At 30.4% G+C, this 115,343-nt stretch carries 103 protein-coding genes and 1 pseudogene (1 of these 104 running past the window's edge); 82 read left to right on the forward strand and 22 right to left on the reverse strand.

What is annotated here, in order from left to right:
- The coding region (locus tag BR82_RS14935) for a carboxylesterase family protein (RefSeq protein ID WP_034863803.1) at window positions 1-1,182 on the forward strand (1,182 nt) is incomplete at its 5' end.
- 50 nt (window positions 1,183-1,232) lie between these two features.
- Here BR82_RS14935 and BR82_RS0100760 read toward each other — a convergent pair.
- Both BR82_RS0100760 and BR82_RS0100765 read right to left on the reverse strand, forming a co-directional pair.
- Window positions 1,233-1,865 carry a DUF4230 domain-containing protein gene (locus tag BR82_RS0100760; protein ID WP_027088581.1) on the reverse strand — a complete coding sequence of 211 codons (633 nt, stop codon included), beginning with the start codon at window positions 1,863-1,865 and terminating at the stop codon, window positions 1,233-1,235.
- 70 nt (window positions 1,866-1,935) lie between these two features.
- On the reverse strand, window positions 1,936-2,508 hold the full coding sequence (locus BR82_RS0100765; RefSeq protein ID WP_027088582.1) for a phosphate propanoyltransferase: 573 nt from the start codon (window positions 2,506-2,508) through the stop codon (window positions 1,936-1,938).
- Window positions 2,509-2,808: 300 nt separating this feature from the next.
- Between BR82_RS0100765 and gltB the strand changes: the two genes are divergently transcribed.
- Both gltB and BR82_RS0100775 read left to right on the forward strand, forming a co-directional pair.
- Complete coding sequence (gene gltB, locus BR82_RS0100770; protein ID WP_027088583.1) at window positions 2,809-7,320, forward strand: glutamate synthase large subunit; 4,512 nt, start codon at window positions 2,809-2,811, stop codon at window positions 7,318-7,320.
- A 2-nt stretch (window positions 7,321-7,322) separates the two neighbouring features.
- Window positions 7,323-8,804: a glutamate synthase subunit beta gene (locus tag BR82_RS0100775; RefSeq protein ID WP_027088584.1), complete on the forward strand. Its 1,482-nt coding sequence runs from the start codon at window positions 7,323-7,325 to the stop codon at window positions 8,802-8,804.
- 407 nt (window positions 8,805-9,211) lie between these two features.
- On the opposite strand, the gene BR82_RS0100780 is transcribed toward BR82_RS0100775, so the two are convergent.
- Complete coding sequence (locus tag BR82_RS0100780) at window positions 9,212-9,718, reverse strand: ferritin (protein ID WP_027088585.1); 507 nt, start codon at window positions 9,716-9,718, stop codon at window positions 9,212-9,214.
- Window positions 9,719-9,990: 272 nt separating this feature from the next.
- Here BR82_RS0100780 and cdaA point away from each other — a divergent pair, with 272 nt between their 5' ends.
- The 18 genes from cdaA (at window position 9,991) to BR82_RS0100880 (ending at window position 29,492) form a co-directional block, all read left to right on the forward strand.
- On the forward strand, window positions 9,991-10,818 hold the full coding sequence (cdaA, locus tag BR82_RS0100785) for a diadenylate cyclase CdaA (protein WP_027088586.1): 828 nt from the start codon (window positions 9,991-9,993) through the stop codon (window positions 10,816-10,818).
- Entirely contained in the window at window positions 10,802-12,217 is a 1,416-nt protein-coding gene (locus tag BR82_RS0100790) for a CdaR family protein (protein ID WP_027088587.1), read from the forward strand. The genes cdaA and BR82_RS0100790 overlap by 17 nt, the downstream gene beginning before the upstream one ends.
- 12 nt (window positions 12,218-12,229) lie before the next feature.
- On the forward strand, window positions 12,230-13,579 hold the full coding sequence (glmM, locus tag BR82_RS0100795) for a phosphoglucosamine mutase (protein WP_027088588.1): 1,350 nt from the start codon (window positions 12,230-12,232) through the stop codon (window positions 13,577-13,579).
- A 74-nt stretch (window positions 13,580-13,653) separates the two neighbouring features.
- The gene (locus tag BR82_RS0100800; protein ID WP_024721790.1) at window positions 13,654-14,307 is read left to right on the forward strand and encodes a response regulator transcription factor; all 654 of its coding nucleotides are present in this window, start codon (window positions 13,654-13,656) and stop codon (window positions 14,305-14,307) included.
- Entirely contained in the window at window positions 14,307-15,620 is a 1,314-nt protein-coding gene (locus tag BR82_RS0100805; RefSeq protein WP_027088589.1) for a HAMP domain-containing sensor histidine kinase, read from the forward strand. The genes BR82_RS0100800 and BR82_RS0100805 overlap by 1 nt, the downstream gene beginning before the upstream one ends.
- Before the next feature lie 259 nt (window positions 15,621-15,879).
- On the forward strand, window positions 15,880-17,232 hold the full coding sequence (locus BR82_RS0100815; RefSeq protein WP_027088590.1) for an MATE family efflux transporter: 1,353 nt from the start codon (window positions 15,880-15,882) through the stop codon (window positions 17,230-17,232).
- Window positions 17,233-17,388: 156 nt separating this feature from the next.
- On the forward strand, window positions 17,389-18,063 hold the full coding sequence (locus BR82_RS0100820) for a LytR/AlgR family response regulator transcription factor (RefSeq protein WP_027088591.1): 675 nt from the start codon (window positions 17,389-17,391) through the stop codon (window positions 18,061-18,063).
- Between the two features lie 447 nt (window positions 18,064-18,510).
- A complete protein-coding gene (locus tag BR82_RS0100825) occupies window positions 18,511-18,948 on the forward strand; it encodes a hypothetical protein (protein WP_027088592.1) in 438 nt (145 codons plus the stop codon).
- Window positions 18,949-20,062: 1,114 nt separating this feature from the next.
- Window positions 20,063-20,389, forward strand: a complete 327-nt coding sequence (locus BR82_RS0100835; protein ID WP_027088593.1) for a hypothetical protein — start codon at window positions 20,063-20,065, stop codon at window positions 20,387-20,389.
- A gap of 92 nt (window positions 20,390-20,481) precedes the next feature.
- A complete protein-coding gene (locus tag BR82_RS0100840; RefSeq protein WP_027088594.1) occupies window positions 20,482-20,874 on the forward strand; it encodes a hypothetical protein in 393 nt (130 codons plus the stop codon).
- Between the two features lie 284 nt (window positions 20,875-21,158).
- Window positions 21,159-21,551 carry a hypothetical protein gene (locus BR82_RS0100845; RefSeq protein WP_027088595.1) on the forward strand — a complete coding sequence of 131 codons (393 nt, stop codon included), beginning with the start codon at window positions 21,159-21,161 and terminating at the stop codon, window positions 21,549-21,551.
- A gap of 2 nt (window positions 21,552-21,553) precedes the next feature.
- On the forward strand, window positions 21,554-22,387 hold the full coding sequence (locus BR82_RS0100850) for a DUF5685 family protein (RefSeq protein WP_027088596.1): 834 nt from the start codon (window positions 21,554-21,556) through the stop codon (window positions 22,385-22,387).
- A complete protein-coding gene (locus BR82_RS0100855; RefSeq protein WP_027088597.1) occupies window positions 22,387-23,007 on the forward strand; it encodes a J domain-containing protein in 621 nt (206 codons plus the stop codon). Before BR82_RS0100850 ends, BR82_RS0100855 begins: the two co-directional genes overlap by 1 nt.
- A gap of 15 nt (window positions 23,008-23,022) precedes the next feature.
- Window positions 23,023-24,783: a molecular chaperone DnaK gene (gene dnaK, locus BR82_RS0100860; RefSeq protein ID WP_027088598.1), complete on the forward strand. Its 1,761-nt coding sequence runs from the start codon at window positions 23,023-23,025 to the stop codon at window positions 24,781-24,783.
- Window positions 24,784-24,990: 207 nt separating this feature from the next.
- Complete coding sequence (gene nadA / locus BR82_RS0100865; RefSeq protein WP_027088599.1) at window positions 24,991-25,902, forward strand: quinolinate synthase NadA; 912 nt, start codon at window positions 24,991-24,993, stop codon at window positions 25,900-25,902.
- 14 nt (window positions 25,903-25,916) lie between these two features.
- Window positions 25,917-27,218, forward strand: a complete 1,302-nt coding sequence (locus tag BR82_RS0100870; protein ID WP_027088600.1) for an L-aspartate oxidase — start codon at window positions 25,917-25,919, stop codon at window positions 27,216-27,218.
- Entirely contained in the window at window positions 27,196-28,050 is an 855-nt protein-coding gene (gene nadC, locus BR82_RS0100875) for a carboxylating nicotinate-nucleotide diphosphorylase (RefSeq protein WP_027088601.1), read from the forward strand. Before BR82_RS0100870 ends, nadC begins: the two co-directional genes overlap by 23 nt.
- A gap of 59 nt (window positions 28,051-28,109) precedes the next feature.
- Window positions 28,110-29,492 carry an FAD-dependent oxidoreductase gene (locus BR82_RS0100880; RefSeq protein WP_027088602.1) on the forward strand — a complete coding sequence of 461 codons (1,383 nt, stop codon included), beginning with the start codon at window positions 28,110-28,112 and terminating at the stop codon, window positions 29,490-29,492.
- Window positions 29,493-29,512: 20 nt separating this feature from the next.
- On the opposite strand, the gene BR82_RS0100885 is transcribed toward BR82_RS0100880, so the two are convergent.
- The 4 genes from BR82_RS0100885 to BR82_RS0100900 all read right to left on the reverse strand — a co-directional run bounded on the left by BR82_RS0100885 (window position 29,513) and on the right by BR82_RS0100900 (window position 33,682).
- On the reverse strand, window positions 29,513-30,136 hold the full coding sequence (locus tag BR82_RS0100885) for an epoxyqueuosine reductase QueH (protein ID WP_027088603.1): 624 nt from the start codon (window positions 30,134-30,136) through the stop codon (window positions 29,513-29,515).
- A gap of 501 nt (window positions 30,137-30,637) precedes the next feature.
- Window positions 30,638-31,663, reverse strand: a complete 1,026-nt coding sequence (gene queA / locus BR82_RS0100890; RefSeq protein ID WP_027088604.1) for a tRNA preQ1(34) S-adenosylmethionine ribosyltransferase-isomerase QueA — start codon at window positions 31,661-31,663, stop codon at window positions 30,638-30,640.
- Window position 31,664: 1 nt separating this feature from the next.
- Entirely contained in the window at window positions 31,665-32,801 is a 1,137-nt protein-coding gene (gene tgt / locus BR82_RS0100895; protein WP_027088605.1) for a tRNA guanosine(34) transglycosylase Tgt, read from the reverse strand.
- A 92-nt stretch (window positions 32,802-32,893) separates the two neighbouring features.
- Window positions 32,894-33,682 (reverse strand): Cof-type HAD-IIB family hydrolase, encoded by a 789-nt coding sequence (locus tag BR82_RS0100900; protein WP_027088606.1) that lies wholly within the window; start codon window positions 33,680-33,682, stop codon window positions 32,894-32,896.
- Between the two features lie 264 nt (window positions 33,683-33,946).
- Between BR82_RS0100900 and BR82_RS0100905 the strand changes: the two genes are divergently transcribed.
- The gene (locus tag BR82_RS0100905; RefSeq protein ID WP_027088607.1) at window positions 33,947-34,795 is read left to right on the forward strand and encodes a sulfide/dihydroorotate dehydrogenase-like FAD/NAD-binding protein; all 849 of its coding nucleotides are present in this window, start codon (window positions 33,947-33,949) and stop codon (window positions 34,793-34,795) included.
- Window positions 34,795-36,183: an NADPH-dependent glutamate synthase gene (gene gltA / locus BR82_RS0100910; RefSeq protein WP_027088608.1), complete on the forward strand. Its 1,389-nt coding sequence runs from the start codon at window positions 34,795-34,797 to the stop codon at window positions 36,181-36,183. Before BR82_RS0100905 ends, gltA begins: the two co-directional genes overlap by 1 nt.
- Before the next feature lie 72 nt (window positions 36,184-36,255).
- Here the strand turns inward: gltA and BR82_RS0100915 are convergent, their stop codons facing one another.
- From BR82_RS0100915 to BR82_RS0100930, 4 genes are all read right to left on the reverse strand, one after another.
- Window positions 36,256-36,762 carry a PepSY domain-containing protein gene (locus tag BR82_RS0100915; protein WP_027088609.1) on the reverse strand — a complete coding sequence of 169 codons (507 nt, stop codon included), beginning with the start codon at window positions 36,760-36,762 and terminating at the stop codon, window positions 36,256-36,258.
- Window positions 36,759-37,682, reverse strand: a complete 924-nt coding sequence (locus BR82_RS0100920) for a sensor histidine kinase (RefSeq protein ID WP_471529352.1) — start codon at window positions 37,680-37,682, stop codon at window positions 36,759-36,761. Before BR82_RS0100920 ends, BR82_RS0100915 begins: the two co-directional genes overlap by 4 nt.
- Window positions 37,683-37,816: 134 nt before the next feature.
- Window positions 37,817-38,467 carry a response regulator transcription factor gene (locus BR82_RS0100925; RefSeq protein ID WP_027088611.1) on the reverse strand — a complete coding sequence of 217 codons (651 nt, stop codon included), beginning with the start codon at window positions 38,465-38,467 and terminating at the stop codon, window positions 37,817-37,819.
- 3 nt (window positions 38,468-38,470) lie between these two features.
- Window positions 38,471-38,776, reverse strand: coding sequence for a PepSY domain-containing protein (locus BR82_RS0100930; RefSeq protein WP_027088612.1), 306 nt, complete (start codon window positions 38,774-38,776; stop codon window positions 38,471-38,473).
- A gap of 117 nt (window positions 38,777-38,893) precedes the next feature.
- Between BR82_RS0100930 and BR82_RS0100935 the strand changes: the two genes are divergently transcribed.
- The 18 genes from BR82_RS0100935 (at window position 38,894) to BR82_RS0101010 (ending at window position 58,363) form a co-directional block, all read left to right on the forward strand.
- Window positions 38,894-39,478 carry an NAD(P)H-dependent oxidoreductase gene (locus BR82_RS0100935; RefSeq protein WP_027088613.1) on the forward strand — a complete coding sequence of 195 codons (585 nt, stop codon included), beginning with the start codon at window positions 38,894-38,896 and terminating at the stop codon, window positions 39,476-39,478.
- Window positions 39,479-39,901: 423 nt separating this feature from the next.
- Window positions 39,902-40,387, forward strand: coding sequence for a helix-turn-helix transcriptional regulator (locus BR82_RS17550; RefSeq protein WP_240474476.1), 486 nt, complete (start codon window positions 39,902-39,904; stop codon window positions 40,385-40,387).
- A 23-nt stretch (window positions 40,388-40,410) separates the two neighbouring features.
- Entirely contained in the window at window positions 40,411-40,722 is a 312-nt protein-coding gene (locus BR82_RS17555; protein WP_240474477.1) for a hypothetical protein, read from the forward strand.
- Between the two features lie 136 nt (window positions 40,723-40,858).
- Window positions 40,859-41,524 (forward strand): helix-turn-helix transcriptional regulator, encoded by a 666-nt coding sequence (locus BR82_RS0100945; protein WP_027088614.1) that lies wholly within the window; start codon window positions 40,859-40,861, stop codon window positions 41,522-41,524.
- 9 nt (window positions 41,525-41,533) lie between these two features.
- On the forward strand, window positions 41,534-43,174 hold the full coding sequence (locus BR82_RS0100950; RefSeq protein WP_027088615.1) for a putative manganese-dependent inorganic diphosphatase: 1,641 nt from the start codon (window positions 41,534-41,536) through the stop codon (window positions 43,172-43,174).
- Window position 43,175: 1 nt separating this feature from the next.
- On the forward strand, window positions 43,176-43,451 hold the full coding sequence (locus tag BR82_RS0100955; protein ID WP_027088616.1) for an RNA-binding S4 domain-containing protein: 276 nt from the start codon (window positions 43,176-43,178) through the stop codon (window positions 43,449-43,451).
- Between the two features lie 328 nt (window positions 43,452-43,779).
- Complete coding sequence (locus BR82_RS0100960) at window positions 43,780-46,599, forward strand: LamG-like jellyroll fold domain-containing protein (protein WP_027088617.1); 2,820 nt, start codon at window positions 43,780-43,782, stop codon at window positions 46,597-46,599.
- Window positions 46,600-47,043: 444 nt separating this feature from the next.
- Window positions 47,044-48,411 carry an aminopeptidase gene (locus tag BR82_RS0100965; protein ID WP_027088618.1) on the forward strand — a complete coding sequence of 456 codons (1,368 nt, stop codon included), beginning with the start codon at window positions 47,044-47,046 and terminating at the stop codon, window positions 48,409-48,411.
- 213 nt (window positions 48,412-48,624) lie between these two features.
- Window positions 48,625-52,032 carry a choice-of-anchor I family protein gene (locus BR82_RS0100970; RefSeq protein ID WP_027088619.1) on the forward strand — a complete coding sequence of 1,136 codons (3,408 nt, stop codon included), beginning with the start codon at window positions 48,625-48,627 and terminating at the stop codon, window positions 52,030-52,032.
- 501 nt (window positions 52,033-52,533) lie between these two features.
- Window positions 52,534-53,046 carry a GrpB family protein gene (locus BR82_RS0100975; protein WP_034863817.1) on the forward strand — a complete coding sequence of 171 codons (513 nt, stop codon included), beginning with the start codon at window positions 52,534-52,536 and terminating at the stop codon, window positions 53,044-53,046.
- Between the two features lie 48 nt (window positions 53,047-53,094).
- Window positions 53,095-53,391, forward strand: a complete 297-nt coding sequence (gene yabP / locus BR82_RS0100980; RefSeq protein ID WP_027088621.1) for a sporulation protein YabP — start codon at window positions 53,095-53,097, stop codon at window positions 53,389-53,391.
- Window positions 53,391-53,819 carry a spore cortex biosynthesis protein YabQ gene (gene yabQ / locus BR82_RS16555; RefSeq protein ID WP_084300644.1) on the forward strand — a complete coding sequence of 143 codons (429 nt, stop codon included), beginning with the start codon at window positions 53,391-53,393 and terminating at the stop codon, window positions 53,817-53,819. The genes yabP and yabQ overlap by 1 nt, the downstream gene beginning before the upstream one ends.
- Complete coding sequence (locus BR82_RS0100985; RefSeq protein WP_027088622.1) at window positions 53,771-54,055, forward strand: FtsB family cell division protein; 285 nt, start codon at window positions 53,771-53,773, stop codon at window positions 54,053-54,055. The genes yabQ and BR82_RS0100985 overlap by 49 nt, the downstream gene beginning before the upstream one ends.
- 40 nt (window positions 54,056-54,095) lie before the next feature.
- Window positions 54,096-54,872 carry an alpha/beta hydrolase gene (locus BR82_RS0100990; protein ID WP_027088623.1) on the forward strand — a complete coding sequence of 259 codons (777 nt, stop codon included), beginning with the start codon at window positions 54,096-54,098 and terminating at the stop codon, window positions 54,870-54,872.
- Window positions 54,873-54,909: 37 nt separating this feature from the next.
- On the forward strand, window positions 54,910-55,731 hold the full coding sequence (locus BR82_RS0100995) for a Cof-type HAD-IIB family hydrolase (RefSeq protein ID WP_027088624.1): 822 nt from the start codon (window positions 54,910-54,912) through the stop codon (window positions 55,729-55,731).
- The gene (locus tag BR82_RS0101000) at window positions 55,731-56,561 is read left to right on the forward strand and encodes a Cof-type HAD-IIB family hydrolase (protein WP_027088625.1); all 831 of its coding nucleotides are present in this window, start codon (window positions 55,731-55,733) and stop codon (window positions 56,559-56,561) included. The genes BR82_RS0100995 and BR82_RS0101000 overlap by 1 nt, the downstream gene beginning before the upstream one ends.
- Window positions 56,551-57,210 carry a uracil-DNA glycosylase gene (locus BR82_RS0101005; protein ID WP_027088626.1) on the forward strand — a complete coding sequence of 220 codons (660 nt, stop codon included), beginning with the start codon at window positions 56,551-56,553 and terminating at the stop codon, window positions 57,208-57,210. The genes BR82_RS0101000 and BR82_RS0101005 overlap by 11 nt, the downstream gene beginning before the upstream one ends.
- Window positions 57,203-58,363, forward strand: coding sequence for a bifunctional folylpolyglutamate synthase/dihydrofolate synthase (locus tag BR82_RS0101010; RefSeq protein WP_027088627.1), 1,161 nt, complete (start codon window positions 57,203-57,205; stop codon window positions 58,361-58,363). Before BR82_RS0101005 ends, BR82_RS0101010 begins: the two co-directional genes overlap by 8 nt.
- A gap of 83 nt (window positions 58,364-58,446) precedes the next feature.
- On the opposite strand, the gene BR82_RS0101015 is transcribed toward BR82_RS0101010, so the two are convergent.
- From BR82_RS0101015 to BR82_RS0101025, 3 genes are all read right to left on the reverse strand, one after another.
- Entirely contained in the window at window positions 58,447-58,791 is a 345-nt protein-coding gene (locus tag BR82_RS0101015; protein ID WP_027088628.1) for a spore coat protein GerQ, read from the reverse strand.
- Between the two features lie 64 nt (window positions 58,792-58,855).
- A complete protein-coding gene (locus tag BR82_RS14945; protein WP_034863821.1) occupies window positions 58,856-59,191 on the reverse strand; it encodes a spore coat protein GerQ in 336 nt (111 codons plus the stop codon).
- A gap of 12 nt (window positions 59,192-59,203) precedes the next feature.
- On the reverse strand, window positions 59,204-59,623 hold the full coding sequence (locus BR82_RS0101025; protein ID WP_027088629.1) for a cell wall hydrolase: 420 nt from the start codon (window positions 59,621-59,623) through the stop codon (window positions 59,204-59,206).
- Window positions 59,624-59,843: 220 nt separating this feature from the next.
- On the opposite strand from BR82_RS0101025, the gene BR82_RS0101030 reads away from it, so the two are divergent.
- The 27 genes from BR82_RS0101030 (at window position 59,844) to BR82_RS0101150 (ending at window position 90,538) form a co-directional block, all read left to right on the forward strand.
- Complete coding sequence (locus BR82_RS0101030; RefSeq protein WP_027088630.1) at window positions 59,844-60,971, forward strand: glucose-1-phosphate adenylyltransferase; 1,128 nt, start codon at window positions 59,844-59,846, stop codon at window positions 60,969-60,971.
- A 15-nt stretch (window positions 60,972-60,986) separates the two neighbouring features.
- The gene (locus BR82_RS14950; RefSeq protein ID WP_240474478.1) at window positions 60,987-61,874 is read left to right on the forward strand and encodes a sugar phosphate nucleotidyltransferase; all 888 of its coding nucleotides are present in this window, start codon (window positions 60,987-60,989) and stop codon (window positions 61,872-61,874) included.
- A gap of 77 nt (window positions 61,875-61,951) precedes the next feature.
- Complete coding sequence (locus tag BR82_RS14955) at window positions 61,952-62,263, forward strand: GlgC family sugar phosphate nucleotidyltransferase (RefSeq protein ID WP_034863824.1); 312 nt, start codon at window positions 61,952-61,954, stop codon at window positions 62,261-62,263.
- A complete protein-coding gene (gene glgA / locus BR82_RS0101040; RefSeq protein ID WP_027088631.1) occupies window positions 62,263-63,693 on the forward strand; it encodes a glycogen synthase GlgA in 1,431 nt (476 codons plus the stop codon). The genes BR82_RS14955 and glgA overlap by 1 nt, the downstream gene beginning before the upstream one ends.
- A gap of 103 nt (window positions 63,694-63,796) precedes the next feature.
- Window positions 63,797-64,594, forward strand: coding sequence for a Cof-type HAD-IIB family hydrolase (locus BR82_RS0101045; protein ID WP_027088632.1), 798 nt, complete (start codon window positions 63,797-63,799; stop codon window positions 64,592-64,594).
- Window positions 64,595-64,653: 59 nt separating this feature from the next.
- Window positions 64,654-65,175 carry a hypothetical protein gene (locus BR82_RS0101050; protein ID WP_027088633.1) on the forward strand — a complete coding sequence of 174 codons (522 nt, stop codon included), beginning with the start codon at window positions 64,654-64,656 and terminating at the stop codon, window positions 65,173-65,175.
- 230 nt (window positions 65,176-65,405) lie between these two features.
- Window positions 65,406-66,743, forward strand: a complete 1,338-nt coding sequence (cysS, locus tag BR82_RS0101055; RefSeq protein WP_027088634.1) for a cysteine--tRNA ligase — start codon at window positions 65,406-65,408, stop codon at window positions 66,741-66,743.
- The gene (locus tag BR82_RS0101060) at window positions 66,743-67,120 is read left to right on the forward strand and encodes a Mini-ribonuclease 3 (RefSeq protein WP_027088635.1); all 378 of its coding nucleotides are present in this window, start codon (window positions 66,743-66,745) and stop codon (window positions 67,118-67,120) included. The genes cysS and BR82_RS0101060 overlap by 1 nt, the downstream gene beginning before the upstream one ends.
- Window positions 67,121-67,157: 37 nt before the next feature.
- On the forward strand, window positions 67,158-67,883 hold the full coding sequence (gene rlmB / locus BR82_RS0101065; protein WP_027088636.1) for a 23S rRNA (guanosine(2251)-2'-O)-methyltransferase RlmB: 726 nt from the start codon (window positions 67,158-67,160) through the stop codon (window positions 67,881-67,883).
- A gap of 17 nt (window positions 67,884-67,900) precedes the next feature.
- Window positions 67,901-68,518: a sigma-70 family RNA polymerase sigma factor gene (locus BR82_RS0101070; protein WP_027088637.1), complete on the forward strand. Its 618-nt coding sequence runs from the start codon at window positions 67,901-67,903 to the stop codon at window positions 68,516-68,518.
- A 48-nt stretch (window positions 68,519-68,566) separates the two neighbouring features.
- On the forward strand, window positions 68,567-68,716 hold the full coding sequence (rpmG, locus tag BR82_RS16560) for a 50S ribosomal protein L33 (protein WP_009009294.1): 150 nt from the start codon (window positions 68,567-68,569) through the stop codon (window positions 68,714-68,716).
- Window positions 68,717-68,727: 11 nt separating this feature from the next.
- Window positions 68,728-68,916 (forward strand): preprotein translocase subunit SecE, encoded by a 189-nt coding sequence (gene secE / locus BR82_RS0101075; RefSeq protein ID WP_027088638.1) that lies wholly within the window; start codon window positions 68,728-68,730, stop codon window positions 68,914-68,916.
- A gap of 1 nt (window position 68,917) precedes the next feature.
- Entirely contained in the window at window positions 68,918-69,472 is a 555-nt protein-coding gene (gene nusG / locus BR82_RS0101080) for a transcription termination/antitermination protein NusG (RefSeq protein ID WP_027088639.1), read from the forward strand.
- A gap of 265 nt (window positions 69,473-69,737) precedes the next feature.
- Entirely contained in the window at window positions 69,738-71,165 is a 1,428-nt protein-coding gene (locus tag BR82_RS0101085; protein WP_027088640.1) for a C40 family peptidase, read from the forward strand.
- Between the two features lie 352 nt (window positions 71,166-71,517).
- Window positions 71,518-71,991, forward strand: a complete 474-nt coding sequence (locus tag BR82_RS0101090) for a superoxide dismutase family protein (RefSeq protein ID WP_027088641.1) — start codon at window positions 71,518-71,520, stop codon at window positions 71,989-71,991.
- Between the two features lie 62 nt (window positions 71,992-72,053).
- The gene (locus tag BR82_RS0101095; protein WP_027088642.1) at window positions 72,054-72,845 is read left to right on the forward strand and encodes a Cof-type HAD-IIB family hydrolase; all 792 of its coding nucleotides are present in this window, start codon (window positions 72,054-72,056) and stop codon (window positions 72,843-72,845) included.
- A 117-nt stretch (window positions 72,846-72,962) separates the two neighbouring features.
- Window positions 72,963-73,904, forward strand: a complete 942-nt coding sequence (locus BR82_RS0101100) for a calcium/sodium antiporter (protein ID WP_027088643.1) — start codon at window positions 72,963-72,965, stop codon at window positions 73,902-73,904.
- 9 nt (window positions 73,905-73,913) lie between these two features.
- Complete coding sequence (locus tag BR82_RS0101105) at window positions 73,914-74,603, forward strand: glycerophosphodiester phosphodiesterase (protein ID WP_027088644.1); 690 nt, start codon at window positions 73,914-73,916, stop codon at window positions 74,601-74,603.
- Window positions 74,604-74,791: 188 nt separating this feature from the next.
- Window positions 74,792-77,440 (forward strand): bifunctional acetaldehyde-CoA/alcohol dehydrogenase, encoded by a 2,649-nt coding sequence (gene adhE / locus BR82_RS0101110; RefSeq protein WP_027088645.1) that lies wholly within the window; start codon window positions 74,792-74,794, stop codon window positions 77,438-77,440.
- A gap of 743 nt (window positions 77,441-78,183) precedes the next feature.
- Window positions 78,184-79,788 (forward strand): CTP synthase, encoded by a 1,605-nt coding sequence (locus BR82_RS0101115; protein WP_027088646.1) that lies wholly within the window; start codon window positions 78,184-78,186, stop codon window positions 79,786-79,788.
- A 121-nt stretch (window positions 79,789-79,909) separates the two neighbouring features.
- Window positions 79,910-80,602 carry a DUF2238 domain-containing protein gene (locus tag BR82_RS0101120; protein WP_027088647.1) on the forward strand — a complete coding sequence of 231 codons (693 nt, stop codon included), beginning with the start codon at window positions 79,910-79,912 and terminating at the stop codon, window positions 80,600-80,602.
- A gap of 107 nt (window positions 80,603-80,709) precedes the next feature.
- Complete coding sequence (gene ispF, locus BR82_RS0101125) at window positions 80,710-81,192, forward strand: 2-C-methyl-D-erythritol 2,4-cyclodiphosphate synthase (protein ID WP_027088648.1); 483 nt, start codon at window positions 80,710-80,712, stop codon at window positions 81,190-81,192.
- A 1-nt stretch (window position 81,193) separates the two neighbouring features.
- Window positions 81,194-82,633, forward strand: a complete 1,440-nt coding sequence (gene gltX, locus BR82_RS0101130) for a glutamate--tRNA ligase (RefSeq protein ID WP_027088649.1) — start codon at window positions 81,194-81,196, stop codon at window positions 82,631-82,633.
- A gap of 150 nt (window positions 82,634-82,783) precedes the next feature.
- The gene (locus BR82_RS16240; RefSeq protein ID WP_051592709.1) at window positions 82,784-88,258 is read left to right on the forward strand and encodes an alpha-N-acetylglucosaminidase TIM-barrel domain-containing protein; all 5,475 of its coding nucleotides are present in this window, start codon (window positions 82,784-82,786) and stop codon (window positions 88,256-88,258) included.
- A 457-nt stretch (window positions 88,259-88,715) separates the two neighbouring features.
- Window positions 88,716-89,516: an immunoglobulin-like domain-containing protein gene (locus BR82_RS0101140; protein ID WP_027088650.1), complete on the forward strand. Its 801-nt coding sequence runs from the start codon at window positions 88,716-88,718 to the stop codon at window positions 89,514-89,516.
- Window positions 89,517-90,098, forward strand: coding sequence for a rhomboid family intramembrane serine protease (locus BR82_RS0101145; RefSeq protein ID WP_027088651.1), 582 nt, complete (start codon window positions 89,517-89,519; stop codon window positions 90,096-90,098).
- On the forward strand, window positions 90,086-90,538 hold the full coding sequence (locus BR82_RS0101150) for a YaiI/YqxD family protein (protein ID WP_027088652.1): 453 nt from the start codon (window positions 90,086-90,088) through the stop codon (window positions 90,536-90,538). Before BR82_RS0101145 ends, BR82_RS0101150 begins: the two co-directional genes overlap by 13 nt.
- A 9-nt stretch (window positions 90,539-90,547) precedes the next feature.
- Here the strand turns inward: BR82_RS0101150 and asnB are convergent, their stop codons facing one another.
- Window positions 90,548-92,134 (reverse strand): asparagine synthase B, encoded by a 1,587-nt coding sequence (gene asnB / locus BR82_RS0101155; RefSeq protein WP_027088653.1) that lies wholly within the window; start codon window positions 92,132-92,134, stop codon window positions 90,548-90,550.
- A gap of 567 nt (window positions 92,135-92,701) precedes the next feature.
- On the opposite strand from asnB, the gene BR82_RS0101160 reads away from it, so the two are divergent.
- The 3 genes from BR82_RS0101160 (at window position 92,702) to ilvA (ending at window position 95,048) form a co-directional block, all read left to right on the forward strand.
- Window positions 92,702-93,520, forward strand: coding sequence for a Cof-type HAD-IIB family hydrolase (locus tag BR82_RS0101160; RefSeq protein WP_027088654.1), 819 nt, complete (start codon window positions 92,702-92,704; stop codon window positions 93,518-93,520).
- Window positions 93,520-93,699 (forward strand): DUF4250 domain-containing protein, encoded by a 180-nt coding sequence (locus BR82_RS0101165; protein ID WP_034863834.1) that lies wholly within the window; start codon window positions 93,520-93,522, stop codon window positions 93,697-93,699. Before BR82_RS0101160 ends, BR82_RS0101165 begins: the two co-directional genes overlap by 1 nt.
- 146 nt (window positions 93,700-93,845) lie before the next feature.
- Window positions 93,846-95,048, forward strand: a complete 1,203-nt coding sequence (gene ilvA / locus BR82_RS0101170) for a threonine ammonia-lyase (RefSeq protein WP_027088656.1) — start codon at window positions 93,846-93,848, stop codon at window positions 95,046-95,048.
- A 224-nt stretch (window positions 95,049-95,272) separates the two neighbouring features.
- Here ilvA and BR82_RS0101175 read toward each other — a convergent pair whose 3' ends face one another.
- Window positions 95,273-96,160 (reverse strand): glycoside hydrolase family 25 protein, encoded by an 888-nt coding sequence (locus BR82_RS0101175; protein ID WP_027088657.1) that lies wholly within the window; start codon window positions 96,158-96,160, stop codon window positions 95,273-95,275.
- 53 nt (window positions 96,161-96,213) lie between these two features.
- On the reverse strand, window positions 96,214-96,684 hold the full coding sequence (locus BR82_RS0101180) for a DUF1003 domain-containing protein (RefSeq protein WP_027088658.1): 471 nt from the start codon (window positions 96,682-96,684) through the stop codon (window positions 96,214-96,216).
- Between the two features lie 282 nt (window positions 96,685-96,966).
- Here BR82_RS0101180 and carB (BR82_RS0101185) point away from each other — a divergent pair, with 282 nt between their 5' ends.
- The 4 genes from carB (BR82_RS0101185) (at window position 96,967) to carB (BR82_RS0101200) (ending at window position 105,418) form a co-directional block, all read left to right on the forward strand.
- Entirely contained in the window at window positions 96,967-100,185 is a 3,219-nt protein-coding gene (carB, locus tag BR82_RS0101185; protein ID WP_027088659.1) for a carbamoyl-phosphate synthase large subunit, read from the forward strand.
- A gap of 162 nt (window positions 100,186-100,347) precedes the next feature.
- The gene (locus tag BR82_RS14965; RefSeq protein WP_051592710.1) at window positions 100,348-100,860 is read left to right on the forward strand and encodes a DUF6568 family protein; all 513 of its coding nucleotides are present in this window, start codon (window positions 100,348-100,350) and stop codon (window positions 100,858-100,860) included.
- Between the two features lie 288 nt (window positions 100,861-101,148).
- Window positions 101,149-102,219 (forward strand): carbamoyl phosphate synthase small subunit, encoded by a 1,071-nt coding sequence (locus BR82_RS0101195; RefSeq protein WP_027088660.1) that lies wholly within the window; start codon window positions 101,149-101,151, stop codon window positions 102,217-102,219.
- A gap of 1 nt (window position 102,220) precedes the next feature.
- On the forward strand, window positions 102,221-105,418 hold the full coding sequence (carB, locus tag BR82_RS0101200; RefSeq protein WP_027088661.1) for a carbamoyl-phosphate synthase large subunit: 3,198 nt from the start codon (window positions 102,221-102,223) through the stop codon (window positions 105,416-105,418).
- Window positions 105,419-105,676: 258 nt separating this feature from the next.
- Here the strand turns inward: carB (BR82_RS0101200) and BR82_RS14970 are convergent.
- Window positions 105,677-106,158 (reverse strand): annotated as a pseudogene (locus tag BR82_RS14970) (QueT transporter family protein).
- 580 nt (window positions 106,159-106,738) lie between these two features.
- Between BR82_RS14970 and agaV the strand changes: the two are divergent.
- The 5 genes from agaV (at window position 106,739) to BR82_RS0101230 (ending at window position 110,404) form a co-directional block, all read left to right on the forward strand.
- Window positions 106,739-107,215, forward strand: a complete 477-nt coding sequence (agaV, locus tag BR82_RS0101210; protein WP_027088662.1) for a PTS N-acetylgalactosamine transporter subunit IIB — start codon at window positions 106,739-106,741, stop codon at window positions 107,213-107,215.
- Between the two features lie 41 nt (window positions 107,216-107,256).
- Window positions 107,257-108,078 (forward strand): PTS mannose/fructose/sorbose/N-acetylgalactosamine transporter subunit IIC, encoded by an 822-nt coding sequence (locus BR82_RS0101215; protein ID WP_027088663.1) that lies wholly within the window; start codon window positions 107,257-107,259, stop codon window positions 108,076-108,078.
- Window positions 108,068-108,979 carry a PTS system mannose/fructose/sorbose family transporter subunit IID gene (locus tag BR82_RS0101220; RefSeq protein WP_027088664.1) on the forward strand — a complete coding sequence of 304 codons (912 nt, stop codon included), beginning with the start codon at window positions 108,068-108,070 and terminating at the stop codon, window positions 108,977-108,979. The genes BR82_RS0101215 and BR82_RS0101220 overlap by 11 nt, the downstream gene beginning before the upstream one ends.
- Before the next feature lie 88 nt (window positions 108,980-109,067).
- Window positions 109,068-109,724 (forward strand): hypothetical protein, encoded by a 657-nt coding sequence (locus BR82_RS0101225; RefSeq protein WP_027088665.1) that lies wholly within the window; start codon window positions 109,068-109,070, stop codon window positions 109,722-109,724.
- A 26-nt stretch (window positions 109,725-109,750) separates the two neighbouring features.
- A complete protein-coding gene (locus tag BR82_RS0101230) occupies window positions 109,751-110,404 on the forward strand; it encodes an HAD family hydrolase (protein WP_027088666.1) in 654 nt (217 codons plus the stop codon).
- 62 nt (window positions 110,405-110,466) lie between these two features.
- On the opposite strand, the gene yajC is transcribed toward BR82_RS0101230, so the two are convergent.
- Genes yajC through BR82_RS0101245 form a run of 3 tightly spaced genes read right to left on the reverse strand, consistent with a single transcriptional unit; the run spans window position 110,467 to window position 112,386 of the window.
- Complete coding sequence (yajC, locus tag BR82_RS0101235) at window positions 110,467-110,757, reverse strand: preprotein translocase subunit YajC (protein WP_027088667.1); 291 nt, start codon at window positions 110,755-110,757, stop codon at window positions 110,467-110,469.
- Between the two features lie 3 nt (window positions 110,758-110,760).
- Complete coding sequence (gene agaF / locus BR82_RS0101240) at window positions 110,761-111,195, reverse strand: PTS galactosamine/N-acetylgalactosamine transporter subunit IIA (RefSeq protein WP_027088668.1); 435 nt, start codon at window positions 111,193-111,195, stop codon at window positions 110,761-110,763.
- A 3-nt stretch (window positions 111,196-111,198) separates the two neighbouring features.
- Window positions 111,199-112,386, reverse strand: a complete 1,188-nt coding sequence (locus BR82_RS0101245; RefSeq protein ID WP_027088669.1) for an SIS domain-containing protein — start codon at window positions 112,384-112,386, stop codon at window positions 111,199-111,201.
- A 366-nt stretch (window positions 112,387-112,752) separates the two neighbouring features.
- On the opposite strand from BR82_RS0101245, the gene nagA reads away from it, so the two are divergent.
- Both nagA and BR82_RS0101255 read left to right on the forward strand, forming a co-directional pair.
- Entirely contained in the window at window positions 112,753-113,904 is a 1,152-nt protein-coding gene (nagA, locus tag BR82_RS0101250) for an N-acetylglucosamine-6-phosphate deacetylase (protein ID WP_027088670.1), read from the forward strand.
- Window positions 113,891-114,421: a hypothetical protein gene (locus tag BR82_RS0101255; protein ID WP_027088671.1), complete on the forward strand. Its 531-nt coding sequence runs from the start codon at window positions 113,891-113,893 to the stop codon at window positions 114,419-114,421. Before nagA ends, BR82_RS0101255 begins: the two co-directional genes overlap by 14 nt.
- A 196-nt stretch (window positions 114,422-114,617) precedes the next feature.
- On the opposite strand, the gene BR82_RS0101260 is transcribed toward BR82_RS0101255, so the two are convergent.
- Window positions 114,618-115,343 carry the 3' portion of a class II D-tagatose-bisphosphate aldolase, non-catalytic subunit gene (locus BR82_RS0101260; protein WP_027088672.1) on the reverse strand. 597 nt of this gene lie beyond the right edge of the window, so the window shows 726 of its 1,323 coding nt (coding positions 598-1,323); the start codon falls outside the window, past its right edge — the gene reads right to left on this strand; it ends in the stop codon at window positions 114,618-114,620.

The following is a 115,343-nucleotide window of genomic DNA, read 5'->3' on the forward strand; positions in this document are numbered from 1 at the left end:
TCTGATGCTAACGGAAATCAGGTTAATACAGATTCTAATTATGTAACGATTGAAATGTATGTATCACCAAGTGAAGGATCACCTTTCATTTATAATTTGGCTACAGGATTCAATACATGGTGTACACCATACAATTTATATGTTTCATTAAATGATGGAGCGGTATTGATGTCAGGAGATGAAATGATCAATGCATTAAATGTTACAGCAAGTATAGATGTAGCAGGAGAAGGAAAGATCTGTCCACAAGGTGAAGTATTCAACATGAAATCATATACAACATCAAATGGAACAAACTATTCATATGCTGAATATGTACCAGCAGAGGATGATAAAAAGAATGCTTTAGTAATCTGGTTACATGGAGCAGGAGAAGGTGGAAAAGATCCATATATAGATATATTAGGAAATGAAGTAACAGCACTAGCAGGAGAACAGTTCCAAGGATTATTTGAAGGAGCATATATTTTAACACCACAAAGTCCAACAATGTGGATGGATGATGGAACAGGAGCATATCAAAATGGAGATAAAGGATCATGTTATGCAGACAGCTTATTTGAAATGATCGATGCATATGTAAAAGCAAATGATGATATTGATCCAGATCGAGTAATCATCGGAGGATGTTCAAACGGTGGATATATGACGATGGAAATGATATTAAAACATCCAGATTATTTTGCAGCAGCATATCCAATCTGTGAAGCATACCAGGATCAATATATAACAGATGAACAAATCGAAGCAATAAAAGATATGCCAATCTGGTTTACATATGCAAAAAATGATGGAACAGTAAATCCAGGATTATGCAGTGAAGCAACGATCGAAAGATTATTAGCAGCAGGAGCAACAAATGTACATGTATCAGCATTTGAAGATGTACATGATACAACAGGAAGATTTACAGATTTAGAAGGAAATCCATATCAATATGATGGACACTGGTCATGGACATATTTTGACAATAACGAATGTTATGATGAAAATGGAGTAAATGCATGGCAATGGTTAGCTAAACAAACTAAAGCTGTAGATGTAAATCCAGATGTAATTGAACCATCAGTATCTGATTCTAATAATTCAATTACAACAGGCGATGATGTTAACTTTGCCGGTTTAGGTATGTTGATCATGTTGACAGCTGCAGGAGTTTATGTTACAAGAAAAAGAGTTTAATTAAACAAAAAAGCTAGATTAATCTAGCTTTTTTAGTATTATAAGAAAATTTAATTTGTATTTGATTCTAAAAATTTTACTTCTATTTCATATGAATCACTAATTCCAGGAATAGCATTTAAATATTTTTTTATTGTGCTTTGTGTTTTAGTTGCAGCTTCACTTAATAAGCCGTTTTCGATTGCTTCTTCTGCTACGGTTTCTTTTTGTTTTTTTGCAAAAGCAGTATAATCAGATATTGAAATAGGATTAAAAACGTTTTTGGTTTCATCGTAGACTTCAATGCTGTTTTCATCTATTTCATTACTTAAGATTTCAATTTCTGGAATAGAAACTATAATAGTATTGTTTTCAATTGATATTTTTATTTTATCCATTTTAATACCAGCTTTTAATTTACCATTATATGTAATTAAAAAACTTTTTTGAGTTAATGGGATATCCCAGCCATTGAATTTAAGATTATCTGAAAATTTACCAACTTTAGTATAATTGTATGACATTGTAGCTAATTCTTCAATTTCTTGTAACTGCTGAGTCAAACCAGTTGCTGTAATTTTTGGTTCATCACTGCCACTAGCAAATCTTGTTCCAGCATAGAAAATAAGTATTGCTACTAGTAAAATCGCAATTATACCACCGATTGCTTTTTTTGTTTTACCTAATGTATCTAGTATTTTCATATCATCACCTTAGAAACATTATAACATAATTCGACAATAATTTAATAAAATAAAAAAGCCCAAGGCTTTTTTATTTTACGATTGTTCCATATACTTCTCTACCACAACCAGCTGCATTAGATTCATCTGTATCAATATGCATTGCTGTAGCATAATTTTCACTTACACGACAAACCACATCACCAAAAATTAATGAACGACCTTCAGTATCGATTTTAACACTAACGATTTCCTTATCTTCAACACCAAATTCTTTAGCATCAGCAGGTGTCATGTGAATATGTCTTTTAGCTGCGATTACTCCACAAGGAATTTCAACTTCACCAGCAGGACCGATTAATTTACAACCTGCAGTTCCCTCAATATCCCCAGATTCTCTAATTGCCGCTTGAAGTCCTAATGAACGAGCATCTGTTAAAGATAATTCAACTTGAGTAGCACTACGTGTAGGACCTAAAACAGACATTTTTTGTTCTCCTTTAGTACCAACGACAGTTACTTTTTCAACACATGCAAATTGTCCTGGTTGTGAAAGATCTTTTTTGTTTGTTAATTGATATCCTTTTCCAAATAATGTTTCTAAGTCTTCATTTGATAAATGAATGTGTCTTGCAGAAGTTTCAACGATAAATTTTTTAGCCATAATTATTCTCCTTTTTCCTTTATATATATTACTCTTTTTATGACTGTTTTCAAGAATTTTGTAATAAATTGAAAAAAAAATAAAAAATTTAAAAAAAATTATTAAAAAAATTTATTAAAATAGTAAAATTATATTATCACAAGACATAAAATTTATCATTTTTAAGCCCAAAAAGGTTGTTTTCAAAGGTTTTATTTCAAAAAATATCAAAAAATTTAGTAAAAAGCTAAAAAGTAATCATCTCTTTACACAATTGTCTAAATAGTGTATTATGATTCTACATTAAAAGGGGGAACCTATATGAAAGAGAATGAAAATCTAGGATTATATGACAAATCTTTTGAACATGACAATTGCGGGATTGGTGCAGTTGTTAATATTAAAGGGGTTAAAACTCATCTTACCGTTAGTAATGCCTTAAAAATTGTTGAACAATTAGAACATCGTGCTGGTAAAGATGCAGCTGGTGAAACTGGTGATGGAGTGGGAATCTTGACGCAAGTACCATACAGCTACTTTAAAAAATCAATTACGCAATTTACATTACCACAAGAAGGAAAATTTGGAGTAGGAATGTTATTCATGCCAACGGATGAACACCTTCGAAATCGTGTTAAAAAAATGTTAGAGACAATTGTTTCTAAAGAAGGGATGGAATTTATTGGATGGCGTGAAGTTCCAACTGTACCTAAAGTATTAGGAAAAAAGGCACTTGATGCAATGCCTTCGATTTGGCAATGTTTTATAAAAAAGCCCCATGGGGTTGGAAAAGGTATTCAATTTGATAGAATGCTTTATCAAGTACGAAGAATATTTGAACAGAGTAATTTTAATGATACTTATGTATGTTCTTTTTCATCACGAACAATTGTATATAAAGGAATGTTTTTAGTAGGACAATTACGTTCATTTTTTAAGGATCTTCAAGATGAAGAATATAAAAGTGCAATAGCATTAGTACATTCACGTTTTTCTACTAATACTATGCCATCTTGGCAAAGAGCGCATCCAAATCGTTTCATTGTTCATAATGGGGAAATTAACACGATCAAGGGAAATGCCAATAATATGTTATGTCGTGAAGAAATTATGAATACAGATTTATTAGATACTAATAAAGTGTATCCTGTTGTTGATATCAACGGTTCAGATTCCGCAATGTTAGATAATACTTTAGAATTTTTAGTAATGTCAGGTATGGAATTGCCTCGTGCGGTGATGATGTGTATTCCTGAACCATATGATAATGATAAAAGTATGTCACAATCTAAGAAAGATTTCTATGAATATAACTCAACATTAATGGAACCATGGGATGGACCTGCTTCAATTCTATTTAGTGATGGAGAAGTTATGGGGGCAGTACTTGATCGTAATGGACTAAGACCATCACGGTACTATATTACTCGCGATGACTATTTAATTTTGTCTTCAGAAGTAGGAGCATTAGATATTCCTGCTGAGGATATTGTTGTAAAAGATCGTTTACGTCCAGGTAAAATGTTATTAGTGGATACAAAAGCTGGTAAATTAATTGAAGATGATGATTTAAAGGAAAGCTATGCACATAAACAGCCATATGGAGAATGGCTAGAAAGTAATTTGATTAAGTTAAAAGATATGCGGATTCCAAATGCTCGAGTAGAGAGATATCAGGGAGATGAGTTAACTAAATTACAAAAAGTTTATGGCTATAGTTATGAAGATGTCAACACATATATCAAAAAGATGGCGCTTGATGGTAGTGAAGAAGTTGTAGCTATGGGTAACGATTCACCACTTGCAGTATTATCAAAACAGCATCCCCCACTATTTAACTATTTTAAACAGTTATTTGCGCAGGTTACTAATCCACCAATCGATGCGATTCGTGAAGAAATTATTACATCTACAGCATTATGTATTGGGACAGAGGGAAATATTTTGACAGATAATGAGAAAAATTGTCGGTTATTAAAAATTGATCATCCAATCTTAAGTAATACAGATCTATTAAAAATCAAGAATATCAAAAAAGAAGGTTTTAAAGTAGCCGTTTTATCAATTCTATATTATAAAAATACCTCACTTGAAAAAGCTTTGGATAAATTATTTGTCGAGGCTGATAAAGCATATCATGCTGGAGCTAACATTTTAATTTTATCAGATCGTGGTGTTGATGAAAATCATGTTCCAATTCCTTCTTTGTTAGCAGTTGCTGCAATGAATCAACATTTAGTAAATACTAAAAAAAGAATGTCAGTGGCTTTGATCTTGGAATCAGGAGAACCGCGTGAAGTTCATCACTACGCAACTTTGATTGGATATGGAGCTAGTGCAGTTAATGGCTATTTAGCTCAAGATACGATTTTTGAGCTAGTTGATGAAGGTGTGCTAGATAAAGATTACTATGCTGCTGTTGAAGATTATAATGATGGTATTTTGCATGGAATAGTTAAGATTGCTTCTAAAATGGGGATTTCAACAATTCAATCATATCGTGGTTCACAAAATTTTGAAGCAATTGGTCTAGCTAAAGATTTTGTTGATAAATATTTTCCTAAAACAGTAACTAGAATAGAAGGAAAGACAATCAAAGATATCGAAGATGATGTTGATTATCGTCATAGTAAAGTTTATGATCCTTTAGGTTTAGATGTTGATATTACATTAGATAGTCGTGGTGATCATAAAGAACGCAGTGGTAAAGAAGAACACTTGTATAATCCGCAGACTATTCATAAATTACAATTAGCTACTCGTAATGGTGATTATAAATTATTTAAAGAATATTCAGCGATGATCGATGAAGAAGGAAAAGATTTAAATCTTCGTGGTTTATTGCAATTCAAGAAAACTAAAGCTATTTCAATCGATGAAGTAGAAAGTGTCGATAGTATTGTTCAGCGTTTTAAAACAGGAGCAATGTCTTATGGATCAATTTCTAAAGAGGCTCACGAAACAATGGCAATTGCAATGAATCGTTTGAAAGGTAAATCAAACAGTGGTGAAGGTGGCGAAGATCCAGAACGTTTTATTCCTGATAAAAATGGTGATAGTAGATGCTCAGCGATTAAACAAGTCGCTTCAGGACGCTTTGGGGTTACTTCTGAATATTTATGTTCAGCTAAAGAAATACAAATCAAGATGGCTCAAGGAGCTAAACCTGGTGAAGGGGGACAATTACCAGCAGGTAAAGTCTATCCATGGGTTGCTAAAACTCGTCATAGTACGCCAGGAGTAGGGCTTATTTCACCACCACCACATCATGATATTTATTCAATTGAGGATTTAGCACAATTAATTTATGATTTAAAGAATTCTAATAAAGATGCTCGAATTTCTGTTAAATTAGTATCTGAAGCTGGTGTTGGTACGGTAGCTGCTGGGGTTGCAAAAGCGGGAGCAGGGGTTATTTTGATTTCTGGTTATGATGGAGGAACTGGAGCAGCGCCTAGAAACTCAGTGTATAATGCAGGATTGCCTTGGGAACTAGGGTTGGCTGAAGCTCATCAAACTTTAATTATGAATGATTTACGGGGTCGCGTAGTTTTAGAAACAGATGGAAAACTAATGACTGGTCGTGATTTAGCGATTGCAACCTTATTAGGAGCAGAAGAATACGGTTTTGCTACAGCTCCTCTTGTAACAATGGGATGTGTAATGATGCGTGTTTGTAACTTAGATACATGTCCAGTAGGTGTAGCTACCCAAAACCCAATCTTAAGAAAACGGTTTACTGGAAAGCCTGAATATGTTGAAAACTTTATGCGTTTTATTGCTCAAGAGTTGCGAGAATACATGGCTCAGCTTGGTTTTAAAACAATTGATGAAATGGTTGGACGTAGTGATTTATTAGAAGTACGCCAGGGTGTTAATAATATTGATTTATCACGAGTTATTAATAATCCATTTACAAAAGCTAAAGAAACGCATCATAATCCAAAAAATAGTTATGATTTTGAATTAGAAAAAGTTAAAGATACAACAGTTTTATTAAAAGAATTTAAAGTTGCTTTAGAAAATAATCAAAGCAAAGAGATTCATGTTGATATAACTAATATAGATCGAACATTAGGAACACTATTTGGATCAGAGATTACAAAACGATATAAAGATACTTTAGATGATGATACATTTAAAGTAAACTGTTATGGTTCTGGAGGACAAAGTTTTGGTGCCTTTATTCCAAATGGTTTAACATTATCACTTCATGGTGATAGTAATGATTATTTTGGTAAAGGATTATCAGGTGGAAAGTTAGTAGTAGTCCCACCAGAAAATTCAAATTTTAAAGCTGAAGAAAATATAATTGTGGGAAATGTTGCTTTATATGGAGCAACATCTGGTGAAGTATATATTAACGGTGTTGCTGGTGAGCGTTTTGCGGTAAGAAATTCTGGAGCAACTGCTGTTGTTGAAGGTGTTGGCGATCATGGCCTTGAATATATGACAGGGGGTCTTGTAGTTGTGCTTGGCGAAACGGGACGAAATTTCGCAGCCGGAATGTCTGGCGGAATTGCTTATGTCTATGATCCAAACAATCGCTTATATGCTCGTATTAATAAAGAGCTAGTATCATATACTACAGTGACTAGTAAATATGATGAAGAAGAATTAAGAAGAATCGTTCAGAAACATTATGATCACACTAGATCTAATGTTGCTAAGAAGATTTTAGATAATTTTGGTGAACAAGTATCATTATTTAAAAAAGTTGTACCACACGATTATAAACATATGATTGAGTTGATTAAATATTATGAAAAACAAGGCTTGAGTAGTGAACAGGCTAAAGTTGAAGCATTTAACGAAGCTAGAAAGGGGGCATAACCATGGGTAAACCAACTGGATTTTTAGAAATTGACCGTCAAGTAAGCAAAGCGGTTGAACCAAAGAAAAGAATTCAAAATTTTAATGAGTTTCATAAGCATTTAAGTAAAGATGAACAGGCTTGTCAAGGAGCGCGTTGCATGGATTGTGGTGTACCGTTTTGCCAGTCTGGAAAAGAACTAGAAGGTATGGTTTCTGGCTGTCCGTTAAATAACTTGATTCCTGAATGGAATGATCTTGTTTATCATAATAATTATAAACAGGCACTAAGCAGATTATTAAAGACTAATAATTTTCCTGAATTTACTTCAAGAGTATGTCCAGCATTGTGTGAGACAGCTTGTACATGTGGATTAAATGGTGAACCTGTAACTGTTAAAGAAAATGAACATGGGATAATTGAGGATGCGTATGCTAAAGGTTTGATGAAACCTTGTCCACCAACTCATCGTATTGACAAAAAAATTGCAATTATTGGATCAGGACCTGCAGGTCTAGCCGCAGCTGATCAATTAAATAAGCGCGGTTATCAAGTAACAGTTTTTGAACGTGATGATCGAATAGGGGGATTATTAATGTATGGTATCCCTAATATGAAATTAGAAAAAAGTGTTATAGATTGTCGCATCAGTATCATGAAAGCTGAAGGTGTTACTTTTAAAACTAATTGTGCAATTGAAGATAGAAAACAGGTTAAAGAATTATTAGATAATTTTGATCGCGTAATTTTAGCTTGTGGTGCTCGTAAACCGCGAGATATTGATGTTCCAGGGCGTAAAGGTAAAGGAATCTTGATGGCTGTTGATTATTTAACGGCTGTAACTAAGTCTTTATTAAATAGTGATTTAAAAGATAAAAATTTTGCTTCTACAAAAGATAAACATGTACTTGTAATTGGTGGGGGAGATACTGGTAATGATTGTGTTGGTAGTGTGATTCGTCTAGGCTGTAAAAGTGTTACTCAATTAGAAATGATGCCTGAATTACCTGAAATTAGAAGTGAGAATAATCCTTGGCCACAATGGCCAAGAATCAAGAAAACAGATTATGGTCAAGAAGAAAGTATTGCTGTTTTCAATCAGGATCCACGTATTTATCAAACTACTGTTAAAGAGTTTGTTTTAGATAAAGATGGACATGTAAAACAAGCGGTAATTGTATCGTTGGAGCCAAAGGAAAATAAAACAACTAAACGGGTAGAAATGGTACCTGTAGCTGGTAGTGAAAAAGTTATTCCTGCTGATTTAGTTTTAATTTCAGCTGGATTTGTGGGATGCGAAGATCATGTTGCTAAAGCGTTTAATGTTTCTTTGAATTCTCGCGGTAATGTTGTAAGTAATCAAAGTTATCAGACGAATATTAAAAATTTATATGTTGCAGGTGATATGCGTCGTGGTCAATCTTTAGTTGTTTGGGCAATTAGAGAAGGCCGAGAAGTTGCTAGAGCTGTAGATATAGATTTAATGGGATATAGTAATTTGTAATTATAAAAATGTCTGTATTTCTTACAGACATTTTTACTTTTATGTTAAAGATGAGATAAATTTATTGCTGCTTAATGGTAAAATTTTATGGAAATCATTTCTATTTAGAGAAGTAGCAATAAATGGGATATTTGTAGTAGAAATAGCATATAATTTTTTACATTTTAAATGAAAGATCGTGTATGGCTTTGTTATTTTATGGAATATCCTAACGATCACATTTCATTAAGTTTACTTGTAAAAAGCAAGAACTATAATCTAATGAATTTAAACTTTACGATAATGTTAAGTTATTGTTGAATTTATATTTATGAAAAGAAGATAATTTGATAAAGCTTAGTATTTAAAAAGATGTAATTCTAATATAGTTTATCTAACTAAGCTAAGAATTACATCTTTTTATTTTTTTATAGTGTTGGAGCGCTATATACGCGATTAGCTAATTCGCTATCAAGCATGTATAATCCTTTAGGATCATTTCCAAATAAATCAAATTTAGTAATCATATCATTAGCATTAGTTTCTTCTTCACCTTGTTCTTTAACAAACCAGTCAAGGAACTGCATCGTTCTAAAATCTTTGATTGAATAAGCAGCATTATAAAGATTATGAATTAAACTAGTTACATATTCTTCATGTTCTAATCCTTCAACCAAAGGATCTTTTAGAGCATTAAGATTTTTATCAGGTTTGTCAATAGCTTCTAAGATTACTCTTTCATTATTGTTTTGTAAATATTGAACAAATAACATCGCATGATCTCTTTCTTCTTGAGCTTGGATATTATACCAATTTGCAAAACCATCTAATCCTTTATCTTTATAGAAATTTGCGAAATCTAAATAAAGATATGCAGAATAAAATTCTTTATTAACTTGATCATTTAATAATTCAACTATTTTTTTATCTAACATTTTATTACCTCCTACCATAAATAGTATAAACTTAAATTTAATTAATGTTAATAGAAAAATGTAAAAAAATGATCTATTATTGATTAGAAACATTTGTAGTTAATGTAAGATCAGCTGTTTTGATATAAAATATTATCTAATCTGATTAGTGCATTTATAATCGAATAAAATTGTTGTAATTTGTCGACTTAAAGAATCTTAAATATATAATAAAAGATTTTTAATTTATAAATGTTAATGTTATAATAAACCATGAAAGAGGGTGTATTTTGATGCCGATTGTTTCTGCAATTACATTTAATTTAAGTTCGATATTTAATGTGGTTAGAACAATTATTGATTTAATTTTAGTCTGGTACGTTATTTATGTGCTGATTTCCATGATGAGGCAAAATATGCGGACAATGCAGCTGTTTAAAGGTGTATTGCTGATTTTAATTTTGAAAATGTTCACGAGTTTATTAGGTTTAAGTGCAATGGACTATTTAGTTGATACTGTACTTACCTGGGGAGTGATTGCTGTTATTATAGTATTTCAGCCCGAAATTAGAGGACTGTTGGAAAAAATTGGAAGAACAAAATTAGAGATAAAGCATGATAATTTGACAGATGATGAAAAAGAGCGACTAATGGATGAATTGGTGAGTGCTATTACTAAGTTGTCGGAGGATCAAACTGGAGCGCTGATTACGTTTGAAAGAAAGCATTCTTTAATTGATTATATTAATACTGGTACAAAAATAAATGCTGATATAAAAGCGGAATTATTTACGACAATATTTTGGGAAGGCACACCGCTACATGATGGCGCAACGATCATAAAAGATGATCGTGTGGTTTGTGCAGCAGCTTTTTATCCTCCGACAAATCAGGAATTAAGTCCATTATATGGAGCAAGACACCGAGCAGCATTAGGAATTAGTGAAATAACAGATTCTTTAACAGTTGTTGTATCTGAAGAAACGGGAACGATTTCATTTGCAACTGATGGAAAATTACGGAAAATTCCTCGTAAAGAGTTACGTGCTTCTTTGGTTAATGAGCTGGATTGGTTTAATACAAAAGAAAAGGATGGTGAAAAAGATGTCAAAAAAGGATAATCAAAAACCATCAATAAAAAAAGATTCTACAACTGACTTTTTTTTAAATTTTATAACTCGTCAGAAATCAGAAAATAAAAAGGACGATAAACCAGTAGTTAATAAGGTTAATGAAGATTCATTTAATGTAAAAGATAAAGCTTTTGGAATAGTTTACAAAACAGTCAATTCTTTAAATGTTTTTTTAGATCGGATGTTACAATCCAATCTTTCAATGAAAATTTTATCTTTTATTATGGCAATAGTATTACTGTTTACAATAAATGGAAGTATAAATAATATTTTTTCTACCCCTAATGGTGGAGATTACATTAACGATGTAAAAATTGATGTTCAAGGGTTGCAGGATGATTATGATGTTGTAGGTTTACCAACGACTGTAAATGTGGCTTTAGTAGGTCCATCATTAGATATTTACACTGCCAAAATAGCTAAGAATTATAAAATTATTGCTGATTTCTCTGGACTTGGAGAAGGTGATCATACTATCGAGTTAAAAAGTGAGGGCTTTTCTAGCAACTTGCAAGTAATGATCGTTCCGCAAACTGTAAATGTTAAAATTACGCAAAAAATTACAGAAACATTTGAACTGGGTTATAATTTCATTAATGAAGATGAGATGGATAATAAATATTCTGTTTCTGTAGAATCTATGGAACATGAACAAGTTGAAGTTCGTGGTTCGCAAGATACGATCGGTAAAATAAATGCAGTTAGAGCAGCGATTGATTTGAAGGGAGTTAAAGATGATTTTGAAAAAGAAGCAAAAATATATGCGTATGATCGAAGTGGTAAAAAACTTGATGTTGAGATAATTCCTGATACAGTTAAAGTTCAATGTGCGGTTTCTTCATATAGTAAAGAGGTTTCGATTATTCCCCAATATACAGGACAATTTGAAAGTGGATTTGGTTTAGAAAGCCTTACTTTATCTAAAGATAAAGTAAGGATATATGGTAAAGAGGAGTTACTTAATAGTATTGATAGTGTATATGTTACAGTCGATATTTCAGGATTAAGCAGTGATAAGAGTTATACTAAATTAGCAATAACCGGAACCGAAAAAATCAATAAGCTAGCATTTGATACAGTCGATGCAACTTTGCGTGTTTCACCCGCAGTGAAAAAAACAATAACAGATATCCCAATTAATATAATTAATAATGAAAATAATTATAAAGTGACTTTTGCTGATGGACAAGATAAGGTTTCTGTTGAAGTAGAAGCTGTGGAAGAGGAGTTGAATGATGTATCAATTACAGATTTTAATGCAATAATTAACTTGGAAGACTTGAAAAGTGGTACTAATACTGTTAAAGTAGATTTAACTTCGAATAAAGGGTACTTGAGCTATAAATTAGTCTCACCTGAAAAAATAACAATTACTTTAAGAAAATAGGAGGAAAAAGTAATGGGTAAGTATTTTGGAACAGATGGATTTAGAGGGGAAGCAAACGTTGACTTAACTGTTGAACATGCTTATAAAGTAGGGCGCTATCTAGGATGGTACTATTCTCAAAACGGAAAAGCTAAAGTCGCTATTGGTAAGGATACTAGAAGAAGTTCATATATGTTTGAATATGCTTTAGTATCAGGACTTACAGCAAGTGGTGCAGACGTTTATTTATTACATGTAACTACGACACCTTCAGTTTCGTATGTAGTGGCAAGCGAAGATTTTGATTGTGGAATTATGATTTCAGCTTCACACAATCCATATTATGATAACGGAATAAAGATATTAGATGGTAATGGGCATAAAATGGATGCTAAAATTGAAAATCTAATTGAACAGTATATAGATGGATTGATTGATGAATTGCCATATGCAACAAAAGATGAAATAGGATGTGCTTTAGATTACTCAATGGGGCGAAATCGTTATATTGGCTATTTAATGTCTATTCCAACGAGAGCATTTAGAAATTATCGAGTTGGACTGGATTGTGCCAATGGAGCAAGTAGTGCAATTGCAAAAAGCGTTTTTGATGCTTTGGGAGCTAAAACATATGTAATCAATAGCGATCCCGATGGTTTAAATATCAATACTAATTGTGGTTCAACGCATATTGAAGTATTACAGCAATATGTTAAAGAAAATGCTTTAGATATTGGTTTTGCCTATGATGGTGATGCTGATCGTTGTATTTGTGTTGATGAGTTTGGGCGCGTTGTTAATGGTGATTTAATTTTATATGTTTGTGGCAAATATTTAAAAGATCACGGAGAATTAGCTAATGATACGGTCGTTACAACGATCATGTCTAATTTAGGTTTATATAAAGCATTTGATAAAGAAGGAATTAAATATGAAAAAACTGCAGTTGGTGATAAATATGTTAATGAAAATATGGTAAAAAATGGTCATGTATTAGGCGGCGAACAATCTGGACATATTATTTTTTCTAAACATGCAACAACAGGTGATGGAATTTTGACATCATTAAAAGTAATGGAAGCTGTAATTGAAAGTAAACGAACAATTGCACAATTAATCGAACCAGTTACAATTTATCCTCAATTGATGAAAAATGTTCCTGTTCGTGATAAAAAAGAAGCACAAGAAGATCCTGATGTAAAGGCTGTAATTGCAGAAGTGGAAGCAGCTTTAGGGGATAATGGTCGGGTCTTAGTTCGTGAAAGTGGAACAGAGCCAGTAGTTAGAGTCATGGTTGAAGCTGATAGTGATGAAAAGTGTTTGGAAAATGTAAGTAAAATCGTTAATAAGATGAAGGAAAAGGGATTTGTTATAAAAAGATAAAATAACATAATATCACAAAATATTGCCATATAATATGGCAATATTTTATATATATTAAAAGTGAGGTGAAATACATGCAATTTAAAATAAATATAATCGATGATGAAAAAAATTTAAATGATTTAGTAAGAACCTATTTGGAAAAAGAAGGCTATATTGTGTATTCATTTTATACATATGATGAAGCATTAATGCATAAAAATGATGATGTTCACTTATGGCTGATTGATATTATGTTAGATCGATCAAGCGGTTTTGAATTATTTAATGAGATAAAGAGTATTCGTCCGAAGATGCCAATTATTTTTATGTCAGCTCGTGACCAGGAATTTGATCGAATTATTGGATTAGAAAAGGGGTCTGATGATTATATTACGAAGCCTTTTAATATTAAAGAGGTTATTTTAAGAATTAATAATTTGATTAAACGTTCATATGATGATCCTTCAAAAATCAAGATGGATGGTTATGATATTGATTTAGAAAAAAGAAGAGTTTTTTGTCAAAATGAAGAAATTGTTCTAACGACAAAAGAATATGATTTGTTAGTGTATTTTATTACTAATAAAGGATTAGCTATTTCACGTGAACAAGTTCTTAATAAAGTTTGGGATGAGAATTACTTTGGTAGTGATCGTGTTGTTGATGATACTTTGAGAAGACTTAGAAAGAAAATGCCAGAGATTAATGTTCGTACGATATACGGATTTGGCTATCGTTTAGACTAATGTTAAAGAAATTCTCGCTACAAAAGCAATTAATTATTATTTTTTCATTGATAGCTTTAGCTGTTTTAGTAATATTAGTTCCCCTTATCAATAAAAATTTAAATAATTTAATTGATAATCAAATGTTTCAAGCATTAGAAACAGCACAGCGAGGCTATATTGATTATGGATATAGTCCAATTGAAAAATCATCAGATAAACAAATTTATCATATGAAATATGATGTTCAAAATAACGTATTAATTCCATCGACAAATATAACGTATAAAGAAGCTGAAAAGATAAGTTATGTTTTTAGTAATTATTTATATGAAATGATTGATAATGACAAAGAGAAGATTCAAGAAAAAGGTGACTTTTCTGGAACTACTGTTTATTTTCAAATAGCAAAAGAAGATGCGAATACTTATATTGTTTCTTTAGTTTATAGTGATTACTCAGCTAGCTTGATTTCGGCAATTAGACAGCAGATTATAAATATATTATATATTTCATTTGCAATTATTAGTGTAGTTATCTTTCTTTGGGTCAGCAGTTTAATAAAACCTTTAAAAGCAATTAGAAATTATATAGAAGATATAAGAAATGATAAAGAGAGTGAATTAAAAATAGATCGTGGCGATGAAATTGGCATTGTTTCTAAAGGACTTGTGGTAATGAAAGAAGAAATTGATCGTCAAAGCAAAACTAAAGAAGAAATGATTCATAATATTTCTCATGATCTAAAAACACCGATTGCTTTAATTAAGTCATATTCACAAAGTGTTAAAGATGATGTTTATCCATATGGTGATAAGGACTCATCAATGGATGTTATTATTGAGAATGCTGATCGTTTAGAAAGTAAAGTTAAAAGTTTATTGTATTTAAATCGTTTGGATTTTTTAGGTGATAAAAATATTGATAAAGAAGTAGATATGAAAGCTTTGATTGAACATATAACAGTTCAATTACAAGGAATGCATCCGGAAATTGAAATAGAAACAGATCTGGCGTTTGTTTCTTTTAAAGGGGATGAAGAATGTTGGCGTATTTGTGTAGAAAATATTATTGAAAATGCATATCGTTACGTTAATAGTAAAATAAAAATAACTTTAAAGCAAAATTATTTAGAAATATATAATGATGGTGAACCAATTGATAATGAAAATATTGATGCTTTGTTTAAACCATATGAAAAGGGAACTAAAGGACAGTTTGGTTTAGGATTATCAATTGTCTATAAAACATGTACAATGTATGGGTACACTGTAACAGCAGAAAATAAAGATGTTGGTGTTAGTTTTATTATTGAAAGAAATTTAAATGGATAGCTTAGGCTATCCATTTTATGTTATGATAATTATGTATGGAGGAAGTGGATGGAATTATTATTTAAGCAAAGACTTTTTTATGGTTTTACAGTTATGATGCCAATGATTTACATATTGGTATAATTAAAGAAGAAATATTAACGGTTTTATCAAGATTTAAGATGTTTTTTATATTCTATAGATGTAGTTGATTTATTACCTCCATTATTGATTATTTTAGCTATCGATGTGTAAAAATGCTCAGAAAGGAATTATTAAAATGACTACTGATAAAAATAATTTTGCCCATGGCAGTGTTGTTCGTCATATTGTTAATTTAGCAGGGCCAATGATCGTTGCACAGCTTATCAATGTTTTATATAACGTAATTGATCGAGTTTATATAGGACGAATACCAGGTGTTGCAACTCTAGCAATGGGTGGTCTAGGATTATGTTTGCCTTTAATATCTATTATTATTGCTTTTGCAAATTTATTTGGGATGGGTGGAGCACCACTTTGTTCAATTGCAAGAGGGCAAGGTAAAAATCAAGAGGCAGAAGAAATAATGGCAAATTCATTTGTTTTATTAGTTATCTTTGGAATCGTTTTAATGGTCATTGGTTTTGCTTTTAAAGAAAATTTATTATGGTTGTTTGGAGCTAGTGAAAATACAATAAGTTATGCTAACGAATATATGAGTATATATCTATTAGGAACGGTGTTTGTTTTAATTGGTTTAGGTATGAACAGTTTTATTAATAGTCAGGGTTTTGCCAAGATTGGAATGTTGACAGTACTAATAGGAGCTGTAATTAATATTATTTTAGATCCAATTTTTATTTTTTCTTTCAAATTAGGTGTTCAGGGAGCTGCCCTAGCGACTATCATTTCTCAATTTATTTCTGCTTTTTGGACTTTATATTTTTTAACCGGAAATAAAACAATACTAAAGTTAAAAAGAAAAAATATGTTTTTACAGAAAAAATATGTAACAAAAATATTTTCTTTAGGAATGGCAGGGTTTATGATGGCCATCACTAATTCTATTGTAACTATTGTTTGTAATGCAACATTACAAACATACGGTGGAGATTTATATATTGCAATCATGACAATTATTAATTCAATTAGAGAAGTTGCCTCTTTACCAGGACAAGGTATGGCCAATGCTTGTCAACCAGTATTAGGTTATAACTATGGAGCTAAAGAATATACCCGGGTACTACAAGGAATCAAGTTTGTAACTTTAAGTGCCTTATCAATGATGCTGGTACTTTGGTTTGCAATAACAGTTTTTCCTGATTTATTTATTAAAATATTCTCTCATAATCAAGAAATAATTAAGGATGGGATAAGAGCATTAAGACTATATTTCTTTGGCTTTTTTATGATGGCTTTTCAAATGGTAGGACAGGCAGTAGCGGTTGGGTTAGGTAAAGCAAAGCAGGCTATTTTCTTTTCTGTATTTAGAAAGGTTATTATTGTTGTCCCGTTAACAATTATTTTACCAATTTACATGGGTGTAGATGGAATTTTTATCGCAGAAGCAATTAGCAATTTTATTGGTGGTGGTGCTTGTTATATTACAATGTGGCTAACGATCGGTAGAAATTTAAAAAAACAAGTTTAATAATTTTTAAGTATAAACCAGTTTTTGTGATAAAATCTTAATATTATTTATTAAATGATACTGTATTTATTAATAAATTATTTAATATTTTATTATTACTTTATTTATGATAATATATAAAGTAGTAATAACAAGATTGTGGGGAAGAAAAATTATATGGTTAAAATAGGGATAGTAGATGATGAACAAATATTTTGTGAGATGATAAGAGACATTTTATTGCAAAAATTTGATGATATAAATATATATACATATAATTCAGTAAAGCAGTTAGATGAGGATTTTGATTTTATATTAATGGATATCAATATGCCAGATACTGATGGGATTGAATATGCTAAAAAGAATGAAGATAAAAAAATAATATTTGTAACTTGTCATGATAGCAGGTGTAGAGAAGCATTTGGACCAAATATTTATGGATTTATTGATAAAGGTAATTTAGAGACAGAATTAGTTGAAAATATTTCAAAAATGATTGCGAGAATTGAAAAAAATCGTATTACAGTTGAATTTAAAACAGGTAGAGAAAAAATTAAGATAAAAATAAGCAAGATCATATATTGTACATATCTAGGAGATATGTACACTGCTATAACGATCGATAATAAACAAATAGTAATAAAAAATAAATCTTTTAAGGAAGTATTAGAAATTTTAGGTGATGATTTTATAAGAATCAGTCGAAGAACAGCTATCAATAAAAATAAAATCTCTAATATATCTGATAAAGGTATTTATTTAAAAGGAGAAAAAAGATTATTAAATGTAAGTCGGCGACAAAGAAAGATAGTATTAAAAGCTTTTTTTGAGAGTTTTATGAATGATTGATTAAATGATTTTATTATAACGATTACCATTTAATTGTATTTTTGACCGTTAGAACAGGGAAGCAACAATTCCCTGTTTTTTTATGTTATAGTGTAATAAAGAAGGGGAATGATGTAAAAAAATTAGCGATATAAATAGTGAATTTTTAAATTATAAAAATTAAAGATTGTCATTATAAAATGTATAGTTTATAAATATTTAATTAATTAGATAAGTTAGGAGGCGAAATATTTATATCATAATTATTAAATAGCGAAGTATGTATAATTGTAATAGGTAACTATATAATAGAATATTTGTGAGTATACAAAAGATAGATTTTTATTACATATTGATAAATTACGAAGTATATCGTTAATATTATTTTTATTATCCCATAATACGAGGAGAAATGGGTAGAACGATTTAAAATAATATATTTAAAATAGTAGATAGGTGAGTGAATTTATGAAAGTTAAACTTATAAATAAAAAGGTGGCGATAGGATTATTGCTTATATTACTGATTGTTGGTATTAAAATCTATAATAGTATGCCTGCAAATGAAATTGATAAAAGTTTATGTCACTTTCAATATGGTGTTCGTTATGGTCTTGATGCTCCGGATAATAAGCATACTGTGATGGTAGATATATGTAAAGAAGATAAAAGTAGTAATGTATCATATATAAAGGGAGATTTGGCGGTTTCAAAAGATCGTGTTTATCACGTTTTAAAAACTATTTATTGGCAAAAAGTAGCAAGCAGTGAAGTATCAAATGGTTTAGATGGTGACGACTATTGGGAAATGTGTGATGTTGAATGGATAGATAATCAACATATTCAAATCAATGGTAGAGTTGTTGATATTTATAAAGGTTATGATTATCGTGATAAGAAAAACTGATGATAATTAAACAGATAGAACATAATTTCTATCTGTTTTTGATAAAACATAAAGAGATGATAATGTTAATAATTAATAAAAATTGATAATATTTTATTTAATGGTTAAATAGTTTTTATTGTTAGTAATATCGTTATTGAAATTGTATTTTTTGGGATTTGACTTATTATATTTTTAATAGAAAATAATTTTATATTAATATGTCGAAGGATAGCTATTAATAAAAATAAAATTTCTAATGTATTTAGATAAAGGTGTTTATTTAAATGGAGAAAAAGATTATTTAATGTAAGTTGGCGACAAAAAAGATAGTATTAAAGGCTTTTTTGAAAGTTTTGTAAATGATTGGTTATATAACGATTACCGTTTAATTGTATTTTTGACCGTTAGAACAGAGAAGCAACAATTCTTTCTTGTTTTTATGTTATAGTAGAAGTATAGAAGTGATTATATAAAAAATTAATATAAACTATGGAATCAAAGAAGGTTATTATAGTTACTACTGTAGGATCTTTGAAAGCTGAAGATTTAATTAATCAATCAGATAGTTAGGAGGTAAAATATTTATAATATCAAGATTTATTAAATAATAAAGTATATATAGCTATGATAGTGACTGTTATAATAGTAAATCTAAAAATAAATTACTTTATTTTTGGTTTACGATAAATTATAAAAAGAAGTAAAATATATTATCACTAACCTGCTATATGTAGCATTAATAACATTGATATGTTTAAAGACTAAATTTTTTAAATATGATGATGTCATTGTAAATTATGAAAAAATTTAAATAATAATTAATTACTTGTTCAATTAACTAGAGCAGATACCTTACAATATTAAACCAACAGATCATGTTTACCTAAAAACTTGACCTATTCTATTATTATAGTAGTTAGCGGTTATTCTGGATTCCCTAGTTAGGCTGTTGAAGCATGGATAACTGCTGAAAAAATTTTATGAAGTATATGATTCAACGGGATATTTCTTGGATACAACAAAAACAGAAGCAAAAATTAATGGAAAAAGGCAATTGGTGGATACACAAAAAGGAAACTATACTACATTATATCCTGGATAATAATTATCTTAATTAACGGGGAGATTACAAATGAAAATTTATAAGAAGGTTGAATTTTATATATTATTAATTTTAGGTGTCACATTTATAATTTTGATGTTTAAAAAAGCTTTATTGGAAGCAATAGTTCTCATGTTTTTGTTTATTTCGATGGCTATTAAAGATATATGTATTAATGTAAAATTAGATATAGATAATGAAAGAGTTAGAGCAGCTGTTTGGGTTTTATTTAATGATATACTTGGTATATGTTTAACAATTTATAACTTTATTTTTGGGGAGCTTATTATAGGGATAGTGTTAATAATTTTTATTTTGGTAATTACTTATCAAAGTATCATGATTTTAAAAAAATAAAGTAATGATCAAAAAATCTTATAGAATAATATTAATTAAATCAATCATATCTGTTTTATCATAAACAGATTAAGAAAATGGGGTGAAAAGCGATGAAAAGACAACTGATTATTTTATTGGGAGTTTATGTTGTATTTATGATTAGCGGTTATTTTTGGTGTTTATTAAAAACAGATTCTATTAATCTAATAGAAGTTTTTGTCAAAACGGCTTTATGGTCTATTTTAGGATATGGTTTGTGGTTTATACTAGTTATTTTAGATAGAACTAAAGTTTTAGGTAAATTGATTAATAAACTTGATGTTTTTACACCATATATTTTATATGGCTATTTAATTTGTTTTTTGGTTGAAGCATTTATTGGACTTTTAATGGTTGTTTTCTTTAAGCGTTTTGATTATTCGTATACTTATTTTGCGATATTAACTGTCTTACATGCGACAAAGCTTTCTAAAAAGATAATTGATCGTTATCACTATAGCTAATGACATAATGAGGGAAAGATTGTCAAAAATTTATGATTTTAATAGATATGTTTTATAGTTTAAATAATGATTTGTTATTATTAGGGGAATGATCTTGAATTGGTATTTATGGATTAATAAAAAAGAATAAATGATTTAAAACATCTTCTTATTGACAGAAGATGTTTTAATTTGTGATATTTTTAGTTAATGATATAATCTAAAATTGTTGTGATATAATAAGTAAGTTCATGAATAGTTAATAATAAAAAAATATACTATGACATAGAAATTGGGGTGCTTATATGAAAAATAAATTTTATCAATTTATGCAAGGTAGATATGGTAGTGATCAATTAAATAGTTTTTTAATTATTATCAGTATTATTTGTTTTATTATTAATATTTTTATTAGTAATATTGTTATTGAAATTGTATTTTTGGTAATCTGGTTTATTGTACTTTTTAGAATGTTCTCTAAAAATATATATGCAAGAAATCAGGAAAATGAAAAATATTTAAATTTTTTAAGTCCTTTAAATCGTTATTTAAGACTTAAGTTGATGAATCAGCAAGAACCAACACATAAGCACTTTGCTTGTCCTAAGTGTAAACAAATGGTAAGAGTGCCTAAGGGGCATGGAAAGATCGTAATAACATGTCCAAATTGTAAAAATAAATTTGAAAAGAGAAGTTAATTATGTTTGGTTATGTAGTAATAAATAAACCAGAGATGAAATTTAAAGAGTTTGATATCTATCATTCTTATTATTGTGGTTTGTGTAAAACATTAAAAGATAAATATGGGTTAAGAGCGCAGGTTTCTTTAAATTTTGATATGAATTTCTTAGCCATCTTATTAAGTGGTTTATATGAACCTGATACAAAGCTTAAAAATGAACGTTGTATCATCCATCCTTTAAAAAAACATCAGGCACGTTATAATGAATGTGTCGATTATGCGGCTAAAATGACAATCGTTTTAACATATTTTAAATGTGAAGATGATTGGCTGGATGAAAGAAAGATTAGTCGACAAACATATAAAAAACTGATAAAAAAGGCCTATAATAAGGTTAAAGAAGAGTATCCTGATAAAGTGGATGAAATAGAGAAATGTTTGCATAAAATCAATGATTATGAAAAGCAGAATCTAAATAATCTTGATGAAGTATCAAAATACTTTGGGAGAGTCATGGGACTCATTTGTGCTTATAAAGATGATGAATGGTATGATGAGTTGTATGAATTAGGGTTTTATTTAGGAAAGTTTATTTATTTTATTGATGCTTATGAAGATATTGAAGATGATTTGGAAAAAGAAAATTATAATCCTTTAAAACAAATATATCAGACAGCTCAGTTTGACGAGCGCTGTAAAAATATTTTAGAATTAATGATATCAGAGGCTACGATGGCTTTTGAGAGAATGCCAATTATTGAAAATGCTGCTATTATACGTAATATCTTATATAGTGGTGTATGGACTAAATATGAATTGATTAAGAAAAAACGAATGGAAGGTAGGAAATAATGGATCCGTATCAAATATTAGGGATAGATCCCCAAGCAAGCGATGATGAGGTAAAAAAAGCGTATCGAAAATTGAGTAAGAAATATCACCCTGATGCTAATATAAATAATCCTAATCAAGCTGCTTATACAGAAAAATTTAAAGAGGTTCAAAATGCCTACAAAACAATTATGGATGATCGTAAACGGGGCTTTACTAATCGTAATTATGGAGGTAATCAAGGTACTGGACAAAGCGGACAATACAGTTATCAGTATAGTGGTAATGATCAGGCTGCTTTTAATGAAGCTGCAAGTTTTATTAATGCCCATAGATATCAAGAGGCGCTTAATATATTGAATCAAGTAAGAACGCGAAATGCAATGTGGTTTTATTATAGTGCAATTGCTGAAAATGGCGTGGGTAATAATATTACTGCAGTTGATTATGCGCAAACAGCAGTACAGATGGAACCGAATAATATACAGTATTTATTATTATTACAGCAGTTAAAAGGTGGTCAAAGACAGTATCAAACAGGCCGCCAAACATACGATTCACCGTTTGGTGATATGACGTTTTGTTATAATGTGATGTTATGTAGTTGTTTATTAAATTGTTGTGGCTGTAGAATTTGTTAAAAGGAGAGAATAAAGATGAGTAAAGTAATTGGAATCGATTTAGGAACTACAAATAGTTGTATGGCTTATATGGAAAATGGTAAAGCAGTTATCATTCCTAATAGTGAAGGTAATAAAACGACACCCAGTGTAGTTGCATTTACAGCAGATGGTAAACGTTTAGTTGGTGAAAACGCTAAGCGTCAGGCAGTAACTAATCCCAATAATACAGTTTCTTCAATCAAGCGTGAAATGGGAACGAATTATCGTAAAACAATCAATGGTAAAGCTTATAGTCCTCAGGAAATTTCAGCAATGGTATTACAAAAGTTAAAGATCGATGCTGAGGCTTTTCTTCAAGAAAAAGTAACTGAAGCAGTAATTACAGTACCAGCATATTTTAATGATGCGCAACGTCAGGCAACTAAAGATGCTGGAAGAATTGCTGGTCTTGAAGTAAAAAGAATCATTAATGAACCAACTGCAGCTGCTTTAGCATATGGACTTGAAAATAGTTATGGTCAAAAAGTAATGGTTTTTGATTTAGGTGGGGGAACTTTTGATGTTTCGATTATTGAAATTGGAAATGGTGTAATTGAAGTTCTTTCGACCTCAGGTGATAATCATCTTGGTGGGGATGATTTTAATGAGTGTGTTGCTAAATATATTGTTGAAGAGTTTAAAAGAACCGAAGGAATTGATTTAAGTCATGATCAGGTAGCGATGCAAAGAATCAATGAGGCTGGTGAAAAAGCTAAAATTGAGTTATCATCAATGGTTACAACAATTGTAAATTTACCATTTATTACTAATACAAATATGGGGCCTAAAAATTTAGAAGTTGAATTAACACGAGCTAAATTTAATGATTTAACTAAGAATCTAGTTGACCGCCTTGTTTTACCAATGCAAAATGCTTTAAATGATGCAAGATTGACTCCTGCAGATTTAAATAAAATAATTTTAGTAGGAGGATCTTCTAGAATTCCGGCAGTTCAAGATAAAATCAAGGAGATAACGGGTAAAGAAGCTAGTAAATCTTTAAATCCTGATGAATGTGTAGCTTTAGGAGCAAGTATTCAAGGAGGTAAGTTATCAGGTGATGTTAGTACAACTGGTAATTTTGATGTGTTGTTATTAGATGTAACACCATTAACGCTATCGATTGAAACAGTCGGTGGGGTAGCTACACCATTGATTGAACGTAATACAACTATTCCTACTAGTCATTCACAAATCTTTACAACTTCTGCAAATTTTCAAACTCAAGTAGAAATTAATGTTTTACAAGGGGAAAGACCGCTTGCTAAAGATAACAAGAGTTTAGGTAAATTTAAATTAAAGAAAATTAAAAGAGCGATGCGAGGAGTACCGCAAATTGAGGTAACATTTGATATTGATGCTAATGGAATCGTTAATGTATCAGCTAAAGATCTAGCTAGTGGAAATATGCAAAGTATCACCATTGAAAATACTTCTAATATGTCTGATGCTGATATTGAAAGAGCAATTCATGAAGCTAAGCAGTTTGAACAGCAGGATGCGCTTACGAAAGAACGTTTAGTTTTTAAAAACGAGGCAGAAAATCTGGTTCTTTCAATTGAAGCTGCTTTAGCTAAAAATGGTAAACAAATTGATAAAGCAACGAAATCGAATATTAAAAATGAACTTGCTAGTTTTAAAAAGTTAACTAAAAAAGTTGATTTTGAAACTTGTGATCAGGCTAAGTTTGATGAAATTAAAAGTGCTAAGATCAATTTAGAATCAGTAGCTGCATCATTATTATCAATGCAATAAAATATTTGCTATAATGTAGCAAGTGGATAAAAGATTCTAGTTTTGTTACTAGAATCTTTTAATTATGTAAAGAAATAATGTATAATGGAAGAAAGAGTATATCTTGAAATAATATCTGGTGTCTTGTTAACTATTTCACTTGACAATGGGTGTGATTTATGGGATATTTTATCTAATGTACAAGAACTTTGAAATGGGGATAGTTAAATGAATAATATTGTTGATGAAATTAAAAAACTAAAAGAAGAAAGAAATGCTGTTATTTTAGCTCATTATTATGTTGATGGAGCAATTCAGGATATTGCTGATTATTTAGGAGATTCATATTATTTATCTAAAATTGCTGTAGATTGTCCACAAGATGTTATTGTGTTTGCTGGGGTTGAATTTATGGGAGAAAGTGCAAAACTTTTAAGTCCTAACAAGACAGTTTTAATGCCAGACAGTGAAGCTGACTGCCCGATGGCACATATGGTCGACGAGTATTTTATTGCGCGAATGCGAGAAAAGTATGAAGATTTATGTGTTGTATGTTACATAAATTCAACAGCAGAAATCAAGACGATGGCTGATGTTTGTGTAACATCGTCAAATGCCAAAAGAATTGTAGAGGCTTTGCCAAATAAAAATATTTTATTTATACCTGATCAAAATCTAGGTAAGCATATTGCTAAGATCATTCCAGATAAAAATTTTGTTTTTTGCAACGGGTATTGCCCAACTCATTATCGAATCAAGGTTGAAGATATTCAAAAGGCTAAACAGCTGCATCCTGGTGCACCAGTGTTGATTCATCCTGAGTGCCGACCAGAATGTGTGGCGTTAGCTGATTATGCGGGTAGTACATCGGGTATTATTGATTATGCTACTAACGATCAAGAACATGATGAATTTATCGTTGTTACTGAAGTAGGGGTAATTCATGAAATGGAAAAACGTAATCCAGGTAAAAAATTCTATCCAGCAACAGATAAATTGATTTGTCCAAATATGAAGAAAAATACGCTTGAAAAAATCAGAGATTGTTTAAAAAATAATACCAATCAAGTTATTCTTGATGATGAATTCATGGTCAAAGCTAAAAAACCATTGGAAAGAATGCATGAACTAGCAAAATAAGAAGGTGGAGAATAATGGATAATAATTTTGATGTAATCATTGTCGGAACAGGAGCAGCTGGGCTATTTGCTGGGCTATGTTTACCACGAAATTTAAAAATTTTAATGATTACTAAAGATAAAATTGAAAATAGTGATTCTTACTTAGCTCAAGGTGGAATTTGTACTTTAAAAAGTGCTGATGATTTTGATGCCTTTTACCAAGATACTTTAAAAGCGGGACGTAATGAAAATAATCCTGAATCAGTTAGAATAATGATTCAGCAGGCACCACAGATAATGAAAGATCTAATGGATTATGGGGTTGAATTCGATCGCGATAGTGAAGGAAATTTGGCTTATACTCGTGAAGGGGCACATTCTGAATTTAGAATATTGCACCATCAGGATGTTACTGGTAAAGAAATCACATCAAAACTAATTAAACAAATTGAATTATGTAGTAATATTACAGTTATTGAAGATGCAACGATGTTGGATATTATTAATGATAATAATAGAGTAACAGGAATTATTATGGAAAATAATAGTGAAATCGTGCAAATTAATGCTAAGGTCGTTATTCTAGCTACTGGAGGAATGGGTGGTTTGTTTGAACATTCTACTAATTTTAGACATATTACTGGAGACAGCTTTGCAATAGCGTTAAGAAATAATATTGAATTAGAGAATATAAATTATATTCAAATTCATCCAACTACTTTATATACAACTAAACCAGGAAGAAGTTTTTTGATCAGTGAGTCAGTTAGAGGCGAAGGAGCTCATTTGTTGAATCCAAATATGGAACGGTTTGTAGATGAGTTATTACCACGAGATGTCGTTAGTAATGCGATAAAAAAAGAAATGGATAAATATAATAGTCCTTATGTTTATTTATCAGTTATGCATATGGATCATGATCAGATTCAAACTAGATTTCCCCATATTTATAAGCAATGTCTTGAAGAAGGTTATGATATGTATCAAGAACCAGTACCTGTTGTTCCGGCTCAGCATTATTTGATGGGAGGAATCAAAAGTGATACTTTTGGTAGAACTTCTATGGAAAATTTATTTGCTGTTGGTGAAACAGCATGTAATGGTGTACATGGAGCGAATCGTTTAGCCAGCAATTCTTTATTAGAAAGTCTAGTTTTTGCTAAAAGAGCTGCTAGAGTAATTAAGGATGAAATCAATAAAATTAGTTTTGATCCACAATATATTGATATTAGTAAATACAACAAAGATAAATTAATGATTGATAATAAAAGAATAATTATGGAAGAAATTAAAAGAAAAGACGGTGAGTTCTATGATAAATGGTGTAAATCTTAAGGTTAATATCGATGATTATATTTTAAGTGCTCTAAAAGAAGATATCACAAGTGATGATGTTACAACTAATGCTGTTATGCCAAAAGCTAAGTTGGGTCATGTTGATTTAATTTGTAAGCAGGATGGGATAATTTGTGGTTTAGAAGTTTTTGAAAGAACGTTTAAGTTATTAGATAGCAATTGTAAATTCACCACTAAATATCATGATGGTGATAAAATAAAAAAAGGTGATCATATTGGTGAAGTAATTGGTGATATCAGAGTATTATTATCTGGTGAAAGAGTAGCTTTAAATTATTTGCAACGAATGAGTGGGATTGCAACATATACTCATGAATCAGTAGAAATCTTGAAAGGTTTTAAAACTAAATTATTAGATACACGTAAAACTACACCTAATAATCGTATTTTTGAAAAATATGCGGTTAAAATAGGTGGTGGAACAAATCATCGTTATAATTTATCAGATGGAGTGTTAATCAAAGATAATCATATCGGAGCAGCCGGAAGTATTACTAAAGCAATTGAAATGGCACGTGATTATGCACCGTTTGTTCGAAAAATTGAAGTAGAAGTAGAAACTCTAGAACAAGTTGAAGAAGCTTTAAATGCTAAAGCAGATATTATTATGTTGGATAATATGGATAATGAGATGATGAAAAAAGCTGTTATCATGATTGGTGATAAAGCACAAAGTGAATGTTCTGGTAATGTTACTAAAGACAGACTTTTAGAAATTGCTAAAATCGGCGTGGATTTTGTTTCTTCTGGGGCTATTACTTATGGAGCACCGATTCTAGATTTTTCAATGAAAAATTTAAAACCTTATTAGATACTGAAGTTTCAGTATCTTTTTTGTTTTAAAGGACATAATTTTATAAGGTGATAAAAATGGAAAATGAATCATATTGGCAAAAAACAGTAAAACTGCCAAACTATCCTAAAATAGAAGCTGATTGTAATTATGATATTGTTATTATTGGTGGGGGAATGAGTGGCATAACTTTAGCCTACCGTTTGAACGATAGTAATTTTAAAGTAGCATTAATTGAAAGTGATAAACTAGCAAGCAAAACAACAGGGCACACGACAGCAAAAATAAGTTATTTACATGATGTTCTTTATGAAGATATTTGCAGTGCTTATGATAAAAGTAAAGCTAAAGAATACTTAGATTCTAATTATGAAGCTTTACAAGAAATCAAAAATATTATTGAAATAAACCAGATTGATTGTGATTTTAAAGAAAATCTTGCTTATATTGAAGCTAAAGATAGTGAAAATAGCAAAAAAATCATAAATCAAATTAAATTATTTAAATCATGGGGATTTGATGTTGTTGAAAATATTACTAATGATGGATATGTATCGATGGGACTTTATCATCAAGCTATATTTCACCCATTAAAATATCTTAAAGGAATATTAGAAAAATGTGATAAAATAGATATTTATGAAAATTCATTAGTGACAAAAAAAGTAATCAAAGATAATGAATTTTATTTAGAAGTCAACAAAAAGAAAGTTCGAGCAAAAAAAATAGTTTGGATGACACGCTATCCACCTAATTTACAAAAGGGCTATTTTTTGAGAATCTTACAAGAAAAAGAACATGTTATTTATAGAGATGGGAAAAGACAAAAAGATAGTATCTTGAATTTAACTACTAATTTTTCTATTCGCCCAGTAAATGAAAATGCAGTTATTGAAATAAATAAAAATTTTACTAGAGATCAATGGCATTGGTATGGACAAGATAGTGTGCCGTTAAGAAAAATACCCTATATTGGTAAAATTAATAAAAATGAATTTATAGCTTATGGTTATAATAAATGGGGTATGACTTTGAGTCATGTAGCTAGTAAATTGATTTATGAGCTGCTTATAAATAATGATAGTAAATTTGCTGCATTGTATGACCCTCATTATGGTCATTATTTACATTTTTACAAAGATATTATTAAATTGGTTAAAAATAATTATCATGGAATGATAAAGAATCGGATTTTAGTATCTAAGGAAGTAAAATTAAATTGTAATCAAGGGAAAGTAGTACGCTATCATGGACATTTAATTGCAATCTATAAAGATAAGCAAGAAAGAGTTTTTTATTTTTCACCTTATTGTCCGCATTTAAAATGTATAATTGAATTTAATGATAAAGATCAAATATGGCATTGTCCCTGTCATGGATCGATTTTTGATTGTCATGGTCATCTTATCAGTGGTCCTGCGACAAAACAATTAAAAAAATATGAAAAACATGAGTCATAAACTCATGTTTAAATTAATTATTACGTGCTTCTTTTCAACATATCTTGATACGAATAAATACAACCGCAATAACTTTGACGATACAAGTGATATTTATCGGCAAAACGAACAGATTTTAAATAGCCATTATTTTTTTTAAAATCACTGAATAAAAACTTTGTTTTTTCTTGATCAAATGAAGCTCCGATCTCATTGATCCATTGACTGTTTTTATGTGGTGAAACACTTAATACCGTAGACCAATATTCGAATTTATTTTTAGAGGCATAATCAAAAGCTCTAGACATCCTTTCTTGATAACAAAGATAACAACGTTTACCTCCTTCAGGTTCATCTTTGTAAATAGCGATTTTTTCAAGATATTCTTTAGGTAAATAAGGATCTTCAATAACTTTGATATGGTGATTAAAGTCTAAATTGAATTGATCAATAAAAGTCAATAATTCTTGATAACGACGCTGATATTCATCATTAGGATAGATGTTAGAATTAGAATAGTATATGGTAATATCAAAAATATCAGCAATTTCTTTAATAACATTACCACTGCAAGGGCCACAGCATACGTGTAAAAGTAATGTTGGTCTTGTTCCTTTTATTTTTTGTAATTCTTCTTGAAATTTTAAGTCATAATTTATTTTCATATGTTGATTATAGCATATTTGCTATTGAAAATTAATGATTAATAAAATTTTAATATTTATCTCTAAAGTAAAAAATTAGAAAGCTATTAATTATTTTTAAACTAAATACGTAATCATTCATTAGATTTTTTAAATCACTTATTTTTTGTTTAAACTGTTCATAATCATTTTTTTAACTAGTTTTCATCACTTGTTTGATAGCGAGCTTCAATAAAATAAATAGTATCTTTTAAAGTTTTTTAGATAATCCATTTCCTGTTTTTCTGATTCATTTGTGGTTCTGTTTAGAATACAGATCTTTCAATATCTCATCTTTATTAAAATGGCTTAATGATCTTGATCATCATAGAGTAGGGATTTTAATAAGCTATTATTTTTAAAGTTACTGTCCGTACTAATACTTTTGGCATTGTGTGTATTGCTTATTTATTTTAAAACAAAAAAATATAATTAGGAGTAGAAATGTAATATTTCTACTCCTGATATATTTATTGTATAAATTTAGATTATAAACATACTATCACCAAAACTAAAGAAGCGGTATTTTTCATTAATTGCTTCTTGATATGCTTTAAATATAAATTCTTTTGAAGCAAATGCACTAATTAACATTAATAATGTTGACTTTGGTAAATGAAAATTAGTAATTAAACAATCGATAGCTTTATATTGATAGCCAGGATAAATAAAAATATCAGTATTTTCATGAGTCGCTTTAAATTTGCCATACTTTTGCATGTTTGCTTCTAAAGTTCTAGTTGAAGTTGTTCCAACGGCAATGATTCTTTGCCCATTTATCTTAGCTTGATTTAATTTATCAGCAACTTCAGGTTCAATCATATAATATTCGCTATGCATATGATGTTCTAAAACATTATCTACTTTTACAGGTCTAAAAGTTCCTAAACCAACATGTAAAGTTACATCAAGAATTTCAATTCCTTTAGCTTTGATTTTTTCAATAATTTCATTAGTGAAATGTAGTCCCGCAGTTGGTGCTGCTGCACTACCTTCAATTTTAGCGTACACAGTTTGATAACGATTTTGATCTTCTAATTTTTCTTTGATATAGGGAGGAAGCGGCATTGTTCCTAATTGATCTAAGATCTCATAAAAAATTCCTGTATATATCATTTTAAATATTCTAATACCTTCATCTTTTATTTCAAGACATTTTGCTTTTAATAAACCATCACCAAAACTAATAATAGTCCCGATTTTAACGATTCTGGCATTTCCGACTAAACATTGCCAAATATCATCACCTTGGTCCTTTAATAACAAAACCTCAACATGACCATTAGTTTCTTCTTTGATACCAAATAAACGTGCCGGAATAACTTTAGTATTGTTTCTTACTAGAATATCACCTGGTTTTAAATAGTCAATGATATCATAAAAATGCTTATGTTCTATTGTTTGTTTTTCTCGATTCAAGACCATCAATCTTGAAGTATCACGTTTATCTAATGGTGTTTGAGCAATCAGCTCTTCTGGTAATTCAAAATCAAATTCACTTAGTTTCATTTTAAAAGGCCCTCTTATATACATCATGACCGTACTTATTTAGAAATTCTTTTTTAAAATCAAGCAGGCGGTCTTCTTTTATAGCTTCTCTAATATCTTTAGCAAGTTCTAATAAGAAATTAACATTATGAATAGATAATAATGTTTTTCCAAATATTTCATCACATTTATGTAAATGTCGAACATAAGCTTTAGTATAATTTTTACAAGTATAACACGTACAATTGGGATCAAGTGGTGTATAATCATATTTAAATTTTTCATTATTAATATTAATTCGTCCCACGCTTGTCATAACTGCACCATGGCGAGCGACTCTTGTTGGTAAAACACAATCATACATATCAATTCCTCTGATGGCACATTCAATTAAGTCGATAGGATTACCGACTCCCATTAAGTAACGTGGTTTATTTTCGGGTAGCCACTTAATTGCATCATCGACCATTTTATACATAACATCTTTAGGTTCACCGACACTTGTACCGCCAATCGAATATCCAGGAAAATCCATCTTAACTAGCTCTTTAGCACATCGTTCTCTTAAATCAGAAAATTCGCCTCCCTGCACAATTCCAAAAAGAGCCTGTTTATCAGTGTTTTTATGAGCATCTTTGCCACGTTTAGCCCATCTTAAAGTTCTTTCCATGCTATCTTTCATATATTCATAAGTGCATGGATATGGAGCGCATTCGTCAAATGACATAATAATATCAGCACCTAATTTATTTTGAATCTCAATTGCTTTTTCTGGAGAAAGAAAAAGCGATCGACCATCAATAATGCTTTTAAATTTAACGCCCTCTTCTTCAATTTTACGAGTATTTCCTAATGAAAATACTTGAAAGCCACCACTATCCGTAAGCATTGGACCATCATAATTCATAAATTTATGTAATCCGCCAGCTTGTTCAATTACATCTTCACCTGGCCGAAGCCAAAGGTGGTAAGTATTGGCAAGAATCACTTGTGAATGCATTTCTTTCAACATCTCTGGGGAAATTCCTTTTACAGTAGCTAATGTGCCAACTGGCATAAACATTGGTGTTTCAACATCACCATGAGGAGTATGTAATATTCCATAGCGGGCACCTGATTGTTTACAAACATGTTTTAATTCATAACTTATTGCTGCCATAATTGTCCTCCTTAAAGCAAGCATTATTATACCTTAATCTTATTACAAATACAATTTTTGTTTAAAAAATAAACCAGTTTGTCTAAACTGGTTTAAATTAATTTCAAATGTTTTAAAGCATGATAAATACCATCATCTTCAATATCTTTAGTAACATAATAAGCATATTTAAATAATTCTGGATCACCATTTTTCATTACAATAGCATGTTTAACATAGCTAAGCATTGGTTCATCATTAAAACTGTCTCCAAAAACATAAGCATCATCTTTCTCTAAATTAAAATAATCTAATAAAAATTGAATTCCCGTTGCTTTAGAATAACCTTTAGGCACTATTTCACCAAAATCTTTATCTCTAGTAATATAATCAAAATCATCAGCAATATTTTTTCTAAACATATCAATATCACTATTTTCATCAAACCAGATAGTGAGTTTATCAAAAGATAATTTAGGATCGTCAAAAGTTGATAGTGTGAATTCAGGAGTGTTTTGATAGCGCTGTTTTATCTCTTTTACTAATGGATGACGAATACGCTGATCAAAGTATATCGAATTAGTTCCTTCTAATACACCATCAATATTAGTTTTTCGAACTAGCTCTTTTATCTCATGACATCGTTTAGGCGATAGGGTATAAGAAAATAAAACTTTATCGTGGTAACGAATATATGTCCCACAACCACAAACATAACCATCAGGATCTAGATCTTTTATGCAGTTATCAATCAGTGAAAATGTTCTGCCTGTGTTGATAAAAATAAGATGGCCGTTTTCTTTAGCTTTTTTTAAAGCAGTAATTGTACTTTCTGGAATTGAATGTGTTTTTTCAGATAACAAAGTACCATCAATGTCAAAAAACATAATTTTATTATTCATATTTACCTCCAATGACATTATTATATAATAATAAAATATAAATTATTAGTCATTATCGAAAATAAAAACATTTTGTTTTAATAGAATAGTATTTATATTAAATATTATATTTAAATAAAATTTATTTTCATACTATTATGTATTAATAAAAATGATGATATATTTCGTATAGTGATATTGTATACAAAAAAAGTGAATTATCATTGTTTTTTTTTGCTAAGCAGGCTACAATATGTAAGTATAAATAATGTAGGGGGAATAAATATGTACAAGATTTTGAAAAAAGAAGTACTGAATGATGTAGTAGAGCTAATGGAAATTCATGCACCATATGTTGCCAGAAAATGTGAACCTGGACAATTTATCATTTTACGAGTAGGCGAAGATGGTGAAAGAATCCCATTAACAATTGCCGATTTTGATCGCGAAAAAGAAACAATTACAATTATTTATCAAATTGTTGGATATTCAACAAAACAATTAGCAAAATTAAATGAAGGTGACGAGTTAACTGATTTTGTAGGACCATTAGGAGTTCCAACGAAGTTTCATGAGGCTAAACATGTAATTGGTGTGGCTGGTGGTGTTGGGAGTGCCCCATTATATCCACAGCTTCGTGAACTGGCTAATCGTGGTGTAGATGTAGATGTGATTATTGGTGGACGTGAAGCGCAATATGTTTTACTTGCTGATGAATTCAGAAAATTTTGTAAAAATGTCTATATCGCTACTGATGATGGATCTTTAGGAACTAAGGGATTCGTTACTACAGTATTAAGTGATTTAATTGAAAAAGGTGAAAGTTTTGATGAAGTAATTGCTATTGGTCCAGTACCAATGATGAAGGCAGTTGTCAATGTAACTAAACCAAAAAATATTAAAACTTCAGTATCATTGAACCCAATTATGATAGACGGGACAGGAATGTGTGGATGCTGTCGTGTTAGTGTAGATGGTAAAATAAAATTTGCTTGTGTAGATGGACCGGATTTTGATGGTTTACAGGTTGATTTTGATGAATTGATGATGCGCCAAAGAATGTTTAAAGAAGAGGAACATACAATTAATGAAAATGCGAATCGGATGTGTAATTTAATGGGAGGTACAAAATAATGCCAAATATGTCATTGACAAAGGTCGTAATGCCTGAACAAGAACCAAATGTAAGAAATAAAAATTTTGATGAAGTTGCATTAGGGTATACCAAAGAAATGGCAATGGAAGAAGCAACACGCTGTTTAAATTGTAAACATCAGCCATGTAAGAAAGGATGCCCTGTTGGGGTCCCTATTCCCGAATTTATTCAACAAGTTGCAGCTGGTAATTTTGAAGAAGCATATAAAATAATTACTAGTGAGAATGCTTTGCCAGCAATCTGCGGGCGAGTTTGTCCTCAAGAAAATCAATGTGAAGGTAAGTGTGTACGCGGAATCAAAGGGGAAGCAGTAGGAATTGGACGACTTGAAAGATTTGTTGCTGACTATCATATGGCCAACGGTAAAGCACCGGAATTAAAAATTGAAAGTAATGGGAAAAAGGTTGCAGTTATTGGTTCTGGACCCGCAGGAATTACTTGTGCTGGAGAGTTAGCTAAAAAAGGATATGATGTAACTGTATTTGAAGCTTTACATAAAACAGGGGGAGTTTTATCATATGGAATTCCTGAATTTCGTTTGCCAAAATCTTTAGTTCAAAAGGAAGTTGATAATGTTGCTGCTTTAGGTGTTAAATTTGAAACTAATGTAGTTATAGGACGTTCAATTACCATTGATGAACTTCAAGAACAAGGATATCAGGGTATTTTTATTGGAAGTGGAGCTGGATTACCACGATTCCAAAACATTCCTGGTGAAAATTTAAATGGTGTTTATGCTGCTAATGAATTTTTAACCAGAGTTAATTTAATGAAAGGTTATGAATTCCCTGATTATCCAACACCAGTTAAAATTACCGATACAGTATGTGTTATCGGAGCTGGAAATGTTGCGATGGATGCTGCTAGAACAGCTAAGCGTTTAGGAGCTAAGAATGTTTATATTGTATATCGTCGTGGAGCTGAAGAAATTCCAGCCCGTGCAGAAGAAGTACATCACGCTAAAGAGGAAGGAATTATTTTCAAATTATTAACCAACCCTGTTAGAATTGAAGGAGAAGATGGTTGGGTTAAATCAATGGAATGTGTAGAAATGGAACTTGGTGAACCTGATGAAAGTGGCAGAAGAAGACCGATAGTAAAAGAAGGTTCAAATTTTATAATTGAAACAGGTACAGTGATCGTTTCGATCGGTCAAAGTCCTAACCCATTGATTAGACAGACAACACCAGGTTTGGATACCCAAAAATGGGGTGGAATCATTGTTGATGAAGAATCAATGAAAACAAGCAAGGAAGGTGTCTATGCTGGTGGTGATGTTGTTACTGGAGCTGCCACTGTAATTCTTGCTATGGGAGCTGGTAAAACAGCGGCTAAAGCAATGGATGAATACCTCAGCAATAAATAAGGATATTAATATAATGAAAAGTGTTTACGGATATCAGTAAACACTTTTATTTGTTTAAAAATTTATGATCGATTAATCATGATCTTCTTCATATTTAATAATTTCTCCAGTAATAGCATCGATATCGATTTCATATTCAATATTACCGTTTTTAATTTCCACTTCATATTTTTGGATACCATCATCAATATCTAATTCACATTTTATTAAATATCCATTGTTACCAACTCTTTCCATTGCAATTCTTTGAGCATCTTCAGTAGAAATAGTAGTTACTTGAGAATTGTTATTTTGTGTTGTTTCATTAGAATTAGGAACATAGTCATTATCTTTTTCATTTTTGATGATTTTTCCAGTATTGGCATCAACTTCAATTTCATATTTTTGATTATCACTAATAATTTCAAAGTCATAATAATCATTACCATCATCACGTTCTTTTTTTGCTTTGGTAACTTTACCGTCAATAGTTTTCAATGCAATTTCCTGTGCTTCGTCTAAAGAAATAGCTTCTACTGAACTATTTGTACATCCTGTTAAAATCATTGTAATAAATAAGATAGTTATTAATTTTTTCATAAGTCATTCTCCTTTAAATTGATTGTAAATTCTGTATATTCATTGATTTTACTAATAACATTAATTTGATAACCATAATAATCGCATACTCTTTTAGCGATAGCTAAACCTAAACCAAAGCTGTTATTGTTTTGAACTCTTGATTCATCAACTTTATAAAAACGATTAAAAATATGATTTATTTTATCTTTATCGATACCAATCCCATAATCTTTGATTTTAAGCTGATTTTCTAGATACTGGATTTCAATTCTGATTTCATTTGGTTTAGAGTATTTTACAGCATTATCTATTAAAATTATTAACAACTGTTTTAAATGCTCTTCATTGATTTTGATTTCTTGATGGGAATCAATCGTGACTGTAAAAATGATATTAGGGTTTAATTTTTTGAAATCTTCGACTGTATCATAAATAATGGGAATAATATCAATTTTTTTATCACACTTAACTTTTATTTCTCTAGTTAAATGTAACAATTCATTGCATAATGTAACTAAACGATCAACTTCTTTACTAGAAACTTCTAGCGATGATGATAAAACATCTGGATCATCTTTTCCCCAGCGTCTCAACATATCTAGATTTCCTTTAATGATAGCTAAAGGTGTTTTTAGTTCATGAGAAGCATCACTAACAAACTGACTTTGTTGATTCAAAGAATTTTCAAGCTGATCTAAAACATCATTAAATTCTTTTCCTAATTGTCCTAATTCATCGTTAGTATCTATTTTTAAGCGATGTTTTAAACCTTCTTTTTTTATTTGTTGAATGCTATTTGTGAAATTTTTAACAGTTTTTAAATAGCGATCACTGATTGTTATACCACAGATAATACTAGATACTAAGGCGGCTAGAGCTAGGATGATCAACAAGATAATGATGATACTGGCAATTGGGGTCATCACTGCTTCGTCCATAGCATAAATTTTACTGATGATGAGAAGATAATAAGCCATATATATAAGTAAGATCAGGCTGAAAAAACTGATAATGATCATAATGATCAATGAAGTAGAGAGGGTTAATTGAAAGCGAAAAGAGCGATTTTTTTTCATACTAAACGATATCCGATTCCGCGAACTGTTTCGATTTTTATATCTGGCAATTTGTTTCTAAGATAGCGGATATAAACTTCTACGACATTGGTTGAAACACTTTTTTCATAGCCCCATACTTCATCTAAAATCGTATCTTTTGTGACAACATTACCACTGTTTTTGATTAATAATACTAATAAATCAAATTCTGTTGAAGTAAATGTAATTTCTTTTTTCTTAAATAATACTTGATGTTTTATAACATCAACTTCAAGATCATTGTGCTTATATTTAAGAACATTGCTTTGAATTTTTACACGCCTAAGTAATGCATTGATTCTTGCTAATAATTCTTCCATTGCAAAAGGTTTTGCAAGATAATCATCAGCCCCGACTTGAAGACCATTAACTTTATCGATTACTTCATCGCGAGCTGTTAACATAATGATCGGTGTTTGTTTTTCTAAACGGATGCGGCGACATACCTCAATACCATTAATTCTTGGTAACATTAAATCAAGGAGGATCAGTTCATAATCTTGATCAAGAGCTTTAGTTAACCCAGTTTCACCATCAAAGGCTTGATCGCATAAATAATTTGCGTGTGTAAGTTCTAATTTTAAAAGATTTGACATGTTTTTTTCATCTTCGATAATTAAAATCATTTGTTATTCCTCCTTGTACTCATAACTTTTAATGGTTCCATCTTTAGCATCAATAACTACTTCGATTATTTCTTGATTAGAATTTTTGATTTTTAATTCATAATAAGTTTGGAGATTTTCGTATTCAATATTTGATGAGACAATTGTTCCCGGAAACCTATTTAGAGCAATTACATGAGCTTGATTTTTTGAATATTCAATGTTTTGTAACGTCACATGGAGGATATAAATACCAAATATTATAATCATCAGAATTATTATGGAAATAGTTAAAATTATTTGTTTTTTATACTTTAGAAATGTTTGCATCTTTATTTCCTCCTCATGTATATAATACCTTAATTTTTAATTTAATGCCTTAAAGTTTGATAATAAATAAATAAGAATTTTCTCATATTTCTTGTTATAATGGTAGGGGAGGTAATTATGAAAGTATTGATCATATACTGTCATCCAAGTAATAATAGTTTTACTTCAAGGGTGAAAGATGAATTTATTAAAGGATTAGAGATAAGTAATCATGAATATTGTTTATTAGATCTATATGATTTGAATTTTAAAGAAACATTTGGTGAAGAGGAATATTTAAGAGAAGCATTTTATAATGATAAATTAGATATTCCTACTGATGTAAAAAAACAGCAGCAGTTAATTAATGAAAGTGATGCTTTAGTATTTATTTATCCGGTTTTTTGGACTGAAGCACCAAGTAAGTTAGTGGGCTGGTTTCAGCGGGTTTGGACTTATGGTTTTGCTTATGGCAGTAAGGCAAAAATGAAGCAGCTGGATAAAGTATTGATGTTAGTGACGATGGGTGGAGATTTAACTGAAAAACTTCGTCAAAAACAGGTAGAAGCAATGAAAACCGTAATGTTAGGGGATCGTATTAATGATCGAGCCAAAGAAAAAGAAATGATTATTTTTGATCGGATGTCACGAGATTATCCTGATCGCGAAGCTAATTATGAAAAAAATTTAAAACGTGCTTATCAAATAGGAAAAGAGTTTTAAAAATGTATCTGGAACGAATTAAAGATATAGTAAAAATACTAAGGTTAGGATCAAGAAAGTTTAAGTGTAGTGACTAGCAAGCTGTTTATAAATATGGAAGTACTCTTAGAATGCTAAAATATTTTGAATGAACTGGAGTAACAACTAAATAAGAAGCAGTAGTATTGATGCGTATTATTTGAGTCATGCCGGTATTTATAAAATTGTTTTAAAGTATGTATTGGAACAATAGATATTAAACTGAATAAAGCAGGTTTTGTGGCTTTGAAACTAAATCGAGTTGAAGCACTGCATGATAAAATTAACGAAGTTTTTAGTAGAATAATGATTTGGGTTATTGCAATCCAAAGTTGCTGAAAAATTGATAAAGGCAACGGTTTGTTGGTAGTAATAAGATGCTTACTCATTTAAGATATGCATGAGGTGATAAAAATAGGTTTAAGTAATAATTTAAAAAAGGGGTTATCTCAAGAACGGTTAGCCAAGCAGTTAAATGTATCGGGACAGGCAGTATCTAAATGGAAAAATGATAGTGGTTTGCCAGAAATGGAAATGTTGATTTTTTTAAGTAAAATATTTAGCTGTACAATAGATGATTCTACCAGTAAGCAAGAATATGAAAAACATTATAATTTAATGGCTAAAGCGTATGCTTTTGGGACAGTTTTTATTTTACTAGGAATTTATGTATACCTATTTACAGAGATTTATTTCCCGGAAAATACTAAATACGAGTTTGTTTGCCAAATTTTACTATTATTCTTTGTTTTGATAGGGGTAATATGTTTTGTTTATTTTGGAATGATAGACTCACATTTTGAAAAGCAAAAAATTGAATTAAAGGATTTTTTTAGTGAAAATGAACAGAGTGAGTTTAAACAAAAATATTCATTAGCCACAGCTATATAGGAATAATTATTTTTGGAATTATTATGCAAATATTAGTTGAAAATATTTATAATGAAAACTTGGCTAATGTTTTATTCATGATTTTAATAACAGCAGCTATGGGGATATTTGTATACTTTGGTACGCTTAAAAACAAGTATGATCAGGTTAACAATATTAAAATAAATAAGAACCAAAAAATTTCAAAATATTGTGGTATTATAATGATGCTCATAACAGTAATTTATTTAGGCTGGTCATATGTTTGTAGCGCTTGGCAGATTTCCTGGATAGTTTATCCAATTGGGGCAATGATTCGCGACATGATTAGGTTGCTTTTTGAAGAAGAGGGTTAAAAGAGAAATTATTTTAGTATTATTACAATGATAATTTATTTGTCAAAAACTATATTTTTTATTATCATGATAAAAAATGCTACTAATTTATTTATAATTCGTGTATAATTGCAGTGAAGAGGAGTGATTAATAAAAATGTATAAATATTTGGAACCATATGCTGCAATGACAGAATTTTTAGGTAAAGCTTTAGGTGATAATGTAGAAATAGCTCTACATGATCTAACTTCTAAAGAACAAGAAATAGTTGCAATTGCAAATAATCATAATTCTGGAAGAGAAATCGGTGCTAAGTTATCAAATTTATCGTTACATTATTTGGAAGAAAAACAATATTTGAACCATGATTATGTATTGAACTATAAAACAACTGGGCCTGATGGTAAATTAATGCGCTCAGCAACATATTTTATTAAAGAAGATGGTAAAGAAATGCCTGTAGGAATGTTATGTGTTAATGTAAATATTTCTGATTTAGAGTATTTGACATCAACGATCAAAAAGATTTTAGGAATTAAAGATGAAAAAGATCTTGAATTTAGAATGGATAATCCAGTTGAAATCTTATCTTCTCCTTTAGATGAGATGATCGATATGTATATAAAAGAATGTTTGGAGAAGATGGGATTCCCAAGTTATTTTTTAGCTGAACGTTTAAATGTTGATGAAAAAATAAAAGTCGTTAAGTATTTACAAGAAAAAGGAACATTTAAAGTAAAAGGTGCTATTGTGCTGGTTGCAGAAAAATTAGCCGTTTCAGAACCGACAGTATATCGTTATTTAAAAAAGATGGAAAAATAGGAGGTTAAAATGAAAGAATTAGTTTATGTAAGTGGTCATAAAAATCCAGATACAGATTCTATCTGTTCAGCGATTGGATATGCGTATTTATTAAAAGCAATCAATCGTTATAATGCAGTTCCCGTTAGACTTGGTGAAATTAGTCGTGAAACTGAATATGTTTTAAAAAGATTTAACGTAGAAATTCCGGTACTGCTTAAAACAGTTAAACAAAAAGTTGAAGATTTAAATTATGATAAAGTAACTGTTTTTTCTAAAGAATTAACACTAAAAACTGCATGGTCATTGATGAAGCAGCAAAATGTAAAATCAGCACCGATCTTGGATGATCATGGGCAATTATTAGGCTTATTGTCAACTTCTAATATTGTTGAAGGTTATATGGAAAAATGGGATAGTAGTTTATTAAAAGATGCCCATACGCCAATTGAAAATGTTATTGATACTTTAGAAGCATCAGTCCTTTATCTAAATCGTGATCTAAGATTTATCGAAGGTGATTTACATATTGCGGCAATGCGTGGTGAAGAAGCTAAAAAGCGTGTTAAACCAGGTGATATTGTCATTATTGGTGGAGATCGTGATGATGCTGTTAATTCTATGATTGATGCTGAAGTTTCGTTAATCATTTTGACTGGATCTTTGGATGTAGAAACAGAAGTACTAGATAGATTAAAGGAAAAAGGAATTAGTGTTATCTCAACACCATTTAATACATATTTAACATCACAACAAATTATTCAGGCAATCCCAGTTGAATATATTATGCAAAAAGGTGATTTAAAGTTATTTACAACTGATGATACTTTAGATCATGTTAAAGAAGTGATGAGTGAAACGAGATATCGAAGCTATCCAGTATTAGATTTAAATAATCGTTGTGTTGGAAGTATTTCACGTTTTGCTTTATTAAAAGGCTTAAGAAAAAAAGTTGTTTTAGTTGATCACAATGAAAGAGGACAGTCAATTCCAGGTATTGAAGAAGCTGATATTCTTGAAATTGTTGATCATCATAGGGTAGCGGATATCCAAACGATTGGTCCTTTATTGTTTAGGGGTGAACCTTTAGGGTCAACAGCTACGATCGTAACAAAGATTTTTGAAGAAAATGACATTGAAATTCCACAATCAATTGCTGGGATATTATTGGGGGCTGTGGTTTCTGATACTTTGTTATTTAAATCACCTACGTGTACTCCTGTTGATACAAAAATAGCACGTAAATTAGCTAAAATCGCTGGCGTTGAAATTGAAGAGTTTGCAATGGAAATGTTTAAGGCAGGTACTTCATTAGTTGGTAAAACAGTAGAAGAGATTTTTAATCAAGATTTTAAGAAGTTTCCATTTGAAGAAGGAACTGTTGGAGTGGCCCAGGTTAATTCAATGGATATTGAAGGATTCTTGCCATATAAAGAAGATATGTTGAATTATATGAATAAATTTGCGGAAGATAATAACTTGGATTTCACGTTATTATTATTGACAGATATTATCAATGCGAATAGTGAAATTTTTGTTGCCGGACCTAAACCTCAATTAGTGGAACAGGCATTTGATGTTACTCTAACTGATTATCAAGCGACATTAAAAGGAGTTATTTCTCGTAAAAAACAGGTAGTTCCTGCGATTACTGCGGTGATGAGTAAATAAGATGAGATTAGATAAATTTTTGAAAGTTTCAAGAATTATTAAAAGGAGAACATTATCTAAAGAAATAAGTGAAAGTTCAAGAGTCAAGGTTAACGGAAAGGTTGCTAAACCTAGTACAAGACTTAAAGTTGGTGATGAAATTGAAATTGAATTTGGCCGTAGTTTATTAACTATTAAAGTTAGAGAGTTACGAGAACATGTATTAAAAGAGGATAGTGCGATGCTTTATGAAATAATTAAAGAGGAAAGAATAGATCGAAATAATCAAGGGCTGTAACGATTGATCAGGGTCAAAGGGACTCTAAATCACTCAATTTCTGTTTATAGTTGAAAAGTACCATTCAATACCTTAGGGTCAAGAATGGTACTTTTAATATGCCAAAATAACTATTTTATTAATTATTATCTATTTTTTTATTTAAAGAGTTCTTGGTAATACAATGCATAGTATGATTTATTGATTTTTTTATTAAACATGAAATATTTGTGTGATAAAATGTTAATACCAGTTATATTAATAAAAAAGGAGGTGGATAAAATATATTAATAGTGGTAAGTTAAGGAAAAATGATCAATGCATAAAAATGATAAGGAGGACGAAAAAAATGAAAGGATCGAAAATATGGAAATTGTTGATATTTGTTTTAACATTCTGTATGACATTTGCTGCAGCTCCACTACCAGTAAGAGCAATGGATAATGAAGTAGATAGCTTAGTTGCAGAATGGAACTTTGATAATGATGATAATACCATTGTTGATGTAGATAACAAATATCAAGCACAAATTACAGGCGTAGTTGAAAAAATTGATAGTTTTGATGGGCAGGGGAAAGCCTTGCATTTTATGGGAAATGGTTTTATAAAAACTAATGCACCAGATGTTTCTGGAGATTGGACGATCAGTTTATGGGTCAAAAGACAAAATAATACAGCTTATTCAACATCTATCTTATTTGGTGGGAATAATACAAAAAATACAATTAGATTAGAACAATACAACAACTCAAAACAAGTTGGTATATCTATTCCCGGTGTAGCAGATTATAAATTTGGTTACACGGCTCCAGAAAATGAATGGCATCAATTGACATTTACTGGAAATAGCACGGCTGGTGTTTCGTTATATGTAGATGGGGAATATCAATCTAATATCTCAGCGTATATTGATTGTCCAATTGCTTATCTTGGCTCAGATTATTCACGTGATGCAAGTTACGCAGGAAACTTAAGAGCCGATGTTGATAATTTAAAATTATTCAATAAAGCTTTAGATGCTGATACTATCAAAGACATATATTATGATTATGTAGAAACAGTAAGTAAAGATACTTTAAAAGCTGAGATTGATGCATCAGAGGGATTCAGTCAAAATCAATATACTGAAAGGTCTTGGAATAGATTCGTTACAGCTTTAAAAAATGCAAAAATAGTTTATGAAAATGATCAAGCAACAAAGAGTAAGATTAATTCTGCATACAATGAATTAATTGATGCTAGAGAGGGATTGATTGAATCATTAGCAGAAAACCAATTACATATTGCTTCGTTTAATATTGCTGCTAATAGACATCCAAATATTGAAGCGATTTCACAATTGATGGAAAAAAAGAATATTACAATTGCTGGTATTCAAGAAGTTGATGTTAATACTTCAAGAAATAACTATGACATGGTACAAAGTTTTATAGATCAAGGATACTACTCTGATTCTCATTTCCAAAAAGCAATGGATTTTGGTGGTGGGCAATATGGAAATGCCATTCTTTCAACATATTCATTATCTAACAAGGGTGGAGGATTCTTACCTTGGGAATCTGGTATGGAACAAAGAGCTTATACAAGAGCTGAATTTGAAAAAGATGGAAAAACAGTTGCTTTCTATACGTGCCATTTAAACTATGAAAATGCTAAGATCAGAAAAGCACAAATCGATAAATTATTTGAAACGCTTGAAAATGATCCATGTGAATACAAGATTATTACCGGAGATTTCAATACAGCAGAATCTAATTCAGAATTCTATCCATTTTTAAAGAATTATAACCTAGCTAATGGTAAAGATGACGTATGGATCAATACAGTTTCAGCGGAAAGTGCGGGTGTAACGAGACGAGAAATCGATAATGTTATTACAACAAGAAATATTAAAATTAATCATGTAGAAGCAATTGATGAATCATTATCTGATCACTATATGCTTTATGTAGAGTGTGAAATGTTAGATGAATTGGTTGTGAATACACAATTATTAGGATATACAATCAACGATGCTAAAGCAGTATTAGCAGCAGGAAACTATACTGATGCTTCAAAGAATGTTTTAACAGCATTTGTAAATGAAGCAGAAATAAAAGAATTTGCTACTCAAGAAGAAGTAAATGAATATATTGATAATATTAAAACAGCTATCGATAACTTAAAGGTCAAGGCAGATTATACTTCAGTTAATGAAGCAATCGAAGCAGCTAACGCCTTAACAAAAGAAGATTATGTTGATTTCTCAGCATTAGAAGCAGCAATTGCGGCAATCGTTTTTGATTTAGATGAATCAAAACAAGCAGAAGTAGATGCAATGGCAAAAGCTATTGTAGATGCAATGGCAGCATTAATAAAAAAACCAGTTGAAACTGATGTTGACAAATTAGCATTGCAAATTGCTGTAGATTTAGCAAATGACGTAACTGATGAAGATTTAAGTAAAGTTGTCGGAGCGGTGGTTAAAGAATTTAAGATAGCATTAGAAGAAGCTGAAGCTGTATTGGTAGATAGCACTGCAACCCAAGCAGAAGTTGATGAGGCATTTAATCGTTTGACAGAAGCTATGTGGATGTTAGAATTCAAACGTGCAGATGTGGAGCAATTAGTTAGATTCATTAACGATGAAAAAATTGAAGAATTATTGACAAGAGAAAATGAATATATCGCTAGTACATGGGCCTCATTCGCTGAAGCATATGAGGCAGCTAAAACACTTATTAATGATGAAAATGAAATGGATCAAGATAAAGTGAACGTTACTTTTGAAAAGTTAGTTAAAGCATTTATAAACTTAAGATTGATTCCAAATAAAGATAAGTTATCAGAATTAATTGCTAAAGCAGAAGGGTTAGATGCTAAGACATACACATTATCTTCATATGCATATGTTATTAGCACATTAAAATCAGCGAGAGCTGTTTTAGTAGATGACAACGCAACAGAAGAAGAAATTACAGCAGCATATATTGCATTAAATGATGCAATCAAGGGATTGGAAGTTGTAAATAATGCTGAAGAACAAGCAGTTTCAGGTAACGAAAAAACTGTTGTTAAAGCAAATAATAAAACAGTTAAAACAGCTGATAATAGTGCAATAGGATTATTTGGTGGTATGATGATTGCTTCGTTGGCGTGTGTATATTTATTTAAAAAGAGAGAATATTAAGAGATTTAATAAAATTATTTAGTTATTTACTTTGATCAGAAGTTAGAAATAGATATGTTTCTACTTCTGATCATAATTACATGTACTGTTAAAAGTAAAGGGAATCAGAGAATAACACATGATAAGAAATTAAAATTATAGAATAAAAAATGAATCAATTATAAGAACCCAAGCTTGTTACTGAAAAAAGACAATCTATAGTTAGATACCCTTAATGTGCTAAAAAGGGTCTTTTTTATATAATGATTTTTTGAAAACTTGATTTACCAAAGGTTTATTTATAAAGCTAAAATTGTAACGCTTCTAAATAATTTAAAAATCATCAACCCTTTATTAAATGAAAATCTGATTAGATTGGAATAGTATAACTGTTTTTATGTTTATTATGATTGAGAATTTATTGAAATTGGTATACTATATATACAAAGTCGAAAGGAGATTTATATGTACGCAAAAAATGCATGGGAAAAATATAATGAAACACAAATTAAAGAAATAATGGATTTTAATGAAGGATACAAGAACTTTATTACAAAAGGAAAAACAGAAAGATTATGTGTTAAAGAAGCTGTTAAAAAAGCACTGGCGGCAGGATATAAAGATTTAAATGATGTTGATGTTTTAAAACCTGGAGATAAAGTATATGTTACTAATATGAATAAAAATATTGCTTTATTTGTGATTGGTAAACAATCAATTGAAAATGGTCTTAGAATCTTAGGAGCGCATATTGACTCACCAAGATTAGATTTAAAACAAAATCCGTTATATGAAAGTGAAGGCTATGCTTTACTAGATACTCATTATTATGGGGGAGTAAAGAAATATCAATGGGTGACGATTCCTTTATCAATGATCGGGGTTGTGGTGAAAAAAGATGGGACTGTCATAAATGTAAATATCGGTGAAGATGAAAATGACCCAGTTGTAGGAATTAGTGATTTATTGATCCATTTGTCAGCTGATCAGTTAAAAAAAGATGCTGCTAAAGTAATTGAAGGAGAAGATTTGGATGTCACTTTTGCCAGCATGCCATTAAAAGATACTGAAAAAGATGCTGTAAAGGCTAATGTTTTAAATATCTTAAAAGAAAAATATGATTTTGAAGAAGAAGACTTCCTAAGTGCCGAAATTGAAATCGTGCCTAGTGGAAAAGCTCGTGATTATGGAATCGATCGTAGTATGGTCGCTGGATATGGACATGATGATCGTGTCTGTGCTTATACATCGTTAATGGCAATATTAGATATGGATCTTCCTGAATATACTAGCTGTGCTATTTTGGTGGATAAAGAAGAAATTGGTAGTGTTGGAGCAACAGGTGCACACTCATTATTTTTTGAAAATATAATTAGTGAATTGTTATCTAAGCAAGGTGTTGATAGTTTTGTAAAAACAAGAAAAGCATTAGCTAATTCAAAAATGTTATCTAGTGATGTTAGTGCGGGTGTAGATCCTTTGTATTTGAGTGTTAACGATAAGAAAAATGCAGCTTATTTAGGAAAAGGAATAGTTTTTAATAAATATACTGGATCTCGTGGAAAAAGTGGTTCTAACGATGCTAATCCAGAATATATGGCGCAGATTAGAAATATTCTTGATGAAGATAATGTTTATTATCAAACTGCAGAACTTGGTAAGGTTGACCAAGGTGGTGGCGGTACGATTGCTTATATTTTAGGCAACTATAATATGAATGTAATTGATGCAGGAGTAGCAGTATTGAATATGCATGCGCCAATGGAAATTGTTAGTAAAGTAGATGTTTACGAAGCTTATTTAGCTTATCGTACTTTTTTACAAAAAATATAATTAAAAGACCGTTAATAAGATATTTATTAACGGTCTAATTTTTTATTGAATTTAAAAGCTTAAAATAATGAATGGTGGAATAAAAAATTTTAATAATGATGTTATTTACAAAATTTTATAATAATCTTTACAAAACTTAAATAGTTGATTAAGTGTAACTATGATAAATTTATTTAGTACACAAAGTACAAATATATAACTAGGGGAAAATATATGGAAAAAGAAAATAATCGAATTATTAAAGGAATATTGTGCTTAACAGCTTTATCAACACTGCTGCTTAGTCAAAATTTGACTAAAGGATTTGCACAAGGGACTTATAGTGAAATTATAGGTGTAACTCATGCTGAATCTTTTAGCGTTGATAGTTTGACACTGCAGCCTGGTGAAACGACAGCATCGATTAATTTAAACTGGTATGCACCAGCAGGAACGACGGTAGCCAAAATTCAATTTGGTGATAAAACATACGATGTAGCAGCCCAAAAATTGACATCACCAACCGAAGTAAAAAGTGATAAATATACTGATATTGGAAAATTGGTATGTAAAACAACGATCAGTAATTTAAAACCAAATACTAAGTATACTTATTATATTTCAAATGATGGGGGAACGACTTGGTCAAAGGAATATAATTATACAACTCCATCAAGCGATGAATTTACTTTTGGTTTTACAAGTGATCCACAAATAAAAGAAAATAAAGAAACTAATTCTAATGGTTGGAATCCAAGCGATGGAACAAATCAAACTGGCTGGACAACTATGATGAAAACTTTAGAAAAACAAGGTGTTGATTTAGTAGTGTCAGCAGGAGATCAAGTTGAAGATCAAAGCTGGGGAAAATCAAGTGAGTATGAGGCTTTTTTTGCACCAGAAGAAATGACATCAATTCCATACGCTCCAGCTGTTGGAAATCATGATAGGCATTATATGTTTGCAGATCATTTTAATTTACCAAATCAAATGGAATCATTAACTGAAGTCAAAACAACGTTTAGAGGACAAAATAGTGGAACTAGTCAAAGTCACGGAAATTATATTCAAGCTACTGAAAATGAAATTAAAAATAATGCAGCTTCTAATGGAGTGACGCCAAATAGTGATGGTCAATATGATTTTAGTGAACGCCGTGATATGGAAACTCAAGGAAATTATTATTATTTATATAATAACGTTTTATTTGTTACTTTAAACACAAGTGCTTATCCTGGCGGTAATGATGAAGAAAATGCAGATAATCCTAATGTTTCAAGTGCCTCTAGAGATAATTCAGAGGCAGAAGCAATCGTCAATAATTTCGCTCAAACATTAAAGAGTGCAACAAGTGAATATAAAGATCAATATCAATGGCTTATTGTCACTCATCACAAATCAACTCAAACAGTTGCTAAACATGCGGCAGATAGTGATATTGAAAATTATGTTGATGCCGGATTTGAAAAGCTTATGGATGAGTATGATGTAGATTTTGTTTTAGGGGGACATGATCATGTTTATTCACGCAGCTATGTTTTAAAAGATGGGCAAAGAAATAGTGAAAGATTAGATACCCTTAATGATCCTCAAGGAACGATTTATCTTACAGGAAACTGCTGTTCAGATATGCAATACTATACACCGTTTGAAACATTAGATAAAAATAATAACGCTGATTATCCAATCTTAGCTAATGGTAAAAGGGGTTCTGCGGCTTATCTAGAAGGAGATTCAATGCCAATTGGAAATCAAGAATGGAATCAAGAGTATAGTCCTAGTTATGCAGTATTTAATGTTGAAAATAATCAAATATCGGTAAAAGTCTATAATCTTGATGGTGATAGTACTGATCCTGATAGTAAAGAAATTGATGCGTTTACTGTTACTAAAAATAGTGACGGTGGTGAAAAAACAACCGGTTATGAAAATAATTCGGCTTTATTAGCACTAGAACAGGCAGCTCGTTATGATTCAGGATCAACTAACAGTGATGGGGGAGTAACTGAAATAGTTGATTATAATACAGTAACAGGATGGGCTTATGCTGTTAATGGTCAAACTGGAAATTTAACAGCAATTGCTCTTAAAGATATTGAAAATAAAGATAAAATAGACTTATTAGATGGTAATGATATTGATATTAGTTCGTTAGTGCAAAGTACTGATTTTACATATGGTGATATGACATCAGTAGCAGTTAGTCACGATGGAACATCATTGGTTGTTGTAATTCAAGGTAAAGAGACTAACGCTAATGGTAGAGCAGCTTTATTTGATTGTAATCAAGATGGAACAATAACTTTAAAACAGTTGTTCGAAGTAGGTGTTCAGCCTGATATGGTTGTCTTTACTAATGATGATGGACAAATTTTAACAGCTAATGAAGGAGAACCTCGAGATGGGTATAGTGGAGCGGTTGATCCTAAAGGCAGTGTAAGTGTTATTAATACTAAGACAAATGAAGTAAAAACGATAGATTTTACAGCCTTTGATAGTCAACGAGATGCTTTGGTAGAAAAAGGAATTGTTTTGAAAAAAGGTGCTTTGCCATCAACAGATTTAGAACCAGAATATATTGCAGTTAGTGATTCTAAAGCATATATTACATTACAAGAAGCTAATGCAATTGCTAAATTAGATTTAAATAGTCTAGAAATAGAAGATATTTATTCAGCAGGATTTGAGGATTATAGTAAAATTGCAATTGATATTGATAAAAAAGATGAAAAATATAATGCGCAAACATATGATTCTTTAAAAGGAATTCGGATGCCTGATGCTATTTCTGTTTACACGGTTGATGGAATCGATTATTTAATAACTGCTAATGAAGGAGATAGTCGTGACTGGAATGGTTATTCAAATGAGATAGAAGTAAATTTTGGTAAAGGAAAAACTTCACCGACTGGTAAAATAACGGCTGATAATAGTGGCTTAACTGGCAAGGTCGTGTTCTTCGATTCTAGTGATTATGATGGTCTTAATAATGAAAATGATTATTTATTTGGAGGAAGATCATCAACGATCTTTAAAGTTGGTGATCAATCATTACAAGAAGTTTATACAACAGGAAATGATTTTGAAGTTAAGACTGCTGCATATCTACCAAATAATTTCAATTGTTCTAATGATACTGTTGCGATAGATGATCGTTCTGGTAAAAAAGGTCCAGAAGCAGAAGCTGTAACAATTGGTCAAATCGAAGATAAAATATTTGCTTTTATTGGATTAGAGAGAATTGGCGGGGTAATGGTTTATGACATTACTGATCCTGAAAAAACAGAATTTGTGAATTATATTAATTCTCGTGATTTTAGCACCGATATTGGTGGTGATGATTCACCTGAGGGGATTCACTTTATCTCTAGTAGTGATAGTATTACAGGAAAAGCACAATTGATCGTCGCTTATGAAGTATCGGGAACAGTAGGAGTTTATGATTTAACTTTACAAAAAAATGATAGTGAGATCATAGAAAGTTTACCTGATTCAACTATTGAAGAGCTGGATAATAATCAAAAACAAGCGGTAGATACGGGAGATTCAAGTAATTTTAGCGTTATGGGAATTTCTTTGGCTGGTACGATTATTATAATGATAATTTTGGACAGGAAAGAGTTAATGGGAAATAGAGATTAATATTTTAAATTATCAGTAACATAAAAAGAATTGATGTAGCTCAATTCTTTTTATATTTTATAAAATATTGTTAGTATGCAAATTTTGGTAAGAAAATAAATAAGATTTTTTGTTGTTAAATATAGTGTTTTGATAAGTAAATAAAATAATAAAAAATAAAAATGTTTACTAAAATTATTATTTGGGTTATAATGGATAGCCAAGAGATAAAGTATGAAAAAATATTGATGAAAAGATGATTAGTTAGCTTATTTAAATAGTTTGATAAATCTAATGATATAAGAGATATAAATAAAATATTTCATATTTTATTTCTGGAAATTAGAAAATATTAATGATTTGTAATAGTAATAAAAAGATTTAGATGATTTTTATTTATTGGAAAATAAAGTAGTTAGTAATATAAAAAAGATTATTTTTAATGTTAGTTAGAATAAAAGTGAGATACTTTTAAATTTTGTTATTTATGCTATAATCGATACTAAGGCGGTGATTAAATTGATGATTGAAATTGTTGATTATAATGAGAGTTGGCCGTTAAAATATGCTGCAGAAGCTAATGATATTCGTAATATTATCTCAAGTAATTTAGTTTCTATTTATCATATTGGCGCTACTGCAATAAAAGGACTAAAAGCTAGAGCGGTTATCGATGTTTTAATTGTCGTTAAAAAGATAGAAGTAATAGAGGAACTAAAAAAGCAGTTTGAAGAGTTGAACTATGTTTGTTGTAAAGACGAATTAAATAGATATTGTTTTAAAAAGAATGATGGTAGTTTTTGTTTATATGTATTTTCAGTGGAAGATGTTAATGAGATTGAAAAATATTTAGCTATTTCTTTTTATTTAAAAGAACATTTAGCAATAGCGTCTGAATATACTGATTTAAAAATGAAGATTGCTAATAAATGTCGTAATGATAAAAAATATATTAAAGAAAAGAATAAGTTTATTACTAAAATAGAAAAAGATGCTTGCAACTGGTATCAAAGTAAAAATATTCATATTGTATAGTGGTTCTTATTTAAAGATTTTTTCATATTATTAACTGGAGGTAATAATATGGAAAATAATAATATACGTTTTGAACATACTCCTTATCATAATGTTTATTTGAAAGATCGAAAGAATATTGAATTAACGGGTGTTAAAAATATTGAAAGTTTTGATTCATTAGAATTTTTGATTGAAACATCATTAGGTTTTTTGAATATAACGGGTAGCGAGCTTTCTCTAACAAGACTTGATCAGGAAAAAAGTGAAGTTAGTATTAAAGGAAATATCGATTCGATATCTTATGTAGCGAATAAAAAGGGACCTAAATCTAAAGAAAGTGTTTTTAATAAATTGCTTAAATAATGGATTTAATTAGACAGATTCAGGGGATTAGTTATTCACTTGTTTATGGATTTGTGTTTACTTTTGTTTACAGTCTTATCAATCGTTTGTTTTATAAATACCACCAATGCATTATTAGACTTTTTTTACAGATTATTATTGGTGTTATTTTTGGGTATATCTATTATCTTGGTTTGCTAAAGATCAATAATGGTGTAATTAGGATATATTTCTTTGTTAGTATGCTGATTGGATATATATTATATCTTAATTATTATAATTATTATATGTTCATCTTGATTGAATTGATTGTAAAAATGATAAAATATATTTTAAGACCGATAATATTTCTTTTTAGAAAAGTTAATGGTATAATAAAGCGGGTAAAGAAGGTGATGAGATGGCCAAAAGAAAAGTTTTCAAAACAATCAAAGGATTCTTGTACATGATTATTGGCTGCGGATTATTGTTGACGTTGTTTAATAGTATGGTAACGGTCTATCAGCACCAAGATGAAATAGCTATATTAAAAAAAGAAAAAGCGGCTGTTACCAAGGAAAAAAAGGCATTAGAAAATGAAATAGATTTATTGAATGATGAGGATTATGTGACTCGTTATGCTCGTGAAAATTATGTTTTTACACGTGATGGAGAACAGGTTTCGATTATTCCCGGAGTTAAATAATAAGCACATAGTGCTTATTTTTGTTATGGAGGTAATAAAGATGTTTGTTGAAAAAAATTTTTATATGAAATCATTAAGACGGATGCGAAAAGTTACAATCTATGTCCCTGATGATTATCAAACTAGTAACAAGCGTTATCCAGTCTTATACATAAATGATGGTCAAAATGCTTTTTTTGATGATAAGGCATATATGGGAATTAGCTGGGGATTTTATGATTATGTAAAAGCAGTTGATTTAGATATTATTATGGTGGCGATACCATGCAATTTTCATTTAAATAAACGTGAAGATGAATATGGGCCATGGCCGATTGGTAAAGACATTTTAGAAATGGAATACGGTGATGATAGTTTGAAAATTGGTGGTGAGGGTAAAAAATATTTGCAGTTTATTATTAAACAGCTTAAGCCGTATATTGATAGCCATTTTCCAACCCTTGAAGATGATTGTGCAATGGTAGGTAGTTCAATGGGAGGAATCATTACTAGTTACGCAGGGATAAAATATAGTCATATTTTTAAAAAGACAGCTTCACTTTCAACCGCATACTGGTTTTATGTTGATCAATTTTGTGAATTGATTGATAAAAGTGATTTAAGTCAAGTTGAATGTTTTTATTTTGATTTAGGTGGAAATGAAGGGAATGGTGATAAAATGGTAAGCCAGATTTATTATGCAAGTAATGAGATCGTTTATCAAAAGATGATTAGAAAATGTGATAAAGTTGAAGTCCGATTTTTTGAAGGTGCTAGTCACAATGAGGAAGAATGGCGTAAAAGAGTACCAATATTTATGGAATTGTTTTATGGATAAAAAGGTGATCATTTGATATTATAAAGCGAGGTTAAGTATGTATAGGCTGATGTTGTCAGATTTGGATGAAACTTTACTAGTAAATCATCATGTTCCGGATTTTAATATTGAAGCAATAAAAAAAGCTCGTGCTAAAGGTTTGAAGTTTGTACCGGCAACGGGAAGAGCATATAATATGATTTTAGATATTTTAAAAGAAATTGGAACTTATGATCAAGCTGATGAATATTCAATTTGTTTTAATGGTGGATTAATAATTGAAAATAAAAATAATCGTATTTTAAATTTTAAAGGTCTTTCTTTTGAAAATGCAAAGTTGTTGTTTGAAAAAGCAAGAAATTATGATGTTTGTATTTTGGTTTTTACCTTAGATATGTGCTACATATATAATGCTAATGATGATGAAGTAAAGCGAAAAACTGATCAAAAAGCACCGTTTGTGGTAGTAGATGATTATAATTTTGAGATATTTAAAGATAAACAAATAGCTAAAATTTTATATCAGAAAAAAGATATGGGATATTTAAAAATGATTGCTCATGAATTAAATAAATTTACTAAGGATCAAATAGCTGTTAGTTATTCATCAAATCGTTATCTAGAGTTTAATGCTTTAGGGGTAAATAAGGGTTATGGTTTAAAGTGGTTAGCTGATTATCTAGGCATAGATTTAAAAGAAACGATCGCTATTGGTGATAATTATAATGATGTTGAAATGATAAAAACAGCGGCTTTGGGGATATGTGTTGCATGTGGTGATAGTGAAATCAAAGAATCAGCACAATATGTTACAAAAAGTGATTATTATCAAGGAGCAGTTAAAGAAGTTATTGAAAAATTTGTATTGGAGGAAAAGTAATGGGCTATAAATTGATTGTTTCTGACTTAGATGAAACGTTATTAAATGATGATCATCATGTTGGTCAAAGAAACCAAAATGTCATTTTAAAAGCACGAAAAGAACATGGAATTAAATTTGTGCCGGCAACAGGTCGGGGCTTTATGCAAATTCAAACGGAATTAAAGGAGTTGGGATTAAATGATTTAGAAAATGAATATGTTATTTCTTTTAATGGCGGAGCGCTAACTGAAAATAAAGATAATCGACTTATTGAATTTAAAGGGTTATCATTTGCAAAGGTGAAAGAAATATTTGAAGCAGGATTAAATTATAATGTTTGCCAGCATATTTATACTCCTGATACTGTATATGTTTTTAATTTGAGTGATTCGGAGAAAAAACGTTTAGCTAAACTTAAATTCGAAATTATTTATTGTCAAGAAAATAATATTGATTTTTTAAAGAATACGCCAATTGCCAAGATCCTTTATCAAAATGATGATGTGCCATATTTGATGAGTTTAGAAAAACCATTGGAACCGATTATCGCGGATTGCGTAGAAGTGAGCTATTCATCAAATCGTTATATGGAATTTAATGCTTTAGGAGTAAATAAAGGGCAAGGGTTGATTGATTTAGCGAATAAATTAGGTATTGATATTAAAGATACGATTGCAGTTGGTGATAATTATAATGATATTTCAATGTTGAAAGTGGCAGGATTAGCAGTAGCCGCTAATAATGCTGTTGATGATGTTAAAGAGATATGCGATTATGTCACTAAAGCTGACTGTAATGAAGGGGTTGTAGCAGAATTGATTGAGAGGTTTATTTACAATGAGATTTAAAGATATTGTAGCTGTTGAATTTGAACAAGAGTATTATAAAAAATTACATCGTTTTGTTGAAAATGAATATTTACATAAAACAATATTTCCGCCTCGTCAAAATATTTTCAGAGCTTTAAATCTTTGTGATTATGAAGATGTTAAAGTGGTTATTTTAGGACAAGATCCATATCATGAATTACATCAGGCAAATGGGCTGGCATTTAGTGTTTATCCAGGCGTTAGAATTCCCCCGAGTTTAATTAATATATACAAGGAGTTAAGTGATGATGTCCATACTACCATGCCTAATAATGGAGACTTGACCAAATGGGCTAAACAGGGGGTGTTATTACTTAATAATGTATTGACAGTTGAGCAGGGAAAAGCAAATAGTCATGCTGGTATTGGCTGGGAGACTTTTACTTTGAATATCGTAAAGGCATTAAATAAAAGAGAAAAACCAATGGTATTTATTTTATGGGGAAGTAATGCTCGTAGTAAGAAACAATATATCGATACAACTAAACATTTAGTTTTGGAAAGTGCACATCCTTCACCACTTTCTGCTCATCGAGGTTTTTTTGGCTCTAAACCTTTCAGTAAAACTAATGAATTTTTAATTAGAAATAATATGACTCCAATTGATTGGCAGATTGATAATGTTTGATAATATTAAAGAAGCTGTTGATTATATCGAATCAAAAAGAGTTAAGCGTTCATTTGAACAGTTTCAAGAAATTGTTAATAAATATCATTTTAATCTTCATCAAAAAAATATGATTCATGTTGCAGGTACTAATGGTAAAGGATCAACAACAAATTTTATTAAAGAAATATTGATGAAACATGGATATACTGTAGGAACGTTTACTTCGCCATATATGCTTGTTCATAATGATCGTATTTGTATCAATGGTGAGATGATCAGTGATTCTAAATTACTTGAAATCATCAATGGATTAATTAATATTATTGAAGTTGAAAAATTATCAATGTTTGAAATAGATGTGTTGATAATGTTGCGTTATTTTAATGAATGTGATTTAGATTATCGAATCATTGAAACCGGTATTGGTGGTTTAAATGATAAAACAAATGTTATTGATAGTATCTGTAGTGTTATCACCAATATTGGTTATGACCACCAATTTATGTTAGGTGATACTTTAGAGGAGATTGCTTTACAAAAAGCGGGAATTATTAAAACTTGTAAACCGTGTTATATAGTAAAACAAAGAAATCAGATAAATGATATTTTTAGTGATATTTGTAAAGTAAATAATAGTAAATTGCATATCGTTGAAATTGATAATGTTACTGAATATCCATATGTATTTAATTGTCTGGATCATATTTATAAATTAGAAAACTGTGGCAGTTATCAAATTAATAATGCGACTCTTGCAATTACCGTATGTAATGATTTAATTGAATTAGATAATGATTTAGTTCAACTGGCTTTAGATGATTTTAGCTGGCCGGGAAGATTTGAACGTTTTGGTAATATTTATTTAGATGGTGCTCATAATATTGATGGGATTTTAGCTTTGATTCAAACGTTAAAAGATCAGAAGTTGGAAGATGTAGTGATTGTGTTTTGTGCTTTAGGTGATAAAGATGTTGATGAAATGCTGGAACTGTTGAAGGATTATCCACTAATTCAGGCTAGTTTTGAAGATGAACGTTTAAAATCGGATGCTTTAGATTTTAAAGATGCTTTAGCTAAGGCTGAAAAAAAATATAAAAATATTGTTGTAACGGGATCGTTACATTTTATTAGTGCAGTACGAAAATATTTAAAAAACAAGAAAATAACATGAAAATAAGAGATCTCAAGACACTATTTAGCTGCTTGAAATCTCTTTTTATCTTTATTTTATGGTAAAGAAATAACTTATGATTTTTATTGATAAGAGAATTGATAATCTATTTTTTCGTCAAATTCTGACCATAGTAAGTAGACATAAGGTAATAAGAAGCGTTTTTCGCTATTTGGGTCTTTGATGATAAAATAGTCACGTCCTGCATCTTCGATTATACCTACATAACTTTTATCACGCCATTTAGTGCTACCACTAAAAGTAAAATAAAAAGTACCTAATTTACCGGTATTTAATTTAATAATATTTCCTAAATATACTTGTCCGATGGCACCAGGGTTAACGGGTGGTGTTCCAGGGTTTGGGGTAGGAGGGGTTTCATTTTCTTGTCTTACTAAATAAGGGTTTAAATCATCAAAATAATCCATAATATCTATCCTTTCAATGAAAAAGTTATTGTTGATTTAATTATTAGTTAAAATAATAATTTAACTATCGATAGGGATAGTGAAGATTCAGTTCTTCATCAAATTCACTCCATAATAAATAAAGTGAATTTAGGACAAAATGATCATCACTATTTGGTGCTTTGATTATAAAGTAATTACGTCCAACATCTACAATTGTGCCAACATAAACTTTATCCGGCCATTTAATGCTATCGCTAAAAGTAAAATAAAAAGTACCTAATTTACCAGTATTTAATTTTAAAATATTGGCTAAATATGCTTGTCTAATAGTACCGGGATTAGTGACCGGTGTTTCGTTTGACGGGGGTTGTTCATCCTGTCTTACTAAATAAGGGTTTAAGTCATCAAAATAATTCATTGTATCTCTCCTTTATAAATCACAATTTAAATCTTCGTTAGGGTCGTAAAAACAGTGATTTTGAAAACGACCTGAAAGATAACCATAAAACTTTTCGGGACATTCTACATTAGTACCAGGATTTTTAAACCATAAAGAATAAGTTGCAGGATAATTACGATAACCTTGAATTGTTCTTAGTGCTAGTTCTTTTTCCTTAGTATTAACAGGTCCGTTAAATAAAGGTGTATCAACTCCTGCGAAAGCATTTTTTTGATATACAGCTTCTGTAATAGTAACTACATTTCTAAAGACATCACATACCGCAGCAACACGATTGACGACAACGTTGCCTACTAAAAGCATTCCTTCTTCACCTTCACCTACAGCTTCGGATTTAATTAAGCGAGCTAGTAATTCGATTTCACTGTCATTGTAAGCTATTCGTGCCATTTTTTCACCTCTCTATATCTATATTATCTAATAAAAATTTTATGATATTTTTTATGAAATTTGATTTATTATATTATTTTATAAAAAAATATTTTAGAGTATAATATATGACAAGATATATAATTATATTTTGTGATAATTAAACTCGAATTTATTTCTAAATTGTGATAGAATTAAATTATGGTTAAAGCGCTTACATTCAGACAAGGAGGTATTTGAAATGGGAAGAGAGATTGTCGCAATGATTTTAGCTGGAGGAAGAGGAACACGTTTAGAAGCATTAACAGCTAAAGTTGCTAAACCAGCAGTTCATTTTGGAGGAAAGTATCGTATTATAGATTTCCCTTTAAGTAACTGTGCTAATTCGGGGATTGATATTGTTGGTGTGTTAACACAATATGAATCTGTTTTATTAGGTACTTATGTTGGTGCCGGAACAAAATGGGGGCTTGATGGTAAACAGTCGTTAGCTGCTATTTTACCAGCTCGTGAAAGAGGGGAAGTAGGAGCTACCTGGTATGCTGGAACGGCTGATGCTATTTATCAAAATATTAGTTTTCTTGATCAGTATGATCCTGAATATGTTTTGATTTTATCAGGTGATCATATTTATAAGATGGATTATGATAAAATGCTTACTGCTCATAAACAGCGAAAAGCTGACGCAACTATTGCTGTATTAAATGTATCATTAAAAGAAGCAAGTCGTTTTGGTATTATGAATACTAATGAAGATGGAAGTATATATGAGTTTGAAGAAAAACCAGAAAACCCAAAATCAACATTAGCTTCTATGGGAATTTATATTTTTACTTATAAACAATTAAGAAAATATTTAATTGCTGATGCTAAAAAAGCAGATAGTAAACATGATTTTGGTATGAATATTATTCCAGATATGTTAAAGGATAACAAAAAGTTATTTGCATATGAATTTGAAGGATATTGGAAAGATGTTGGAACTGTAGAAAGTTTATGGCAAGCTAACATGGATCTATTAAAAGATAAAGAATTGGATCTTTATAATATTAAAAAAGAATGGAAGATCTATACAGAAGATACATTAGGTAAACCACAAATTATCGGTGATAAAGCTGAAGTTAAAAATTCTTTAATTACTCAAGGATGTTTGGTAAATGGTAAAGTTGATGGATCAGTTTTATTTAATAATGTTAATGTTGGTGAAGGTGCTAAAGTAATAGATTCTGTATTGATGCCAGGTGTATTGGTAGAAGAGGGTGCCGAAGTATACAAAGCTATTGTTGATGAAGGCGTTGTAATTAGAGCCAAGAGTAAAATTAATGAAGAAGCAAAGAAAGTCGCTTTAATAAGTGATAATAATAAGTAGGGGAGGAAGATAGAAATGGCAAAAGCAATAGGATTGGTTAATCTACATTCAGATGTGGATTTTGTAGGACTTACAGAAAGAAGACCAGTAGCATCTGTTAGTTTTTTAGGTCGTTATGCGTTGATTGACTTTGTTTTATCAAATATGTCTAATTCGACTATTGATGCAGTAGGAGTATTGATTCAAAAGAAACCACGTTCATTGTTTAAACATCTAGCAGGTGGGAATTCTTGGAATTTTAACTCAAAAGCTGGAGGTGTTTCTTTCTTATATAATGAAAGATATGCGAATAACCCTAATTATAATCACGATATTAATAACTTGATAGAAAATATTGCATTTTTGGAAGCTAATAGTGCTGATTACGTAGTAATTGCTCCAGCTCATATTATTACAACTATGGATTATAGTGACGTAATTGATAATCATGAAAAAGCTGGTGCTGAAATTACAATGGTTTATAAAAAAGTACATGATGCTAATGAAGCGTATATTGGATGTGACTGTTTAACAGTTAAAGATAAAATCGTTACTAAAGTTGAACGTAATAAAGGAAGTCGTAAGGATCGTAGTATTTCTTTAGAAACTTATGTAATTAATACTAAAGTGTTATTGAAGATTATGAAACAGGCCCAAAGAATTAGTTCGTTCTTTAGTTTACGAGATGTGTTGGCTTATTTATGTGATGAAAAACAAATTAATGCTTATGAATATAAAGGTTATGCTCGCTGCATGGATTCATTAGAACATTATTATCAATATTCATTAGAATTCTTAGATCTAGATATTTCATCAGCTGTATTTAAGAGTAACTGGCCAATTTATACAATAGGTGTGAAACTAATGCGTGCTTTGCATGGAGAATATCATATATTCGCACATGCGATGCAAAGGACGCATTAGTTTGATTGTACGAAATCGCAAGATTTTCGTGCAAGAAAACGTTAGTTTCACACCTATTGTACGAAAGAGTACCGTAGGTGCGATTTCGTACAATTACAAATGATACACCACCAGCTAAATATTTAACAGGTTCAGACGTTAGAAAAAGTATTGTTGCTAATGGTGCAATGATCAATGGAACTGTAGAAAATAGTATTATTGGACGTGATGTTGTAATTGGTAGTGGTGCAGTTGTTAAAAATTGTATTTTAATGTCTGGTGCGATTGTTAGTCCAGGTGCTGTTCTTGAAAATGTAATCATGGATAAAACTTCTAAAGTACAACGACAATTAAATTTAAAAGGTGATAGTTATACGCCGTTGTATATTAAAGAAGGAGATGTGGTTTAATGCGAGTTTTATTTGCAACTTCAGAAGCTACTCCATTTATTAAATCTGGAGGTCTTGCTGACGTATTAGGTTCTTTACCTAAAGAAATGGTAAAAAAGGGCGTTGAAAGTATCGTTGTTTTACCAAAGTATCAAGATATGAAATTAGCGGATGAAATTGAGTTTGTTACTAATTTTGATATTTGGGTAGGATGGCGCAAAGTTTACTGCGGTGTATTTACTTATGTGTTAGATGGAGTACGTTTTTACTTCATTGATAATGAACAATATTATCGTCGTCCAGGTTTATATGGGTATGATGATGACTATGAAAGATTTGCTTATTTTGATTTTGCGGTACTTGAATTAATTTCTCATTTGGATATTAAGCCAGATATTTTACATTTGCATGATTGGCAGACAGCAATGATTGCGATGTTATATAAAGAAAGATATTGTTATTATGAACATTATGATAATATTAAAATTGTTTTTACAATTCATAATATCGCATTCCAAGGGAAAGCAGATCCTAGATTGTTAAGTGAGTTATTCGGATTGGATAATTATTTATATTATAATGGTAATTGTCGAAATGACGGATGTTTAAATATGATGAAGGCTGCTATTTTCTATAGTGATATCGTTACAACTGTATCACCAACTTATGCTCGAGAAATCTTGACTCCTGAGTATGGTGAAGGGTTACAAAATATTTTAGAGATGCGTAAGTATGATTTGTATGGGATATTAAATGGTGTTGATTATGATGTGATCAATCCAGAAACGGATCCTCAAATTGTCAAGAATTATAATGTTGATACAGTATTTAAAGATAAAGTTGTTAATAAGTTAGCACTTCAAAAAGAGGTTGGATTACCTGAGAATAAAGATGTAGCATTAATTGGAATCGTGACTAGATTGACTAAACAAAAAGGATTAGATCTAATTATAAATCAATTTAGCGAGATGTGTAGTCGTGATGTTCAAATTGTTATCTTGGGTGCAGGTGATCGAGTATATGAAGATGCTTTAAAAGGTATAGCTTATCATCATCCAGACAAAGTTTCTTTACAATTAAAATATGATTTTGGACTATCTTGTCGTATTTATGCTGGTTGTGATATGTTCTTGATGCCATCATTATTTGAACCTTGTGGTTTATCACAAATGATGTCGCTTAGATATGGTACGATTCCAATCGTACGAGAAACAGGTGGTTTGAAGGATAGTGTTGAACCATATGATGAGTATGCTAATACTGGTACGGGATTCAGTTTTGCAAATTATAATGCCCATGAAATGATGAGAACAATTGATTATGCTTTAAAAGTATACGATAACGATCCTGATGCATGGCATCAAATTATGATTAGAGCGATGAATGCTAAACTTGATTGGGATGCTAGCGCTGATCAGTATTTGAAAGTATTTAATTCGTTAATGGAATAAAGACAGAGCAATCTGTCTTTATTGCTTCCATAGGGTTATAGTATGAGTATTGTTTTTTATTTAGATATAAATAAATTTATAAGCTGAAAGGAAATATGTAGCTATGGTAAAAATAATTTTTTTTGATGTTGATGGCACCCTTATTTCTAAAGAACGATCTTATATTAGTGAAAAGGTGTTAGTGGCATTAAAACAGTTAAAAGAGCAGGGAATAAAATTATTTATAGCAACAGGCCGTCATTATTTAGAATTAGAACTGTTAGGAATTAATAATCAGTTTACTTTTGATGGTTATTTAACGTTGAATGGGGGATATTGTTTTGATCATAAAGGAGTTATTTATAGTAATCCGATTAATAAAGAGGATGTTAAAAGAGTTGTTGAATATACGACTAAGCATAATTTAGCCTGCAGTTTTGTTGAAAGTGACAGTTTATATGTTAACTTAGTTAATGAGCTTGTTGAAAATGCCCAAATTTTTTTGAATACTCCGATTCCACCAGTCAAAGATATATCTAGAGCAATAGAAAATGATGTTTATCAAATTGATCCTTTTGTAAATGCTGAAGAAATAAAAAAAATCATGGCTTTAACTAGACATTGCAAATATACTCAGTGGTATGAAAGCGGCTATGATGTCATACCTAAAGTGGGAGGAAAGCAAGATGGAATAAAAGCAATCATTGATTATTATGGAATTGAAATAAGTGAGGTTATGGCTTTTGGTGATGGACATAATGATGTAGAAATGTTGTCATTTGTAGGAATTGGTGTATGTATGGCCAATGGTCATGGTGATTCTAAAAAAGTTAGTGATTTTGTGACAGGTAGTGTCTATGATGATGGAATCGTGACAGCATTAGAACATTATAAATTAATTGAGATAAAAAATGACTATTAAATATGGTTGTAATAATAGTTAGAGTTGTGTAAAATTAGAATAGTAGAGGAGTGGTTGTAATGAAAAAACTAGTTCTAATAATTATTACAACTTTATGTTTAATTCTTATTGTTGCATGTGGTGCATTTGATCGAGAAGTGAATTTAGAGAAAAATGGAAAAAAATATAGTACAGAACAAGGTGTTAGCTTTTATTATCCTAATGATTTTGAAATTAATTTAGATTCTAAAGATACTAGTACAGTGGAATTTTCTAAGGAAAACAATATGTTGTATTTTACGGTGTTAAACGATGAATCTGATAATGTGCTGGAAGATAAAGATGAATTATATACTGGAGAACTTGAGCAAGGTGGAGCTTCTTCTATAGAAGTATCACGGCCAGTACTTGATAGCGGATTAAGTGTATATCAATATATTTATACATATACTGATACTGGAATTAAAGCTATGGAAATTGTTTATTTTGGTGATGATAATACTTATATTTATGGTTATTGTGCCGCAAAAGATGATTATGATGCTAATGAAAAAGATATGCAAGTTTATTTACAAAGTTTTTCAAAGTCAACAGGGAAATAAGTTGTATTTTAGATGTTATTTTGTTAAGATATGTTTAAATTGTAGATAAAAGGAATAAAATTATTAGAAGTTTATAAATATAGTTTAGTGACGAAAAAAGATTTATTTTTGTTGGAGTTTTAGAAAAAAATGTGAAATAGCGTTAATAAAAATTTTAAAGCATCTATTATTGGGTGAAGTAACACATCCTGCCCTAATAGTATCATGCTTTTTTATTTAGGGAGGTAATTATGAAATTATTTAACACTCTTACAAACCAAAAGGAAGAATTTAAACCAATTCGTGAAGGTGAAGTTAGTATTTATGTATGTGGTCCAACTGTGTATAATTATGTTCATATCGGTAATACACGGCCAATGATTGTTTTTGATGTTTTAAGAAGAACATTTGAATATTTGGGGTATAAAGTCATATTTGTATCAAATTTTACTGATGTGGATGATAAGATCATCAAGGCAGCCAAAGAAGAGGGAATTAGTGAAAAAGAACTTACAGATAAGTATATTAAAGCTTATGAAGATGTTCGCCGTGATTTGAATTTATTGTTTCCAACGTATGCTCCTCGCGTTACAAATACAATGGATGCGATAATTAACTTTATTGATGATTTGGTGGAGAAAGGGTATGCTTATGAAGTAGATGGGGATGTTTATTTTAGAGTTTCTAAAATTAAAGAATATGGACAATTATCTGGAATCCGAATTGAAGATTTGGTTGCAGGAGCTAGCGAAAGAGTTGATGAAAATGATAAAAAAGAAGAATCAACTGATTTTGCTTTATGGAAGAAAACAGATGAAGGAATTCAATTTGATAGTCCTTGGTCTAAAGGACGTCCAGGGTGGCATACAGAATGTGTTGTTATGATCAATGATATATTTGAAGACGGTAAGATCGATATTCATGGTGGGGGTCAGGATTTAAAGTTCCCACATCATGAAAATGAAATTGCACAATCTATGGCATGTCATCATCATCCTATCGCTCATACGTGGATGCACAATCAGATGATCAATATTGATAATCAAAAAATGTCTAAATCATTAGGGAATGTTATTTGGGCTAAAGATTTGATAAATGAATTAGGATGTAATGTGTATAAATGGTTTATGCTTTCTAGCCATTATCGCAATCCGTTAAATTTGACAGATGAAGTATTAAATAGTGTCAAAAAAGAGGTCGCTAAAGTTAGTAATGTAGTAAAAGCAACATCATTGTATCTACAAGTTAACGGTATTGATGGCAAAGAGTATTGTAAGGAAACTATAGATACTATGGTTAAAGCGCTAGAAGATGATTTGAATACTTCATTGGCATTAACACAGATTTTGAATCAGGTAAAAAATTTAAATCAATTAATGCGAGTTAAAGAAAAAGATAATAAATTGATTTTAAAAAGTTATAATACTCTGTTAAAAATGACAGATGTTATGGGGTTTGTTTATGAACCACGTCAATTAAGTTTGGATGAATTAGAATTATATCAAAATTGGGTAGCGGCTAAAGAAGTCAAGAATTTTGAAGAGGCGGATAAATTGCGCAATGAATTAATTAGTAAGGGGATAATTTAATGCGACCAGATTTGGTTAATGCTGCGGTGCTGGCTTATTTAGGCGATGCAGTTTTTGAAGTGATGGTTAGAGATTATTTGGTTAAAGAAAGCGGACTGGCAAAAACTAATGATTTTCAAAAAGAGGCGATTAAATACGTATCTGCCAGTTCACATGCCATGTTTATGCATGATATGTTAGGGGAAGATTTTTTTGACGAAAGAGAGATTGGAATATATAAACGCGGTCGAAATACTAAAGGCAGTAAAAATGAAAGTCTTGAGCACTTGCATTCGACAGGCTTTGAGGCGATAATTGGAACTTTATATTTAGAAAAGAATTATGATCGTTTGGAATTGATATTTAAACGGTATAAAGAGTATATAAAAGCTAAATAAATTTGAGATAAATTTGAGACGAAAATAGGTGAAAAATATGAAACAATATATATATGGTAAAAACACAATATTAGAAGCTTTAAAAGGAAAAAAGAGTGTATATGCTGTGTATATCCAAAACAATGCAAAAGATAGCAGAATTATCGAATTGTGTAAAAAAAAGAAGGTTCATGTAAAGATAGTTGATAAGTCTGAGTTTATCAAGAAATTAGGCAACGTAAGCCATCAAGGAGTCATGGCGGAAATAGAAGAATATCGTTATTATAGTATCGATGAGATGTTAAATGATATTCCTAAAGAAAAAAAGCCGTTATTATTGATGCTCGATGGGCTGGAAGATCCTCACAACTTAGGTGCTATATTAAGAACATGTGATGCAGTTGGGGTTGATGGTGTCATCGTTGGTAAGAATCGAAGTGTGGGGTTGAATGGAACGGTTGCAAAGGTATCAACAGGAGCAATCGATCATGTTAAAGTGGCTCAAGTAACTAATTTAGCTAGAACGTTGGAAGATTTAAAAAAACGTTCTTTTTGGATAGTTGGTTGTGATCTTGATCAATCGCAGGATTATCGCCAAATAGATTACAATATGCCACTTGTGATCGTAATAGGATCTGAGGGTTTTGGAATATCCCGTTTAGTGAAAAAAAGCTGTGATTTCAATGTCGTTTTACCGATGGTAGGACATGTTACTTCATTGAATGCATCTGTTGCAGCGGCAGTGATTTTGTATCAGGTATACAATTCTCGTAATCCTTTATAAGCAGAAGGGAGGTAGCCATGAATGGTTACGATATTGAAGAATTGTATTATTTATATCGACAGGGCAATCCTGTTGCTGGAAAACTATTGATTGAATATTGTTATTGGCAAGTAGAGTTAATGTTGCCAACATATTATTTTTATAGCGAAAATTACCGTAATGAGCGTGATGATTATATTCAAGATGTTGTTATTCGCTGTATTAAAAATCTAGATAGTTATCGTCCAGATAAAGGAATGTTAGTTAAAAGTTATTTATCTATGATTATTCAGCGAGCAATTAGTTCGGTTATGATTAGAGAAAAAAGAAAATCGGTCAAAGAAAAAAATGTTTGTTTTTCATTGAACAGTTATTGTAGTGAAGATGGTAAAGCAAGTTATTTTGATATTGTTAAAGATAATAATAATTTAGAGTATCAACCTGATATCCAAACTGTTCAGTGTGAACAAAGGGAAACGATTGAAAAATATATTTTAGAAAATTGTTCATGTTTAGAACAATCGGTAATCAAAGGTCACGAGCTTGGTTTAAAAGATGTTGAAATAGCTAAAGCATTACAATTAGATGTTAAAAAGGTTTATAATGCAAATTATCGGATTCAAAAAAAGATGTCAAGATTAAAATTGTTTGACTAGTTGATATATTTGTGATAAATTATAATAGCGTAGAAATGAGCTGATTATATGAAACAAAAAGTGATTTTGGTTTGTAGTGAATGTTTATCAAGAAATTACACAATTACCAAAAATAAGCGTGTAAATGTTGAAAGGTTAGAATTAAATAAATATTGTAAAAAATGTGGAAAGCATACTTTGCATAAGGAAACGAAGTAGGAGGTATAGGCGTGAAATTTAGAGATTGGTTTAGTTTAAAAGGAATTAGAAGTGAGATAAAGAAGGTTAGCTGGTTAAGTAAAAAGCAATTAGCACAAAATTCTGCAATTGTATTATTGTTTTGTTTTGTATTAGGATTGTATTTTTTTGCTGGAGATGCAATCATTGCCTTTATTTTAAAAACGTTGGGGATGAATTAAAATGACAGGAATGAATGATGAAGGTAGACAATGGTATGTAGTTAATACATATTCTGGTCATGAAAATAAAGTTAAAGAGAACTTGGAAAAACGTGTTGAATCAATGGGATTGCAAGATGTTTTATTTCAAATTGTCATTCCTGAACATGTGGAAACTGAAATTAAAGATGGGAAAAAAATAAACAAAACTAAAAATATGTTTCCTGGATATGTTTTGGTTGAAATGATTATGACAGATGAAGCCTGGTATGTTGTTCGTAATACTTCTGGAGTTACTGGATTTATTGGTTCTTCTGGTGGAGGTGCAAAACCTTTTCCTCTTCAAAAAAGTGAATTAGATCCAATTCTAAAGAAAATGGGATTGAGTACGAGTGTTGAAATAGATTACCAAGTGGGGGATGAAGTAAATGTGGTCGGTGGACCTTTTGCTGGTAAAAGTGGTAGAGTTGAATCTATTGATACTGAAAAAGAAACGGCTAAAGTGCTAATTGATTTTTTAGGTAATTTAACACCAATGGAAATAGAATTGGTGCAATTGGAAAAAGTTGATTTATAGAGTAGATGTCATGTTTGCAGCATGGCATTTTTTATTAAAAGATATTAATAATAGTGAATGTAAAATTATATTATGTTTATAGTCCAAAAAATAGGTAAAAATAGTTTTATAATCAAAAAATTTGCCTTAATATAATAATATTTTTGTTTTATATATTAAACATCTTCTTTAATAATTTAAATTTAGCTGAATTAATCAAGATAATTTGCACTTTTCTATAAAAAGTGCTATAATAGAAATGTCGTTTTAGATAGGAAGTGAATTAATGGAGAAAATAAAGAGTGAAAAATTAAATAACTTTATTAATGAAAATATTATCAAACGTAAGGCTATGTTTATTCCGATTTTAGGAGTATCTGTATTTATGTTAGTAGGTTATGCAGCAGTCGATAATGAAGCACCAGAGATTGTTTCAAATCGAATTGAGGTTGCATATGGAGAAAAATTAGATTTAAACGCAATTGATATTAAAGATAATCATGATCAGCGAGATGAGTTGGTTGTTGCAGTAGAAGAAGGAAAAGTAGATGTTAAACAGTTGGGTACTTATGAAATAACTGTTAGTGCTAGTGACTGTTCATCAAATGTAGCTACTAAAACGATTGATGTTGATGTAGTTGATGGTGAAGCTCCACAATTTAAAGTTGTTGGAACAGATAAAGGATATGTTGTTCAAGTGCCAATCAATGGAAGTAATGATGTAACAAGTTATATCAATGCAATTGATAATGTTGATGGAGACGTTTCGCCATTTATTGAAACGGATAAGGAATTAGATGCTTCTAAACCAGGAATTCAAGATATTACTTTAACTGTTACTGATTCTTCTGGTAACGTTAATGAAAAGATGTTTGAATTTGCAGTGTCTGATTTAACACCGCCAAGTGTTACTTTATCACAAGGAAATGATATAGTTATTGATTATGCAAGCGAGTTTGTTTTAGAAAATTATTTGGTTGCCAGCGATGATATGGGTGGTGTAACTAATACTATTACTGGTAGCGTTGATACAAGAAAAGAGAACGAAGTTCAGACTATTAAAGTTAGTACTAAAGATGAAGCTAAAAATGAGGTTGTTTCAATTCTTAATTTCACAGTAAAGGATATTAGTGGGCCACAGATTACTTTGACAACTGACAGTACTGAAGTTGTTAAGGGAGATCCGTTTGATCCAAGAGCTTATTTAGTATCAGCTATTGATAACAAAGATGGCGATGTTACTGCAAATGTTGTAATTAGCAGTATTGATACAAGTTCTACAGGTGATAAAGAAGTAACTTATACGGTGTCTGATGCCCTTGGAAATAATTCGGCTGCAATATTAAAAGTAAAAGTTTATACACCAGGAACAAAAATTTTAGAAACGGCTTATACTAAACTAGGTAGCCCTTATGTGTGGGGTGCTACAGGTCCTAATTCGTTTGACTGTTCTGGATTTACTTCTTGGGTATATCGCCAACATGGCATATCATTATCAAGAACTGCTCAGTCTCAATCTCAAGGTGGAACAGCGGTTGAACGTAGTGATTTGCAACCTGGTGATTTGGTTTTCTTTGGTTCTAGTTCAGGTCGGATTACACATGTAGGAATATATGTTGGTGATGGTAAAATGGTACATTCGCCACAAACGGGAGATGTGGTAAAAATTTCACCATTACAAAAAAATTATGTGTGTGCTAGAAGATATTTATAAGATATAGTAAAATAGAGATATTAGAATCTTGAATGATTTTGATATCTTTTTTTATTAGGTCGGATATTATTACTAGATATTAAAAGTTTAAAAAAGTAATATATAAAGGGCAAGAGAACAGAATCAAAAATTACTAGGACCAATGTTTTTGTGTGGTTGAAAAGATCATAGCTATGTGATTGCAATTGATGTTATTTGTTTTAAGAATGTAAAATATATAAATATTTGTAATATTGTTGTCCTGATTTTTTTCTATATATGTAATGTTAGTGTATAAGATATAGAAAATATTTATCAAGTAATCATTTTTTTGATTTTTTTTCATATAGGTGTATAAAGTGAGGAAAAAGTGATGAAAACATTTGATATTATAAGTATGTTATATGAGGATAGTCCTAAAGCTTATGCAGTTATAAAAGGGGAAGGAATAAGGGGGACTTTGTTAGTTTATGAATATGATAAGGGGAGTGTTTTGGTGATTGATGTTCAAGGGTTACCGGATACAGAGTGTGGACAGGGGGTTCATGGTTTTCATATTCATGAGGGGACATCATGTGCAAAAAATGCTGCCTTAGAATATTATGAGGCTGGAGGCCATTTCAGTATAAATGATTGTAAACATCCTTATCATAGTGGCGATTTACCGCCTTTATTTTCAAAAAGTGGTCAAGCATGGATGAGTGTATATATTCAAAAATTTACACCAGGTCAAATTGTCGGACGGACAGTGATCATTCACGAAAAAGCTGATGATTTTACCACGCAGCCTTCAGGAAATTCAGGGAAAATGATAGCCTGTGGTCAAATAATTGAATTATATCAATAATTTTGTTTCATCTAAGCAAAAATGTATTTAACTTGTGTTACAATGTATTGCGGAGGTATTTTATGAATAAGTTATTGTTTTTTGATATTGATGGGACTTTGATAGAATGCAATTTAGGGATTTATTCTATTCCAGATAAATTAAGACAAGATCTGGACCAACTAAAAGTGAATGGTCATGATGTTTTTTTGGCGACAGGACGCTGTAAGTGTTTTATTACAGATGGTGTTATGGATTATCCTTTTAATGGGTATGTGACATGTAATGGCGGGTATGTCGAATATCTTGGGAAACCAATTTATAAAGCAGTTGTTCCTAGCGTAGCTATTAAAGCGACAATGGAACTTTGTGAAAAGTATGATTTTAATTATTATTTTGAAAGTACAGATTTTATTTATGTTCGTGATTGTAAGAATATAAAGCATATAGAGTTTAGTCAAAAATGGCAAATGAAACCAGAAACTGTAATTGACCAGTTTGATCCTGATAAAATAGAGACATATATAGGAATGATCGTGGTTAATAAAATAGAAGACATTCCGATTATGGTTGAAGCATTAAGCCCTTATTTTGATGTTCAAAGACATCAAAGTGATTGCTCTTTCGATTTAACATTAAGAGGCGTTTCAAAGGCCCTTGGAATTAGTGAATTAGTCAAAAATATAAATAAAGATATCAAGGATACAATTGCTTTTGGCGATGGACGAAATGATATTGAGATGTTAGAAACGGCTGGTTTGGGGATTGCTATGGGGAATGCTGTTATAGAGGCTAAAGCTGTAGCTGATTATGTAACTGACCGAATTGAAAACGATGGAATTGAAAAAGCGTTAAAAAAATTTGAATTAATATAGCGGCCAAGTGCTGCTTTTCTTATTTATTTATAGTTTTTTTTAGCGATTGGTGCTATGATATGACTAAAATTATAGAATTGATATAAACTGTTATTGGAAGGAGATAAAATAAATAATATGTTGATGCAAGTAACTTGTTTGGTTATCGGATTTGTTTTGTTGATAAAAGGAGCTGATATATTTGTTGAAGGGGCTTCTAAATTAGCAGCGAAATTAAACATTCCATCAATTGTAATTGGTTTGACAATTGTAGCTTTTGGAACGAGTGCACCTGAAGCAGCAATTTCAATTACTTCGGCGCTGAGCGGTAATGTTGATTTGGCGGTAGGAAATATAATTGGTAGTAATATTATGAATGTATTGCTGATTTTGGGAATTTCTGGCTGCATAGCACGCTTGAAAGTGAAGAAAAATACATATCATTATGAAATTCCTTTTGTAATGGTGATTACTTTAATTTTGCTGATACTTGGGAAATTTGGTGAGTCAATTGATCACTTTGATGGTGTGGTTTTATGGATCTTGTTTTTGATGTTTTTATATTATTTATATCGATTGGTTAAAAAAGGTGAAGAAGTACCGATAGATGAGGTTGAAGAAGTTGGCGCTAAAGATACACTGCTACGATTATTTATAATGATTATTATTGGAATAGCGGCGATTGTAGTAGGAAGTAATATAACGATCGATGCAGCTGTTTATATAGCTGAAGTGATTGGAATCAGTCAACGATTGATTGGTCTTACAATAATTGCATTTGGGACATCGTTACCAGAATTAGTTACTTCAATGACTGCCGCCTGGAAAGGGAAAAGTGATTTAGCGATTGGTAATATTGTTGGTAGTAATATTTTTAATATTTTATTTGTTTTAGGGACAACAGCATTGATTTCGCCTAACGCGATAGCTTTTGAAAGTGGGTTTATTAGTGATGGAATTATTGCTATTGGAGCGTTATTTTTGTTGTATGCATTTATTGATAATGATCTTTTTTTGAAGAAAAGTGGAGCAATCGTAATGCTGATGGGTTATATTGCTTATTTTATAAGTGTTTTATAGGAGAAAATGATGATTAAATTAGGACATAGAGGATATAGTGAAAAATATCCTGAAAATACAATGTTGGCATTTAAAAAGGCAATCGAGGGTAATTTTGATGGTATCGAGACTGATGTTCATTTGACAAAAGATAATCGATTAGTATTGATTCATGATGAGAAAATAAATCGAACTTCTAATGGAAAAGGGTATGTTAAAGATTATACTTATCAGCAGTTATGTCAGTTTAATTTTAATTATCGATTTAAAGATATTGATGCAAAAATTCCGCTATTAGAAGAATTGCTGAATTATTGTATGGATAAAAATGTTATTTTAAATATTGAAATAAAAACTGATAAAATTCAATATCTAAATATTGAAAAGATGACATATGAGATGATTAAAGAAAAGGGGCTGTTGAATAAGGTTATGTTTTCGTCATTTCATTTAGATAGTCTATTAAAGTTGCGGGAATTGGATGATACATTATATCTTGGTTATTTATATGAAGATGATTATGAAATAAACAAGAAAAAAGTTTTTAAATATAAATTTAATGCTGCGCATCCTAAATATGTATTCTTAAATGAAAAGGAAATTGAGGATTATCATCGTCATGGTATTGATGTTAATACATGGACAGTTAATAATGAAGATATTAAGAATTTTCTTTTAGAAGCAGGAGTTAAAACCATAATTACAAACCGTGATATCTAAGGCTGTTTTAGTCTTAGTTTTTTTGCGTATAATAATTTAATGACAAATTAGATGATAGCGTTTTCAAGTTTAATAAGCTGTTTTTGTTGTGAAAAAATGCACAATATTGCTTGTCTTTTTTGCTAAATTGGGGTACACTATCAATGGAAACAAATTAAATATTTCACAATGAATTGGAGGAAGAAATAATGGCAGAAAAAAAAGCTGTTAACAAAGTAGTTGAACCAACAAATGAAGAAATAGATGCTAAAGTTGATCAACTAGTTGCAAAAGCTCAAGTAGCTTTATCAAAATTTGAAAACTTTACTCAAGAACAAGTAGATTATATCGTGGCTAAATGTTCTGTAGCAGGATTAGATGCTCATGGTACATTAGCTGAAGCGGCAGTTAATGAAACTGGACGTGGTGTATTTGAAGATAAAGCAGTTAAAAACTTATTTGCTTGTGAATATGTAACAAGTAATTTGCGTCACTTAAAAACAGTTGGGATCATTAATGAAGATCCACTTTTAGGAATTACTGAAATAGCTGAACCAGTAGGTGTTGTTTGCGGTATCGTTCCAACAACTAATCCAACTTCAACAGTAATTTTTAAATCATTGATTTGTTTAAAAACAAGAAATCCAATCATCTTCTCATTCCATCCAAGCGCTCATGCATGTTCTGTAATGGCTGCTGTAGTTATTAGAGATGCTGCTGTTGCTGCTGGAGCACCAGAAGATTGTATTCAATGGTTAGATGTTAAATCTATGTATGCAACTACTGCATTAATGAAACATCCAGGTGTTGCAACTATCTTAGCAACTGGTGGTAATGCAATGGTAGCTGCTGCTTATTCTTGTGGTAAACCTGCATTAGGTGTAGGGGCTGGTAACGTTCCTGCATATGTAGAAAAAACATGTGTATTACCAAGAGCAGTAAATGATATTGTATTATCAAAATCATTTGACAATGGTATGATTTGTGCTTCTGAACAAGCTGCAATCGTAGATACAGAAATCTATGATGCATTTATGAAAGAAATTAAAAGATTTAAAGTATACTTTGTAAATAAAGATGAAAAAGCTAAACTAGAACAATTTATGTTTGGTGCAGTTGCTTATGGTGATAATGTAAATGCAGCTAAATTAAATCCTAATGTTGTAGGTAAACCTGCTGTTTGGATTGCTGAACAAGCTGGTTTCAAAGTACCTGAAGATACACAAATTATTTGTGCTGAATGTGGAGAGGTAGGACCAAATGAACCATTAACAAGAGAAAAATTATCTCCAGTATTGGCAGTTTTAAGAGCTAAAAATACTGAAGACGGTATTTTAAAATCAACTCAAATGGTTGAATTCAACGGATTAGGTCACTCTGCTGCAATTCATACAGAAGATCATGAATTATCTAAGAGATTTGGACATGCTTGTAAAGCAATTCGTATTATCGAAAATGCCCCATCTACATTCGGTGGTATTGGTTCTGTTTACAATGCATTCATTCCATCATTAACTTTAGGTTGTGGTTCTTACGGACATAACTCTGTATCTAATAACGTAAGTGCTGTTAACTTAATCAATATTAAAAGAATAGGGAGACGTAATAACAATATGCAATGGGTTAAACTTCCTCCAAAAATTTATTTCGAAAAAAATTCAATTAAATATCTAAGAGATATGAAAGTTATGGAAAAAGCCATGATCGTTACAGATAGAGGAATGTACAATCTTGGTTATGTAGAAAAAATTGAAGATGTAATTAGAAGAAGACGTAATAAAGTAGATTTAGAATTATTCTTTGATGTAGAACCAGATCCAAGTCTTGATACAGTTCAATCTGGACTTGAATTAATGAATAAATTCCAACCTGATACTATTATCGCATTAGGTGGTGGATCTTCAATGGATGCTGCAAAAGTTATGTGGTTATTATATGAAAATCCAGAAGTTTGCTTCGATGATATTAAACAAAAATTCATGGATATTAGAAAACGTGCTTTCAAATTCCCAGAATTAGGAAAGAAAGCTAGATTGATCTGTATTCCAACAACTTCAGGAACAGGTTCAGAAGTTACACCATTCTCAGTTATTACTGATAAATCTTGCAATAAGAAATATCCATTAACTGACTATGCTTTAACACCAACTGTAGCAATCGTTGATCCTGAATTCGTAATGAGTTTACCAGCTTCTATTGCAGCTGATACAGGTATTGACGTATTAACACATGCAGTTGAAGCATATGTATCTATCTTAGCATCTGACTTTACTGATGGATGGGCAAAACAAGCTGTTAAATTAGTATTTGATTATTTAGAAGAATCAGTTACTAAAGGAACTCCAATAGCTAGAGAAAAAATGCATAATGCTGCAACAATTGCAGGTATGGCATTTGCTAATGCGTTCTTAGGTATGAACCACTCATTGGCTCATAAAATTGGTGGGGAATTCCACATACCACATGGACGTACAAATGGTATCTTATTACCACATGTTATTAAATATAATGGAACTATTCCAACTAAATTAAATATCTGGCCAAAAATTGAAAATTATAAAGCAGATGTTAAATATATGGAGTTAGCTCAATTAATTGGATTAGATCCAAAAACTCCTGCAGAAGGTGTTCAAATGTTTGCTGATGCATGTGAAGAATTATGTCATAAAGTTGGTTTGGCATCTAATATTGAATCTCAAGGAATCGATAAGAAAGATTGGGATGAAGCAATTCATAGAATAGCTATGAATGCTTATGAAGATCAATGTACTCCTGCAAACCCAAGAATGCCAATGGTACATGATATGGAAGCAATCTTAAGAACTATTTGGGATTACAAAAATAAATTTGATAAATAATAATAGATAATCTTAGACAACCTTTTATAGGTTGTCTTTTTGGTGGTAAATAGAAATAGTAATTTATAGAAATATTATTAAATATTTATTGTAATAAAATATTTTACAAACTTAATTACAGTATTAACGTTAAAAAAATGACTTTTTTAAAACAAATTAATGATATTTAGTGAAAATATTATTTCCACCAAATATTTATTTATAATATGTTGACATTTAAATAAAAATGGGTTATATTCTTATATGTATTATGGTTATGTAAAAGAAAGACAATAATACTTGCATAGGTGACCCCTCTCCCATATAATCACCTATGCAAAAAGAGGAACAAGAAATTGTTCCTTTTTTTATACAATTTATAAGAAAGTTCATAAAGTGTTCATAATTATTCTTTATTATTACAGATGTCGTCAAGACAAGATAATATATAAAGTATAGGCCACCCCCTTCTTCCCCAAGAATGGCCTATACATTTAAGAGAGTGTACCCCAGCACTCTCTTTTATTTAAATAATCTATGCTAAAAAATTCTTGCCTAGATAATAAAAGTTTGCTAGAATGTAAAAGGGCTATAATATGTCTTCCATGGAAGACATTTTTATTTATATACATGGAGAATTAGAGTAATTTCTAATAATAAGGTGACTAGTAACCCTATTATAATTTAGTAAAATCCAATATTGAAATAAACTTGTAAAGATGACTAGGCATCTTTACAAAATATATTATACAAGGAGATTAAAAATGGCAAAATATATTTTTGTAACAGGTGGAGTTGTTTCCGGATTGGGAAAAGGATTAACTGCTGCATCATTAGGTAGAATATTAAAACAACGCGGATTAAAGGTCTTTATGCAAAAATTAGATCCATATATTAATGTTGATCCAGGAACTATGTCTCCTTATCAGCATGGGGAAGTTTTTGTAACTGCTGATGGAGCAGAAACTGATTTGGATTTAGGACATTATGAAAGATTTATTGATGAAGCATTAAATAGAAATTCATCTGTTACAACAGGAAGAATTTATAGTGATGTGATTTCTAAAGAACGTCGTGGTGATTATTTAGGAGCAACTGTACAAGTTGTTCCCCATATTACTAATGAAATAAAGGCTAAAATTTATGCTGTAGCTTCTAGTTCTAAAGCCGATATTATAATAACTGAAATTGGGGGAACGACTGGTGATATTGAGAGTTTACCTTTTTTAGAGGCGATTCGTCAAGTTCGCCTAGATTTAGGATATGAGAATACTTTATATATTCATACAACGTTATTACCATATATTGGAGCTAGTCATGAGGTGAAAACAAAACCGACTCAACATAGTGTTAAAGAGTTACGTGGACTAGGGATTCAACCAGATTTTATTGTTTGTCGTAGTGAAAAGCATATTGAAAAAGAATTAAAAGATAAAATTTCTCTTTTTTGTAATGTTCCAACTCAAAATGTAATTTCTAATTATGATGTAGAAGTTTTATATGAGTTGCCAATGATGCTATTGGAACAGCATATGGATGATTTGGTTCTTGATCATTTAAGAATAGAGGCTCCAAAAGCTGATATGAATGAATGGCAAAATCTAATTAATCGAGTCAGGGGATTAAATCATGAAGTAACGATTGCGTTAGTTGGTAAATATACTCAACTTCCAGATGCTTACTTGTCAGTTAATGAAGCCTTAAGACATGCGGGATATTATGAAAATAGTGTTGTAAATATTGATTTTGTAGATTCTGAAGAAATTACTAAAGATAATGTTGCTGATAAATTAAAAAATGCTGATGGTATAATTGTACCTGGGGGATTTGGCAATCGTGGAATCGAAGGTATGATCGATGCAATCGAATATGCGAGAACAAATAAATTGCCATTTTTTGGAATTTGTTTGGGTATGCAGCTGGCAACAATTGAATATGCTCGAAATGTATGTGGTTTAGAAAATGCAAATTCTTTAGAATTTGATGAATTAACTAAAAATCCAATTATTACTTTAATGTCAGATCAGTTGTTAACAGATATGGGAGGAACTCAAAGATTGGGTGATTATAATTGTGAATTATTAGATGGAACTAATGCTAGGAAATTGTATGATTCACCAATGATAAAAGAGCGTCATCGTCATCGTTATGAGTTTAATAATGATTATAAGGATATATTAGTTGAAAATGGGTTGATTATTGCTGGGATTAATCCTGAGCGTAATTTAGTAGAAATTATTGAAATTGAAGATCATCCATATTTTGTTGCTTGTCAATTTCATCCTGAGTTTACAAGTCGTCCAAATAGATCACATCCATTATTTCAAGGTTTAATTACAGCTGCACATAATCGTAAATATAAAGAATAGGCTTAGGCCTATTTTTTTGGTTGAAAAAGATTTTAGAAAATTTTAATTATTTATTAAAGTTATATTGGTAGGATTTTATAGAAGATTTTGTTATAATACAATAAATTATGGAGGATATTGTATGTTGGAAACTAAATCAACTAAAAAATTTCGAATAATAAAAGGAACTATTTGTATTTTGACTTTAACTATGCTGATTGGGGCTATAGTATGTTTGTTCATTGTCGATGATAATAAAAAAATTAGACGCTTGGTTTTTTCTATTATCCAGTTATTATTAATGATGGGAATCATTGTTTTACCTGAACGTCTTAAAAATAAAATCGGATTGAAAATACCGATTATGTTAGAAACTTCTTTGACAATTTTTGCATTTTGTGGTTTTGTTTTAGGAGATGTATTTGATTTTTATAAAAAATTTCCAATTTGGGATTCGATATTGCATACTTTTTCTGGAGTGATTTTAGCATATCTTGGCTTTGTATTAATAGATTATTTTGTTAAAAGAGATAGTATTAATTTGTATATGGGACATATGTATATTTGTGTTTGTGTGGTTTTGTTTTCTTTGGCTTTAGGGGCTTTATGGGAAATTGGAGAGTATTTAGTTGATGACATTTTTGGGACAAATAATCAACAATATATGAAATCTACAAGAGGAACATTATATGGTGAAAAAGATGAACCGTTACAAGGTCATGAAGCTTTAAATGATACGATGAAGGATCTAATGCTGGATCTTGCTGGAGCAACTGCAGTAGGGACGGTTGAATATATTAGAGAGGATCATCGTAAACGTAAGAAAAGAACCTAAATAATATAGTTTATAATGAAGATCTAATTTTAGATCTTTTTTCTTTTTAAAATAACCTAGAATATAAGCGGTTATTGTGCTAGAATATGGTGCGAAGGGGTGAAAATATGTATCGAATTGGACAATCAATTGATATTCACCAGCTAGTATCTGGAAGAAAGCTTATTTTAGGTGGTGTGGAAATTGAACATGAGCTAGGGTTGCTAGGACATAGTGATGCTGATGTTTTATGTCATGCAGTTATTGAAAGCATTATTGGAGCTTTAGGCTTGGGAGATATTGGAAAGCATTTTAGTGATACTGATGATCAATATAAAGATATTAGTTCATTGGTTTTATTAGAAAAAACATATACAATGATGGATGAAAAAGGCTATGAGATTAGTAATATTGATGCAATTATTTTGATTGAAAGACCTAAGATGGCACCTTACATTCAGAAGATGAAAGAAAATATTAGTAGTATTTTAAAATGTGATTCTGCTAATGTTAATATTAAAGCAACACGTGGTGAGAAATTAGGTTTTGTTGGTCAAGAACAAGGAGTTGTTTCTCAGTGCGTCGTGATGTTAAAAAAGAAAGGAATTTAAGATGGAAAAAGTAAGAGTAAGATATGCACCTAGTCCTACTGGTCATTTACATATAGGTGGAGCCAGAACGGCATTGTTTAATTATTTATTTGCAAAACATTATGGTGGAGATTTTGTCTTTCGTTTAGAAGATACTGATATTGAAAGAAATATTGAAGGTGGGGAAGCAAGCCAGTTAGATAATTTAGCTTGGCTTGGGATAATTCCTGATGAATCACCATTAAATCCTAAAAAAGAATATGCACCATATCGCCAAATGGAGCGGTTAGATATTTACCGTAAATATACTCAAGAGTTATTAGATCGTGGTTTGGCCTATAAATGTTTTTGTACTCCAGAAGAATTAGATGAGGAGCATGAACGCCAGGTAGCAGCAGGAATTGCTCCAATGTATAATCGTAAATGTCGAGATTTAACAGCGGAGGAAGTAGCCAAAAAAGAAGCTGCAGGGATTCCTTATACAATTAGACTTAAAGTACCAGCTGGTAAAACCTATGAATTTGATGATATGATTCGTGGGCATGTTTCGTTTGAATCTGATGATATTGGAGACTGGGTGTTAGTAAAAGCTAACGGAATACCAACTTATAATTATGCTGTTGTTATTGATGATCATACAATGGATATTACCCATGTATTTAGAGGGGAAGAGCATTTAAGTAATACTCCTAAACAGATGATGATTTATGAAATGTTTGGCTGGACACCACCTACTTATGGTCATATGACATTAATTGTAAATGAACAAAGAAAGAAATTATCAAAACGTGATGAAAGTATTATGCAATTTGTTTCTCAGTATAAAGATGAAGGATATTTACCAGATGCAATGTTTAATTTTATGGCGTTATTAGGATGGTCTCCTGAAGGAGAACAGGAAATTTTTAGTCAAGAAGAATTGATCAAAGAATTTAGTGAAAAAAGATTATCTAAGTCACCTTCAATGTTTGATAAAGATAAGTTAACATGGGTAAATAATCGCTATATTAAAGAAAGATCGTTAGATGATGTTGTAGCTTTATGTAGACCATTTTTAGAAGAAGCTTATGATTTGTCTGATAAAAGTGATGAATGGATCAATATGTTAGTTGCTACATATCATGATCAATTATCTTATGGCAAAGAAATTGTTGCTTTAGTTGATTTATTTTTTAATGATGAATTGAATTTAGATGATGAAGCTAAAGAATTTATGAAAGATGATAGTATTCCTAACACATTAAGTGTTTTTAAAGCTAAATTAGAAACATTGGATGAATTTACTAAAGAAAATATTCAAGCATGTATTAAAGCAACACAAAAAGAAGCCAAGGTTCGTGGTAAAATGTTATATATGCCTTTAAGAATTGCAACAACGGGAATAATGCATGGTCCAGATTTAGCTAGTTCAATTTGCTTGTTAGGTAAAGAAAAAGTGTTGATGAGATTAGAACAGTTTTAACTGTTCTTTTTTTGTATTATTTTACTAGTGATTGCAAAAAATTACTATTTTTTTTAGGTTATAATATTGGTAGAGGATAACATAGGAAGGAGGTTAAAGATTAGATGTTTTATCCGTATTATTAAATTTTAAAGAAAAGGGGAAAGGAGTATGGATATAAAGAAATTTTTAAAATGTTTAATGTTGGCATCACTTGTTGTATCATTAGTGATTCCAACTACGGGAGTATTTGCAAATGAAACATACGGCAATTCTGCTTGGATAGATGTTTCAAGTAAAACATCAAAAGAAAATATTGCCTTGAAAAAACCTGTAACATCTTCGACAATAGAAAATAATCAATATGCATCGTATGCAGTTGATGGCAATGAAAATACATATTGGGCTTCAGTTAATCCTAGTGAGTTGGAAGTGGATTTACAGGGTTACTATAAGATTTCAGAAATAAATTTAATGGCTTATTTTGATGTGCCGGCAAATGCGAATCGTTATTATGATTATGAAATATATGCAAGTATTGATCATGAAAAGTATGATTTAGTTGCAGAAGAAACTGATACAGCGTGGAATACACCACAAGGAGATACATATGTTTTCGATGATACTTTTACAGCTCGTTATATTAAAGTAAAGATATTAAAGACCCATGCTGAGAATCAGCCAAATAATAATACGGGACATATCAAAGAATTACGGGTTTATGGAGAATTAGATCCAGCTTATGAAAAAATAAAAACAAATGTTGCTTTAAATAAGACTGTTGTAGCATCAGGACAAGAAGGCAGCAGTAATCCAGAAAAGGCAGTAGATAATAATACTAGTTCATTTTGGGCGGTAGCTGGAGAAGGCTGGTTAGAAGTAGATTTAGAAGGATATTTTGATGTTGATGAAATTAATGTGCTTCCATACTATTCAGATGGACGTTATTATAATTATGAAGTATATGTTAGTGTAAATGGTCTCGATTATATTAAAGTTGGAGAAAAGAAGGATAATATTTCACAAACAAGTGATGGAGATACATATACGTTTGAAACAAAAACAATTCGTTTTATTAAAGTAAAAATGTTATCAAATTCAGCTAATCCATCAATGCATATAAATGAATTAAGAGTATATGGGATAGAAAACGTAGATTTTACTCCTGATATAGAAGATGTCGATACTACTAGTATTGCATATCTAAAACCGGTTCGTTCTTATAGTAATAATGCTAGTTATCCGGTTTCAAATATAAATGATGGATTATTATCGACAACATGGCAGGCATTGTATTATCCAGCTTATATCGATATTGATTTAGAGAAAAACTATAATATTGATAGAATTCAAGTGATTCCAAATTTTAAAGATTTACAAGCGTATTATCAGTATTCTATTTTTACAAGTATGGATGGTGTGACTTTTGATAAAGTTGGTGAAAAAGTTGATGATGCTCTCGTAACAAAAGATGGAAATATGTTTGAAATCAATGGTAAAGAAGCTCGAATCGTACGTGTTTATCTTGAATATTGTTCAGCTGGAAATACCGGAAGTTTTGCTGAAGTTAGGGTATATGGTGATGAAAGTGAAACGCCAATAGTTGAACGTTCAGATATTAAGATAAGTGATTTTGAAGATACTGAGTATGCAAAACCAATTACTAAAAGTGAAACTCTTAAAGAAGTAGAAGGAGTGCTAAGCCGTACTATTGGTGAAAAGTATTTAGACTGGTTTGAGTTTGTATTAGAAGAAAATAGTGAAAGTGATAATGATTATTATGAGATTAGTAATCATAATGGTAAAATTCAAATCAAAGGAAATGAGGGTGTTTCTCTAACTACGGGATTGAATTATTACTTAAAATATTACTGTAATGTTTCCATTACACAACAAGCGAGGCAAGTTAAAATGCCAAATAAAGTAGTTCCGGTAACAGAAACGATCCGTAAGGAAACGCTATATGAAGTACGATACGCATATAATTATTGTACTCATTCTTATACAATGGCATTTTGGGGTGAAACAGAATGGCGAAATGAAATGGATTGGTTAGCCTTAAATGGTGTAAATGCTATCCTTGATATTACTGGACAAGAAGAAGTCTGGAGAAGATTTATGAGTAACTTAGGTTATTCAATTGATGAAATCAAAGACTGGTTAGTTGGACCAGGATATTATGGATGGCAGTACATGGCTAATATGGAAAATGTCAATGGACCAATTCCAGATAACTGGTTTGCACAACGTACTGAACTTGCAAGAATGAATCAAAGAAAAATGCGTGCATTAGGAATGACACCTATTTTACAAGGTTATAGTGGTATGGTTCCTAATAGTATTACTGAAAAAGATGCAAGTGTTGAAATAATACCTCAAGGTCTTTGGAATGGAATGCAGCGACCAGCAATGTTAAAAACGAATACAGAAACATACCAAGAATATGCAAAAATGTTTTATCAAGCACAAGAAGAAGTATATGGAAAGGTTACTAATTATTATGCAACTGATCCATTTCATGAAGGTGGACAAACTGGTGGAATAGGTCGGAATATTGTTGGAAGAAAAGTATTAGATGAAATGAAAGCATATGATAATGACGCAGTTTGGGTTATTCAATCATGGAGTTTTCAATCGGATTTATTAAGTGAAATTACAACGGAAGAAAAAGAAAATAACATTTTATTATTAGATTTAAATGCTAGTAAATCAGCAAGATATACATCTACAAATGAATTTTCAGGAAGTAGTTGGGTATATTGTATGCTTGAAAACTATGGTGGTCGCTCTGGTGTGCATGGAAATCTTGAAAAATTAACAACAATACCAAGTCAAGTAAAAGATAAAACAAGTCATATGGTTGGAATGGGAATTGCACCAGAAGGAACTAACAATAATCCAGTTAGATTTGATTTATTCTTCGAAATGATGTGGGAAGAAAATGATGTGGATTTAGATGAATGGATCAAGCATTATGTGGAACGTAGATATGGTAGTAGTAGTGAAAATGTTCAAAAGGCATGGGAAATATTATTAGAAACAGTTTATCGTCCTGCAACTCATGCTGATCCACCAGAATCAATAATTAATGTAAGACCACAATTTAATGCAAAACAGTCAGCGCCAAATGGTAGTATGAGCAAAAATTATGATTTGAAAAAATTTGAAAAAGCATTGAATTATTTAATGAAAGATTATGAACAATTAAAAGATAGTGAAGGATATTTATATGATGTAACTGACTTTTTAAGACAGGCAGTAGCTAATAGTGCAGAAAAGAAATATAGTGAATTTACGAAAGCATTTAATGATGGGAATATTGAATTATTTAAAGAAAAATCTCAAGAGTTCTTAGATATGGTAGAACTTCAAGATCAGGTTTTAAATAGTAATAAAAATTTTATGGTTGGAACATGGTTAAATGCAGCCCAAAATGCTTCAAAAGGACAAGATGATTTTACTAAAATGATTTTCCAATTAAACAGCAAAGCAATTATCTCAACTTGGGCACCATATTATTGTTGGGGAGTATATGACTATGCAAACCGCGAATATGGCGGTTTAACAAAAGATTATTATTTGCAGCGCTGGGAAGTTTGGATTCAACGTTTAACAGATAAAATTGAAGGTAAGGATATTAGTAATTATCAAGAGATTTCAGTAGAAGAATCTCATCAAATGGCTTGGCAGTGGGCTAGAAGTGATAAAGAATACAGTATTGAAGCAACAGGTGATACAAAAGCGCTATATGAAGAATTTATAAATAATTACTCTTTAAATGATAATTCTGTAGATGAACTGCAAGTAGATCAGATAAGTATTTCGATTTCATGCGATAAGCCTAATTATAACAATTATCCAATTAGTAATGCTATTGATGGAAATGAGAGTACTTTTTGGTCAACACAAACCAATATAAATGCTCCATATACCGTATTCTTTAAATTTGATCAAGCTGAAACTATTAATTCATTTATTATTTTACCACGAAATTATAATAGCAATGCAACGGGAAATGGAGATATTTTAGGAATTGAATTATGGGTAAGTGATGATGGTAATGAATATCGTATGATTGCCCAGGAAGAATATGAACAAAATGGCAATGAACGTATTTGCAATTTTGAAACAGTTACAACAAAATATGTAAAATTAGTGATTACTAAAACATTAATTTGGAATAATATTGCTACAAATGCTTCGGCAACAGCGGCAGAATTTAATTTCTATAAACCATATGCTCAACTAAGAAGTGGTATATATACAATTCAAAATAATATAATTGAAGATGTTTATGAAGATACAACGGTAAAACAATTTTTAGCAGGATTTGATATCTCTCAAAATGGAAAGATAATTGTAATTAGAGATGGAAATGAATTAACAGAAAGTGATGTAATTAGACAAGGTGATATCGTTGAATACTATTATAAAGATGAAAAAGTAGAAGAATATCAAATTGGAGAATTTGTCAAGTTGGCAGATTATACGCAATTAAATGAATTAATTGCAAAATGTGAAAAACTTAATCAAAGTGATTTCACTTTAGAAAGTTGGAATCAATTTAGTGAAATTCTTACACTTGCAATTGGAGTTCAAGTAAATCCAGAAGCTAGTCAGGAAGAAATAGATTTAGCAGTAGAAAACTTAAAAACTGCTTATGATAATTTAATCTTAATAGCAGTTGAAAGTGATAAAACAGCATTACAAATAGCTGTCGATACTGCAAATACTTTAAAAACTAAAGGTGCATTAGATAATGTCGTACCAGCAGTCGTTAATGAATTTGAAGCAGCATTAGCTGAAGCTGAAGGAATTTTAGCTGATTCTAGCGCTGATCAAACAACGATCGATGCATCATTCTATCGTCTAGCTAACGCAATTCAGATGTTAGACTTTGTAAAAGGTGATAAGAGTGCTTTAGAAGCCTTACTAGAAGAAGCAAATGGTCATGAAGAAGAAAACTATACAACTGATTCATGGACAGCATTGCAAGAAGCAATCGAAGCAGCAACTGAAGTCATGAATGATGAAAATGCATTAGAAAGTGATGTAACAGAAGCGTTAAATAACTTAACAAAAGCAATTGGAAACTTAGTCTTAAGAGCAGATAAAACAAAATTACAAGAAGCATATGACATGGTAAATGGCTTAGATAAGAGCCTATATACAGAAGCAAGTGTAGCTGGATTAGATGAACCAATGGCAAATGCAAAAGCAGTATTAGATGATCCAGATGCAACTCAAGAAGCAGTAGATAATGCATATGCAGAGTTAATAAGAGCATACTTAGATATGAGATTGATTCCAAATAAGGATCTATTACAAGGATTGATTGATCGTGCTCAATCATTAAATGCCACAAATTATAGTGCTAAGACATGGTCAGTAATGATGGAAGCGTTAAATGAAGCAAAAGCAACATTAGCTGATCAAGAAGCAACACAGGAAGAAGTAGATACTGCAAAAGAAGTATTAGTTAAAGCAATGGCTGGATTAGAAGCAAGTGATTCGGTAAAAGCCGGCGATACAATAGCAAGTGTAGCTACTGGAGATAATGGTTTAATTGAAATCTTTGCTAGTTTATCAATTTTAAGTTTTATGGGATTAAGTTTGTTGAGAAAAAAGAAGTCTAATATATGTTGATTTGTTTTACATATAGAAGATTAACAGCACAAGGAATTGTGCTGTTTTTTGTGAGGTATCTAACTTTAATCGTTGAGGTAAATATTTACCAATAAACAATTTGGATAATGATAGAGTAAAATAGAAGCATATATCAAAATTAATAAATAATAAGATTAATGGGCTGACTATAAAAAAGTTATAGTTATATATTTTTTGGAATATTATAATTGTTGATTTAGATAATTAATTATGAGATATAAGATAAGACATTATGTTATTTTTATAGATAAATGGAGATATTATTTAATAGGGAATATTTCTATAGTTAAGATATTAAAAAATATTAATTATTTTTAAATGTAATTGATTTTTATGATAAAAAGGCATAATATAGTTCGTGAATATATTCATTTGCATAATTAGAGCAATTTTCATATAAAGATGATATAATGATTCTTAGGGAGTAGGTGAGGGTATGAAAAATAAAATAATTATAATTATATTAGCGTTTTTTTCTTTAGTTAATATAATATTAGTTGTTTGTGCTTTTAATATCACCCCTTTGACAATTAGAAGAGATACGTTTATATATGAATATGGTAGTGAAATCCAAACCTCTCCACAATATTATATAAATGCAAATGAGGCTATTTTATCACAAGTTGTATTGAATTTTTCAGATTTAAAAAATGAAATAGGACTTTATAAAGTTTCGGCAACTTATTTAGGGGTAGAATATCCTTTTTATATAAAAATAGTAGATACTACAAAACCTGTAGTTACATTAAAAGCATCAACTTTTAATGTAGCTTTAAATACAAAAATTAATGCGATTGATTTAATTGAGGAAGTGGAAGATAATTCAACATACACTGCATATTTTAAAGGTGAAGGAGAAGAAAAAGAAACATATAAAATATTTACTGAAAAGGGATCATATGTTGAAAGGATCATTGTTGAAGATCAAGCAGGTAATCAATCAGCTTCGTTAAGGGTTAAAATTGTAGCTGGACAAAATGGAAATAATCCAACTTTAACGGGAATCGATAATATTGAAATTTTAAAAGGAAGTAGTTTTAATGCTTTAGAGGGAGTAGAAGCTACGGATGGCAGCGGGAATGATATTACTGAAAAAATAAAAATATTAAAAAATAATGTTAATGTTAATGAAGTGGGAGAATATGAGGTTATATATTCAGTGACTAATGATAAGGGGCATACACTTCAAAGAACTAGAAGAGTAACAGTTGTTCAATCGGAAAAGGCAGGGCGTTAAATGATAACTAATTTAATTATTTTAATTTGTATTATTATATTTATAATTATTAATTTTATTGATAAAAGTGATGATAAATCATCTTTAGCGATTAAATATGGAGCGTTTTACATGCCCAGAATTGATGTGAAAAAGGAGTATTGGCGCTTTATCACAGCTAATTTTGTTCATATTGATATCGTGCATATATTTATGAATGTATATAGTATATATTATTTAGGAGGAAGATTTTTTGAACCGCTTTTGGGGTCTGGTCAATATATTTATTTAGTATTGATCAGTTGTATTGCAACAAGTGGAGCTTGTTATTATCAAGGGAAAAAGTTTATTAGTTCATATAATACAATTACATTAGGAGCCAGTGGTATTTTTTATGGCTTTTTAGGTGCGATAATATCATTAGGAATATTTGCTGGTGGGAATTTTTATATGCTATTAAAATCATACTTGTATATTATTGTTATTAATATTGCTTTTACATTTTTAAATGGTCGTGTATCAAAAGCAGGGCATATCGGAGGTTTAATAGGCGGCTTTTTAGCGATGACAATTTTGATTGGTTGTAAAACATGGCTATTTTAGTTGATGGTGATGCTTGTCCCGATCTTTTAGAAATAAAAAAATTAGCTAAACGCTATTTGGTAGAAATGATTGTTTTTGTTGATTATGCTCATTGTCTTCAAGATGATTATTTTAAAGTTTGTTTTTGTGAAGTCGGTAAAGATAGTGTTGATCAAGCAATCATAAATACTTGTAAAAAAGGTGATTTAGTAATTAGTCAGGATTATGGATTGGCAAGTTATGCTTTGTTAAAAGGGACTCAAGTACTTCATCCTTCAAGAAAAGTTATTAATAATGAAAATATTGATCAATTATTGATGGGACGCTATGTTTCGGCTAAACAAAGACGGATGAACAAGCGGGTAAAAGGTCCTGCTAAAAGGACAGAAAAGATTCATGATATTTTTTTAAGACAGTTAGAAAATATATTGATCAATAATAAAAATGCTAGTTCAAAATAAACTAGCATTTTATTTACCACTATCGCCATAGTTTTTAAGAACTCGAGCACTAGGATCATCGACATCACAATTTTCCCATTCTTTATTTGGCATCCAAAAATCTTTTATCCATTTAGCTTGTCCGGGATAAAACGATTCAAAGATATCACGATACAATAATGATTCTTTAGTAAACGGAGTAGCAATAGGATATTTTTCTTTTGCGATAATAAGGGCATCATCGTTGTATAAGCCTTCAGCATATTCTTTTAAATAATCAACCATTGAATGTCCAACTGCGTCTGAAAAAGCAGCTTTTTCTCTAAATAAGATATCATTAGGTAAATAATTCATATCTTCAAATGCATGTCTTAGTAAATATTTTCCTTTATTATAAGTATTCATTTTTTTAACTGGATCAATGCTCATAGCATAATCAACAAAATCAATATCAGCAAAAGGAACTCGTCCTTCTAAGGCATGAGCAGAAATACAACGATCAGCTCTTAAAACATCATACATATATAATTCTTTAATTCTTTTTTTGGCTTCATCTTGAAAAGCTTGAGGACTTGGTGCAAAGTCGGTATATTTATAACCAAATAATTCATCACTTACTTCACCTGTCATAATTACTTTGATATCAGTATTTTCGTGAATATATTTGCATAGTAAATACATCGCCATACTAGCTCTAATAGTTGTAATATCATATGTTTCTAAATGGAAGATAACTTCTCTTAAATTATTTAGTAGATCTTGTTTGGTTATGATTATTTCAGTATGTTCAGTACCTAAATAATCAGCAACTTGTTTTGCGTATTTTAAATCGATAGGGTCACTTTCCATACCAATAGCAAAAGTTCTAATTGGTTTATCGTTTAATTTAGAGGCTATTGCACATACTAAAGACGAATCTAGGCCACCGCTCAATAAATAACCAATCGGTGCATCAGACATGAATCTTTTTTTAACTGCATTTTCCAATTTTGTTTTTAATTTTATAGCAATTGTAGCTAAATCATCATTATTGATGATTTTAGGATCACTTAAATCGTTATAACAGATAAATTTTCCATCTTTATAATAATGTCCTGGTGGAAAAGGCATAATATCTTTGCACAGTGAAAATAAACTTTTAGCTTCTGAAGCAAAACAAATTTTTCCATCAACTTTGCTGTAACCATAAAACATCGGTCTGATTCCCATTGGATCACGTGCTGCCATGATTTCTTTTTTCTCATTGTCATAGATTACTAGTGCAAACTCAGCATCCAAAAATTTACACATGATTTCTAAACCGTATTTTTTATATAAAGGAATTAAGATTTCACAATCACTACCAGATTTAAAAGTATATTCTTTTTCTAACATTATTTTTAAATCTGGATAATTATAAATTTCCCCATTACAAACAAGGATACAGTCTTTATAAGCAAAAGGCTGATTTCCCTTCGAAGATAAATCCATAATTGATAATCGATTAAATCCCCATGTTATTCCCTCTTTTATACTAACATGCTGATGATCGGGTCCGCGATAAGCCGCTTGATCTAAGGCGTCATTAAATACCTCCAATTTAAATTCTTCATTTCCGACTACTAAAAAACCACACATAATAAATTTCCCCCTTAAAATTATATAATTGCGAGAATAGAAAAACTCGCTTAATGTCGCGAGTACCCAGATAACTAAATAGTCTTAATAGTTACATGGTACGGAAAATACTTCATAGAGTACTCGATACCCGCCAATAGTAACGTTACTGGTAACGTTCTAGCCTACTTGCATATGCTTTCGGTAGACAGCTCATAGGTGTTCTTCATAATAAACTTCCCTGTTAGGCTTACACCATTTCCTAACTCGCTGTAGGTTCTGTGAATTACTACTCTCCTAATCAATGCTTTTATTTACTATTACTAATTGATGTTAGTATATAATATTTCTTAATCAAATGCAATAAAAAAAAATTAATATGATAATATTTTTTATGCAACGACGAAAAATATTAGAATATAATGCCAATAATTTAATAAAAAATATTTTTAACAAGAATTTGTTGAGAATTCAGGGCTTTAAATAGTAATAATTAGGTTATAATAATAGTATCAAATATATTATTAAATATATTTGACAAAATATCTATCTTTTAATAAACTTTGAGTATATTGAGAGGTAGAAAAAATGACATATAAATTAATTGCATTGGATTTGGATGGCACATTAAAAAGTAGTGATAAAAAGATTTTACCTAAAACAAAAGCTATATTACAAAAATTAGCGAAACAAGGTATAGTGATAGTTTTAGCTTCAGGACGTCCTACAGCAGGGTTATATGCTGAAGCAAAAGAATTGGATTTGGATAAAACAGGAGGTTATCTTTTATCATTTAATGGGGCTAAAGTAGTAGATTATCGTACTAAAGAAATTGTTTATCAAAAGGTATATGATGCCAAAACTGCTCATGCAGTATATGATCGTGCTAAGAAATATAATTTAGCAGTAATGACTTATACTGATGAATTGATCTTGACGGAAGATGATAATGATGAATATGTTATTATTGAAAGTGAAATTAATCATATGCCAATAAAACATATTGACAGTTTTAAAGAGACTGTAAATTTTTCAGTAAATAAAGTTTTATTGACAGGGGAGCCTGATTATGCAAAAAGAATTATTGATGAGTTTAAGGAACCATATGGCGAGTCTTTAAGCATTTATCGTTCAGCACCATTTTTTATTGAAGTAATGGCGCAGGGAATTGATAAAGCAGCTTCTTTACAATTGTTAATTGAACAGCTTGGTATTAAACAAGAAGAGGTAATTAGTTTTGGCGATGGATATAATGATTTGAGTTTGATTGAATTTGCGGGTATGGGCGTTGCTATGGCTAATGCAGTTGATGAAGTAAAACAACGAGCAAATTATATTACTTTATCTAATGATGAAGAGGGGATATATGAATGTTTAAAAATGTTAAGTGGAAAGGGTGAAATATAATGTTGCCAAATGATATTAATATGCTGGTAAGTTTTTTGAATACAAAATTAAGAGATGATGATATGTCTTTAGAACATTTATTAGAAGTTAATGATGCTAATCATGATGAAGTTATGGTGCGTTTAGAAGCAAATGGTTTTTATTTTGATGAAGAAAGTAATCAAATAAAAGCAAAGTAGAGCAAATCTTTAAGGTTTGCTTTTTTAGAGTTTGATTTAGTAATAGCTAAAAATATATTTTATATTAATTAGAAATGGAATCAAACATTATTTTATTTTTTGATAAGAAATGCTATAATGTAGTTTAATTAAGGGGGATATAAGAAATGTTAAAATTAGAAGATTTTAAAGCTGCCAAAAAAAGAGTAGATGAAGTAATCGAAGAAACCCATTTAATTCATAGTGAAGCTTTTTCAGCGGAATGTGGCAATGACGTATATATTAAACCAGAAAATCTCCAAAAAACTGGTGCATTCAAAATAAGAGGCGCTTATAATAAAATTGTTAAACTTGATGATGATGCTAAGAAAAAAGGATTGATTGCTTCTTCAGCTGGAAATCATGCACAAGGGGTAGCGTATGCTGCTAAGATGTTAGGTGTTAAAGCAACTATTTGTATGCCTGCTCATACGCCATTAATAAAAGTGGATGCGACAAAAGCCCATGGAGCGGAAGTTGTTTTACATGGAGAAGTTTATGATGAAGCATATGCAAAAGCAGTAGAATTACAAAAAAGTAAGGGATATACATTTGTACATCCTTTTGATGATGAAGATGTTATTGAGGGTCAAGGAACTATAGCATTAGAGATTTTAGAAGAGTTACCAAATACTGATGTAATTTTAGTACCAATTGGCGGTGGTGGATTAATTGCTGGAATTGCTTGTGCAGCTAAACAAATTAATCCTAATGTCAAGATTTATGGTGTAGAGCCTGAAGGTGCGGCTAGTGCTTTGGCTGCAATTCATGAAGATCAGGTTGTTACTTTAGCAGAGGCGAATACAATAGCTGATGGAACTGCGGTAAAAACAATTGGTAATAAAACTTTTGAATATATAAAAAAATATGTTGATGGAATAATTACGGTGAATGATTATGAGTTGATGGATAGTTTTCTTTTATTAGTTGAAAAACATAAACTGGTAGCAGAGGGTTCTGGTATTTTATCTTTAGCAGGATTGAAAAAATTATATGAAAAGAATAAAAAAGTTGTTTCATTGATTAGTGGTGGAAATATAGATGTAATGACAATTTCTTCAATGATCAATAAAGGATTAATATCTAGAGGTCGAATTTTTACTTTTTCTGTTCAACTCCAAGATAAACCGGGACAATTAGAATTAGTATCTAGAGTATTAAATCAATGTAATGCAAATGTAATTGCTGTTGATCATAATCAGTTTAAAAATTTTGCACGTTTTTCTGAAGTAGAATTAAGAGTCACTGTGGAAACTAATGGTAATGCACATATTGAAACGATTATTAATGAATTTGATAAATTAGGATATAAGATTATAAAGATTAATTAATCCAAAGAGTGAATGCTATGCATTTTACTCTTTTTATTATATTTATATAAGCAAAAACTCATCTAGGATATATATAGACGAGTTTTACTAATTATTATTTAAATATGATATTTTTGGGTAGTAGGGATTGCAGATGATAAGTTTTTACAAAGAAAGTCGAAAAGCAGCAAAATTAATTTTTATCTTAACTTTAAAGAAATGTTATTATTTTTTGTATAAATAGATTATTGCCAATATTTAGTAGTTGTAATGTTTAAATCTACATTACCAATTATACCTTTGATAGAACCTGTTTCACTATATTGGAGGATTTGATATTCATCTTCGATAATAGGGTCGTTATTGTAACGGGCTTTCCATTTTATATAGCTATTTAATTTTTTATCGGTAAGTTTTGTTGTCCACCAGTTATGGTTTGCATAGATTCCTTTTTTATTTTGATTAGGGATATTTTCTAAAAATGTAGTTGCAACAGTAGTTAAAGTGTCGCTAGATAGATCTCCTTGAAATTCTTCATCTTCCAGATCTATGAAAACACCTAAAGCAGGTGTTTTATTATTTAATAATGAAGTTACAAAGTCAGCTTCTTTTTTTGCCTGAATAGTATCACGAGCAAGCGAATAATAATAGACACCATAAGGAATAGATAATTCTTCACATTGTTTAACATTTTGCTTAAAATAAGGATCTTCTTTGGTTTTTGTGCCATCAGTTAAAGAAGTATAACCACAGCGAATGATTACATAATCAATTTCTTGACTAGCTAGCTGAAGATCAACTTCTTCGTTCCATTTTGAAATATCGATGCCAATATATTTGCCTTCTGTGGATAATTTATCATTATGATTAAATATTGCTATTCCAGAAATTAATAAACAACAAGATAATAATACAAAAACAGTTTTAATTAGAGACCGCTTTTTTTTATATTTGTTAAATAAAATCGGAAAACAAAAGAACATAATGATTAAAAGTATTATAATACTGTGCATCAAATAATCAGGTAAATAACGTTTATAATAAAGTGAACATGAAAAAACGATAATACTTATTAATATAAAGAAAAGAATATTTTTTTTATTAAAAATCTTTTTTGACTTCTTTTTTTTCATTATATCACCTCAGCAATTTGATTTTATCATAATTGCTAATATATAGCGATAACTTATTTTTGATTTATTTTTTCTAATTCTTCGATAATTAAATCTAATTTATTGTGAAGGTCTTGGATAATGATTTCGGTTTTTAAATTAACTTTGTAATCATTTTCATTTCTTTGACGATCTTTTTGTTCCTGACGATTTTGTGCCATCATGATAATTGGTGCTTGAATAGCTGCTACACAAGAAAGAATCAGGTTTAAAAGGATGAAAGGATAGGGATCGATATTGTTAGGTGTAAATAAATTAAACAACATCCATGTTATTAAAAGAATTATAAAAATAATAATAAAACTCCAGCTGCCACCTAGATGAGCGATTTTATCTGCAAGTTTTTGGCCGAAAGTTTCCTTTTCTTGTTTATTGTTTGCAATTGGCTTTTCGAGAACTAGATGAATTATCTCTTCATCTTGCATATCATCTTGGACATTTTCGAGAATTTCTTTGATTATTTTATTATGAGTTAAGTTTTTCATTGAATCACCTATAATTAGTATTTACCATAAGTTTTATTTTAGACATATTTAAAGTATAAATGAATTTTTTTGTAGCAATAAATATTTATTAATTTGTTGAATTTAACAATGTTGTTTTGTACAATAATATAGATAAAAGAACGAAGGGAAGATAATGATGTTAAAAGAGTATTTTGGTAAGTTAAATTTTAATCATTTTCAATTCTTTTGTAGTTCTATTTTTTGTGATTAACATATCAATATTGATATGTTTTTTTTAAGAAATTTAAAAGGAGGACAATTATGCCAAAGAGAGAAGATATTAATAAAGTATTAGTAATTGGTTCAGGACCAATTATTATTGGTCAAGCTTGTGAATTTGATTATTCTGGAACTCAAGCCTGTAAAGCATTGAAAAATTTAGGATATGAAATTGTTTTGGTGAATTCTAACCCTGCAACAATTATGACGGATCCAGAAACTGCTGATGTTACTTATATTGAACCATTAAATTTAGCGAGATTGACACAAATTATTGAAAAAGAAAGACCTGATGCTCTTTTACCTAATTTAGGCGGACAATCGGCATTAAATTTATGTTCAGAATTAAATCAAGCAGGAATTTTAGAAAAGTATAATGTTCAGGTTTTAGGGGTTCAAGTTGATGCAATTGAACGCGGTGAAGATCGACTTGAATTTAAAAAAGCAATGAATGCTTTAAATATTGAAATGGCTCGAAGCGAAATCGCTAATACGGTTGAAGAAGCTTTAGATATTGCTGATAAATTAGGATATCCAGTAGTTGTACGTCCAGCTTATACGATGGGAGGAGCCGGAGGTGGACTTGTTTATAATGTTGAAGAATTAAAGACAGTCGTATCTCGTGGATTACAAGCAAGTTTAGTTAACCAATGTTTGATTGAAGAATCAATTTTAGGTTGGGAAGAATTAGAAGTTGAGGTTGTTCGCGATGCCAACAACAATATGATCACAGTTTGTTTTATTGAAAATATTGATCCATTAGGAGTGCATACTGGTGATTCCTTCTGTAGTGCACCGATGTTGACAATAAGTCAGGAAGTACAAGATCGTTTAAAAGATCAGGCTTTTAGAATTGTTGAATCAATTGGCGTTATTGGTGGAACAAATGTACAGTTTGCTCATGATCCAGAAACTGATCGCATTGTTGTAATTGAAATAAATCCAAGAACTTCACGTTCATCTGCTTTGGCGTCAAAGGCTACAGGATTTCCAATTGCTTTAGTCTCAGCGATGTTAGCGGCTGGATTGACTTTGGAAGATATTCCATGTGGTAAGTATGGAACTTTGGATAAGTATGTACCAGATGGTGAATATGTAGTTATTAAGTTTGCTCGCTGGGCATTTGAAAAATTCAAAGGTGCTGAAGATAAACTTGGCACACAAATGAAAGCTGTTGGCGAGGTTATGAGCATTGGAAAAACTTATAAAGAAGCATTCCAAAAAGCAATTCGTTCCCTTGAAATAGGTCGCTATGGTTTAGGGTATGCAAAGAATTTTAACGAATTATCAAAAGAGGAATTATTAAAGAAATTAACAATTCCTACAAGCGAAAGACAATTTATTATGTATGAAGCGTTAAGAAAAGGAGCAACAGTTGAAGAGCTGTTTGAATTGACGCAAATAAAACATTATTTCATTGAACAAATGAAAGAGCTAGTCGAAGAAGAAGAAAATATTATGACTTATCGAGGTAAAGAATTACCAGTCGATGTTTTGAAACGAGCAAAACAAAATGGCTTTTCTGATAAATATTTAAGTCAGATATTAGATGTTGAAGAAGATGTGATTAGAAAACAAAGATTAGCTAATGGTATTGATCAAGCGTGGGAACCAGTTCATGTAAGTGGAACACCTGATAGTGCATACTATTATTCTACATATAATGCTCCAGATAAAAGTAATATCCATACTGATAAGAAAAAAATCATGATCTTAGGTGGTGGACCAAACAGAATTGGACAAGGAATTGAATTTGATTACTGTTGTGTTCATGCTGCTTTGGCATTAAAGAAGTTAGGTTTTGAAACAATTATTGTAAATTGTAATCCAGAAACTGTTTCAACTGATTACGATACATCAGATAAATTATATTTTGAACCGTTGACATTAGAAGATGTATTAAGTATTTATGAAAAAGAAAAACCTGTTGGTGTAATTGCGCAGTTTGGTGGTCAAACACCATTAAACCTAGCTGCACAGTTAAAGAAAAATGGTGTTAATATTTTAGGTACGACACCTGAAACGATCGATATGGCTGAAGATCGTGACTTATTTAATGAAATGATGGAAAAATTAGAAATACCAATGCCTGAATCAGGAATGGCGGTAAATGTTGATGAAGCATTAGAAATAGCTCAAAGAATAGGCTATCCATTAATGGTAAGACCTTCTTATGTATTGGGTGGTCGTGGAATGGAAGTTGTTTATGATGATGAATCATTAAAACAATATATGGCAGCAGCTGTTGGGGTAACGCCAGATCGTCCAATTTTGATTGATCGGTTCTTAAATAATGCAATGGAATGTGAAGCAGATGCAATTAGTGATGGTGAGAATGTTTTTGTTCCAGCGGTTATGGAACATATTGAATTGGCTGGAATTCATTCAGGCGATTCAGCATGTATTTTACCATCAAAACATATTCCGATCCGTCATCTAGAGACAATTAAAGAGTATACTAAGAAGATTGCTAGAGAAATGAATGTGCGTGGTTTAATGAATATGCAATATGCAATCGCTGATAATAAAGTTTATGTATTAGAGGCCAATCCTCGTGCTTCTCGAACAGTACCTTTAGTATCAAAAGTATGTAATATTAATATGGTTAAACTAGCTACTGATATCATTACTAGCGATTTAACGGGACGTCCTTCACCAGTAGTATCATTGACAGAAAAGAAAATTCCACATATTGGTGTAAAACAAGCTGTTTTCCCATTTAATATGTTCCCAGAAGTTGATCCGATTTTAGGACCAGAAATGCGTTCAACTGGTGAGGTCTTAGGGCTTGCTAGTTCGTATGGAGCAGCTTTATATAAGGCTGAAGAAGCAACAAAATCTATTTTACCAACAGAAGGAAAAGTTTTGATCAGTGTTAGTGATTTAGATAAACCTGAAGTTGTTGAATTAGCACAGGGATATTATGATGCTGGTTTTACAATTGTTGCAACAGGTAAGACGTATGAATTGATTACAGAAAATGGGATTCCGGCGGAAAAAATCAAAAAAATTTATGAAGGACGACCAAATATTGCAGATGCTTTAACAAATGGTGAATTGGCAATGGTTATCAATACTCCTGATGGAAAACAAAGTGTTCATGATGATAGTTATATCAGAAAGTCAGCAATTAAGATGAAGATTCCATATATGACTAATATGGCAGCTGCCAAAGCTTCATTGGAAGGAATTATGGAAATGAAGATTCATGGTAGCCATGAGGTAAAATCATTGCAAGAATATCATGCGGCAATTAAATAATATTTTATAAAATGTAGTCATTAATTTGACTGCATTTTTATTATTTTGATAATCTGGATAAATTTATTATTAAAAACTGTATTTATCAAATGGTATAATTTTGTGTATAATATTATTGTTGATTAAGCTAATAGAAGCTGATGATGTTATATGGGGGTAAATATGAAAATTATAAAAATTGTAATCATTTGTTCAATGCTATTAGGTCTAACTGCATGTAATAAAAGTGATGATTCAAATATAACATCTTCAAAAGAAGATGTTACTGAAAATGAAGAAGAAATTATAGAATATGAAAGAGATACAACAGCTGGAGAGATTAAATACATAACACTAGAAGAGATGGAAGCGATGATTGAGAAAAAAGAATCTTTTCCGGTTATTCTTTCAACTACTTATTGTTTGTATTGTCGAGATTTTCATTCAGTATTTGATGAATATATAAAAACACATCATGTTGTTATGTATGAAGTTATTCTTGATAATGAAAATCGTAGTGAACAAGAAAATTTAACAATTATAAAAAAATATTTTCCTGAATTTTCAACTACACCAGGTGTATTTTATGTTGAAAATGGAAAAGAAAAAAATTATCTTAATTTATCGTCAACGGGTATGGATGAAGAGGTAATTGATAATTGGGTTCAAACATATAAATTAGATAAGAAAAATTAAACGGTTAAGAGCCGTTTTTTATAATTATTTAAGAAAATAATCTTATTTTAATATTTTTAAAATATTGTTATGATAAATTATATACGCGATAATAAAAAAATGTAAAAACATCTTGAATATTCCTTTCTTTTCTACTATACTATACAAGAAAAGAAAGGAATGAGGCTGATGATAGTATTTGAGGAAAGTAAAAAAGTGAATCAAAAAGCCTTATTTTCATATTTTTATTGTTGTTAGACATATCATTTTTGTTGATATGTTTTTTTATAGTAATAAAGGAGGATAACTATGAAGGCATACTTAATATTAGAAGACGGTAATGTGTTTGAAGGCAAAAGTATTGGAGCAATAAAAGAAGTTGTAAGTGAATTTGTTTTTAATACTTCAATGACTGGATATTTAGAAGTATTGACAGATCCTTCTTATGCTGGGCAATCTGTCGTGATGACATATCCTTTAATTGGTAATTATGGTGTTTGTTTAGATGATCAAGAATCATATAAACCACATGTCGAAGGGTTTGTTGTTAATGAGCTTGCAAGGTTAGGGAGTAATTTTAGAAAAAATATTGAACTTGAGGATTATTTAAAACAACATAATATACCAGGAATTCAGGGAATTGATACGCGTAATTTAACGAAGATCATCCGTAGTAAAGGTTGTATGAATGGAATGATTACAACTAATAAATATGATGATTTGACAGAAGTAATGAAAAAAATTCATGATTTCAAAGTAACTGGTGTAGTTGAAAAGACAACTTGTAAAGAAAGTTATATCCTTGGTGATGGAATAAAGAAAGTTGCTCTGTTGGATTATGGAGCAAAAGCAAATATAGCTAAAAGTTTAGTTAGACATGGCTGTCAGGTAACGGTATATCCTGCTAGTACTACTGCTGATGAAATTTTAGCTAACGACTATGATGGAATTATGTTGTCGAATGGTGCTGGAGACCCGGCAGAAAATGTGCAAATTATTGAAGAAATCAAAACTTTGGTAAAAAGTGGAAAACCAATTTTTGCAATATGTTTAGGACATCAGCTTATGGCTTTAGCACATGGTTTTAAAACAGAAAAAATGAAATATGGACATCATGGTGCAAACCATCCAGTTAAAGATTTAAAAACAGGGCGAGTATACATCTCAACTCAAAATCATAATTATGTAATTAAAACTGATTCGATTGATGAAACTGTAGCAAAACCATGGTTTATCAATGTTAATGATAAAACGATCGAAGGTTTAGAATATTTAAATGAAAATATTAAAACAGTACAATTTCATCCTGAAGCATGTGCTGGACCTTTAGATACAGATGCGTTATTTGAAGAGTTTATAAAGATGATGGAGGTAAAATAAGATGCCAAAAGATAGTAGAATAAAAAAAGTATTAGTTATTGGTTCAGGCCCAATCATTATTGGTCAAGCAGCAGAATTTGATTATGCGGGAACACAAGCTTGTCGTGCTTTAAAAGAAGAAGGTGTCGAAGTCGTTTTAATTAATTCTAACCCGGCAACAATTATGACTGATAAAGATATTGCAGATAAAGTTTATATTGAACCATTAACTGTTCCTGTTGTTAAAAGTTTAATTATTAAAGAACAGCCTGATAGTATTTTACCTACTTTGGGTGGTCAAAATGCTTTAAATATTGCAATGGCTTTGGCTGATGAAGGATTTTTGGAAGAGCATAATGTGCGAACGATCGGAACTTCTACTGATACGATCAAGTTGGCTGAAGACCGGTTAGAATTTAAAAATCTGATGGAACAAATTAATGAACCATGTGCGGCTTCAATCGTAGTTAATCATGTCGATGATGCAATTGAATTTGCCCAAAAGATCGGATATCCGGTAGTTGTAAGACCTGCTTATACTTTAGGAGGAACTGGTGGGGGAATTGCTCATGATGAACAAGAATTGCATGATATTTGTTCTAATGGGTTAAGACTTTCAAGAGTTAGTCAATGTTTAATTGAAAGATGTATTGCTGGCTGGAAAGAGATCGAGTATGAAGTAATGCGTGATGGTGCTGGCAATTGTATTACAGTATGTAATATGGAAAATTTGGATCCAGTTGGTGTACATACTGGTGATAGTATAGTTGTAGCGCCAAGTCAGACTTTATCTGATAAGGAGTATCAGATGTTAAGATCATCAGCTTTAAATATTATTACAGCTTTGAATATAAAAGGTGGCTGTAACGTTCAATACGCATTAAATCCTAATAGCTTTGAATATTGTGTTATTGAGGTAAATCCTAGAGTAAGTCGTTCTTCGGCTTTAGCTAGTAAAGCTACAGGTTATCCAATTGCTAAATTAGCAGCTAAAATTGCATTAGGATATAATCTTGATGAAATAATTAATGCTGTTACAGGTAAAACATATGCTTCTTATGAGCCTACTTTGGATTATATAGTTTGTAAGATTCCTAAATGGCCTTTTGATAAATTCGTAGATGCTTCTAGAGAATTAGGAACTCAGATGAAAGCAACCGGAGAAGTTATGAGTATTTGTAATAATTTTGAAGGAGCATTAATGAAGGCTTTGCGTTCACTAGAACAAAATGTGTATTATTTGCATTTAAATGATCTTGAAGGTAAAGATCAAGAGTTTTTGCGGAAAAAATTGAAAGATGTTGATGATCAAAGAATTTTTGCAATTGCTGAGGCTTTGCGGCAAGGAATTAGCGAACAAGAGATTCATGATATTACAAAGATCGATGTGTGGTTTATTGATAAAATCAAACATTTGATTGAAGTTGAAAATGAACTTAAGAATAATGAATTAACGGTTGAATTATTACAAAAAGCAAAACGTTTAGAATTTCCTAATTTAGTTATTAGTGAATTAACAAATAAACCGATAGATGAAATTAAAATAATGTGTAAAGAAAATGATATCACTGCAGTATATAAAGTAGTTGATACATGTGCAGCTGAATTTGATGCAACAACGCCGTATTATTATTCAGTATATGGAGGAGTAAATGAAGTTGATCCAGCTGATGATAAGAAAAAAATTATGGTACTTGGATCAGGTCCGATTAGAATTGGTCAAGGTATTGAATTTGATTACTGTTCTGTTCATTGTGTCTGGGCTTTAAAAGAAGCTGGATACGATACGATTATTGTTAATAATAATCCAGAAACTGTAAGTACAGATTTTGATATTGCGGATCGATTGTATTTTGAACCTCTTACTCCTGAAGATGTCGAAAATATTGTTAATATTGAAAAACCAGACGGTGCAATAGTCCAGTTTGGTGGTCAGACTGCAATCAAATTAACTAAAGCCTTAATGGAAATGGGAGTTAAGATCTTAGGGACTTCAGCTGATGATGTAGATGCTGCTGAAGATCGTGAGCGGTTTGATGAAATTCTTGAAAAATGTCATATTGATCGGCCACGTGGATCAACAGTATTTACGATTGAAGAAGCATTGGAAGTTGCGAATAAATTGAAATACCCTGTTTTAGTAAGACCATCATATGTTTTAGGTGGTGCGGGAATGGAGATTTGTTTAAATGATGGCGATGTTAAAAAATTTATGAAAATTATTAACCGCCAGTATCAAGAACATCCTATATTGATTGATAAATATTTGGCTGGTAAAGAAGTAGAAGTTGATGCTATTTGTGATAAACATGGTATTTTAATTCCAGGAATCATGGAGCATGTAGAACGAGCAGGAGTACATTCGGGTGATAGTATTTCAGTTTATCCATCACAAAAAATCAAAGAGCACATAAAAGAGACTATTGTTGAATACACAAAACGACTTGCTAAAGCCTTAAATGTAATTGGCTTGATTAATATTCAGTTTATTGTATATGAAGATCAAGTTTATGTAATTGAAGTAAATCCACGTTCTAGTCGTACGATACCATATATTTCTAAGGTAACAGATATTCCTGTAGTTGATGTCGCTACACATGTAATTATGGGAAAATCAATCAAAGAACAGGGGTATGAGTATGGTTTAGCTCCTGAAAAAGAAACTGTCGCTATTAAAATGCCAGTTTTCTCGTTTGAAAAAATCAAAGGTGCTGAAATTAGTTTAGGGCCAGAAATGAAATCAACAGGTGAAGTCTTAGGAATTTCTAAAGATTATGACGAAGCTATATATAAAGCATTTATTGGTACGGGTATTAATTTACCTAAGAAAAAGAATATCATTTGTACAATTAAGGATTCAGCAAAAGAAGAATTTTTACCAATAGCAAAACAGTATTATATGTTTGGCTATGATCTATATGCTACAGAAGGAACTTATAATTATTTAAAAGAACATGATATACCAGTTAGTTTGGTAAATCGGATCAATGCTAAAAATAATACTTTATTTGATTTGATGCTGACTGATACCGTAGATTTGATCATTGATATTCCGACAAGAAATAATAATTTAAAAGATGGTTTTTTGATTAGGCGCTTTGCTGTTGAAGCTGGAATTCCGATTTTTACTTCTTTAGATACAGCTCAAGCACTAATTACAAGTTTGGAAAAACGTCATAAAGGTGATACGTCATTAGTAGATATCACTAAATTGAAATAGTCAGTTAAATTTAAATAAAAAGTATTTTAAAAACTGTATAATCATTAAATAAAAGACAGGTAGATCCTCAATATATAGGATTTACCTGTTTATTGTTAGCTAAAAGTATATAAATATTTTGATTTTAAATTCTATTAAATATGTTATTCATAAGATAAGGATGCAAGAAAAAATGATAGTTTGTAAGTATTTTAAAGTAGATAATAAAAAAGACATCTTTTTGATTATTACACAATCAATAAAGAGTCTTATATAATATTAAGAAGTTTTTAATATATTTATAAAATATTCATTATGTTCTATTGCCTTAAATACTAAAGCGCCAATAATCAAAACAATTAATTCACCGATTGCTACATATAATGCATTAATTAAATATGGAATTTGATAAGCATACCAAAGTTCACCGCCAACAATCAAACCGGTAATCATAGCTCCTATAACAGCAGCTAAATATCTGTTTTTAATTATATACATAGCAATGCAAACAATAATTGTACTAGTTGTTCCAAAAATTACATCTAATAGCCCCATTGGTGAAAATAAATTAGCTATAATACAACCTATTACTAAGCCAGGGATGTATTTTTTATTATAGAATGCTAAAAAAACCATAATTCCGATAATCTAAATTGAATTTCGGAATAGGCAATAGGTGAGATTGCTAAAGTGAGGGCAGCATAAACACTTGCAATCATTGCATTGACTACAATCAGTTTTACTGAAATACTTCTATTCATTATTTAATTCCTTTCATTGAATTATTTTCACTTATATGTCACCTCATTGAAAACAAAGTTATTATATATGATTTTTGTTAAAATAACTATACTTTTGTTGATTATATTTATTTAATTAAAATTTATGTATGTTGATTTAAAATAAAAAGTAATATAAATAATATTATGTAGGTATTAAATGGGATCAATTATAATATATATGTTGTGTAATTACAGGTTTAGCCGGTGTATTAATGAAATTAAGAAAAATAATTTGTTATTATCAGTAAAAAATAAAAAAATTAAAAAAAATTATAATTTTATTATGAATTATCACAAAAAAATATTATAATTATAGTTGAGGTCCTTAATATACATTAATTTATTAATATTTAAAGTTTAAATTAGTTTTTTAAATCTGCTTGTATAAAGTGTTAAATATTTAATGTTTTTTGCACTTTTTGGGATTGTACAAGTAGAAATACTTAAAAAGATAAAAACATAAATAAAAAGTACAAAGACTAGTTTGATAGATATTGGTAAAATATATGGTGTAAGATTAAAGGGCTTACAATTAGGTCAAGCGAAGGGAGGAATTTATATGCCTAATATAGTTCTAACAAGAATCGATGAACGTTTGATTCATGGACAAGTAGCTACTCAATGGTCTGGAAGTGTTGGAGCAAATTTATTATTAGTTGCCAATGATAAAGTTGCTGAAGATACATTTAGACAAGGGTTAATGGACATGGCTGCTCCAAGTTATGCACAAACACGTTATTGGACAGTTGAAAAAACAATCAATACGATTCACAAGGCAGCTGATCGACAAATGATTTTTATCATTTGTGATAACCCTCATGATGTTTTGCGATTAGTCGAAGGTGGAGTACCAATTAAAAAAGTAAATATTGGTAACATGCATATGGCTGAAGGAAAACGTCAAGTAGCTACATCTGTTGCAGTAAATGACGCTGATGTAGCAGCCTTTAAAAAATTGATGGATTTAGGGGTTGAATTGGAAATTAAACGTGTTCCAGATACACCTGCTGAAAACATCGACAAATTATTTAAATAGGAAAAGGAATCTGTACAACAGATAATGAAAGGAGAACGAACATGGATGTAAACATTATCCAAGCATTATTGGTTTTTATCGTTGCATTTATCATGGGTATTGACCAATTCAGTTTCTTGGAATCATTGTATCAACCAATCGTAACATGCCCTATTATTGGAGCAATCTTAGGAGATTTCCAATTAGGTGTTGTTGTTGGTGGTGCTTATCAATTAATTCAGATTGGTAGTATGCCAATCGGTGGGGCACAACCACCAAATGCAATTTTAGGTGGAATTATGGCAACAGTTTTCGCAGTTTCTTTAGGAATGGAAGCAACTGCTGATGGTGTAGGAGCTGCAATGGGGTTAGCTATTCCATTTGCAGTATTTGGACAATATGCTGTAACTTTAACATTTACAATTATGTCAGGTATGATGTCTAAAGCTGACGAATGTGCAGCTAATGCGGATGTAAAAGGAATCCGTAACATTAACTTGATCGAAATGGGAATCTTAGGTACATTATTTGGTATCTTAGCTGTAGCTGGTTTATATGGTGGACAAGCTTTAGGAACTACTTTAAAAGAATTCTCATTTGAATATTCATGGGTAATGGCTGGTTTAGACGCAGCTGGTGGTGCTATGAAATTCGTAGGATTTGCTATTTTAATGAAAGTTATGATGTCAGGAGAAATGTGGGGATTCTTACTTGCAGGTTTTGCTATGGCAGTAATCTGTAGTGCAATTGAATCAGTTTCTGGTGCAACATTGTTATTATGTGCATTTGTAGGTGTTGCAATTGCAATTTATGACTTCTTAATTCATACAAAAATTAAAAATAATGTAGGAACAAATACAGGAGGTGACTCTGATGGCATATAATATTCCTGAAAGATATCAAGATCTAACACCAGCTCCTCAGTTGGATAAAAAGACTTTAAATAAAATGGTTTGGATGTCATGTTTCTTACAAGCATCATTCAACTATGAAAGAATGCAAGCTTGTGGTTGGTTATGGGGTATTTTACCAGGTCTTCAAAAAATCCATACAAATAAAGAAGACTTAAAAGCTTCTATGGCTCACAACTTAGACTTCTTAAATACTCACCCATTCTTAGTAACATTCGTTATGGGTATCGTTTTATCACTAGAACAAAATAAAGCTGATACAAGCACAATTCGTTCTGTACGTATTTCTGCAGCTGGTCCATTAGGTGGTATCGGTGATGCATTATTCTGGTTAACATTAGTACCAATCGTTGCTGGTTTAACAGCAAATATTGCTATGGATGGTTCTATTCTTGGAGCAATCTTATTCTTAGTTATTTTCAACGCATTCCAATTTGTAATTCGTTGGTGGTTGATGCACTGGTCTTATGGATTAGGAACAAAAGCAGTTACTATGCTTACTTCTAATGCAAAAGAATTCACTCGTGCAGCTAGTATTTTAGGTATTTTCGTAGTAGGTGGATTAATTGCTACTTATGGTTCAACTAGCTTACGTTTATATGTAGGAGATCCTGCAATTAATATCCAAGGATTATTAGATGGTATTTTACCAAAATTATTACCATTATTAATTACATTAGGAATCTATGTTTTAATTAAAAAAGGATGGACTCCTGTAAAATGTATCTTATTAATTCTTGTTGTTGGTATCGTTGGATGTGCATTTGGTATCTTTGCTGGTGATTCTAAAGCTATGGATGCTGATGGTAATACTATCCCAGGTGGATATACTCCACTTGTAGAATGGTATGAATATCCTACTGAAACTGAATAATCAGATATTTAATATCAGAAATTAAGGGGTATGGTCAAAATTGATCGTGCCCTTTGTTTTTTATAATAAAAAGGAGTGAACTATTGATATGAATTCAATTACAATGGCGATTATTTTTATATTGTTCCTTGGTTTTTTTATTTTTCAAATAGTAAAGAAATTTTTGCTTAATAATCTTGACAGTTCAATTAAGAATAAAGATTATCAGCTTACTGAAAAATTGTCTGATATGACAATATCAAGACGATTTTTAAAAGACTATACTTGTGATTTATATAAAATTAAAGCTTATTATTTAGATAAAAACATCGAAAAATTTGATAAAATGTTGGAATATATTATTAAAACGGATTATAATAATCCAGAAGATAAAAAAGCTTTTTTAGAATTGTATTATCATACTTTTATACTTAAAGAAAATAAGAAATATGCTGATATCTTATTAGAAGAGATTAATAAAAGTAAAGATGAAAATTTTGTTAAGTATAATCAGCAGGCATATGAAGTTATGATTAATAAGCGTAATGATTTAGCAGAAGAGATGGATAAACAAATCGATTCAAAAAAGTTTTATGGTTTTTCTTTAGGTGTAATATTATATATGATTGCTATTCAGTATGAGAGGTTAGAAGATAGTAAGCGAGCTATTACGTATTTTAAAAATGCAGTAGTTTGTTTTAATCCAAGGGAAAAATATTGCGTATCTGCTAAAAAGCATATTGAACAATTAGAAGCTAATAATTAATAGTTTATTCTTTTTTGGAGGTTAAGATGAAATATAAAGCGGTAATTTTTGATTTTAATGGAACATTATTTTATGATACACCATTTCATAATATTGCTTGGCAGAGAGTAACAAAAGAGATAACTGGTAAAGACCTGGATGATGAATTAAGAATTAAGATGCATGGAAAAAATAATAAAGAAATCTTGTATTGTATTAAAGAAGATATGAGTGAAAAAGATAACGAATATTATTCTAAATACAAAGAACAAGTATATCGAAATATCTGTTTAGAACATCCAGATAAGTTACATCTAATAAAAGGTGCAATCGAATGTTTCGATTATTTAAAGAAACAAGGAATTCCTTTTACTATTGCTAGTGCATCGATTAAGGATAATATTGATTTTTTTGTTAAAACATTTGAATTAGATAAATGGTTTGATGTTAATAAGATCATTTATGATGATGGTAAACATACTAATAAGATTAGTATGTTTACAGATGCTGCTAAGTTATTAAATGTTGGAATCGAAGATTGTGTTATTTTTGAAGATAGTAAAACTGGAATTGGATATGCTAAGGAAATTGGTACAGGATTAGTTATAGGAATTGGTAGTGATTTTACTTCTCTAAAAAAATATGGTGCTGATTTCTGTATAAATGATTATACAGAATTTGATTGTGATAAATATTTTTAAAATATAATAAAAATAAAAACGAGGGTAAATACCTCGTTTTTAAAGTTATAATTAGTATAATTTTATTTATATTTGCTTTCGATATTTTGAATACTATATCTAGAAGCTTTTACAATAACATCTTTACTAATTTCTACATCAATAGTTTCATCGTTATTAATTTTTACAACACGTCCATATAGACCTCCTGCAAAAAGAATTCTATTTCCAACTCTTAATGTAGTGTGGACTTCACTGATTTCTTTACGACGTTTCTTCATATTGCGTGCAGAAATTATCATCATTACAATTCCGCATACCGCAATTAAAACACCAACAGTTATACAAGTCCATAAAATAACTTCCCAATTCATTCTTTAAATTCCATCCTCATCATTTGTATCTTCTTTATGGGCAGAGAAAGCAAAACGAACGATGCTGTCTTTACCTGTAGAGATAGCCATGTTAGTTAATGCATCTAATGAATCAACAAATTCTTTAGCCATAGATAATTCGATTACCATTGGTAAATTTGCTCCGCCAATAACTTCCATAGGTTTGTCTTTTTGTACAGAAAGTTCTACAGATGTTTTAAATGGTGATCCACCAGTTAAATCACATAAAAATAAGATACCATCAACATTAGATAATGAATCGATTGCTGAAGTTAATTTAGTACTTAAATCATCAACACTATCCTTTTCTTCAAAGTCAACGAAACACATATTTTCTTTTTCACCAGCGATCAATCTTAATGAAGAACGTAACCCACTAGCAAAATTTCCATGACCAGTTACAATTAATCCTAACATTTTTTATTCTCCTTTGCTGTATGGATATAATATTACACCTTTAACAACACGATTTACTTCTCCAGTTGGACAAGGGTTATCAGGTGTTTTACCCATAGATAATGATTTCAATACAGCTACTGTTTGAGCTAATATAATGTAATCAAAACCAAGTAATATATTATCATATTTACCGTCAATGTCAAATTCAACAACATAATCAACTAATTTTTTGATTTCATCACATTTTCCGTTCATTACAGCAACGATCTTGTTACCTTTTCTTTGACCACTCATTTCTTTGATCAAATCAACTTCATATTGACGAGAATATTCATTATCACTAATATAAACAACTGTTAAAGTGTCATCATCAACAATTGATTTAGGACCATGTCTGAATCCCAATGGAGTATCATACATTGTTACAACTTCACCAGCAGTTAATTCTAGCATTTTTAATGCAGATTCTTGTGCAATTCCTTTTAAAGCGTTACTTCCTAAGTAAACAATACGTTTGAAATCGTAATTATCAACAATTTCTTTAGCTATAGAATATTGATTATCTAAAAAGTTTTGACCAGCTGCAGCAATTTTTTCTACTTCAGCGATGGCTCCATCAAGATTGTCTAAATTAAAGCATAAATATGTTGCTAAGTACATATTAGAAAAACTTGAAGTCATAGCAAATGATTGATCATGAGTTTCATCAGTTAAATTAATAGCAAAGCAGTGATCATTATCAGCAGCTCTTTTTGATAAAGCTCCATCTTTATTACATGTTACAAATAAGTGATATAAGTTTTCACATACTTCTTCTGCTACATCGATTGCTCCAACTGATTCTGGTGAATTTCCAGATCTACCAAAACTTATTAATAATGTTGGTTTAGTTCTTGATAAATAGTTTTCAGGTGTAGCCACTAAATCAGTTGTCCCATATGATTTAGCTTTATAATTTAATTTTTTGTTTAAATATGAAAATAGTGTATTTCCTACGAATTCGCTAGTTCCCGCTCCAGTTAAAATAACATCAAAATCATCTTTTGTAATTACTTGGTCAATAAATGCTTTTAATTCATCTTTCATTGATGCGACTTGTTGACAAGTTTTTTTCCAAGTAACAGGTTGTTGATAAATTTCAGTTAAAGTATAAGTACTTTTTGTTTCACTCATTTGAGTGTCGTTAATACCGAAAATAGTTTTTGTCATTTTTCTTCTCCTTTTCTTTTTATTTTATCTACAATTCACATTATATCAATGAAATTTAAATAAACAATAGTTAAACTAAAAGTGATAATTAGTTTGTTGAAAATTACAAAATTAGTATGTCTAAAATTATAAAATTTCTTGTTTTTTTATAGTTATGTAATGTATGTGCTCATAAAAATTTAATCTAGTAATATATTTTTATTCAAAATTTTGATAAAATATGAAAATAATAAAATCTGTTGATAATTAAAATAGTAACTATTTAAATTAAAAAGTATAAATATTGAAATTAATAAAGTGTTATAATATAGTTATAGTATGTACTTGAAGTATCGATTTTAAGTAACAAATAGGAGGATATAAAAAATGATTATTCAAAGTAAAAAGATTTGGTTAGCAGATCAGTTTGTTTCAGGGCAGATTGAAGTTGTAGATGGAAAAATTATCGGAATCTATGACTACAATGAAAAAGAAGTTGATAAAGATTATGGAAGTAACTGGATATTACCAGGATTTATTGATATTCACTGTCATGGGGCATATGGATTCGATACTAATGATGCAAAAGAAGATGGATTAAGATATTGGCTTAAAAATATCGTTAATGAAGGAGTAACAGCTTTATTACCTACAACTATCACTCAAAGTGAAGAAGTTTTAACAAATGCAGTAGCTAATGTTGCTAAAGTAGTTGAAGATGGTTATGAAGGAGCTGAGGTTTTAGGAATTCATTTTGAAGGACCATATTTAGATATGGTATACAAAGGAGCGCAACCAGAGCAATACATTGTAAAACCTACAATTGAACAATTTAAGAGATATCAAGATGCAGCTCATGGTTTAATTAAATATATTACGATGGCTACAGAAACTGATGAAGACTTTGCTCTTACTAGATATTGTGTAGAAAATGGAGTTGTTGTAAGTATAGGACATTCTGCAGCTACTTACGAACAAGCGGTTAAAGCTTATGCTTATGGAGCACGTTCAATGACACATGTTTACAATGGAATGACACCTTTTAATCATCGTGCTAATGGTTTAGTAGGTGGAGCATATAGAATTAGAAATATGTATGGTGAAATTATTTGTGATGGTAATCACTCTACATTAGCAGCATTAAATAACTATTTTACATCTAAGGGACCAAATTACAGTATTATGGTATCTGATGCTTTAATGGCTAAAGGATCTCCAGCGGGATCAAAATTCATCTTTGGTGGAAATGAAATTGAAATCTATGAAGATGGTAGTGCTCATTTAACTAGTACAGGTGGTTTAGCAGGGTCTACTTTAAAATTAAATCAAGGCTTAAAAATTCTTATTGAAGATGCATTAGTACCTGTAAATACAGCAATTAATTCTTGTACGATCAATCCTGCTAGATGTTTGCATATAGATGATCATAAAGGTGCAATTGGAGTAGGTTATGATGGAGATCTAGTTGTTTTAAATAAAGATTATGAGGTAATTCAAACATATTGTAAGGGGAAGGAAATGATTGATGGCACAAAATAAAAGTAATGACAAAGGAAATATTTCAGGAAGAAATATTTATTTAGACCGTAATGGACAAACGGTATATTATGATTGGCTAACAAAAAAAGGGTATTTAATTGATAAAAAAGATGAAGGTAAATTTTATGTTTACAAAAATCGGTTAGTCTTAGTTTTAATAATAATAATATTATTTAGTGAATATTTTCCTAGTTGGATGCATGCAGTTATAGCAGGAATAGCGATTTATATCGTAGCAGAACTATTATTTAGATTTAGATTTTTGCCAAGTTTAAGACAAACAAGTAAATTTAATCGAGAAAATCGACAAACTTTATTAAAGACAATAGTTGATTCCAAAGAACCAAAAAAAGCAATTTTAAGAGCAGTATTATATTTGGCTTTTGCTGTGTTGATAGTAGTAAATGCCTGGATGATGGAAGCTAGTATTGCTGTATTGGTTGTTAGTGTACTTTTGAGCGTAATGGCATGTTATTGTGTGATCATAAATTTAATTGCATTAACTAAAATGAAATAGTTATAAAAAAAGGAAGTTTTAAGATTATTGAATGTCCCAATGTCATCAGTAAAATTAATTCTTCCTTTTATAATTATTGATGTAAAGTAAAAAGCTGAGCAATATTTTGCTACAGCTTTTTTGAGAGAGAAAAATATATAGACTATTATAAGTTATTATTGATAAATTTGTTAATTGTTATAAGGAATGAGTTTTATTATAATAGTTCATTTTGGTTAGTTGCATATAAATATTCATCAATAGTATTAATAATACGATCGATGATTAATGCTTCAGGATTATTTTCAAGTAATCCTTCACGCACTTTTGTATATTGAATTGGCATAAATTGACTTAAAAGATTTAATGGAATTCCATAAGTATTTAAATTATTGATCAATGTATTAATAGCGTCATTTACATCTGGCAGAGGCATGTAATAACGACAACGATCTGAGAAAGAATATTTACGTTTTAAACGAATTTCTAACTCTGTACCTTGATAATGCTTCTTCCAATACTTATCATCGCTTAACATTGCTTTATCTAAAACTTCTATTAAATCACTTGTCTTTACATCTGTACCATATAGAAGTTCTTTTTCAATATGAGCTAATGCAAATAAAGCTTCACGCATAGCAAATGTTAAACCAGGTCCTACTTTTAAGATACCAACACCATCTTCAACTAATTCTTTTAATTTGATTTTTGTTTGATAATCAGTCGAATGACCCTCAAAAATCAAATTAGGATAATCTTTGATCGAAGCCATTAATTCTTTAGCTTTCTCACGATCATATTCAGTACATCCAGAATCTTTTTCTTCAACACCTGGCTGTACTACTACGGCAATAACATTATCCCAAGCATCTTGTAAACCATTATCTAAAAATGCTTTTTCAAATGTTGCAACAGTAGCCTTAAAATCTTCTACTTTTGTTAC

Source organism: Thomasclavelia saccharogumia DSM 17460, from assembly GCF_000686665.1.
In the GTDB taxonomy this organism is placed as follows: Bacteria; Bacillota_I; Bacilli_A; order Erysipelotrichales; family Coprobacillaceae; genus Thomasclavelia; species Thomasclavelia saccharogumia.

What these genes read in the sequence shown, in the direction of transcription:
- BR82_RS0101085 (WP_027088640.1), top strand. Translation starts at nt 69,738, where the DNA reads ATGGAGAAAATAAAGAGTGAAAAATTAAATAACTTTATTAATGAAAAT.
- BR82_RS0100880 (WP_027088602.1), top strand. Translation starts at nt 28,110, where the DNA reads ATGGAAAATGAATCATATTGGCAAAAAACAGTAAAACTGCCAAACTAT.
- asnB (WP_027088653.1), bottom strand. Translation starts at nt 92,134, where the DNA reads ATGTGTGGTTTTTTAGTAGTCGGAAATGAAGAATTTAAATTGGAGGTA.
- glgA (WP_027088631.1), top strand. Translation starts at nt 62,263, where the DNA reads ATGCGAGTTTTATTTGCAACTTCAGAAGCTACTCCATTTATTAAATCT.
- nusG (WP_027088639.1), top strand. Translation starts at nt 68,918, where the DNA reads ATGACAGGAATGAATGATGAAGGTAGACAATGGTATGTAGTTAATACA.
- cdaA (WP_027088586.1), top strand. Translation starts at nt 9,991, where the DNA reads ATGCCGATTGTTTCTGCAATTACATTTAATTTAAGTTCGATATTTAAT.
- BR82_RS0100845 (WP_027088595.1), top strand. Translation starts at nt 21,159, where the DNA reads ATGAAAAATAAATTTTATCAATTTATGCAAGGTAGATATGGTAGTGAT.
- BR82_RS0101060 (WP_027088635.1), top strand. Translation starts at nt 66,743, where the DNA reads ATGCGACCAGATTTGGTTAATGCTGCGGTGCTGGCTTATTTAGGCGAT.
- BR82_RS0101105 (WP_027088644.1), top strand. Translation starts at nt 73,914, where the DNA reads ATGATTAAATTAGGACATAGAGGATATAGTGAAAAATATCCTGAAAAT.
- BR82_RS0100985 (WP_027088622.1), top strand. Translation starts at nt 53,771, where the DNA reads ATGGCCAAAAGAAAAGTTTTCAAAACAATCAAAGGATTCTTGTACATG.
- BR82_RS0100760 (WP_027088581.1), bottom strand. Translation starts at nt 1,865, where the DNA reads ATGAAAATACTAGATACATTAGGTAAAACAAAAAAAGCAATCGGTGGT.
- BR82_RS14945 (WP_034863821.1), bottom strand. Translation starts at nt 59,191, where the DNA reads ATGAATTATTTTGATGACTTAAACCCTTATTTAGTAAGACAGGATGAA.
- adhE (WP_027088645.1), top strand. Translation starts at nt 74,792, where the DNA reads ATGGCAGAAAAAAAAGCTGTTAACAAAGTAGTTGAACCAACAAATGAA.
- BR82_RS0100790 (WP_027088587.1), top strand. Translation starts at nt 10,802, where the DNA reads ATGTCAAAAAAGGATAATCAAAAACCATCAATAAAAAAAGATTCTACA.
- BR82_RS0100800 (WP_024721790.1), top strand. Translation starts at nt 13,654, where the DNA reads ATGCAATTTAAAATAAATATAATCGATGATGAAAAAAATTTAAATGAT.
- BR82_RS0100820 (WP_027088591.1), top strand. Translation starts at nt 17,389, where the DNA reads ATGGTTAAAATAGGGATAGTAGATGATGAACAAATATTTTGTGAGATG.
- tgt (WP_027088605.1), bottom strand. Translation starts at nt 32,801, where the DNA reads ATGGCAGCAATAAGTTATGAATTAAAACATGTTTGTAAACAATCAGGT.
- BR82_RS0101230 (WP_027088666.1), top strand. Translation starts at nt 109,751, where the DNA reads ATGAAATATAAAGCGGTAATTTTTGATTTTAATGGAACATTATTTTAT.
- nagA (WP_027088670.1), top strand. Translation starts at nt 112,753, where the DNA reads ATGATTATTCAAAGTAAAAAGATTTGGTTAGCAGATCAGTTTGTTTCA.
- BR82_RS0100990 (WP_027088623.1), top strand. Translation starts at nt 54,096, where the DNA reads ATGTTTGTTGAAAAAAATTTTTATATGAAATCATTAAGACGGATGCGA.
- BR82_RS0100975 (WP_034863817.1), top strand. Translation starts at nt 52,534, where the DNA reads ATGATTGAAATTGTTGATTATAATGAGAGTTGGCCGTTAAAATATGCT.
- BR82_RS0100840 (WP_027088594.1), top strand. Translation starts at nt 20,482, where the DNA reads ATGAAAAGACAACTGATTATTTTATTGGGAGTTTATGTTGTATTTATG.
- BR82_RS14950 (WP_240474478.1), top strand. Translation starts at nt 60,987, where the DNA reads ATGGCAAAAGCAATAGGATTGGTTAATCTACATTCAGATGTGGATTTT.
- BR82_RS0100930 (WP_027088612.1), bottom strand. Translation starts at nt 38,776, where the DNA reads ATGCAAACATTTCTAAAGTATAAAAAACAAATAATTTTAACTATTTCC.
- BR82_RS0101015 (WP_027088628.1), bottom strand. Translation starts at nt 58,791, where the DNA reads ATGGATTATTTTGATGATTTAAACCCTTATTTAGTAAGACAAGAAAAT.
- yabQ (WP_084300644.1), top strand. Translation starts at nt 53,391, where the DNA reads ATGGATTTAATTAGACAGATTCAGGGGATTAGTTATTCACTTGTTTAT.
- BR82_RS0101225 (WP_027088665.1), top strand. Translation starts at nt 109,068, where the DNA reads ATGAATTCAATTACAATGGCGATTATTTTTATATTGTTCCTTGGTTTT.
- BR82_RS0100945 (WP_027088614.1), top strand. Translation starts at nt 40,859, where the DNA reads ATGTATAAATATTTGGAACCATATGCTGCAATGACAGAATTTTTAGGT.
- BR82_RS0101070 (WP_027088637.1), top strand. Translation starts at nt 67,901, where the DNA reads ATGAATGGTTACGATATTGAAGAATTGTATTATTTATATCGACAGGGC.
- BR82_RS0100900 (WP_027088606.1), bottom strand. Translation starts at nt 33,682, where the DNA reads ATGAATAATAAAATTATGTTTTTTGACATTGATGGTACTTTGTTATCT.
- nadC (WP_027088601.1), top strand. Translation starts at nt 27,196, where the DNA reads ATGATAAATGGTGTAAATCTTAAGGTTAATATCGATGATTATATTTTA.
- BR82_RS0100805 (WP_027088589.1), top strand. Translation starts at nt 14,307, where the DNA reads ATGTTAAAGAAATTCTCGCTACAAAAGCAATTAATTATTATTTTTTCA.
- BR82_RS0101095 (WP_027088642.1), top strand. Translation starts at nt 72,054, where the DNA reads ATGAATAAGTTATTGTTTTTTGATATTGATGGGACTTTGATAGAATGC.
- BR82_RS14965 (WP_051592710.1), top strand. Translation starts at nt 100,348, where the DNA reads ATGAAAATTATAAAAATTGTAATCATTTGTTCAATGCTATTAGGTCTA.
- BR82_RS0101050 (WP_027088633.1), top strand. Translation starts at nt 64,654, where the DNA reads ATGAAAAAACTAGTTCTAATAATTATTACAACTTTATGTTTAATTCTT.
- BR82_RS0100885 (WP_027088603.1), bottom strand. Translation starts at nt 30,136, where the DNA reads ATGAAAATAAATTATGACTTAAAATTTCAAGAAGAATTACAAAAAATA.
- BR82_RS17555 (WP_240474477.1), top strand. Translation starts at nt 40,411, where the DNA reads ATGCAAATATTAGTTGAAAATATTTATAATGAAAACTTGGCTAATGTT.
- BR82_RS0100955 (WP_027088616.1), top strand. Translation starts at nt 43,176, where the DNA reads ATGAGATTAGATAAATTTTTGAAAGTTTCAAGAATTATTAAAAGGAGA.
- BR82_RS0101090 (WP_027088641.1), top strand. Translation starts at nt 71,518, where the DNA reads ATGAAAACATTTGATATTATAAGTATGTTATATGAGGATAGTCCTAAA.
- dnaK (WP_027088598.1), top strand. Translation starts at nt 23,023, where the DNA reads ATGAGTAAAGTAATTGGAATCGATTTAGGAACTACAAATAGTTGTATG.
- BR82_RS0101025 (WP_027088629.1), bottom strand. Translation starts at nt 59,623, where the DNA reads ATGGCACGAATAGCTTACAATGACAGTGAAATCGAATTACTAGCTCGC.
- queA (WP_027088604.1), bottom strand. Translation starts at nt 31,663, where the DNA reads ATGAAACTAAGTGAATTTGATTTTGAATTACCAGAAGAGCTGATTGCT.
- BR82_RS0101150 (WP_027088652.1), top strand. Translation starts at nt 90,086, where the DNA reads ATGGCTATTTTAGTTGATGGTGATGCTTGTCCCGATCTTTTAGAAATA.
- gltA (WP_027088608.1), top strand. Translation starts at nt 34,795, where the DNA reads ATGCCAAATATGTCATTGACAAAGGTCGTAATGCCTGAACAAGAACCA.
- BR82_RS0101175 (WP_027088657.1), bottom strand. Translation starts at nt 96,160, where the DNA reads ATGAAAAAAAAGAAGTCAAAAAAGATTTTTAATAAAAAAAATATTCTT.
- BR82_RS0100835 (WP_027088593.1), top strand. Translation starts at nt 20,063, where the DNA reads ATGAAAATTTATAAGAAGGTTGAATTTTATATATTATTAATTTTAGGT.
- BR82_RS0101245 (WP_027088669.1), bottom strand. Translation starts at nt 112,386, where the DNA reads ATGACAAAAACTATTTTCGGTATTAACGACACTCAAATGAGTGAAACA.
- BR82_RS0100870 (WP_027088600.1), top strand. Translation starts at nt 25,917, where the DNA reads ATGGATAATAATTTTGATGTAATCATTGTCGGAACAGGAGCAGCTGGG.
- yabP (WP_027088621.1), top strand. Translation starts at nt 53,095, where the DNA reads ATGGAAAATAATAATATACGTTTTGAACATACTCCTTATCATAATGTT.
- BR82_RS0101220 (WP_027088664.1), top strand. Translation starts at nt 108,068, where the DNA reads ATGGCATATAATATTCCTGAAAGATATCAAGATCTAACACCAGCTCCT.
- BR82_RS0100825 (WP_027088592.1), top strand. Translation starts at nt 18,511, where the DNA reads ATGAAAGTTAAACTTATAAATAAAAAGGTGGCGATAGGATTATTGCTT.
- BR82_RS0100925 (WP_027088611.1), bottom strand. Translation starts at nt 38,467, where the DNA reads ATGATTTTAATTATCGAAGATGAAAAAAACATGTCAAATCTTTTAAAA.
- BR82_RS0100850 (WP_027088596.1), top strand. Translation starts at nt 21,554, where the DNA reads ATGTTTGGTTATGTAGTAATAAATAAACCAGAGATGAAATTTAAAGAG.
- BR82_RS0101000 (WP_027088625.1), top strand. Translation starts at nt 55,731, where the DNA reads ATGGGCTATAAATTGATTGTTTCTGACTTAGATGAAACGTTATTAAAT.
- BR82_RS0101165 (WP_034863834.1), top strand. Translation starts at nt 93,520, where the DNA reads ATGTTGCCAAATGATATTAATATGCTGGTAAGTTTTTTGAATACAAAA.
- BR82_RS0101010 (WP_027088627.1), top strand. Translation starts at nt 57,203, where the DNA reads ATGTTTGATAATATTAAAGAAGCTGTTGATTATATCGAATCAAAAAGA.
- BR82_RS0100995 (WP_027088624.1), top strand. Translation starts at nt 54,910, where the DNA reads ATGTATAGGCTGATGTTGTCAGATTTGGATGAAACTTTACTAGTAAAT.
- glmM (WP_027088588.1), top strand. Translation starts at nt 12,230, where the DNA reads ATGGGTAAGTATTTTGGAACAGATGGATTTAGAGGGGAAGCAAACGTT.
- BR82_RS0100960 (WP_027088617.1), top strand. Translation starts at nt 43,780, where the DNA reads ATGAAAGGATCGAAAATATGGAAATTGTTGATATTTGTTTTAACATTC.
- BR82_RS0101255 (WP_027088671.1), top strand. Translation starts at nt 113,891, where the DNA reads ATGGCACAAAATAAAAGTAATGACAAAGGAAATATTTCAGGAAGAAAT.
- BR82_RS0101215 (WP_027088663.1), top strand. Translation starts at nt 107,257, where the DNA reads ATGGATGTAAACATTATCCAAGCATTATTGGTTTTTATCGTTGCATTT.
- BR82_RS0101030 (WP_027088630.1), top strand. Translation starts at nt 59,844, where the DNA reads ATGGGAAGAGAGATTGTCGCAATGATTTTAGCTGGAGGAAGAGGAACA.
- BR82_RS0100965 (WP_027088618.1), top strand. Translation starts at nt 47,044, where the DNA reads ATGTACGCAAAAAATGCATGGGAAAAATATAATGAAACACAAATTAAA.
- carB (WP_027088661.1), top strand. Translation starts at nt 102,221, where the DNA reads ATGCCAAAAGATAGTAGAATAAAAAAAGTATTAGTTATTGGTTCAGGC.
- BR82_RS0100950 (WP_027088615.1), top strand. Translation starts at nt 41,534, where the DNA reads ATGAAAGAATTAGTTTATGTAAGTGGTCATAAAAATCCAGATACAGAT.
- BR82_RS0101140 (WP_027088650.1), top strand. Translation starts at nt 88,716, where the DNA reads ATGAAAAATAAAATAATTATAATTATATTAGCGTTTTTTTCTTTAGTT.
- nadA (WP_027088599.1), top strand. Translation starts at nt 24,991, where the DNA reads ATGAATAATATTGTTGATGAAATTAAAAAACTAAAAGAAGAAAGAAAT.
- BR82_RS0101195 (WP_027088660.1), top strand. Translation starts at nt 101,149, where the DNA reads ATGAAGGCATACTTAATATTAGAAGACGGTAATGTGTTTGAAGGCAAA.
- BR82_RS0101180 (WP_027088658.1), bottom strand. Translation starts at nt 96,684, where the DNA reads ATGAAAAACTTAACTCATAATAAAATAATCAAAGAAATTCTCGAAAAT.
- BR82_RS16240 (WP_051592709.1), top strand. Translation starts at nt 82,784, where the DNA reads ATGGATATAAAGAAATTTTTAAAATGTTTAATGTTGGCATCACTTGTT.
- BR82_RS0100920 (WP_471529352.1), bottom strand. Translation starts at nt 37,682, where the DNA reads ATGGACGAAGCAGTGATGACCCCAATTGCCAGTATCATCATTATCTTG.
- BR82_RS0100970 (WP_027088619.1), top strand. Translation starts at nt 48,625, where the DNA reads ATGGAAAAAGAAAATAATCGAATTATTAAAGGAATATTGTGCTTAACA.
- ispF (WP_027088648.1), top strand. Translation starts at nt 80,710, where the DNA reads ATGTATCGAATTGGACAATCAATTGATATTCACCAGCTAGTATCTGGA.
- cysS (WP_027088634.1), top strand. Translation starts at nt 65,406, where the DNA reads ATGAAATTATTTAACACTCTTACAAACCAAAAGGAAGAATTTAAACCA.
- rlmB (WP_027088636.1), top strand. Translation starts at nt 67,158, where the DNA reads ATGAAACAATATATATATGGTAAAAACACAATATTAGAAGCTTTAAAA.
- gltB (WP_027088583.1), top strand. Translation starts at nt 2,809, where the DNA reads ATGAAAGAGAATGAAAATCTAGGATTATATGACAAATCTTTTGAACAT.
- BR82_RS0101045 (WP_027088632.1), top strand. Translation starts at nt 63,797, where the DNA reads ATGGTAAAAATAATTTTTTTTGATGTTGATGGCACCCTTATTTCTAAA.
- BR82_RS0100855 (WP_027088597.1), top strand. Translation starts at nt 22,387, where the DNA reads ATGGATCCGTATCAAATATTAGGGATAGATCCCCAAGCAAGCGATGAT.
- agaF (WP_027088668.1), bottom strand. Translation starts at nt 111,195, where the DNA reads ATGTTAGGATTAATTGTAACTGGTCATGGAAATTTTGCTAGTGGGTTA.
- BR82_RS0100780 (WP_027088585.1), bottom strand. Translation starts at nt 9,718, where the DNA reads ATGTTAGATAAAAAAATAGTTGAATTATTAAATGATCAAGTTAATAAA.
- BR82_RS0101115 (WP_027088646.1), top strand. Translation starts at nt 78,184, where the DNA reads ATGGCAAAATATATTTTTGTAACAGGTGGAGTTGTTTCCGGATTGGGA.
- BR82_RS0101005 (WP_027088626.1), top strand. Translation starts at nt 56,551, where the DNA reads ATGAGATTTAAAGATATTGTAGCTGTTGAATTTGAACAAGAGTATTAT.
- BR82_RS0100905 (WP_027088607.1), top strand. Translation starts at nt 33,947, where the DNA reads ATGTACAAGATTTTGAAAAAAGAAGTACTGAATGATGTAGTAGAGCTA.
- BR82_RS0100815 (WP_027088590.1), top strand. Translation starts at nt 15,880, where the DNA reads ATGACTACTGATAAAAATAATTTTGCCCATGGCAGTGTTGTTCGTCAT.
- BR82_RS0100915 (WP_027088609.1), bottom strand. Translation starts at nt 36,762, where the DNA reads ATGAAAAAATTAATAACTATCTTATTTATTACAATGATTTTAACAGGA.
- BR82_RS0101120 (WP_027088647.1), top strand. Translation starts at nt 79,910, where the DNA reads ATGTTGGAAACTAAATCAACTAAAAAATTTCGAATAATAAAAGGAACT.
- yajC (WP_027088667.1), bottom strand. Translation starts at nt 110,757, where the DNA reads ATGAATTGGGAAGTTATTTTATGGACTTGTATAACTGTTGGTGTTTTA.
- gltX (WP_027088649.1), top strand. Translation starts at nt 81,194, where the DNA reads ATGGAAAAAGTAAGAGTAAGATATGCACCTAGTCCTACTGGTCATTTA.
- ilvA (WP_027088656.1), top strand. Translation starts at nt 93,846, where the DNA reads ATGTTAAAATTAGAAGATTTTAAAGCTGCCAAAAAAAGAGTAGATGAA.
- BR82_RS0101160 (WP_027088654.1), top strand. Translation starts at nt 92,702, where the DNA reads ATGACATATAAATTAATTGCATTGGATTTGGATGGCACATTAAAAAGT.
- BR82_RS0100775 (WP_027088584.1), top strand. Translation starts at nt 7,323, where the DNA reads ATGGGTAAACCAACTGGATTTTTAGAAATTGACCGTCAAGTAAGCAAA.
- BR82_RS0100935 (WP_027088613.1), top strand. Translation starts at nt 38,894, where the DNA reads ATGAAAGTATTGATCATATACTGTCATCCAAGTAATAATAGTTTTACT.
- rpmG (WP_009009294.1), top strand. Translation starts at nt 68,567, where the DNA reads ATGAAACAAAAAGTGATTTTGGTTTGTAGTGAATGTTTATCAAGAAAT.
- agaV (WP_027088662.1), top strand. Translation starts at nt 106,739, where the DNA reads ATGCCTAATATAGTTCTAACAAGAATCGATGAACGTTTGATTCATGGA.
- carB (WP_027088659.1), top strand. Translation starts at nt 96,967, where the DNA reads ATGCCAAAGAGAGAAGATATTAATAAAGTATTAGTAATTGGTTCAGGA.
- BR82_RS0100765 (WP_027088582.1), bottom strand. Translation starts at nt 2,508, where the DNA reads ATGGCTAAAAAATTTATCGTTGAAACTTCTGCAAGACACATTCATTTA.
- BR82_RS0101100 (WP_027088643.1), top strand. Translation starts at nt 72,963, where the DNA reads ATGTTGATGCAAGTAACTTGTTTGGTTATCGGATTTGTTTTGTTGATA.
- BR82_RS0101145 (WP_027088651.1), top strand. Translation starts at nt 89,517, where the DNA reads ATGATAACTAATTTAATTATTTTAATTTGTATTATTATATTTATAATT.